97 protein-coding genes, 1 tRNA gene and 1 rRNA gene (1 of these 99 cut by a window edge) are annotated in these 113527 nt (G+C 72.4%); 36 read left to right on the top strand and 63 right to left on the bottom strand.

Annotation, left to right across the window (positions count from 1 at the left end; translation table 11 throughout):
- Positions 1-958 carry the final stretch of a RecQ family ATP-dependent DNA helicase gene (locus tag ACFYX3_RS33460; RefSeq protein WP_389021611.1) on the top strand. 1226 nt of this gene lie to the left of the window's left edge, so 958 of the gene's 2184 nt are visible here — the last part of the coding sequence; its start codon lies beyond the left edge, outside the window; its stop codon occupies positions 956-958.
- A gap of 231 nt (positions 959-1189) precedes the next feature.
- Complete coding sequence (locus tag ACFYX3_RS33455; RefSeq protein WP_376585048.1) at positions 1190-1819, top strand: hypothetical protein; 630 nt, start codon at positions 1190-1192, stop codon at positions 1817-1819.
- 233 nt (positions 1820-2052) lie between these two features.
- Here the strand turns inward: ACFYX3_RS33455 and ACFYX3_RS33450 are convergent, their stop codons facing one another.
- The 3 genes from ACFYX3_RS33450 to ACFYX3_RS33440 all read right to left on the bottom strand — a co-directional run bounded on the left by ACFYX3_RS33450 (position 2053) and on the right by ACFYX3_RS33440 (position 4334).
- On the bottom strand, positions 2053-2682 hold the full coding sequence (locus ACFYX3_RS33450) for a hypothetical protein (RefSeq protein ID WP_389021607.1): 630 nt from the start codon (positions 2680-2682) through the stop codon (positions 2053-2055).
- A gap of 106 nt (positions 2683-2788) precedes the next feature.
- Positions 2789-3499, bottom strand: coding sequence for a ribonuclease HII (locus ACFYX3_RS33445; RefSeq protein WP_389021604.1), 711 nt, complete (start codon positions 3497-3499; stop codon positions 2789-2791).
- A gap of 217 nt (positions 3500-3716) precedes the next feature.
- Positions 3717-4334: a TetR/AcrR family transcriptional regulator gene (locus ACFYX3_RS33440; protein WP_389021600.1), complete on the bottom strand. Its 618-nt coding sequence runs from the start codon at positions 4332-4334 to the stop codon at positions 3717-3719.
- Positions 4335-4466: 132 nt separating this feature from the next.
- On the opposite strand from ACFYX3_RS33440, the gene ACFYX3_RS33435 reads away from it, so the two are divergent.
- On the top strand, positions 4467-6020 hold the full coding sequence (locus tag ACFYX3_RS33435; RefSeq protein ID WP_389021597.1) for an MFS transporter: 1554 nt from the start codon (positions 4467-4469) through the stop codon (positions 6018-6020).
- Between the two features lie 136 nt (positions 6021-6156).
- On the opposite strand, the gene ACFYX3_RS33430 is transcribed toward ACFYX3_RS33435, so the two are convergent.
- From ACFYX3_RS33430 to ACFYX3_RS33415, 4 genes are all read right to left on the bottom strand, one after another.
- Positions 6157-7065, bottom strand: coding sequence for an ADP-ribosylglycohydrolase family protein (locus tag ACFYX3_RS33430; protein ID WP_184932349.1), 909 nt, complete (start codon positions 7063-7065; stop codon positions 6157-6159).
- Positions 7066-7077: 12 nt separating this feature from the next.
- Positions 7078-7737, bottom strand: a complete 660-nt coding sequence (locus ACFYX3_RS33425; protein WP_116158452.1) for a histidine phosphatase family protein — start codon at positions 7735-7737, stop codon at positions 7078-7080.
- Between the two features lie 83 nt (positions 7738-7820).
- Positions 7821-8426, bottom strand: a complete 606-nt coding sequence (locus ACFYX3_RS33420) for a YdbC family protein (protein WP_116158453.1) — start codon at positions 8424-8426, stop codon at positions 7821-7823.
- 42 nt (positions 8427-8468) lie between these two features.
- The gene (locus ACFYX3_RS33415) at positions 8469-9203 is read right to left on the bottom strand and encodes an arylamine N-acetyltransferase (RefSeq protein ID WP_389021590.1); all 735 of its coding nucleotides are present in this window, start codon (positions 9201-9203) and stop codon (positions 8469-8471) included.
- A gap of 237 nt (positions 9204-9440) precedes the next feature.
- On the opposite strand from ACFYX3_RS33415, the gene ACFYX3_RS33410 reads away from it, so the two are divergent.
- Entirely contained in the window at positions 9441-9971 is a 531-nt protein-coding gene (locus ACFYX3_RS33410; RefSeq protein WP_389021587.1) for a TerD family protein, read from the top strand.
- Positions 9972-10073: 102 nt separating this feature from the next.
- On the opposite strand, the gene ACFYX3_RS33405 is transcribed toward ACFYX3_RS33410, so the two are convergent.
- Positions 10074-12968, bottom strand: a complete 2895-nt coding sequence (locus tag ACFYX3_RS33405) for a vitamin B12-dependent ribonucleotide reductase (RefSeq protein WP_376585063.1) — start codon at positions 12966-12968, stop codon at positions 10074-10076.
- A 173-nt stretch (positions 12969-13141) separates the two neighbouring features.
- Complete coding sequence (nrdR, locus tag ACFYX3_RS33400) at positions 13142-13651, bottom strand: transcriptional regulator NrdR (RefSeq protein WP_382659544.1); 510 nt, start codon at positions 13649-13651, stop codon at positions 13142-13144.
- Positions 13652-14088: 437 nt separating this feature from the next.
- Here nrdR and lexA point away from each other — a divergent pair, with 437 nt between their 5' ends.
- Positions 14089-14877: a transcriptional repressor LexA gene (gene lexA / locus ACFYX3_RS33395; protein WP_116158457.1), complete on the top strand. Its 789-nt coding sequence runs from the start codon at positions 14089-14091 to the stop codon at positions 14875-14877.
- Between the two features lie 73 nt (positions 14878-14950).
- Here lexA and ACFYX3_RS33390 read toward each other — a convergent pair whose 3' ends face one another.
- The 5 genes from ACFYX3_RS33390 to ACFYX3_RS33370 form a co-directional block, all read right to left on the bottom strand.
- Positions 14951-16921 (bottom strand): ATP-dependent DNA helicase, encoded by a 1971-nt coding sequence (locus ACFYX3_RS33390; RefSeq protein ID WP_389021582.1) that lies wholly within the window; start codon positions 16919-16921, stop codon positions 14951-14953.
- Positions 16922-16958: 37 nt separating this feature from the next.
- Complete coding sequence (locus ACFYX3_RS33385) at positions 16959-18803, bottom strand: IucA/IucC family protein (RefSeq protein ID WP_389021578.1); 1845 nt, start codon at positions 18801-18803, stop codon at positions 16959-16961.
- A 59-nt stretch (positions 18804-18862) separates the two neighbouring features.
- Positions 18863-19519: a GNAT family N-acetyltransferase gene (locus tag ACFYX3_RS33380; RefSeq protein WP_389021575.1), complete on the bottom strand. Its 657-nt coding sequence runs from the start codon at positions 19517-19519 to the stop codon at positions 18863-18865.
- Between the two features lie 62 nt (positions 19520-19581).
- Positions 19582-21600 carry an IucA/IucC family protein gene (locus ACFYX3_RS33375; RefSeq protein WP_389021572.1) on the bottom strand — a complete coding sequence of 673 codons (2019 nt, stop codon included), beginning with the start codon at positions 21598-21600 and terminating at the stop codon, positions 19582-19584.
- 38 nt (positions 21601-21638) lie between these two features.
- Positions 21639-23120 carry a diaminobutyrate--2-oxoglutarate transaminase family protein gene (locus tag ACFYX3_RS33370; protein ID WP_389021568.1) on the bottom strand — a complete coding sequence of 494 codons (1482 nt, stop codon included), beginning with the start codon at positions 23118-23120 and terminating at the stop codon, positions 21639-21641.
- A gap of 336 nt (positions 23121-23456) precedes the next feature.
- Here ACFYX3_RS33370 and ACFYX3_RS33365 point away from each other — a divergent pair, with 336 nt between their 5' ends.
- The gene (locus ACFYX3_RS33365; RefSeq protein ID WP_352024097.1) at positions 23457-24629 is read left to right on the top strand and encodes a hypothetical protein; all 1173 of its coding nucleotides are present in this window, start codon (positions 23457-23459) and stop codon (positions 24627-24629) included.
- Positions 24630-24806: 177 nt separating this feature from the next.
- Complete coding sequence (locus ACFYX3_RS33360) at positions 24807-25970, top strand: trypsin-like serine peptidase (RefSeq protein WP_376585076.1); 1164 nt, start codon at positions 24807-24809, stop codon at positions 25968-25970.
- A 74-nt stretch (positions 25971-26044) separates the two neighbouring features.
- Here ACFYX3_RS33360 and hflX read toward each other — a convergent pair whose 3' ends face one another.
- From hflX to miaA, 6 genes are all read right to left on the bottom strand, one after another.
- Positions 26045-27538, bottom strand: a complete 1494-nt coding sequence (hflX, locus tag ACFYX3_RS33355; protein WP_376585078.1) for a GTPase HflX — start codon at positions 27536-27538, stop codon at positions 26045-26047.
- A 172-nt stretch (positions 27539-27710) separates the two neighbouring features.
- Positions 27711-29201: a M1 family metallopeptidase gene (locus ACFYX3_RS33350; protein WP_389021563.1), complete on the bottom strand. Its 1491-nt coding sequence runs from the start codon at positions 29199-29201 to the stop codon at positions 27711-27713.
- Positions 29202-29355: 154 nt separating this feature from the next.
- A complete protein-coding gene (locus tag ACFYX3_RS33345) occupies positions 29356-31509 on the bottom strand; it encodes a RelA/SpoT family protein (RefSeq protein ID WP_389021559.1) in 2154 nt (717 codons plus the stop codon).
- 175 nt (positions 31510-31684) lie between these two features.
- A complete protein-coding gene (gene dapF, locus ACFYX3_RS33340; protein ID WP_376585084.1) occupies positions 31685-32563 on the bottom strand; it encodes a diaminopimelate epimerase in 879 nt (292 codons plus the stop codon).
- A gap of 201 nt (positions 32564-32764) precedes the next feature.
- Positions 32765-33277 carry a hypothetical protein gene (locus ACFYX3_RS33335; protein WP_181924847.1) on the bottom strand — a complete coding sequence of 171 codons (513 nt, stop codon included), beginning with the start codon at positions 33275-33277 and terminating at the stop codon, positions 32765-32767.
- A 108-nt stretch (positions 33278-33385) separates the two neighbouring features.
- Complete coding sequence (gene miaA / locus ACFYX3_RS33330) at positions 33386-34324, bottom strand: tRNA (adenosine(37)-N6)-dimethylallyltransferase MiaA (RefSeq protein ID WP_389021556.1); 939 nt, start codon at positions 34322-34324, stop codon at positions 33386-33388.
- 154 nt (positions 34325-34478) lie between these two features.
- Between miaA and ACFYX3_RS33325 the strand changes: the two genes are divergently transcribed.
- On the top strand, positions 34479-34694 hold the full coding sequence (locus tag ACFYX3_RS33325) for a gliding motility protein (protein ID WP_389021553.1): 216 nt from the start codon (positions 34479-34481) through the stop codon (positions 34692-34694).
- An 81-nt stretch (positions 34695-34775) separates the two neighbouring features.
- Positions 34776-35033: an antitoxin gene (locus ACFYX3_RS33320; RefSeq protein ID WP_389021551.1), complete on the top strand. Its 258-nt coding sequence runs from the start codon at positions 34776-34778 to the stop codon at positions 35031-35033.
- Between the two features lie 89 nt (positions 35034-35122).
- Here the strand turns inward: ACFYX3_RS33320 and ACFYX3_RS33315 are convergent, their stop codons facing one another.
- Together ACFYX3_RS33315 and miaB are read right to left on the bottom strand one after the other, a co-directional pair.
- The gene (locus tag ACFYX3_RS33315; RefSeq protein WP_389021548.1) at positions 35123-35827 is read right to left on the bottom strand and encodes a hypothetical protein; all 705 of its coding nucleotides are present in this window, start codon (positions 35825-35827) and stop codon (positions 35123-35125) included.
- A 150-nt stretch (positions 35828-35977) separates the two neighbouring features.
- Entirely contained in the window at positions 35978-37504 is a 1527-nt protein-coding gene (gene miaB, locus ACFYX3_RS33310) for a tRNA (N6-isopentenyl adenosine(37)-C2)-methylthiotransferase MiaB (RefSeq protein WP_382663345.1), read from the bottom strand.
- 264 nt (positions 37505-37768) lie between these two features.
- On the opposite strand from miaB, the gene ACFYX3_RS33305 reads away from it, so the two are divergent.
- Positions 37769-38314: a hypothetical protein gene (locus ACFYX3_RS33305; protein WP_389021544.1), complete on the top strand. Its 546-nt coding sequence runs from the start codon at positions 37769-37771 to the stop codon at positions 38312-38314.
- Between the two features lie 26 nt (positions 38315-38340).
- On the opposite strand, the gene ACFYX3_RS33300 is transcribed toward ACFYX3_RS33305, so the two are convergent.
- From ACFYX3_RS33300 to ACFYX3_RS33290, 3 genes are read right to left on the bottom strand one after another with little or no spacing between them, the layout of a single operon-like run.
- On the bottom strand, positions 38341-39249 hold the full coding sequence (locus ACFYX3_RS33300; protein WP_389021541.1) for a polysaccharide deacetylase: 909 nt from the start codon (positions 39247-39249) through the stop codon (positions 38341-38343).
- Complete coding sequence (locus tag ACFYX3_RS33295) at positions 39246-40415, bottom strand: GAF domain-containing protein (protein ID WP_389021538.1); 1170 nt, start codon at positions 40413-40415, stop codon at positions 39246-39248. Before ACFYX3_RS33295 ends, ACFYX3_RS33300 begins: the two co-directional genes overlap by 4 nt.
- The gene (locus tag ACFYX3_RS33290; RefSeq protein ID WP_389021535.1) at positions 40412-41734 is read right to left on the bottom strand and encodes an MFS transporter; all 1323 of its coding nucleotides are present in this window, start codon (positions 41732-41734) and stop codon (positions 40412-40414) included. The genes ACFYX3_RS33295 and ACFYX3_RS33290 overlap by 4 nt, the downstream gene beginning before the upstream one ends.
- A 145-nt stretch (positions 41735-41879) precedes the next feature.
- Between ACFYX3_RS33290 and ACFYX3_RS33285 the strand changes: the two genes are divergently transcribed.
- The 7 genes from ACFYX3_RS33285 (at position 41880) to ACFYX3_RS33255 (ending at position 47262) form a co-directional block, all read left to right on the top strand.
- Entirely contained in the window at positions 41880-42548 is a 669-nt protein-coding gene (locus ACFYX3_RS33285; RefSeq protein WP_389021532.1) for a GntR family transcriptional regulator, read from the top strand.
- Between the two features lie 154 nt (positions 42549-42702).
- The gene (locus ACFYX3_RS33280) at positions 42703-43488 is read left to right on the top strand and encodes a DeoR/GlpR family DNA-binding transcription regulator (protein WP_376585102.1); all 786 of its coding nucleotides are present in this window, start codon (positions 42703-42705) and stop codon (positions 43486-43488) included.
- A 113-nt stretch (positions 43489-43601) separates the two neighbouring features.
- Positions 43602-43955 carry a DUF4406 domain-containing protein gene (locus ACFYX3_RS33275; protein WP_389021665.1) on the top strand — a complete coding sequence of 118 codons (354 nt, stop codon included), beginning with the start codon at positions 43602-43604 and terminating at the stop codon, positions 43953-43955.
- On the top strand, positions 43952-44614 hold the full coding sequence (locus ACFYX3_RS33270) for an NUDIX domain-containing protein (RefSeq protein ID WP_389021528.1): 663 nt from the start codon (positions 43952-43954) through the stop codon (positions 44612-44614). Before ACFYX3_RS33275 ends, ACFYX3_RS33270 begins: the two co-directional genes overlap by 4 nt.
- Before the next feature lie 142 nt (positions 44615-44756).
- Complete coding sequence (locus ACFYX3_RS33265) at positions 44757-45443, top strand: DedA family protein (RefSeq protein WP_382663333.1); 687 nt, start codon at positions 44757-44759, stop codon at positions 45441-45443.
- Between the two features lie 80 nt (positions 45444-45523).
- Positions 45524-46627, top strand: a complete 1104-nt coding sequence (locus ACFYX3_RS33260) for a sensor histidine kinase (RefSeq protein ID WP_389021523.1) — start codon at positions 45524-45526, stop codon at positions 46625-46627.
- A complete protein-coding gene (locus tag ACFYX3_RS33255) occupies positions 46618-47262 on the top strand; it encodes a response regulator transcription factor (RefSeq protein WP_116158479.1) in 645 nt (214 codons plus the stop codon). Before ACFYX3_RS33260 ends, ACFYX3_RS33255 begins: the two co-directional genes overlap by 10 nt.
- On the opposite strand, the gene ACFYX3_RS33250 is transcribed toward ACFYX3_RS33255, so the two are convergent.
- Positions 47247-48341 (bottom strand): CaiB/BaiF CoA transferase family protein, encoded by a 1095-nt coding sequence (locus ACFYX3_RS33250; protein WP_389021520.1) that lies wholly within the window; start codon positions 48339-48341, stop codon positions 47247-47249. The genes ACFYX3_RS33255 and ACFYX3_RS33250 overlap by 16 nt on opposite strands.
- A gap of 150 nt (positions 48342-48491) precedes the next feature.
- On the opposite strand from ACFYX3_RS33250, the gene ACFYX3_RS33245 reads away from it, so the two are divergent.
- A complete protein-coding gene (locus ACFYX3_RS33245; protein ID WP_376585112.1) occupies positions 48492-48908 on the top strand; it encodes an organic hydroperoxide resistance protein in 417 nt (138 codons plus the stop codon).
- 72 nt (positions 48909-48980) lie between these two features.
- Here the strand turns inward: ACFYX3_RS33245 and hemL are convergent, their stop codons facing one another.
- The 13 genes from hemL to ACFYX3_RS33180 all read right to left on the bottom strand — a co-directional run bounded on the left by hemL (position 48981) and on the right by ACFYX3_RS33180 (position 63076).
- Positions 48981-50279 carry a glutamate-1-semialdehyde 2,1-aminomutase gene (gene hemL, locus ACFYX3_RS33240; protein ID WP_389021516.1) on the bottom strand — a complete coding sequence of 433 codons (1299 nt, stop codon included), beginning with the start codon at positions 50277-50279 and terminating at the stop codon, positions 48981-48983.
- Complete coding sequence (locus tag ACFYX3_RS33235; protein WP_389021512.1) at positions 50276-52330, bottom strand: acetate--CoA ligase family protein; 2055 nt, start codon at positions 52328-52330, stop codon at positions 50276-50278. The genes hemL and ACFYX3_RS33235 overlap by 4 nt, the downstream gene beginning before the upstream one ends.
- The gene (gene hemA / locus ACFYX3_RS33230; RefSeq protein ID WP_389021509.1) at positions 52327-53667 is read right to left on the bottom strand and encodes a glutamyl-tRNA reductase; all 1341 of its coding nucleotides are present in this window, start codon (positions 53665-53667) and stop codon (positions 52327-52329) included. The genes ACFYX3_RS33235 and hemA overlap by 4 nt, the downstream gene beginning before the upstream one ends.
- A 4-nt stretch (positions 53668-53671) precedes the next feature.
- Positions 53672-54691 (bottom strand): porphobilinogen synthase, encoded by a 1020-nt coding sequence (gene hemB / locus ACFYX3_RS33225; RefSeq protein ID WP_389021505.1) that lies wholly within the window; start codon positions 54689-54691, stop codon positions 53672-53674.
- 76 nt (positions 54692-54767) lie between these two features.
- Positions 54768-55568 carry an aspartate/glutamate racemase family protein gene (locus ACFYX3_RS33220; protein ID WP_116158486.1) on the bottom strand — a complete coding sequence of 267 codons (801 nt, stop codon included), beginning with the start codon at positions 55566-55568 and terminating at the stop codon, positions 54768-54770.
- Positions 55537-56820, bottom strand: coding sequence for an FAD-dependent oxidoreductase (locus ACFYX3_RS33215; protein ID WP_389021501.1), 1284 nt, complete (start codon positions 56818-56820; stop codon positions 55537-55539). Before ACFYX3_RS33215 ends, ACFYX3_RS33220 begins: the two co-directional genes overlap by 32 nt.
- Positions 56817-57569: an arylmalonate decarboxylase gene (locus ACFYX3_RS33210; protein WP_389021498.1), complete on the bottom strand. Its 753-nt coding sequence runs from the start codon at positions 57567-57569 to the stop codon at positions 56817-56819. The genes ACFYX3_RS33215 and ACFYX3_RS33210 overlap by 4 nt, the downstream gene beginning before the upstream one ends.
- A 163-nt stretch (positions 57570-57732) precedes the next feature.
- On the bottom strand, positions 57733-58152 hold the full coding sequence (locus ACFYX3_RS33205; RefSeq protein ID WP_389021494.1) for a 4-oxalocrotonate tautomerase family protein: 420 nt from the start codon (positions 58150-58152) through the stop codon (positions 57733-57735).
- Positions 58153-58190: 38 nt separating this feature from the next.
- The gene (locus ACFYX3_RS33200) at positions 58191-58796 is read right to left on the bottom strand and encodes a LuxR C-terminal-related transcriptional regulator (RefSeq protein WP_385665126.1); all 606 of its coding nucleotides are present in this window, start codon (positions 58794-58796) and stop codon (positions 58191-58193) included.
- Positions 58797-58913: 117 nt separating this feature from the next.
- Complete coding sequence (locus ACFYX3_RS33195) at positions 58914-59843, bottom strand: DMT family transporter (RefSeq protein ID WP_389021489.1); 930 nt, start codon at positions 59841-59843, stop codon at positions 58914-58916.
- A gap of 158 nt (positions 59844-60001) precedes the next feature.
- Positions 60002-60913 (bottom strand): LysR family transcriptional regulator, encoded by a 912-nt coding sequence (locus tag ACFYX3_RS33190; protein ID WP_382663313.1) that lies wholly within the window; start codon positions 60911-60913, stop codon positions 60002-60004.
- 37 nt (positions 60914-60950) lie between these two features.
- Positions 60951-61868: a TIGR03619 family F420-dependent LLM class oxidoreductase gene (locus tag ACFYX3_RS33185; protein WP_389021484.1), complete on the bottom strand. Its 918-nt coding sequence runs from the start codon at positions 61866-61868 to the stop codon at positions 60951-60953.
- Positions 61865-63076: an MFS transporter gene (locus tag ACFYX3_RS33180; protein ID WP_389021481.1), complete on the bottom strand. Its 1212-nt coding sequence runs from the start codon at positions 63074-63076 to the stop codon at positions 61865-61867. The genes ACFYX3_RS33185 and ACFYX3_RS33180 overlap by 4 nt, the downstream gene beginning before the upstream one ends.
- 184 nt (positions 63077-63260) lie before the next feature.
- On the opposite strand from ACFYX3_RS33180, the gene ACFYX3_RS33175 reads away from it, so the two are divergent.
- On the top strand, positions 63261-64898 hold the full coding sequence (locus tag ACFYX3_RS33175) for a glutamate--tRNA ligase (RefSeq protein ID WP_389021478.1): 1638 nt from the start codon (positions 63261-63263) through the stop codon (positions 64896-64898).
- Here the strand turns inward: ACFYX3_RS33175 and ACFYX3_RS33170 are convergent, their stop codons facing one another.
- The 3 genes from ACFYX3_RS33170 to ACFYX3_RS33160 are packed head-to-tail and all read right to left on the bottom strand — an operon-like array spanning position 64899 to position 67751.
- Positions 64899-66272, bottom strand: coding sequence for a hypothetical protein (locus ACFYX3_RS33170; RefSeq protein ID WP_389021475.1), 1374 nt, complete (start codon positions 66270-66272; stop codon positions 64899-64901).
- An 18-nt stretch (positions 66273-66290) separates the two neighbouring features.
- Positions 66291-67244 carry a hypothetical protein gene (locus ACFYX3_RS33165; protein ID WP_389021472.1) on the bottom strand — a complete coding sequence of 318 codons (954 nt, stop codon included), beginning with the start codon at positions 67242-67244 and terminating at the stop codon, positions 66291-66293.
- Between the two features lie 36 nt (positions 67245-67280).
- Positions 67281-67751, bottom strand: a complete 471-nt coding sequence (locus tag ACFYX3_RS33160; protein ID WP_389021469.1) for a hypothetical protein — start codon at positions 67749-67751, stop codon at positions 67281-67283.
- Between the two features lie 678 nt (positions 67752-68429).
- On the opposite strand from ACFYX3_RS33160, the gene ACFYX3_RS33155 reads away from it, so the two are divergent.
- From ACFYX3_RS33155 to ACFYX3_RS33140, 4 genes are all read left to right on the top strand, one after another.
- Positions 68430-69656: an RCC1-like domain-containing protein gene (locus tag ACFYX3_RS33155; protein WP_389021466.1), complete on the top strand. Its 1227-nt coding sequence runs from the start codon at positions 68430-68432 to the stop codon at positions 69654-69656.
- A 14-nt stretch (positions 69657-69670) separates the two neighbouring features.
- Positions 69671-70834 (top strand): RCC1 domain-containing protein, encoded by a 1164-nt coding sequence (locus ACFYX3_RS33150; RefSeq protein WP_389021463.1) that lies wholly within the window; start codon positions 69671-69673, stop codon positions 70832-70834.
- A gap of 14 nt (positions 70835-70848) precedes the next feature.
- Positions 70849-72030: an RCC1 domain-containing protein gene (locus ACFYX3_RS33145; protein ID WP_389021461.1), complete on the top strand. Its 1182-nt coding sequence runs from the start codon at positions 70849-70851 to the stop codon at positions 72028-72030.
- 105 nt (positions 72031-72135) lie between these two features.
- Positions 72136-73134 carry a TAXI family TRAP transporter solute-binding subunit gene (locus ACFYX3_RS33140; RefSeq protein WP_389021458.1) on the top strand — a complete coding sequence of 333 codons (999 nt, stop codon included), beginning with the start codon at positions 72136-72138 and terminating at the stop codon, positions 73132-73134.
- 10 nt (positions 73135-73144) lie between these two features.
- Here ACFYX3_RS33140 and ACFYX3_RS33135 read toward each other — a convergent pair whose 3' ends face one another.
- Positions 73145-74539 carry an ATP-binding protein gene (locus ACFYX3_RS33135; protein WP_389021455.1) on the bottom strand — a complete coding sequence of 465 codons (1395 nt, stop codon included), beginning with the start codon at positions 74537-74539 and terminating at the stop codon, positions 73145-73147.
- 18 nt (positions 74540-74557) lie between these two features.
- Positions 74558-75271 (bottom strand): response regulator transcription factor, encoded by a 714-nt coding sequence (locus ACFYX3_RS33130; RefSeq protein ID WP_385665148.1) that lies wholly within the window; start codon positions 75269-75271, stop codon positions 74558-74560.
- Positions 75272-75554: 283 nt separating this feature from the next.
- Here ACFYX3_RS33130 and ACFYX3_RS33125 point away from each other — a divergent pair, with 283 nt between their 5' ends.
- The 8 genes from ACFYX3_RS33125 to ACFYX3_RS33090 all read left to right on the top strand — a co-directional run bounded on the left by ACFYX3_RS33125 (position 75555) and on the right by ACFYX3_RS33090 (position 81906).
- Positions 75555-76340, top strand: coding sequence for an amino acid ABC transporter ATP-binding protein (locus tag ACFYX3_RS33125; protein WP_389021450.1), 786 nt, complete (start codon positions 75555-75557; stop codon positions 76338-76340).
- Between the two features lie 54 nt (positions 76341-76394).
- Positions 76395-77213, top strand: a complete 819-nt coding sequence (locus tag ACFYX3_RS33120; RefSeq protein ID WP_389021447.1) for a glutamate ABC transporter substrate-binding protein — start codon at positions 76395-76397, stop codon at positions 77211-77213.
- Between the two features lie 121 nt (positions 77214-77334).
- Positions 77335-78009, top strand: a complete 675-nt coding sequence (locus tag ACFYX3_RS33115; RefSeq protein WP_389021444.1) for an amino acid ABC transporter permease — start codon at positions 77335-77337, stop codon at positions 78007-78009.
- Positions 78006-78896, top strand: coding sequence for an amino acid ABC transporter permease (locus tag ACFYX3_RS33110; protein ID WP_389021441.1), 891 nt, complete (start codon positions 78006-78008; stop codon positions 78894-78896). Before ACFYX3_RS33115 ends, ACFYX3_RS33110 begins: the two co-directional genes overlap by 4 nt.
- 192 nt (positions 78897-79088) lie before the next feature.
- A complete protein-coding gene (locus ACFYX3_RS33105; protein WP_376585144.1) occupies positions 79089-80756 on the top strand; it encodes an FAD-dependent monooxygenase in 1668 nt (555 codons plus the stop codon).
- 32 nt (positions 80757-80788) lie between these two features.
- Positions 80789-80875, top strand: a complete 87-nt coding sequence (locus ACFYX3_RS33100) for a putative leader peptide (RefSeq protein WP_311307652.1) — start codon at positions 80789-80791, stop codon at positions 80873-80875.
- A 90-nt stretch (positions 80876-80965) separates the two neighbouring features.
- The gene (locus ACFYX3_RS33095; protein WP_382663286.1) at positions 80966-81502 is read left to right on the top strand and encodes a cysteine dioxygenase; all 537 of its coding nucleotides are present in this window, start codon (positions 80966-80968) and stop codon (positions 81500-81502) included.
- Positions 81499-81906, top strand: coding sequence for a rhodanese-like domain-containing protein (locus tag ACFYX3_RS33090; protein ID WP_389021437.1), 408 nt, complete (start codon positions 81499-81501; stop codon positions 81904-81906). The genes ACFYX3_RS33095 and ACFYX3_RS33090 overlap by 4 nt, the downstream gene beginning before the upstream one ends.
- 72 nt (positions 81907-81978) lie before the next feature.
- Here the strand turns inward: ACFYX3_RS33090 and recX are convergent, their stop codons facing one another.
- The 5 genes from recX to ACFYX3_RS33065 all read right to left on the bottom strand — a co-directional run bounded on the left by recX (position 81979) and on the right by ACFYX3_RS33065 (position 86425).
- A complete protein-coding gene (gene recX / locus ACFYX3_RS33085) occupies positions 81979-82545 on the bottom strand; it encodes a recombination regulator RecX (RefSeq protein ID WP_359513541.1) in 567 nt (188 codons plus the stop codon).
- 4 nt (positions 82546-82549) lie between these two features.
- The gene (gene recA / locus ACFYX3_RS33080; RefSeq protein ID WP_376585150.1) at positions 82550-83683 is read right to left on the bottom strand and encodes a recombinase RecA; all 1134 of its coding nucleotides are present in this window, start codon (positions 83681-83683) and stop codon (positions 82550-82552) included.
- A gap of 163 nt (positions 83684-83846) precedes the next feature.
- Positions 83847-84770 carry an alpha/beta fold hydrolase gene (locus ACFYX3_RS33075; RefSeq protein WP_389021432.1) on the bottom strand — a complete coding sequence of 308 codons (924 nt, stop codon included), beginning with the start codon at positions 84768-84770 and terminating at the stop codon, positions 83847-83849.
- A gap of 25 nt (positions 84771-84795) precedes the next feature.
- Positions 84796-85905: an AI-2E family transporter gene (locus ACFYX3_RS33070; RefSeq protein ID WP_116165283.1), complete on the bottom strand. Its 1110-nt coding sequence runs from the start codon at positions 85903-85905 to the stop codon at positions 84796-84798.
- A 325-nt stretch (positions 85906-86230) separates the two neighbouring features.
- Positions 86231-86425: a DUF3046 domain-containing protein gene (locus ACFYX3_RS33065; RefSeq protein WP_376585154.1), complete on the bottom strand. Its 195-nt coding sequence runs from the start codon at positions 86423-86425 to the stop codon at positions 86231-86233.
- Between the two features lie 79 nt (positions 86426-86504).
- Between ACFYX3_RS33065 and ACFYX3_RS33060 the strand changes: the two genes are divergently transcribed.
- On the top strand, positions 86505-87434 hold the full coding sequence (locus ACFYX3_RS33060; RefSeq protein WP_389021428.1) for a hypothetical protein: 930 nt from the start codon (positions 86505-86507) through the stop codon (positions 87432-87434).
- Positions 87435-87501: 67 nt separating this feature from the next.
- Here the strand turns inward: ACFYX3_RS33060 and ACFYX3_RS33055 are convergent, their stop codons facing one another.
- The 3 genes from ACFYX3_RS33055 to ACFYX3_RS33045 form a co-directional block, all read right to left on the bottom strand.
- Positions 87502-87810, bottom strand: a complete 309-nt coding sequence (locus ACFYX3_RS33055) for an AzlD domain-containing protein (RefSeq protein ID WP_116158515.1) — start codon at positions 87808-87810, stop codon at positions 87502-87504.
- On the bottom strand, positions 87807-88547 hold the full coding sequence (locus ACFYX3_RS33050) for an AzlC family ABC transporter permease (RefSeq protein WP_376585158.1): 741 nt from the start codon (positions 88545-88547) through the stop codon (positions 87807-87809). Before ACFYX3_RS33050 ends, ACFYX3_RS33055 begins: the two co-directional genes overlap by 4 nt.
- 100 nt (positions 88548-88647) lie before the next feature.
- A complete protein-coding gene (locus tag ACFYX3_RS33045; RefSeq protein WP_389021423.1) occupies positions 88648-89526 on the bottom strand; it encodes an AraC family transcriptional regulator in 879 nt (292 codons plus the stop codon).
- A 91-nt stretch (positions 89527-89617) separates the two neighbouring features.
- Between ACFYX3_RS33045 and ACFYX3_RS33040 the strand changes: the two genes are divergently transcribed.
- From ACFYX3_RS33040 to ACFYX3_RS33030, 3 genes are read left to right on the top strand one after another with little or no spacing between them, the layout of a single operon-like run.
- A complete protein-coding gene (locus ACFYX3_RS33040) occupies positions 89618-94267 on the top strand; it encodes a DEAD/DEAH box helicase (RefSeq protein ID WP_389021420.1) in 4650 nt (1549 codons plus the stop codon).
- Positions 94268-94293: 26 nt separating this feature from the next.
- Complete coding sequence (locus ACFYX3_RS33035; protein WP_389021417.1) at positions 94294-95109, top strand: DNA-formamidopyrimidine glycosylase family protein; 816 nt, start codon at positions 94294-94296, stop codon at positions 95107-95109.
- A gap of 32 nt (positions 95110-95141) precedes the next feature.
- Positions 95142-95921: an SDR family NAD(P)-dependent oxidoreductase gene (locus ACFYX3_RS33030; protein ID WP_389021414.1), complete on the top strand. Its 780-nt coding sequence runs from the start codon at positions 95142-95144 to the stop codon at positions 95919-95921.
- Here ACFYX3_RS33030 and ACFYX3_RS33025 read toward each other — a convergent pair.
- From ACFYX3_RS33025 to ACFYX3_RS32985, 9 genes are all read right to left on the bottom strand, one after another.
- Entirely contained in the window at positions 95869-96180 is a 312-nt protein-coding gene (locus ACFYX3_RS33025) for a hypothetical protein (RefSeq protein ID WP_359513566.1), read from the bottom strand. The two genes, ACFYX3_RS33030 and ACFYX3_RS33025, sit on opposite strands and share 53 nt — an antisense overlap.
- Positions 96181-96414: 234 nt before the next feature.
- Positions 96415-96798, bottom strand: a complete 384-nt coding sequence (locus tag ACFYX3_RS33020) for a helix-turn-helix domain-containing protein (protein WP_024758922.1) — start codon at positions 96796-96798, stop codon at positions 96415-96417.
- Positions 96799-96907: 109 nt separating this feature from the next.
- Positions 96908-97429: a CinA family protein gene (locus ACFYX3_RS33015; protein WP_376585167.1), complete on the bottom strand. Its 522-nt coding sequence runs from the start codon at positions 97427-97429 to the stop codon at positions 96908-96910.
- Positions 97426-98100, bottom strand: a complete 675-nt coding sequence (gene pgsA / locus ACFYX3_RS33010; RefSeq protein ID WP_376585168.1) for a CDP-diacylglycerol--glycerol-3-phosphate 3-phosphatidyltransferase — start codon at positions 98098-98100, stop codon at positions 97426-97428. Before pgsA ends, ACFYX3_RS33015 begins: the two co-directional genes overlap by 4 nt.
- Positions 98097-99578 (bottom strand): 30S ribosomal protein S12 methylthiotransferase RimO, encoded by a 1482-nt coding sequence (gene rimO, locus ACFYX3_RS33005; protein ID WP_389021405.1) that lies wholly within the window; start codon positions 99576-99578, stop codon positions 98097-98099. Before rimO ends, pgsA begins: the two co-directional genes overlap by 4 nt.
- A 90-nt stretch (positions 99579-99668) precedes the next feature.
- A complete protein-coding gene (locus tag ACFYX3_RS33000) occupies positions 99669-100496 on the bottom strand; it encodes a helix-turn-helix domain-containing protein (RefSeq protein ID WP_116158525.1) in 828 nt (275 codons plus the stop codon).
- 277 nt (positions 100497-100773) lie between these two features.
- The gene (locus tag ACFYX3_RS32995; protein ID WP_389021400.1) at positions 100774-103593 is read right to left on the bottom strand and encodes a DNA translocase FtsK; all 2820 of its coding nucleotides are present in this window, start codon (positions 103591-103593) and stop codon (positions 100774-100776) included.
- A gap of 138 nt (positions 103594-103731) precedes the next feature.
- A complete protein-coding gene (locus tag ACFYX3_RS32990) occupies positions 103732-104406 on the bottom strand; it encodes a two-component system response regulator (protein WP_093873786.1) in 675 nt (224 codons plus the stop codon).
- Between the two features lie 291 nt (positions 104407-104697).
- Complete coding sequence (locus tag ACFYX3_RS32985; protein WP_385665177.1) at positions 104698-110175, bottom strand: HAMP domain-containing protein; 5478 nt, start codon at positions 110173-110175, stop codon at positions 104698-104700.
- A gap of 269 nt (positions 110176-110444) precedes the next feature.
- Between ACFYX3_RS32985 and ACFYX3_RS32980 the strand changes: the two genes are divergently transcribed.
- Positions 110445-113093, top strand: coding sequence for a SpoIIE family protein phosphatase (locus tag ACFYX3_RS32980; RefSeq protein ID WP_382663264.1), 2649 nt, complete (start codon positions 110445-110447; stop codon positions 113091-113093).
- 106 nt (positions 113094-113199) lie between these two features.
- Here the strand turns inward: ACFYX3_RS32980 and ACFYX3_RS32975 are convergent.
- Positions 113200-113272, bottom strand: a tRNA-Thr gene (locus ACFYX3_RS32975).
- Between the two features lie 5 nt (positions 113273-113277).
- Positions 113278-113394 (bottom strand): 5S ribosomal RNA (gene rrf, locus ACFYX3_RS32970).
- Positions 113395-113527 lie beyond the last annotated feature (133 nt).

The following is a 113527-nucleotide window of genomic DNA, read 5'->3' as shown; positions in this document are numbered from 1 at the left end:
CAGGACGCGGCTGGAGACCATGCTCAAGGTCCTGGACGTGGACGGCGCGGTGCACCGGGTGAAGGGCGGCTGGGAGAGCACCGGGCAGCCCTGGGTGTACGACACCGAGCGGTACGCCTGGGTGGCGCGGCAGCGGGCGGCCGAGCAGCAGGCGATGCGCGACTACGCGGCGGCGACCGGGTGCCGGATGGAGTTCCTGCGGCGCCAGTTGGACGACGAGGAGGCCGCTCCGTGCGGTCGCTGCGACAACTGCGCGGGGTCCCGGTTCGACCCGAAGGTGTCCGATGCGGCACTGGACGCGGCCAAGGGCGAGCTGGGACGGCCCGGCGTGGAGGTCGAGCCGCGGAAGATGTGGCCCACCGGGCTCGCCGCGGTCGGGGTCGACTTGAAGGGCCGCATTCCGCTCGGGGAGCAGTCGTTCGCCGGACGGGCCCTGGGGCGGCTCTCGGACATCGGCTGGGGCAACCGACTGCGTCCGCTCCTTGCCGACACCACGCCGGACGGGCCCGTTCCGGACGATGTCGTGCAGGCGGTGGTGCAGGTGCTGGCGGACTGGGCCAAGGGGCCCGGAGGTTGGGCCTCCGGGGTGCCGGACGCTCCGGCCCGGCCCGCCGGCGTGGTCACGGTCGCCTCCCACCGCAAGCCGCGTCTGGTGGGTTCGCTCGGGCAGCGGATCGCCGAGATCGGCAGGATGCCGTTCCTCGGCGTCGTGGAGTACGCCCCGGAGGCGGAGGAGCTCCGTCTCTCGCGGACGAACAGCGCCCAGCGGGTCGTGGGTCTCCAGCGGACGCTGACGGTCCCTCCGGAGCTGGGCGAGCGGCTGGCCGGCGCGGGCGGGCCTGTTCTGCTCGTGGACGATCTCTCCGACACCGGCTGGACATTGGCGGTGGCGGCGCGGCTGCTGCGACGGTCGGGAGCGGAAGGCGTGTTCCCGCTGGTGCTCGCCGTCCAGGGGTGAAACAGGAGGGGAAACGGGGAGTGAACAATGGGCAACTGGGCAGGGATATGAGTGGCATACCGGCCCATTCCCGTCAGCGGACTCAATTGCTCGTTGCCGCTCGCGCACGGGCCAGCAAGAATTGGGAAACCGCCCCGCACGGCCCGTCAGCGGTCCGGAAGGACTGTGCTGTGGTGCGCCCTCACCCGACCTTGCCCGCCGCCGAGCGGGCGCGTATCCGAAGGGAGGACCGTGGCCCTCGGATTCGCTCCGCCCACAGCCGCCTCGCTCAGATCGTCGTCCGAGTCCGCCAGCCGCCTCGCCCGGATACTCGCACCCTCCGAGTGGGCCGCGGCGGGAATCCCCTTGCTGCGCAACCCGCGTGAGGTCGTCAGCGGCCTCCACTCGCGCCACGCGCCCACGCCCAGGACGGCGGTGCTCGCCGTCCTGGACCACGAGGAGCGGCTCGCGGCCAGTGCCTCGTTCGTCCGCCGCCCCGTCGCGGCGGACGGCTGGGAGTTCCGCAACGCGCTGCTCGCGCATCTGCGGCGGGTCATCCCGCACGACCTCCGCAGACGCGCGCCTGTGCGGACGGCGGTCCTGCTGTACTGCCGCGACGGCGACGAGCGGTGGACGGAGGAGGACGGGGCCTGGATGTGGGGGCTCCGGGACGCCTGCACGCTGCACGGGCTCCGCTGCGGCGCGTACATCACACTGACCGGAGCGGGCTGGCAGGTGCTCGGCGAGGGCCGGGGAGGCCGTCGGCCGAGCTCCGACTCGCTGCCCCTGCCGCTGGGTGACGGGCCGTCCGAGCTCGGTCTGCTCACGCCGAGGACGGCGAGCGGCGCGACCGAACCCTTGCGCCGGGCCGCCGCACGCTGATCACGCCGGACGATGCCCGGCCGCCGCACGCTGATCCACCAGGCGACACCGGGCTGCGGCGCGTCGATCACGCCAAGCAACGCCGGGCCGCTGGGCGCAGATCAAGCCACTCGACGTCGAGTCGCCGGGCGCAGACCAAGCCAGGCGGCACCGTGCCTCAGGGCACGGCTCCCGCCCGGCGGCGCCGGCCCACCCGCCGGCCCCGGTGGGGTCCGGCGGAGGAGCTCGGCCGGTCAGACGCCTGCGCCGACTCCGAGGAGCGCCGTGATGCGCTGCGGGTCACCGCAGACGACGAGCAGCGCGCCCGCGCGGTCCATCGCCGACGGAAGGGCCCGGGCGGCCGTCTCCTCGGCTCCGCCGTTGACGGCGACGATCACCACGGGGCGGGCGGCAGCCTGCTCCGAGGAGGCGTCGGCGAAGAACACGTCCTCACGGGTGTCCTGTTGGGCCCAGTAGGCGGCCTCGCCGAAGGACAGCTCGTGAGCCGCCCACGGGTGCGGGTCGCCGGTGGTGAGCACCAGGATCTCGCCGGGGGCGCGTCCGCTTTCCAGGAGCAGGTCCAGGGCCTCCTCGGCGGCGTCGAGCGCGCCGTCGACCGGAGCCGGGATCAGCTGGAGCTGCGGGGTGGATCGCTGGTCGGAACGATTCTCCGGGCGCTCGGCCGGAGACTGCCCGGCACCCGGGTGCGGGGCCGGCGCGGCGGGCTTGGCCGGACCGGGGACGGGGCGTCCGGGACGCGGGGAGGCCGCTGAACGCGGGCCGGGTACGGGACGGGGGGTCGACGCGGGGCGGCCGGCGGCCGCGGTGGCGCGGGGACCCTGGGCGCTCTCGTGAATCTGAGGCTCCTCGGGGATGAGAGGCATGAATGGATGTCTATCAAACGCCGCTGCGCGGAGCACCGGCGGGTGGGCACACATGTGCACCCCGGCCGCGTGGACGCCCCTTGGGCAGGGCTCCGTGACCGGAAGTTCAGAAGTCGAAGCCGAGTTGGCCCCCGCTTTCCAGCGCGGCCGCCTCGGCGGAGAGGCGGACCTTTTTGAGGTGGCGCCACTGGGGCAGCGCGTCCAGGTACGACCAGGAGAGACGGTGGTACGGGGTGGGCCCCAGCTCTTCGAGTGCCGCCTTGTGGACCGGCGAAGGGTAGCCCGCGTTGGCACCGAAGGCGTACGCGGCGTACTGGTCGCTCTCGGCCTCCAGCTCGGCCATGAGGGCGTCGCGCCGGACCTTCGCGATGACGGAGGCCGCCGCTACGGCGATGCAGGACTGGTCACCCTTGATCACCGTACGGACGCGCCAGGGGTTGCCGAGGTAGTCGTGCTTGCCGTCGAGGATCACCGCGTCGGGCCGTACGGGAAGGCCTTCGAGGGCGCGGACGGCCGCGAGTCGCAGCGCCGCGGTCATCCCGAGGTCGTCGATCTCCTGCGGGGAGGCGTCGCCGAGGGCGTACGCGGTGACCCAGCCCCCGAGCTCCGCGGCCAGCGCGTTCCGGCGTTTGGGGGTGAGCAGCTTCGAGTCGGTGAGCCCCTCGGGGGGCCGGCGCAGGCCGGTGACGGCCGCGCACACCGTGACGGGGCCGGCCCACGCTCCGCGTCCGACCTCGTCGACCCCGGCGACGATCTTGGCGCCGGTGGTGGCTCGGAGCGACCGCTCGACAGTGTGGGTGGGAGGTTCGTACGGCATGGCGCCAGACAGGTTACGCCGCCTGACGTCACCTGCGATACCCGGATTACCCGCGGGCGCCCGAAGGCCCGCCCCACCAGGCCCGGGATCCGGTCTCCAGCAGGCCCCGGAGCCCACCGCCACCCCGAACCGAAAGCCACCGGCCCCCCGCCCCGAAAGCCGCCGACACCTCGCCCGGGGAGCAGCCGCCACCGCACCCGAAAGCGCTCGGTCCGACTCAGGCACGCACCAGAGGCACCATGATCCGGTCGATCAGGTCGGTGATCTCACTGTCCGTCCATTCGCTTCCGCACACTTTGGAGCGGTACATCATCATGGCGGGGATGACGTCGAGAACGAGGTCGTCGATCACATCGTTCCGCACCTCTCCGCGCGAGATTCCGCGGTGTAGAACGTCCCGGAAGAGGCGCTTCGAGGGCTGGATCACACCCGTCTCGATCAGCCCGTGGAAGCGCTCGGCAGCTTCGGCGTCGCATTCGTGAAGCACAGCACGCAGGGCGAAGCCGGGCTTGGAGTACATCACGTCCCGGAGCCGGCAGCACAACTCGTACAGATCCTGACGCACACGACCGGTGTCGGGAGCCTCGTCGATCGTGGGCAGTCCGGCCTGGAGCGCGTCCGCGACGAGGTCTTCCTTGGAAGACCATCGCCGGTACACCGCGGCTTTGCCCGTCTGTGCACCGACCGCGACACCCTCCATCGTGAGACCGCTCCAGCCGACGCTGCTCAGCTGGTCGAGCGCGGCCTCCAGGATCGCCCGCTCGAGCACGGGTCCGCGGCGTCGCAGCGCCGCCCCCTCCGGCCGGGCGGCGGCCGTGGAGCGCGAAGTAACCATCAGGATCTCTCCGTTGACGCGATTCGATTCGTCGGCAGTTCTCAGTGAACGGTTGCGTTCACTGAGGGGGACTCACTACCGTGGTGAACAGTGAACGGGTGCGTTCACTAATTTTCCGTGGGGGGATCCATAGTGACAACTTCTCCGGTGGACACACAGGTCAAGGACGAGCCAGCTCGCGCCGAAGGTCGGCCGGGCATCGCCTTGACCGTCATCGCCGCCTGCCAGCTGATGGTCGTCCTCGACGCCACCATCGTGAACATCGCACTGCCGCACATCCAGGACGCGCTCTCCTTCTCGACCACCGACCTGTCGTGGGTGCTCAGCGCCTACACCCTCACCTTCGGCGGCTTGTTGCTCCTCGGCGGACGTGCCGGAGACATCCTGGGCCGCCGCCGGGTGTTCATGGCCGGCATCCTGCTCTTCACGTTCGCCTCGCTGCTCGGCGGCTTCGCCCAGGAGCCGTGGCAGCTGCTCGCGGCGCGTGCCCTGCAGGGCGTGGGCGGCGCGATCGCCTCGCCGACCTCACTCGCCCTGATCACCACGACGTTCCCCGAAGGACCGGAGCGGAACCGGGCGTTCGGCGTGTTCGCGGCGGTCTCGGCCGGCGGCGGCGCCATCGGCCTGCTCGCCGGCGGAGCGCTCACCCAGTGGCTCGACTGGCGCTGGGTCTTCTTCGTCAACGTGCCGATCGGCCTGCTGATCGCCTTCCTCACCCCGCGCTACATCGCGGAGTCGGAGCGCCACCCGGGCCGGTTCGACCTCACGGGCGCCGCGACGTCGACGCTGGGGATGGCGGCGCTGGTCTACGGGTTCATCCGCGCGTCCAAGGAGGGCTGGAAGGACGAGCTGACCATCGGCTCGTTCGTCACGGCGGTGGTTCTGCTCGCGGCGTTCGCCGTGGTGGAGTCGCGGGCCAAGGAACCGATCACGCCACTGCGGATGTTCGCGGACCGCAACCGCTCGGGCACGTACGTCATCATGCTCAGCCTGTCGGCCGCCATGTTCGGCATGTTCTTCTTCATCGTGCTGTGGGTGCAGAACGTCCTGGGCTACAGCCCGGTGAAGTCCGGCCTCGCCTTCCTTCCGGTGACCGTCGCGATCGGCGTCGGGGCCGGTTTCGCCCAGCGGATGCTGCCGGTCCTCGGCCCCAAGCCGTTCATGGTGACCGGCGCGTCGCTCACCGGCGTGGGGCTCGCCTTGCTGACGTTCATCTCTTCGGACAGCAGTTACCTGGGCGGGGTACTCGGCCCGATGGTCGTGTTCGGCTGCGGCATGGGCCTCAACTTCGTGACGCTCACGCTCACGGCCGTCTCCGGAGTGGCCGAGCACGAGGCCGGCGCCGCCTCGGGTCTGCTCAACGCGACCCAGCAGGTCGGCGGCTCGCTCGGCCTCTCCATCCTGGTCACCGTCTTCGGCACGGCCGGCCGGAAGGAGAGCGAGAAGCAGCTGCCGGACTTCCTCGCGCACGCGACGCCCGAACAGAAGGCCGAGGCACTGAAGGCGAAGGAACTGCCCGCGCCCTGGGGCCACGAGGTGCTGACCGCCGGTATCTCCTCGGCCTTCACGGCCGCCGTCGGCATGGTGCTGATCGCACTGGTGACGGCCGCCCTGGTGATCCGGGTCCGCAGGAGCGACCTGGAGGCGCTGAGCGGCCGCGCGGAGGCCGCGGGGCCGATGGCCTGATCCGGACGCCGGTGTCCCCTGAGTCCCGCGTGGGGCTCAGGGGACACGTCGGGGTCCGGGGGACGCCGTACCGGCAGGTTCAGGTTCCACTCGGACCCGTGCCGTACGGCGCCCCCCGTACAGACATCACCCCGCGTCAGGCCCTCCCGTCCGGGACCCAGCCCGGAAGTTCCTCGGTCTGCCGCAGCCAGTCCTCCGGCGGCGCGCCGGCCGCAGTGGAGGCGACCACCCCGCCGGCGATGGCGCAGGTCGTGTCGACGTCGCCGCCCACCTGCGCGGTCGTCCAGAACACCCGCTCGAAGTCGCCGAGCCCGCGCGCGGCGGACCAGAGCGCGAAGGGGACCGTGTCGTGGGCGCTCGTCCGGCGGCCGCTGCCGAGGACCGCGGCGACGGTGTTCGCGTCGCCGTAGTCGAGCATGTCGCGGGCCCTGCGCAGACCTGCCCCGACCGCGCTGCGCGGCACCAGGGCGATCACCCCGTCGAGCAGCGACTCGGGCGTCGGCGGTCCGGCGGGGTCGGCGGCGATCGCCGCGGCGGCGGCGACGGCCATGGCGCCGACCACGGCCTCCCGGTGCTGGTGGGTCGTGTACGAGGAGATCTCGGCCTGATGGGTCGCCTGCTCGGGGTCGTCGGCGTACCAGGCTCCCAGCGGGGCGATCCGCATCGCGGCGCCGTTGCCCCAGGAGCCCTGCCCCTTGAAGAGCGCGGCGGCGAGTTCCCGCCAGTCGCCGCCCTCGCGGATGAGCCGGAGCATCCGGTTGACGGCCGGGCCGTAGCCCCGGTCGAAGTCGTGGTGCTGAGCGAAGGAGAGGGCCAGGGCGTCCTGGTCGATCCGGTCGTGGTGGGCGAGGACGGCCAGGACGGAGCAGGCCATCTCGGTGTCGTCGGTCCACTGCCAGGGGCCGGCGGGCAGCTCGCGCCGCTTCAGCAGGGGATAGTTCGAGGGTACGAAGAACTGGGAGCCCAGGGCGTCTCCCACGGACAGCCCGCGCAGGCTGGCCAGGGCGCGTTCGAAGCGCCGGTCGGGTGAGGAGTCAGCGGTCATCGATCTACCACTCTATCCGGTAGGGCCGTACGGTTCCGGGGTACGCCAGCGTTCGAACGGCCTGTCCAGGCGGTAGCGGCCGTCGTTTCCGAGCAGGAGGGTGCGGGTCTCGGCGTTGCCGGGATTCGACAGCGACTCGAAGTCCGCGACCGTCCAGTGGAACCAGCGCATGCAGAACAGCCGCATGGTCAGCCCGTGGGTGACGAGCAGGACGTTGGGCGGGTGGTCGGGCGCCTCGAAGCTGCGGTACAGGCTCTCCAGGAAGGCGCCGACGCGGTCGTAGACGTCCGCGCCGGACTCGCCCTGGGCGAAGCGGTAGAAGAAGTGCCCGTACGCGTCCCGGTAGGCCTTCTGCAGGCGGACGTCCTCCCGTTCCTGCCAGTTGCCCCAGTCCTGCTCCCGCAGCCTGGGCTCCTCCCGTACCCGGACCTGCTCCGCGGGGAGCCTGAAGGCCCGGAGGGTCTCATGGGTGCGGCGGTACGGCGAGACGTAGACGCTGACCGGTTCGTCCCCGAAGAGTTCCCGCAGCCGCTCCCCCGTCTCCGCCGCCTGCCGCCACCCGGTCTCGGTCAGCCTCAGGGCATGGTCGGGCTCGCGCTCGTACACCGTGTCATCGACATTGCCCTCGGACTCTCCGTGCCGTACGAGAACGATGCGCCGCGGTCGTGCCATACCCCGACCCTAGATCGCCGCTCTCCGGCGGGCGCAGCCGAGGTCGGGACCGGAGTCCATCCGAGGGAGCAGGGGGTGGGAGGTCAGACCGTCCAGGACGGTTCGAGCTGCACCACGTCCCCGTTCAGCGCCGCCACGTCGGCCGCGGTACGGGCCCGCAGTCCCAGCCGCTCCACGCGCTCGACCCGGTACTTTCCGTGCTCGGCGGCGGACTGCCACATCGAGAGCACCAGGAACTCGCTGCCGGGCGCCTCGCCGAACAGGCCCCGCAGCATGCCGGGGGACCCGGCCATGGCCGGGTTCCACACCTTCTCCTGCATGAGCGCGAAGTGCTCGGCACGGTCCTCGTGGACCCGGCAGTGCGCCACCCGCGCCACGTCGGCGTCGGCGAACCGCGGCTCGAAGCCCGTCTTCACATCGAAGCGGTGGTCGAAGAGCTTGACCTGGGCGTCCTTGAACGTGCCGACCTGGGAGGCCGCGAGACGATCGTGCGACCTCGCCATGAACGAGTCGTAGAAGGCGCGACTCTCCCAGAACGCGAAGATGTGGGCGACGTCCGGGCGACCCCGGCTCCACCCGCCGCCCTGTCCCCGGAATCCCGGCTCACCGAGCAGCCCCGCCCATTTCCGCTGTCCCCGCTCGAACCCTCGACGGTCCACGACGGTGCAGCGAATCCACTTGACCAGCACCGCGCCATCGTACGGGGCCGGAGGGCACCCCGGCAGACCCCGTCAGGCTCCCACCGGGTGCAGTCGCTCCAGACCCGCGCGCTCCTCGGCGTCCAGTTCGATGCCGAACTCGGCCTCCAGGGTGGCGGCCAAATCGTGGGCCGTCAGAATCCGTTCCTCGACTGATCCGTCCGGGCGCACGAGCGAGAGCGTCTCGCGCAGCAGCGATCTCCGCACGTCCGCGCCCGGCCGCTGGGCCACGACCTGGCCGAGGAAACGTGACTCCGGATGGCTGGAGCTGTAGTGGTTGAGGACGGTGAAGTCCCCGGGCTGGTACGCCTGCGGCGAGAACGCGTACACGTCCGTCCAGCCCGTCGGCCGCAGCGAGCGCAGCACATGGATGCCGTCGTCCTCGACGCCGATGCCGAACGTCCAGCCGTCCTGCTCCACGCGCGCGCCGTCCCGGAGCGGCACGGGCTCCAGCGGCCCCTGCCAGCCGAACCCGACGTCGGCGAGCCAGTGTTCGCCCTCGACCGTCACGGCGAGGAGCGCGTGGGTGACCGGCGGCAGCGTAGCGCCCCGCGAGCGGTTGCGCGCGCCGCGGCCCTCCACGTGGAAGCCGATCCGTTCGAGGGCCGCCGCCAGGAGGGAGTTCTGCTCGTAGCAGTAGCCTCCCCGGCGCCGCTCGACGAGCTTGGCCTGAAGGCTCTTCAGATCCAGGGGTATCGGCCTTCCGAGAGCGACGTCGAGGTTCTCGAAGGGAATGATCGAGGCGTGCGCCCGATGAAGGGCCGTCAAGGTCCTCAGATCGGGCGTGAGTTCCCCGTCCCGCGCGATGTCGTATCCGATTCGAGCCAGATATGCGTCGAGATCCAGCTCGTCACCACTCCACAAACCGCTCTCCCCCTCAGCGTCGGGTCCTCTGTCGTAGGCACATGACACCATGAGCAAGAAGCCCACGACCAAGGGCTTTTGAAGGAGCGACGGTACGAGGCGAGGGCGTGCGCGGGGGCGTGCGCGGAGAGGGGAAGCACCATGAGCGGACTCAACAAAGGGGTGGGACGCGTCGAGGTCACGCTCAAGTGGGACCCCGCCCCGGCCGGCGCGCCGGCGCACGACCTCGATCTGGTCGCCGGGGTCTTCGCCGCGGGTGATCCACACGGTGCGCCGGTCCATCTGGTTCACTTCGGCAGCCGCTCCCCGGACGGCACGATCACGCTCCACCGCGACAGCCGCACGGGGCAGGGATTCGGCTACGACGAGGCCATGACCGTGGAGCTGAACCGCCTCGACGCGCGGTACGCGCGGGTGGTGGTGGGCGTGGCCATACAGCAGGGCGGCGGGCGGCTGACCTTCGGCGACATAGCGAACACGGGCATACGGGTCCGCGAGGGCTACACCGACCTGCTGACCCACGATTTCGCGGACGTCCCCGGGGCCCGTGCGGCGACGGTCGTGGAGTTCACCCGTGACGGGACGGACGGCTGGTCGTACCGCTCGATCAGCCGCGGCTTCGACGCCGACCCGCAGGCCTTCGGCACTCTCCTGGGCTCCACGGTGTCCTGACGCCCCTCATGTGAAAAGGGGCGCCGACCGGTGGTCGGCGCCCCTTCACGGGCGATCCGGTGCGCTCAACGGCTTCCGCCCCTCAGCGCACCGGGGGCGGGGTCAGCTGCAGCCGCTGGTCGAGCCGCAGCCCTCGCAGATGTAGCAGGAGCCGGCCCGCTGCATCTTCGTACCGCAGGAGAAGCAGAGCGGGGCGTCGGCGCTGATGCCGAGCTGCATCTCGACGAGCTCCGCGGAGGTGTGGGCCTGCTTCGGAGCCGGGACCTCGGCCTTCGGGGCCGGGGCGGGGACGGCCTTCGGCTCCTGGGCGCGGGGCGCGGACTGGGCCAGGGCCTCGACGTCGACGTCCTCGTCCTCGGCCTGCTCGTACGAGCCGGTGTCCAGGTGGCGCTGGCGCTCCTCGGCCGAGTGGATGCCGAGGGCGGAGCGGGTCTCGAAGGGCAGGAAGTCCAGCGCCAGGCGGCGGAAGATGTAGTCGACGATCGACTGCGCCATCCGCACGTCCGGGTCGTCGGTCATGCCGGCCGGCTCGAAGCGCATGTTGGTGAACTTCGAGACGTAGGTCTCGAGCGGGACGCCGTACTGCAGGCCGACCGAGACGGCGATGGAGAAGGCGTCCATCATGCCGGCGAGGGTGGAGCCCTGCTTGGACATCTTCAGGAAGACCTCACCGAGACCGTCGTCCGGGTAGGAGTTGGCGGTCATGTAGCCCTCGGCGCCGCCGACGGTGAAGGAGGTGGTGATCCCCGGGCGGCCCTTGGGCAGACGCTTGCGGACCGGGCGGTACTCGACGACCTTCTCGACGGCCTCGCGGATCGTCGCCTCGGACTTCGCGGTGACCGCGGCCTTCTCGTCCTCCTTCTTCTTGGCGGAGAGCGGCTGGCCGACCTTGCAGTTGTCGCGGTAGATGGCGAGCGCCTTGACGCCCATCTTCCAGGCCTCGAAGTAGACCTCCTCGACGTCCTCGACCGTGGCCGTCTCCGGCAGGTTGACGGTCTTGGAGAGGGCGCCCGAGATCCACGGCTGGATGGCGGCCATCATGCGGACGTGGCCCATCGCGGAGATGGAGCGCTCGCCCATGGCGCAGTCGAAGACCTCGTAGTGCTCGGTCTTCAGGCCGGGGGCGTCGATCACATTGCCGTGCTCGGCGATGTGGGCGACGATCGCCTCGATCTGCTCCTCCTGGTAGCCCAGGCGGCGCAGGGCCTGCGGGACGGTGCCGTTGACGATCTGCATCGAGCCGCCGCCGACGAGCTTCTTGAACTTGACCAGGGCGAGGTCGGGCTCGAGGCCGGTGGTGTCGCAGGACATCGCGAGACCGATGGTGCCGGTGGGGGCGATGACCGAGGCCTGGGCGTTGCGGAAGCCGTTCTTGGCGCCGAGGCGGATCACGTCCTGCCAGGCCTCCGTGGCGGCGGCCCAGATCGGCGAGTCCAGGTCGTCCATGCGGACGGCCTTGGTGTTCTCGTCGGCGTGCTGCTGCATGACGCGCTGGTGCGGCTCGGCGTTGAGGGCGTAGCCGTCGTACGCGCCGACGACCGCGGCGAGCTCGGCGGAGCGCTTGTACGAGGTGCCGGTCATCAGGGAGGTGATGGCACCGGCGAGGGCGCGGCCGCCGTCGGAGTCGTACGCGTGGCCGGTCGCCATCAGCAGGGCGCCGAGGTTGGCGTAGCCGATGCCGAGCTGGCGGTAGGCGCGGGTGTTCTCACCGATCTTCTGGGTGGGGAAGTCGGCGAAGCAGATGGAGATGTCCATCGCGGTGATGACGAGCTCGACGACCTTGGCGAAGCGCTCGACGTCGAAGGACTGGTTGCCCTTGCCGTCGTCCTTGAGGAACTTCATCAGGTTCAGCGAGGCGAGGTTGCAGGACGTGTTGTCCAGGTGCATGTACTCGCTGCACGGGTTCGAGCCGTTGATGCGGCCGGACTCGGGGCAGGTGTGCCAGTGGTTGATCGTGTCGTCGTACTGGATGCCCGGGTCGGCGCAGGCCCACGCGGCCTCGGCCATCTTGCGGAAGAGCGCCTTGGCGTCGACCTCCTCGATGACCTCGCCGGTCATGCGCGAGGTGAGGCCGAACTTGCCGCCGGACTCGACGGCCTTCATGAACGTGTCGTTCACGCGGACGGAGTTGTTGGCGTTCTGGTACTGGACGGACGTGATGTCGTCGCCGCCCAGGTCCATGTCGAAGCCCGCGTCGCGGAGGGCGCGGATCTTCTCCTCCTCCTTGACCTTGGTCTCGATGAAGTCCTCGATGTCGGGGTGGTCGACGTCGAGGATGACCATCTTGGCCGCGCGACGGGTGGCGCCGCCCGACTTGATCGTGCCGGCGGAGGCGTCGGCGCCGCGCATGAAGGAGACCGGGCCGGAGGCGTTGCCGCCGGAGGAGAGCAGCTCCTTGGAGGAGCGGATGCGGGAGAGGTTCAGGCCGGCGCCGGAGCCGCCCTTGAAGATCATGCCCTCTTCCTTGTACCAGTCGAGGATGGACTCCATGGAGTCGTCGACGGACAGGATGAAGCAGGCGGAGACCTGCTGGGGCTGCGGCGTGCCGACGTTGAACCAGACCGGCGAGTTGAAGCTGAAGATCTGGTGCAGGAGGGCGTAGGCGAGCTCGTGCTCGAAGATCTCGGCGTCGGCGGGCGAGGCGAAGTAGCCGTACTCCTCGCCGGCCTTCGTGTACGTCTTCACGATCCGGTCGATGAGCTGCTTCAGACCGGTCTCGCGCTGCGGAGTGCCGACGGCACCGCGGAAGTACTTGCTGGTGACGATGTTGACCGCGTTCACCGACCAGAAGTCGGGGAACTCGACGCCGCGCTGCTCGAAGTTGATCGAGCCGTCGCGCCAGTTGGTCATGACGACGTCACGGGGCTCCCACGCCACCTCGTCGTACGGATGCACGCCGGGGGTGGTGTGGATGCGCTCGATACGCAGGCCCTTGCTCGCCGACTTGGCTCCCTTGGTGCGGGAACCACGTGCCGGGCCGCTCGCCGTCTCTGTCATGCCGCCTCCCATATACGGGCAAAACACACTTTGGCGCCCAGATAGTCCCAGGGCACCGTCTTCTGTACGTCGTTCTGTACTGCTGCCACAGGGACCACAGAGGTCACCCGGGGCACGTCTACCAGGCCGCACGGCGGCCGGTCGCCGGGCCGCGGAAGGCCCGGACCGCCGATCTAGTCGGCGGCGGTGGCGGGAACGGGGACCTCGGGGGTCGCACCGGTCCCGCCGTTCTCAGCGGGAGGCCGCACGCGGAGTTCCGCGATGGCGGCCTCGAAGTCTTCGAGGCTGTCGAAAGCCTTGTACACGGACGCGAAGCGCAGGTAGGCGACGAGGTCGAGCTCCTGCAGGGGGCCGAGGATGGCCAGGCCCACGTCATGGGTGGTCAGCTCGGCGCTTCCGGTGGCGCGCACCGCCTCCTCGACCCGCTGGCCGAGCTTGGCGAGGGCGTCCTCGGTGACCGGTCGCCCCTGGCACGCCTTGCGCACGCCGGAGATGACCTTGGTGCGGCTGAAGGGCTCGGTGACACCGGAGCGCTTCACCACCATGAGCGAGCACGTCTCCACCGTCGTGAAACGACGGGAGCAGTCGGGGCACTGGCGACGACGTCGGATCGACGTCCCGTCGTCGGTGGTGCGACTGTCGACGACACGGCTGTCGGGGTGCCTGCAGAAGGGGCAGTGCATTGGTTCCAACCCTCCTCGCGGCACGACTGACTCACCTCGCCCGGCCCGTCAAGGCCCTGCGAAGCGACCACCAGCATAGGCGATGCGAGCACCCCCGGCAGACCGGGGACCACTACCCCTGGGTGGCAGATGCCATCCAACCACTAGATCTTGGGTTGGGGGCGCTTCCGACCCCTCCGCGTGTCGCGGCCCGGGCACTCCCCGGGATCCGGGCCTCCGGGTGCGACACTGGGCGGTGCACCGGTTGCTCGCACCCCAGCGGCGAAGGCTACCGTAACGACCGATTTGGGGCGGCGCCGCGAGCACGCTCATACACCCCCGCACATACACACGTAAGGCAATCTGCGAATTTTCACTCGAACGTGTGTTTGGCGCAACCTTTCGAAAGCTACTACCGTTGTGCCAGCGAGGGAGACCATTCGAGAGGGGCCGACGACGTGACCACCACCGCAGACAGTGCCACCATCACCGCCCAGGACCGCTCCCAGGGCCGACTCGAGCCGGTGCACGCCATGACTGACGCAAGCATGAACGGCGAGGAGCCCGGGCGACCCGCCCGCGCCCTCCCCGGACGACCTCCAGGCATCCGCGCCGACAGCTCCGGACTCACCGACCGGCAGCGCAGGGTCATCGAAGTCATCCGCGATTCGGTCCAGCGGCGCGGCTACCCGCCGTCGATGCGCGAGATCGGGCAGGCGGTCGGCCTCTCCAGCACCTCCTCGGTGGCGCACCAGCTCATGGCGCTGGAGCGCAAGGGCTTCCTCCGTCGCGACCCGCACCGGCCCCGCGCCTACGAGGTCCGCGGCTCCGACCAGCCGAGCACCCAGCCGACGGACACCACCGGCAAGCCGGCCGCGTCGTACGTGCCGCTGGTCGGCCGCATCGCGGCCGGTGGCCCGATCCTGGCCGAGGAGTCCGTCGAGGACGTCTTCCCCCTCCCCCGGCAGCTGGTCGGCGACGGCGAGCTGTTCGTCCTGAAGGTCGTCGGCGACTCGATGATCGAGGCCGCCATCTGTGACGGCGACTGGGTCACCGTCCGCCGTCAGCCCGTCGCGGAGAACGGCGACATCGTCGCCGCGATGCTCGACGGCGAGGCCACCGTCAAGCGCTTCAAGCGCGAGGACGGCCATGTCTGGCTGCTCCCGCACAACGCGGCGTACCAGCCCATCCCCGGCGACGAGGCCACCATCCTCGGCAAGGTCGTGGCGGTGCTGCGGCGGGTGTGACGCTCCCCGCCGGCTCTGACCGGGCCCCGGGACCCACTGCGCCGGTCCCGGGGCCCTGCCGTGTCCCGACCCGCTAGTCGGCCGCCTTCGAGGCGGCGTCGATGGCCGCGAGGGACTTCCGGACCTGGTTGCGGTCCGTGGTGTACCAGAAATCGGGCAGCGAGGCCTTCAGATAGCTGCCGTAGCGCGCAGTGGCCAGCCGGGGATCCAGGACCGCCACGACACCCCGGTCACCGGTCGCCCGCACCAGCCGTCCGGCGCCCTGGGCCATCAGCAGGGCCGCGTGGGTCGCCGCGACCGCCATGAAGCCGTTCCCGCCGGCCTCCTCGACGGCCTTCTGCCGGGCGCTCATCAGCGGGTCGTCCGGGCGCGGGAACGGAATCTTGTCCATCACCACCAGCTGGCAGCTGGGCCCCGGGACGTCCACGCCCTGCCAGAGCGAGAGCGTGCCGAAGAGGCAGGTCTTCGGGTCGGCCGCGAAGTTCTTGATCAGCTCGCCCAGGGTGTCCTCGCCCTGGAGCAGGATCGGCAGCTCCGGGACCCGGCTCCGCAGCTCCTCCGCCGCCTGCTGCGCGGCGCGCATGGAGGAGAAGAGACCGAGGGTCCGCCCGCCGGCGGCCTGCATCAGTTCGGTGAGCTCGTCGAGCATGTCGCCCCGCTGCCCGTCGCGCGCGGGCTTCGAGAGGTGCTTGGCGACGTACAGGATGCCCTGCTTCGGATAGTCGAACGGGGAGCCGACGTCGATGCCCTTCCAGACGGGCAGGTTGTCGCCCTCGGTGCCCTCGGGGGCCAGTCCGAGCGACGCGCCGACGCCGTTGAAGTCGCCACCCAGCTTGAGCGTGGCCGAGGCGAGCACCACGGACCGCTCCGTGAAGAGCTTCTCCCTGAGCAGGCCCGAGACGGTCAGCGGCGCGACCCGCAGCGAGGCCCCGAACCGGTCGTGGCGCTCGTACCAGACGACGTCGTACTCCGAACCGTGGGTGATCCTCTCTGCAACACCGTGCACGGTCTCCACGGAGGCCATGGCCTGCTTGCGCACCGCGTCCTCGTCCTGCACGGACCGGTCCCGGGTGTTGCCCAGAGCCGTGATCACGGCCCGGGCCGCGTCCCGCAGCGCCATCAAGGCGTACGCCAGGTCCTCCGGGATCTCCTCCAGGCGGCCCGGCAGCGCCAGCTCCATGACCCGCTCGAAACCCTCCGCGGCGGTCTGCAGCTGGTCGGCCGCCTTCTCGTCGACGAGCTTGGCGGCCCGGCGCACGGCACGGTTGACCTGGCCCGGGGTGAGCTCACCGGTGGCGACACCCGTGACCCGGGAGACCAGCTCATGGGCCTCGTCGACGATCAGCACCTCGTGCTGCGGGAGCACCGGCGCGCCCTCGATGGCGTCGATCGCGAGCAGCGCGTGGTTGGTGACGACGACGTCCGCGAGCTTGGCGCGCTCGCGTGCCGCCTCGGCGAAGCACTCCGGCCCGTACGCGCACTTGCTCGCGCCGAGGCACTCGCGGGAGGAGACCGAGACCTGCGCCCAGGCCTTGTCGGAGACGCCCGGCGTCAGGTCGTCCCGGTCCCCGGTCTCCGTCTCGTCCGACCAGTCCCGCAGCCGCAGCAGGTCCTGGCCCAGCTTGCTCGACGGAGCGGCCGCCTCGAACGGGTCGAAGAGGCCTTCCTCCTCGTCCTGCGGGACCCCTTCGTGGAGCCGGTGCAGACAGAGGTAGTTCGACCGGCCCTTGAGCATGGCGAACTGCGGGCGGCGGCGCAGCTGCGGGTGCAGCGCCTCGACCGTCCGGGGAAGGTCGCGCTCGACGAGCTGGCGCTGGAGCGCCAGGGTGGCCGTGGCCACCACCACCCGCTCGCCCTGGGCCAGCGCCGGCACGAGGTAGCCGAGCGACTTGCCCGTGCCGGTGCCGGCCTGGACGAGGAGGTGGGAGTTGTCGTCGATGGCCTCGGCCACGGCCTCGGCCATGGTGACCTGGCCGGGCCGCTCCGTGCCGCCGACGGCGGAGACGGCGGCGTGGAGGAGGTCGGGGAGGGATGGCTTCGTCATAGCGCTTCCACCCTACGGGGCGGGACTGACAGCCGGGTCACGCGAGCGGATTGCGGACGGTCCCGTGGACGGCCGCGTGCGGGCGCTCGGGCCGGTCCCGGTAGCCGTCCAGGTGCAGACGGTTGCGGTTGAGACAGAGCCGCTCGATGCGCGGGGTCAGGAGGTCGAAGAGCTCGAACCGCTCCTTCAGTTCGGGGAAGCGTGACTGGTGCCGCAGGATCTCCGCCCGGACAAGGCCCCAGAAATCCTCCTCGGACACCCCCAGTTGGTCCTCGCAGAGCGGCGCCAGGTAGCGGAAGACGCCGACGAAGAGCCCCGAGTGGATGAACTGGATCAGGAATCCGGGCGCCTCCGTCAACAGGACGTCGCGGACATCATCCGGAAGGGTGGCGTGTTCGGGAAGCGGGTGGGCACTGATGTTCACATCGTCGACGAAGTCCTTGATCGCCAGCCGGACCGGGACGTCGTCGCCGTCGTACACGACGATCGCGTTCTCGCCGTGGGGCGAGAAGACCGTGCCGTACCGGTAGAGGAAATGCAGCAGCGGGGGGAGCAGAGCCGTGAAGAGGTGCTGGAGCCAGACAGCGGGGGCGAGCCCGGAGCGCTCGACGAGCTCGGCGACGAACGCCCGGCCTTCCGGGTCGGTGTGGAGGAGGGAGGCGAGGGTACGGGCCCGCTCGCCCGGGGGCAGCCTCAGCGGTTCGCGCCAGATCGCGCCGAGCAGTTCCTTGTACTGGTACGGGACTTCGGGCAGCCGGTCGTACAGGGGGTGCTCGACCGTGACGGAGGCGACCTCGCCGAGGAGGATCACCCGGCACTCGTCCCGGAGGAACGGGTCGGCGTCGCGCAGGCCGTGGACCCAGGCGGTCACGGCGGGCGCGGCAAGGGTCCGCTCGGTGGGCAGGCCGCGCCAGACCAGGGTGTTGAGCACCGACAGCGGCAGCTTGACGGTGTGCCGCTCGGGCCGGCTGGTGTTGAGAAAGGTACGGACGGACTGCTGCGGCAGGCGAAGATCGTCGTCGGCTGGGAGCGGGACGACGGTCCCGGCGGCGACGGCCGGGGCGTAGAGCGGGAGCAGGACCTCGTCCCACTGCCAGGGGTGGACGGGCAGCAGGAGGTAGTCGTCGGGCTCGTGGCCTCGGGCGGTCAGCGCGGCGCGGAAGGCGGCGTGGACCTCGGGGTCGAGCTCTCGGGTGTAGAGGCGGTCGGGGGTCTCCAGGTCGGCCACGCCCCGGTAGGCGGCGATGCGGTTGCTGACGGCGATCCACGGCAGCCGGGTCGCACGGCGTGCCTCGGGGGCCCAGTGGGCGGCGTCGGTGGCGGAGAAGCCGATGCGGCCCTTGTTGAGGACGAGCCAGGGGTGGCCGGTCTGGTGGCCTTCCAGTTCCGCGTAGGAGAGGTCGGCCAACCGGTCGGCGGTGAGTGCGGTGTGGTCGAGGCGGACGTCGGCGGCCAGGGTGGCGGAGAGCTCGCGGATCAGGTGGCCGAGGGTGGCGCCGTCGAGCCGGATGAGGCGGCGGGCGCGGACCAGGAAGTCGAAGGGGTCGGTGAGGGGCCGGCCCTCGTGGGTGATCGAGCCGGCGGTGATGTGCCAGCTGCCGTAGGCGCCGCGGCGGGCACGGAAGGTGAGCGTGGTGCCGTCGTCGAGGCGCAGGGCGTACCGGTCGGACTCGCCGTCGTCCGTGGGGACGGGTTCGACGATCTCCTCGTAGGCGAACTCGGAGAGGGCCTTGGCGAGGAGCCGGGAGGACGCCCGCGCCCAGGCGGTGGCGTTCAGCTCGGGGGGCGCGAGCAGTACGGGAGCCGCATCGGCTTCGGTGATGGGAGCCGGGGCGGTGGGGGCGGGTCGTGCGGAGTCGTGAGGTGCAGGGGACGTCGACACGGGGACTCCTCGGAGTGGGAACCGCTGTGGGTGGAGCGGCGTTTACAAGGCAGGGGTGATCACAGAACGTGACGAAGAGCCCGGTCTCGGATCATGAGCGCGGCTCTTTTGTCGGGGAGGTCGACTTCCGCCGCGTAGCGGAAGCCGCCACTGAGGAACGCGGAGACGGAGGGGGTGTTGAGGATGTCGGGTTCGGCGACGACGCGGGTACAGCGGGGACGGTGGTCCAGGACCAGATCGGCGACGGCGCGCAGCAGCGTGGTGCCGACGCCCCGGCCCCGGTCCGTGACGCCTCCGATCAGCAGGTGGATACCCGTGTCGTGGGGACGCGCCGGGTAGTACCGGGCAAGCGGGTCGAGATCGGCGCGGTAGATCTCGAAGTAGCTCATGGGCGTGCCGTCGAGGACGCCGAGGCAGGGGACGCTGCGGCCGTCGCCCTCGAGTTGGGCGCGGACGTGATCGGCGGTGACGGTGTCGGGGCCGGCGAGCTCCCAGAAGGCTGCGACGGCGGGGTCGTTCATCCAGCGGGCGACCAGCGGCAGATCCCGTTCGAGTCGCACGGGTACGAGCTGGAAGGAGCCCACGGGGGTCTCGGCGGGTCCCCAGGCGGCGACGGAGTCGAGGAGATCGCCGTCGAGGAGGGCGACGAGGTCGTCGACCCTCAGGTCCAGGGTGTCGTCCCCGGGCGGGTCGACCGGTGGGCGGGTGGGTGACACGGTGTCGCTCTCCTCTCGGCGGTGGGGTGCGGTCGGGCGGGCGTGGGATGGCGCCGACGGGTTCAGGTACGGAGGGGGTTGGTGACGGTGACGTAGACGGACTGGGTGTCGACGGGCCCGACAAGCTCGTCCAGGCCGTGCAGACGGGTGAGGAGGTTGGCCTTGCTGCGCAGGGTCGCGGCTTCCAGGAGCCGGTGGGGAAGGGGTGAGCCGAGGCCGGTGGCGGAGGTGAGGAAGCTGCGGAAGGCGGCGAGCAGGACGCGTTCGTCGGCGAGGTGCTGGGCGCCGAAGGCGCCGATCAGACCGAGGACGTTGTTGATGCCGAGGTAGTAGGCGAAGCGCTCGTCGGTGACCTGGTCGGAGACGAAGGTGTCGCTGTCGGCTCCGATGCCGGGGAGGCGGCTCTCCAGCTCGCCGCGGTGGGACTCGCGGAAGTAGTAGCCCTGGTTGTCGCGGTACCGGCCGCCGACCGGCCAACCGTCCGGGTCCAGGAGCACCAGGGTGTTCTGCTGGTGGGCCTCCAGGGCGATGCCGGCGTGGCCGTCGAGCCAGAGGACGGGGCGGACGACCTGGTCGAGGTAGCGGAGGAACCACTCGGCGGCGACGGCGGCCGTGGGACGGCCGGTGCGGGCGGAAAGCCGTCCGATGACGTCGGCGAGCCGGGAGCGCATCGTGGCGGATCCCGGCCATGGGCGGGGAGCGGTGAGGGAGGCGATGCAGACGGCGTCGTCGCCGTGGCCGAAGGGGTTGTGGCGGATCATGACGTCGAGGCCGGGGACGGGGGTGCCGTCCGGGGCGTCCACGGCGAGCCAGGCGGGGTCGCGGACGATGTCGAAGCTCGGGTGGGCGGCCTGCCACTCGTCGACGAGGCCGGTGCGGAGCAGTCGGTGGACCTCGACGCCACGGTGGAGTTCCTTGCGGAGGTTCTCGCGGCGGGAGTTGGTGATGCGCAGGCCGAGGGAGAGCTTGAGCATGGCCCGGGCGCCCGGGCGGTGCACGGTGCGGACGGAGGAGGTGGGGTGCCAGGGGCTGCCGTGGAGGCCGAGGTCGTGGAGGAGGCCCGCGTCGAGGAGGGCGCGGACGTCGGAGCGGTGCAGGAGTTCGCGGGCCTGCCAGGGGTGCAGGGGCAGCGGTGCGGTTCCGGTCGGGAGGGTGAGTCCTTCGGCGAGACCGGAGGCGAGTTGTTCGGCGCTGACGGGCCGGCCCTGTTCGGTCCAGGCGGAGTCGGAGGCGAGGAGGGTGCGGTCGACGGCGATCCAGTGGAGGGGGAACGAGCCGTGGAGTTCGGGTGAGTAGAGCCGGCCCTCGGCCTCGGAGAGTCCTTCGCGGCTCTTGGGGGTGGGGTGGAGGGGGTGGCCGAGCAGCAGGGACTGTTCGGCGGCGAGGAAGAGGTCGGCGTCCGGGTGGGGCTCGGGCCGGCGGCGGCGCTCGGCCAGGAAGTCGGCGGTGCGGCGGGCGGAGTCGGCGACGCGGCCGACGAGGTCGGCGCCTTCGGAGCGGCCGGTCTCCCGGCTGAGCAGGGCGGCCACCGTGACGGCGTCGGCGGCCGGCGCCGAGGCCGGGAGTCCTTCGAGGGCGGGGGCGCCGAAGCGGTGCCAGCCGGTGGGCGACCAGTAGCGGACGGGGACGAGGAGGGCGGTGCCGCTGGCGTCGAGGGGGATGCGCAGGGTGGCGGATCCGGGGGCGGGCAGGTTCTTCTCCCGGACCCAGCAGCGGAGGAGGTTCTCGACGGCGGCGGCGTCGGCGGCGTGCTGGGGGTCGGGGTCGTCCAGGGGGTCGGGGGTGGCTGCCGGGCGCGGGGACCGCGGTTCGAACGGTCCGGTGTGCTGGCGCGGGACGGTCGGCTCCTCGGAGGGAGGGGCCTCGGGGTGGAGAGCCTCGGCGCGAAGGGCCGCGGCACGGAGGGGCGCCGGGTGAAGGGGCTCCGGCCGGAGGAGCTCCTGGTGGATGGCCTCCGCGTGGAAGCCATCCGCGTGGATGGCCTCCGCGTTGAGGGCCTCAACGTCGAACGGGGATTCGGGGAGCGGGGTGGTGTGGGGGCGGTTGGTGGTGGGGGTCGGGGAGGTGGGGGTGGGGTTCACGGGGGCTTCCTTGGGGGTGGGGCCGGGGCGGTCCGGGGTCAGAGGGACGGGCCGGAGGCGTTCCGGGGGGCCGTGGCCCGGCGGGAGGCGGGCGGGTGGGGGGTGTGGGCCCGTTCGGCCGCGGCCAGGGCGTCGGCGAAGCGGTCGAGGACGGCGGTGGCCTGCTCGTCGGTGAGGGTGAGCGGGGGCAGGAGCCGGACCACCGCGGAGTGGCGGCCGCCGAGTTCGACGATGAGGCCGCGGGCGAGGCACTCCTGCTGGACGGCGAGGGCCAGGGCGGGGGCGGAGGGCGGGACGGAGTCGTCCGGTCCGGCCGCGTCGGGGTCGACGAGTTCGACGCCGATCATCAGGCCCCGGCCGCGGACGTCACCGACGCAGGGGTGGGCGGCGGCGAGGCCCTGGAGTCGGCCGAGGATACGGGCGCCGAGGGTGCCGGCCCGTTCGGCGAGCTTGTTCTCGCGGACGTAGGCGAGGGTGGCGGTGCCGGCGGCCATGGCGAGTTGGTTGCCGCGGAAGGTGCCGGCGTGGGCTCCGGGTTCCCAGACGTCGAGTTCGGACCGGTAGACGATGACCGCGAGCGGGAGGGAGCCGCCGATGGCTTTGGAGAGGACCATCACGTCGGGCACGACGCCGCTGTGCTCGACGGCCCAGAAGGCGCCGGTGCGGCCGACGCCGGTCTGGACCTCGTCGACGACCAGGGGGATGGAGCGGTCTGCGGTGATCCGGCGCATCCGGCGCATCCAGTCGTCGGGGGCGGGGATGACCCCGCCCTCGCCCTGGACGGCTTCGAGGATCATTCCGGCGGGGATGGTGACGCCGCTCTTGGGGTCGTCGAGGAGGTTCTCGGTCCAGCGGGCCGAGAGTTCGGCGCCGCGCTCGCCGCCGGCGCCGAAGGGACAGCGGTACCGCTGCGGATAGGGCAGCCGGGTGACGCGGACGTCGGGCGCGCCTCCGGAGGCGTCGAGGGCGCCGGCCGTCATGCCGTGGTAGGCGCCGGTGAAGGCGAGGAGCCCGTTCCGGCCGGTGGCCGTCCGGACGAGCTTGAGGGCCGCCTCGACGGCGTCCGTGCCCGCCGGTCCGCAGAACTGGATGCGGGCGTCGTCGGCGAGCGCGCCGGGGAGGGTGGCGAACAGTTCGGAGGTGAAGGCGTCCTTGAGGGGGGTGGCGAGGTCGAGGACGTGGAGGGGGGCTCCCGAGTCGAGGACCTTCCTGATGGCTTCCAGGACCACGGGGTGGTTGTGGCCGAGGGCGAGGGTCCCCGCGCCGGACAGGCAGTCGAGGTAGCGGCGGCCGTCGGCGCCCTCGATGGTCAGTCCCCGGGCCCGTACGGGGACGATGGGCAGGGAGCGGGCGTAGGTGCGCGCGGCGGACTCGCGCTGGGACTGGCGGCGCAGGATGCCTTCGTACTCGCCCCCCTGGCCCGTCCCCTGGCCAGTCGCTTGCCCCGCCCCCTGGTCCGTCGGCCGGGTCTGGGTGTGCGCGGCCGGTGGTGCGGCCGGAGCTGATTCGGTCACGGCCACGGCTCGTGTCCTCCCGCTGTAACAGTTGCGTTGCACATCGGGGCGTCGTGGAGCCGCCGCAAGGGCCGCCCTGAACGCCACCGTTGTGTCCCCCGTACGTACCAACGACGGGAACTGCCGGGGATCACGGGCCGAAAGGCAGGAACTTGGCGTGTCCCGGATCACGGCACGGCAACGGCTGAACCATGCACGGAACCGCCGACGGGGCGCGTACCGTCCCCTCCGGCACCGGCATAGTGGGGGCCGTCGGTCGTGTCCGCGAGGACCCGGCCGCTGTTCGCGCATGCATGAGCTGCACACGTTCCACAAGTTGACGTAGTCCCAGGGGGATCACGAATGCGATCGATTCGTCCGCTGCTGATGGCGGCTTCCGCCGTCGCGGCGCTGACGCTCACCGTCACGGCCTGCGGTCCGAGCGAGGAGAACGCGGGGGGTACGCCCTCCGCGCCCGCGAGCCTGGACCCGGGCAAGATCAAGATTCCGGAGGACCTGAAGAACCGCCTGAAGGAACACGGGATCGATCTCGACAAGTGGCGGAACGGCGACTGGAAGAACTGGGACCGCGACAAGTGGCTGCGTGAGGCCAAGGACTTCGTCAACCCGATCATCGAGGACCTCTGGGACCCGGACCGGATGCGCGAGGCCGAGCGCCCCGACAAGCCGGTCGAGGAGGAGGACATCTCGGGTGACAAGGGTGTCACCGACCCGACTCCGGACCCGGTGAAGGCGAAGGCCGTGGCGGCGAAGTACCACGACAACGCCCCCGAGTCCGGCAAGGTCTTCTTCGACAGCCCCGAGGGCTCGATGGTCTGCTCGGCCACGGTCGTGAAGGACCCGGCGCACCCGGGCAAGTCCAACCTGGTCTGGACGGCCGGCCACTGCGTGCACAAGGGCAAGCAGGGCGGCTGGTACCGCAACATCGCCTTCGTCCCGTCGTACAACGACTCGGCGATGGCGACCTCGGACCTGGAGAAGGCCACGCGGGAGCAGATCGCCCCGTACGGCGTGTGGTGGGCCGACTGGGTCAAGACCTCCGACCAGTGGATCGCCGAGGGCGCGTCCACCGGTGGTGCCGGTGCTCCCTACGACTTCGCGGTCATCAAGGTGACCCCGGAGAAGGGTTCCTCGGGCAAGTCCCTGGAGGAGACGGTCGGTTCGGCGCTCCCGGTGGAGTTCAACGCCCCCGCCGTGCCGAAGATCGCGAGCCTGACGGCGACCGGTTTCCCGGCGGCGCCGCCGTTCGACGGCCAGAAGATGTTCCAGTGCACGGACAAGCCGGGCCGGCTGTCCCTGAAGGCCGAGCAGCCGACGATGTACCGGATCGGCTGCACGATGACCGGTGGTTCGTCCGGCGGCGGCTGGGTCGCCCAGGGCCATGACGGCAAGCCGGCGCTGGTGTCGAACACCTCGATCGGCCCGTCGACGGCGGGCTGGCTCGCGGGTCCGCGCCTCGGCCCGGAGGCCAAGGCCGTCTACGACGAGGTCAGCAAGAAGTACGCAGGCCAGTAGGCACATCGAGCCCGGAGGCGGGACCCTCGGGGGTCCCGCCTCCACCCATGTCCGGCCCGACCGGCATACTGTGCACCACTCATGACACGTCCATGGCAACACGCGTCCATGGCGGCACTCCTTCATGCCGGCGCGTGTCCATGGCAACACCGGGCAATACCAACGGGGATCACCTTCATGCGTTCTGTACGACTCATACCCGCCGTCCTCGGCATGGTCACCGCGCTCGCGCTGACCGCCACGGCCTGCGGCCCCACCGAGACCCCGGCCGACGGCACTCCGGCCGCCGGGGCGAGCAGCTCCGCCGACGCCGGTGACGGTGGCGCCGACCTCACCAAGGACCTCGCCGACAAGCTGAAGAAGCACGGCGTCGACCTGGACAAGTGGAAGAACGGCGAATGGAAGAACTGGGACAAGGACACCTGGCTCCGTGAGGCCGAGGACTTCGTCAACCCGGTGATCGACGGCCTCTGGGACCCGGCGCGCATGCAGTCGGCGAAGAGCCCGGACCAGACGATCACCGCGCAGGCGGGCACCGGCGGCACCGACCCGACGCCCCGCCCCGTCAAGGCCCAGCGCGAGAAGACGCCGTACCACCGCAACGCGGCCCCGGTCGGCAAGATCTTCTTCGACTCGCCCGAGGGCTCGATGGTCTGCTCCGGCACCATCGTGAAGGACCCGCGCCACCCCGGGAAGTCGAACCTGGTCTGGACGGCCGGCCACTGCGTCCACGCCGGCCAGAAGGGCGGCTGGTACCGCAACATCGCCTTCGTCCCGGCCTTCAACGACCTGGGCAAGTCCCCCGCCGCGCTGGAGAACGCGCAGCCGCAGGAGGTCTACCCGTACGGCCAGTTCTGGGCCGACTGGGCCGTGACCTCGGGCGAGTGGATCAACGCGGGCGGCACCAACCAGGCCTGGCCGTACGACTACGCCGTGCTGCACGTGCAGCCGGAGCGCGGCGGGAAGTCCCTGGAGGAGACCGTCGGCGTCGCCCTGCCGGTCGACTTCTCCGCGCCGTCGGCCGCGCAGGCCGGGACGATGGGCGCCTGGGGCTACCCGGCGGCGCCGCCGTACAACGGCATGATCATGCACAAGTGCCTCGACCGGCCGACGCGCCTCACCACGGCTCCGGCCACGCCGACGATGTACCGCATCGGGTGCACGATGACCGGTGGCTCCTCGGGCGGCGGCTGGTTCCGCGTCCTGCCCAACGGCAAGACGGCGCTCGTGTCGAACACCTCGATCGGCCCGGCCGGCAGCAACGGCTGGCTCGCCGGACCGCAGCTCGGCCGTGGCGCCCAGGCCGTGCACGAGATGGTCAGCAAGAAGTTCGCGGGCTGACCCGCCAAGAGCGGTGGACAGCAGAAGGCGCCGGTCTCCCCCCGAGAGGGGGAGACCGGCGCCTTCGCCGTTCGTCAGTGCGCGGCCGGGACGTACGGCGCGAGCAGCGCCGCCAGTTCCTCGTGCACCCGGGCCTTGAGCAGGGTGCCCTCCGGGGTGTGCTCCTCGGACTGCACCTCGCCCTCGGCGTGCACGCGCGAGACGAGACCGCCCTGCGTGTACGGCACGAGGACCTCCAGCTCGACCTGCGGGCGCGGCAGCTCGGAGTCGATGAGCGCGAGCAGCTCGTCGATGCCCTGGCCCGAGCGGGCCGAGACCACGATGGAGTGCTTCTCCATCCGCAGCAGACGCTGGAGGACCAGCGGGTCGGCCGCGTCGGCCTTGTTGATGATGACGATCTCCGGCACGTTCACCGCGCCGACGTCGCGGAAGACCTCGCGCACGGCGGCCAGCTGCTCCTCCGGGGCGGGGTGCGAGCCGTCCACCACGTGCAGGATGAGGTCGGACTCGGCGACCTCCTCCATGGTGGAGCGGAACGCCTCGACCAGGTGGTGCGGCAGGTGCCGGACGAAGCCGACGGTGTCGGCCAGGGTGTAGACCCGGCCGGTGGGCGTCTCGGCCCGGCGGACCGTCGGGTCGAGGGTGGCGAACAGTGCGTTCTCCACGAGGACGCCCGCGCCGGTGAGGCGGTTGAGCAGGGAGGACTTGCCGGCGTTGGTGTATCCGGCGATGGCGACCGACGGCACCTTGTTACGGCGGCGCTCCTGCCGCTTGATGTCGCGGCCGGTCTTCATCTCCGCGATCTCCCGGCGCATCTTCGCCATCTTCTCGCGGATGCGGCGCCGGTCGGTCTCGATCTTGGTCTCACCGGGACCACGGGTGGCCATGCCGCCACCGCCGCCGCCACCCATCTGACGGGAGAGCGACTGACCCCAGCCGCGCAGTCGCGGCAGCATGTACTGCATCTGCGCGAGTGCGACCTGCGCCTTGCCCTCTCGGGACTTGGCGTGCTGGGCGAAGATGTCGAGGATGAGGGCGGTCCGGTCGACCACCTTCACCTTGACGACGTCTTCGAGGGCGATGAGCTGGCCGGGGCTGAGCTCACCGTCGCAGACGACGGTGTCGGCACCGGTCTCGAGCACGATGTCGCGCAGCTCGCGCGCCTTGCCCGAGCCGATGAAGGTGGCCGGGTCCGGCTTGTCGCGGCGCTGGATCACGCCGTCGAGCACGAGGGCGCCGGCCGTCTCGGCGAGGGCGGCGAGCTCCGCGAGGGAGTTCTCCGCGTCCTGCACCGTCCCGGAGGTCCAGACACCGACCAGCACGACGCGCTCCAGGCGCAGCTGGCGGTACTCGACCTCGGTGACGTCCTCGAGCTCGGTGGAGAGGCCCGCGACACGGCGCAGCGCCGCACGCTCGGAGCGGTCGAACTGGTCGCCGTCCCGCTCTCCGTCGATCTCGTGGCTCCAGGCGACGTCCTCTTCCATCAGGGCATCGGCCCGAAGGCTCTCGGTACGGCTCGTCTCCGCGAAGCTCTGCTCGTCCTGGGAAGGGGAAGAAGAGGAGGTCATTGGGTCCTAACGTCGATGAGGAGATGTGTGTGCCTGTGCCGGTCACAACGCCTGCGGATGCCGGAAGATTCCCGTCCGCGGCCGCGTCGCCGACCTGAAGATGGTGTCACGGCCCCACCGGGCCCGTCATCCGGGTTTCGCCGCGACCCGACCCCGGGGTTCGCCGCGACCCTCAACCGGGTTTCGCCGCGGTCTTCGGCGCCTCGGCGGGGCGGCTGCGCCAGTCCGGGTGCCCGGGCATCGCCGGGGTCTTCGCCTCGTACAGCCAGCCGTGGAGGAAGGCGGTGAGGTCGCGTCCGGCGACCTCACCGGCGAGCGCGACGAAGTCGGCGGTGGTTGCGGTCCCGTCCCGGTGCTCGGCGACCCAGCGGCGCTCCAGGGTCTTGAAGGCCTCGGTGCCGATCTCCTGGCGGAGCGCGTAGAGGACGAGGGCGCTGCCGTCGTACACGACGGGCCGGAAGAGGCTGATCTTGTGGTCGGGCGTGGGGGGTTCCGGGGCGGCCGGGGGTCCGCCGTCGGCCCTCCACCCGTCGGAGGCGGCGTACGCGGCCTTCATGCGGAGCTCCAGCGACTTGCCGGCGGTCTCCTCGGCGTACAGCGCCTCGTACCAGCTGGCGTGTCCCTCGTTGAGCCACAGGTCGGACCAGGTACGGGGCGAGACGCTGTCGCCGAACCACTGGTGGGCCAGCTCGTGGACCATGACGGAGTCGACGTACCACTCGGGGTAGGCGGGCTCGGTGAAGATGCCGCGTTCGAAGAGCGAGAGGGTCTGGGTCTCCAGCTCGAAGCCGGTGTCCGCGTCGGCGATGAGCACGCCGTACGTCTCGAAGGGGTACGGGCCGACCTGCCGCTCCATCCACTCCAGGTGGCCGGGGGTGCGGCGCAGCCAGGGCTCCATGAGCTGCCGGTCGGCGGTGGCGACCACGTCCCGTACGGGCAGCCCGTGGGGGCCCTCGCGGTGGACGACGGTGGAGCGGCCGATGGATACCTGGGCGAGCTCGGTGGCCATGGGGTGCCGGCTGCGGTACGTCCAGGTGGTGGTGGCGCCGTGGTCGACGCGGCCCTCGGGGAGGCCGTTGGCGACGACGGTGAGCTCGCTGGGGGCGGTGATCCGGAAGGTGAACCAGGCCTTGTCGGACGGGTGGTCGTTGGAGGGGAAGACCCGGTGGGCGGCGTCGGCCTGGTTGGCCATGGCGAGGCCGTCGCCGGTGCGGACCCAGCCGCCGGTGGCGGCGGGGCCGGTGGGGTCGCTGGTGTGGGTGACGGTGATCTCGACCTCCTCGCCCGCGTCGATCGGCACGACGGGGGTGACGACCAGGTCCTCGCCGCTGCTCGCGTACCGGGCGGGCAGGCCGTCGACGGTGACGGCGGAGACCGTGCCGTGGGTGAAGTCGAGGTTGAGCCGCTCCAGCTCCTCGGTGGCGCGCGCGTCGATCCGGGTGACGGCGGCGAGGGGCTTGGTGTTGACCCCGGGATAGGTGAGGTCGAGCGTGTACGCGAGGACGTCGTAGCCGGGGTTGCCGAGATGGGGGAAGAGCGGGTCCCCGATGCCGAGCGGCGCGGGGGCGGGCAGTGCGGCGGCGACGAGCCCGGCCGAGGCGGCGACCAGGACGGCGGAGCGGAGCCACCGCGCGCGGGGCAGGGGCGTTCGGACGAGCGGCATGGGCCAGGGCCTTTCCGGAGGAATGGCCCTACGGCTACCAGTGCGGCCGCCGCGCACGGGGGCGGCGCGCGCACCGGCCACCCGAAGGGGGACACCCGAGGCGGGTCACCGGCTCAGGCCGCGGGAACGGCGGGCACCCGGAGAAGGGGCTTCCTCAGCTCACTCCCCGCGACGGGCGGGCGCGGCTGACGTCGTACACCCCCGGCACGTCCCGCATGGCGCGGATGAGCGCGGCGAGGCCGGTCACGTCGGGGAGGTGGAGGGTGTACGTGTGGCGGACCCGCTGCTCGCTGGGCGGCTCGACGTTCGCCGAGACGACGGCGGCGCCGAAGGTCGCGATGGCCTCGGTGAGGTCGGCGAGCAGTCCGGGCCGCCCGAAGGACTCGGCGACGAGGGTGACCCTGCCCTGCGGGGTGTCGCCCCAGCGGACGGTGACGGGTTCGCGGCCGAGGCCGCGCATGGCGTCGACGGCCGAGCAGCGGGCGCGGTGCACGGTGACCGATCCGCCGCGGACACGGAAGCCGGTGATCTCGTCGGGCGGTACGGGGGTGCAGCAGCCCGCGGGGCGGACGGCGGCGGGCTGCTCGCCGTCCAGGTCGGCGTGGAGCTCGGCGCCGGAGCGGCGGTCGGCGGGGACGCTGACCTGGGGGCGCGGGTCGGTGGGGGCGGGCGGCGCGGCGCTCTCGGGGTGGGCGCGGAGCCAGCCGGTGATCGCGATCCGGGCGGCGGGGGTGCGGGCGTGGTCGAGCCACTCCGGGGACGGCCCGGACACGGCGTCCTGCGCGAGCAGCAGCTGGACGGTGTCGCCGTCGCCGAGGACGGTGCTGAGCGGGGCGAGGCGGCCGTTGACGCGGGCGCCGAGGCAGGTGTGGGCGGCCTCGCCGTGCTGTGCGTACGCAGCGTCGACGCAGCTGGCGCCGGCGGGGAGGCTGATCGTGCCGGGGGCGCTCCCGTCGGCGCGGAAGACGGTGATCTCGTCGTCCTCGGCGAGGTCGGCGCGGAGCGAGGTCCAGAAGGTGTCGGGGTCGGGGGCGGACTGCTGCCAGTCGAGGAGGCGGGAGAGCCAGCCGGGGCGGGTGGGGTCGACGCGCTCGCCGTCGTCGGTCTGCGGAAGGCCGGTCCCCTGGAGGGGGCCGTCCGGCTCCTGGCCGACGTGGGGGTTGCCGAGGGCGACGACTCCGGCCTCGGCGACCTTGTGCATCCGGTGGGTCCGGATGAGGACCTCGGCGACGGCGCCGTCGGGGGCGGCGATCGCGGTGTGCAGGGACTGGTAGAGGTTGAACTTGGGGGCGGCGATGAAGTCCTTGAACTCGGAGATCACCGGGGTGAAGCAGGTGTGGAGCTCGCCGAGGACCGCGTAGCAGTCGGCGTCCTCGGCGACGAGGACGAGGAGCCGGCCGAAGTCGCAGCCGCGCAGCTCGCCGCGCTTGAGGCGGGCCCGGTGGACGGAGACGAAGTGCCGGGGCCGGACGAGGACTTCCGCGCCGATGCCGGCTTCGCGCAGGACGGTGGTGACCTGTGCGGCGACGGCGCCGAGCGCGTCGCCGGCGCCGGGGTTGTCGGCGATGAGCGCGCGGGTGGCCTCGTACTCCTCGGGGTGGAGGATCGCGAAGACGAGGTCCTCCAGCTCGGTCTTGAGGGCCTGGACTCCGAGGCGCTCGGCGAGCGGGATGAGGACGTCGCGGGTGACCTTGGCGATCCTGGCCTGTTTCTCGGGGCGCATCACGCCGAGGGTGCGCATGTTGTGGAGGCGGTCGGCGAGCTTGATCGACATGACCCGGACGTCGCTGCCGGTGGCGACGAGCATCTTGCGGAAGGTCTCGGGCTCGGCCGCGGCGCCGTAGTCGATCTTCTCGACCTTGGTGACGCCGTCGACGAGGTAGGCGACCTCGTCGCCGAACTCGCGGCGCACCTGGTCGAGCGTCACCTCGGTGTCCTCGACGGTGTCGTGGAGGAGGGAGGCGGTCAGGGTGGTGGTCTCCGCGCCGAGTTCGGCGAGGATGAGGGTGACGGCGAGCGGATGGGTGATGTAGGGCTCGCCGCTCTTGCGGAACTGGCCGCGGTGCGAGGACTCGGCGAGGACGTACGCCCGGCCGAGCACCGTCGGGTCGGCCTCGGGGTGGTGGGCGCGGTGCGCCTCCGCCACATGGCTGATGGCGTCGGGCAGGCGGTCACGGGGTGCCGGTCCTGCGGTGGCGTTCAGCAGGGCGGCGCGGCCGAGGCGGCGCAGGTCGATCCGGGCGCGTCCGCGTCTGCGGACGGCCACGTCGGTGGGGGCGGCCTCGGGGTTGGTGGCCTCTGCGCTCATGGGGCACCTCCGGCAACATGGACCGGCGGTGGGCGGGCCTGGCGTGCCCGGGGGGCCGGTGCTTGATGCTACCGACCCCACCACGTGGCGCAGTCACGCTCTCGCTCAGCGTGAATCGGATCACCCATTCGAGCGATAAACGAGTCGTTGACAGTTTCGATTCCCTCGCGGGCGATCACGAAGCCGGCTGGAGCCACTCCGGGTCGACGGTGCCCTCGGCGACGATGACCGCGGGTCCCGTCATGTCGATCCGGCCGTCGGGATGCTCGGTGATGACCAGGGTGCCGCCGAGCACGTCGACGGTGTACGTGACGGGGGTGCCGCTCTCGGCGGGGTCGACGCCGTCCCGGCGGGCGGTGGCGACGGCGACGGCGCAGGCGCCGGTGCCGCAGGAGCGGGTCTCGGACGCCCCGCGCTCGTGGACCCGCATGGCGACGTGGCGGGGGCCGCGGTCGACGACGAACTCGATGTTCACGCCGTCCGGGTACACGGCGGCCGGCTCGTACGGCGGCTCGTCGTACAGGGTCCCGGCGTGGGCGAGGTCCTCGACGAAGGCGACCGCGTGCGGGTTGCCCATGTTCACGTTGCGGGCGGGCCAGCTGCGGCCGTCGACGGTGACGGTGACGCCGTCCTCGGGGAGCAGGGCGCGGCCCATGGCGACGGTGACGGAGCCGTCCTTGTCGAGGTGGACGTACTTGACGCCGCCCCGGGTGGCGACCGCGACCTCGCCCGCGGTGACGTGCCCCGCGTGCTCCAGGTAGCGGGCGAAGACCCGGACGCCGTTCCCGCACATCTCGGCGACCGAGCCGTCGGCGTTGCGGTAGTCCATGAACCACTCGGCCTCGTCGGCCAGGTGGCGGGCGTCGGGGTGGGCGGCACTGCGCACGACGTGCAGCAGCCCGTCGCCCCCGATGCCGGCCCGCCGGTCGCAGAGCCGCGCGACGACGGCGGGCGGCAGGTCGACGGCGTTCTCCGCGTCGGGGACGATCACGAAGTCGTTCTCGGTGCCGTGGCCCTTGAGGAAGGGGAGCGGCGAGGTCTGCGTGCTGGTCACACGATCAACTGTACGTGCCACCCCCGACACCCGACCCGCCTGTCCACAGCCCGGGCCCGGCCGGACCGGGCACCCCCGGCCCCCTCCGATCCCGGCCATGCCCGCACGGGGCCGGGCCGGGCTTCGTACGGGGCGGGGGCTCCGTACGGGCGGGGGCGCGTAGGGGCAAGGGCGCGCATGCGCCCGTGCGGGTCCCGCGGTTCAGCGGAGGCGCGCCACACGCCAGACGGCCAGGGCGACCAGGGCCGCGATCGTCGTCAGGTACAGGGCGAGGACGCGCCAGTCGGGGCGTTCGCCCGAGCCGCGCTGCGGGAGTCCCGGCCAGGTGTAGCCGACCTTGCGGGCGGCCATCATGCCCCAGCCCGCCGCGCAGGAGCTGATCAGCAGTCCGAGCATGGCGACGACGGCGCCGCCGTCCCCCGAGCCGAACGCGAGCGGAAAGGCGAACATCAGCGAGCCGACGGCGGCCAGGCCCACGATCGGGGCGAGCTGCCAGATCCGCAGCCGGCGCTGGGGGCGCAGCTCGACCTCGACCTCGTCGGTGTCGACCTCGACGGCCGTGCCCACGGCGTCGTCGGGACCGTCCGGGGTCAGCCCCGGGGCCGCGACGGGTGCGTCGTCCGTCGGGTGGCCCGGCGTGTCGACCGACGGATCCGCCGTCGGGTCACCCAGGGCCGCCTCGTGCTGTTCTCTGTCGCGAGGGCCGGCCTCCATCGCCACGCGCCCTCCCCACTCGGACTTCACTTGGTCGATCGATGCTCGATGATGGCACGCTCATGACCGCCGAAATGACGGGCAGTGCGTCCCGATGCCATCACGTGATCAGGCTGTAACCGCTCGTTCGACCAACGACAGCGCCTCCCGCGGGAGTTCCCCGCGGTGATCGGCGGCTCCGCTGAGCCAGTGCACCCGCGGGTCCCGGCGGAACCACGAGTCCTGGCGGCGCGCGAAGCGCTTCGTGGCCCGCACGGTCTCCGCGCGCGCCTCGTCCTCGGTGCACTCCCCCGCGAGCGCCGCGAGGACCTGCTGGTAGCCGAGGGCGCGGGCCGCCGTGCGTCCCTCGCGCAGCCCCTGCGCCTCCAGGGCGCGCACCTCGTCGACGAGACCGGCCTCCCACATCCGGTCCACGCGCGTGGCGATCCGCTCGTCGAGCTCGGGGCGGGCCACGTCGACGCCGATCTGGACGGTGTCGTAGACGGAGTCGGGGCCCGGGAGGTTGGCGGTGAAGGGCTTGCCGGTGATCTCGATCACCTCGAGGGCCCGGACGATGCGGCGGCCGTTGCTGGGCAGGATCGCGCGGGCCGCCTCCGGGTCGGCGTCGGCGAGCCTGGCGTGCAGGACTCCGGAGCCGCGCTCCTCCAGCTCGGCCTCGAGACGGGCCCGGACGGCGGGGTCGGTGCCGGGGAACTCCAGGGCGTCGACGGCCCCCCTTACGTAGAGCCCGGAACCGCCGACGAGGACCGGGGTGCGGCCGGCGGCGAGGAGACGGTCGATCTCGGCGCGCGCGAGCCGCTGGTACTCGGCGACGCTGGCGGCCTCCGTCACGTCCCAGATGTCGAGGAGGTGGTGCGGGATGCCGCCGCGCTCCTCGGGCGTCAGCTTGGCGGTCCCGATGTCCATCCCCCGGTAGAGCTGCATCGAGTCGGCGTTGACGACCTCGCCGCCGAGCTGCTGGGCCAGGAATACACCCAGATCGGACTTTCCGGCTGCCGTGGGGCCGACGACGGCGATGACCCGCGGTGCGGGAGCTGCGCTTCTCACCGTCCCAGTCTCGCAAACCTCGGGACCGGCCCCCGAACGAGCTACGTGACGGGCCCCGTCCGACTTCGTTGCCAGTTGCGAGGTTCCGACCGTCGATCAGCTCGGAGCCGCTCCCATCCGAGTACGCTATGGAGTGGATATGGGCGTTTTTGCAATGTTTCGACGCAAGAAGCAGGAGACCTCCCCGGAGGAGACCGGGACCGACGCCGGGGCGGACGTCACCGCCGAGGCCCTGACGGCTCCGGCCGAGAACGAGGCGGACGGTGCCGGGGACGTCGAGGTGGTCGTCGAGGCGGCCGTGGAGATCCCGAAGCAGCAGTCGGCCGAGGCCGCCGCCGACAACGAGGCGGGCGACGGCGCCCGCAGGTAGGCCCCCGGGGTCCTGGGGGCAGCACACGGAACGCACGACACGGAACACGGACCCCCGAGGTCCGCGGAGGGAAGGTGCCCCATGGGTCTTTTGGATTCGTTGAAGGCCAAGCTCGCCCCGGCCAAGGACAAGGTCGCCGACCTCGCGCAGCAGCACGGCGAGAAGATCGACCACGGCCTGGACAAGGCCGGAAAGTTCGTCGACGAGAAGACCAAGGGCAAGTACAGCGACAAGATCCAGTCCGGTACGGGCAAGGCGAAGGACGCCATCGACCGGATCGGCCACAAGGACGACGGCACGCCCGGGAGCGGTGACGCCACGCCGCCGCCGGCCGTCTGACGACCGGCGTCGACCGACAGTCCCTCCGCACGGCGGACGGCCGCGGAGCTTCGCGCTCCGCGGCCGTCCGCCGTTCGTCGTCCCTGCTCCTACGACCAGGCCGCGACGAAGTACCCCACACCGTACGGGGCGTCCTCGAAGAGCAGCCGGCCGTCGAGCCCCGCGCCCTCGGCGGCGCCCGCGAGGACCTGCCAGGGGGCGCGGCCCGCCGCCTTCAGCTCGGCCGCGAGCCCGGCGTCCAGCGCGAGCAGTGCGGTCGTGTCGGCCGCGCCCAGGGCGCGGGCCGCCTCCGCGTCGAACCCGGCGGCCCGCTCGTCCAGGTAGCCGGGGGCCTTGACGGTCCGGCAGGCGCTGCCGTCGCCCATCACCAGGAGGGCGACGCGCTCGGCGGAACCCGCCAGTTCGCGGCCGAGCCCGGCACAGACGTCGGGCGTCGCCGCCGCGGCGACGGCCCGGCCCTCGATCGGCGCGTCGGCCCAGGCGACTCGGGCGAGGAGCCAGGCGGCGACGGCGAGGGGGGTGGGGAGGGGGCGGTCGGTCGGGCGTGGACCCTCTCCCAGCCGTACGGAGAGGTCGACGCCGAAACCGGCGAAGGAGCCCTGCGCGCCGGCCGGGTACACCCCGCCCTCTTCGGCGGGCCCGACGACGTACAGCCGGTCCGGGCGGGAGGCGGCGAGCAGCCCGACGGCATCCGCACAGGCCGCCCGCGCGGCGTCCAGCTCGGGTGCGGCACCGGTCGCGACCTCGGGGACGAGGAGCGGGGGGCTGGGGCAGACGGCTGCGGCGACAAGCATGATCCGCAGCCTACTGCGCCGGCGCGCTGCCGTCCGGGCAGGACCGGGACCACCGCCGCCCGCTGCGCCGCCCCGCCGGGCGCGGGCGCACCCGGGGGGCCACGCCGGGGCGGGCCGGGTCACACGGGGCGGGGCCCCGGGCCGTGCGGGTCAGTGGGTGCCGCAGGCCGGGGTTTCCATGGGCGGGAGCGGGGCCGGGGCGCCGATCTGCGGGAGGCCCAGGAGGACGCCCGTCGGCTTCGGGGCGGCGGTCGTGCGCTTCTCCCACGCGTCGCCCGCCCGCGTCCGGCGGACGGCCGTGGTCGGGCCCTCGGCGAGGAGGTGGTGCGGCGCCGCGTACGTGATCTCGACGGTCACCACGTCGCCGGGGCGGACGTCCTCGTCCGGCTTCGTGAAGTGGACGAGCCGGTTGTCGGGGGCGCGGCCGGACAGCCGGTGGGTCTCGCCGTCCTTGCGGCCCTCGCCCTCCGCGACCATGACCTCCAGGGTGCGGCCGACCTGCTTCTTGTTCTCCTCCCAGGAGATCTCCTCCTGGAGGGCGACCAGGCGCTCGTAGCGCGCCTGCACGACCTCCTTCGGGATCTGGCCCTCCATGGTCGCCGCCGGGGTTCCGGGGCGCTTGGAGTACTGGAAGGTGAACGCGTTCGCGAAGCGGGCCTCGCGGACGGTGTGCATCGTCTGCTCGAAGTCCTCCTCGGTCTCGCCGGGGAAGCCCACGATGATGTCGGTGGAGATGGCCGCGTGCGGGATGGACGCGCGGACCTTCTCGAGGATGCCGAGGAAACGCTCCTGCCGGTACGAGCGGCGCATGGCCTTGAGGATCGAGTCCGAGCCGGACTGGAGCGGCATGTGCAGCTGCGGCATGACGTTCGGCGTCTCGGCCATGGCCGCGATGACGTCGTCCGTGAAGTCGCGGGGGTGGGGGGAGGTGAAGCGGACGCGCTCCAGGCCCTCGATCTGCCCGCAGGCGCGCAGCAGCTTGCTGAAGGCCTCGCGGTCGCCCAGATCGGAGCCGTACGCGTTGACGTTCTGGCCGAGCAGGGTGATCTCGGAGACGCCCTCGGCGACGAGCGCCTCGATCTCGGCGAGGATGTCGCCGGGCCGGCGGTCCTCCTCCTTGCCGCGCAGGGCCGGGACGATGCAGAACGTGCAGGTGTTGTTGCAGCCGACGGAGATCGACACCCAGGCGGCGTACGCGGACTCGCGGCGGGTCGGCAGTGTGGAGGGGAAGGCCTCCAGGGACTCGGCGATCTCGATCTGCGCCTCCTCCTGGACGCGGGCGCGCTCCAGGAGGACCGGCAGCTTGCCGATGTTGTGCGTGCCGAAGACCACGTCGACCCAGGGGGCCTTCTTGACGATGGTGTCGCGGTCCTTCTGGGCGAGACAGCCGCCGACGGCGATCTGCATGCCGGGGCGCGTGGTCTTCATCGGGGCGAGGCGGCCGAGGTTGCCGTACAGCTTGTTGTCGGCGTTCTCGCGGACCGCGCAGGTGTTGAAGACGACGACGTCGGCGTCGCCGTCCGCGCCCTTGGGGGCCCGGACGTAACCCGCCTCTTCCAGCAGACCGGAGAGCCGCTCGGAGTCGTGGACGTTCATCTGGCACCCGTAGGTGCGGATCTCGTAGGTCTTGGTTCCTTGAACGTTCACTGCCGGGCTCCGGTCGCTGCTGAGGGTCATGGCTCAAGGGTAGGTGCTTCCGGAGGGGCGACGGCCCGGGTGCCGCCGCCCTCACCCCCCGGCGCGGGTCGCGCGGCCGAAGGCTCCGACGGCGGCGGCGCTCCGGGCGTGACGGTCGCCGATCACGAGGCTGCGGCGCGCGGGGCCGCCGTCCTCGCCGGGCACGATGTCGATGAGCGGGTCACGGCCGACCGGGCCGCCGCGTTTCGAACACGTACTGTTCGCCTTCGTCGTGGTCGAGAACAGCGCGGAGGGGCGGACGGCATGGTGGGCGTCGAAGAGCTGGAGGCCGTGCTCCCGTCGATGACGCCCTGGCGCGTGCCCGGTGGGCGCGGCGTGGACTGGGTCGCCCTGGAGGCGGGCCTCGGGACGGCGCTGCCCTCGGACTTCCGTTCCCTGGCGGAGGCGTATCCGGTCCTGGTCGTCGACGATTTCCTGACGGTGTCGGTTCCCCGGCCCGGCACCGAGGCGCTGTGGGCGTCCGAGGCCGGGGACGACGAGATCCTCCAGGATCTGTTCGAGACGGGTGACACCGAGGACTACGTCCCCTTCCCGCGGCCGGGCGGTCTGATCGCCTGGGCGTCGTCCGTTTCCGGGGACACGTTCTACTGGAAGACGAGCCCGGCCGCCGACCCGGACGCGTGGCCGGTGGTCGTGCGCGGGGACAACGGCGACTGGTCGGAGTTCCCGGTCGGTGCCGTGGCGTTCCTGGCGGGCGTCTACGGGCGCACCGTCGAGGTGGGCGGCATGCCCGGGGATTTCCCCGGGCACGACCCGCGCGTGCTGGGCCTGAGCGACGACGTCAGGTGATCGGCTGCTGATCCACGGGCGTCACCTCAGCGCATGTCCGCCGGGCGGGCCCCGCCTTCGAAGGGGAAGCGGCGGCGGAAGTCGTCGGCGACGTCCTCCAGGGTGCAGAAGGTGACGCCGGCGTGCCCCGACACGTACTCGATGAAGCGTTCCAGCATGAGGAGGACCTGCGGGCGGCCGCTCACGTCGGGGTGGAGGGTCACCGGGACGACCGCGTAGTCGAGCTCGCGGTACACCCAGTCGAACTGGTCGCGCCAGTCCTGCTCCAGGGCGCGGGGGCTGACGTAGCCGTGGCTGTTGTGGGCGTGCTTGTTGAACATCATGGGCGGCAGGTCGTCGACGTACCAGTTGCCGCAGAACTCCACGAGGTCGACCTCGTGGCCGTGGACCAGCGGCTTCATCCAGTCCTTGGCGTCCTTCGCGTAGTCGATCTTCGTCCAGCTGTCGCCGACGCGGGCGTAGAACGGTGTGAAGTCGCGGTAGTTCTGGCTGTGGTCGTAGGAGAAGCCGTACTTGTGGAGCAGGGCCGCCGTGTGCGGGGACATCTCCCACCAGGGCGCCACGTAGCCGCGCGGGCGGCGGCCGGTGTACTCCTCGATCAGCTCGACGGAGCGGGCGAGGACGTCCTCCTCCTGCTGGGGGCTCATCGCGATCGGGTTCTCGTGCGAGTAGCCGTGCGCGCCGACCTCGTGGCCCGCCTCCACGACCATGCGGGTCTGCTCGGGGAAGGTCTCGATGGAGTGGCCGGGGATGAACCAGCTGGTCCGGATCCCGTACCGCTCGAAGAGCTTGAGCAGGCGCGGGGTGCCGATCTCGCCCGCGAAGACGCCCCGCTGGATGTCGTTCGGGGAGTCCTCGCCGCCGTAGCTGCCGAGCCAGCCGGCGACGGCGTCGACGTCGACGCCCAGGGCGATCTTGATGTCTTTCGTGGTCATGCGGCGTGAGCCTTTCCGTACGTGTCGAGCAGGTGGTGCACATCGGCGATCGCGGCGGCCATGGCGGCCCGGCCGGTGGCGCTCCACTCCCGCTCCGCGAGGCTGTGGGCGGAGATCCAGCCGGTCATGTCCGTGTCGCGGACGACCGGCGCGAGCAGTTGCGCACGGACGCCGTAGACGTCGATCAGGGCCTGCGGCGGCTTCGGGTCGTCCCGGAAGTGGGGCTGGACGAGCGGGGTCCGGTGCTGCTCCAGCCACTCGACGGTGTTGAGCCGGCGCTGGTCGAGGCCGGCGTCGCGGCGGATGGAGCGGACGCCGGGGCCGAGTGCCTCGCCGGCGGTGAGGTCCACGTGCAGGCCGTGCCCGGGCAGGTCGAGCCGCAGGGTGGTGCGGTCGGTGCCGATGGCCGTGCGCAGCTCGCCGAGCACCCGCTGGAAGCCGGCGCGGAGGCTTCCGGAGCGCAGCAGGTCGCCGTGGCCGTCGAGGGCGGGGTGTGCGCCCGCCAGGTCGAGCGCCTTCCACAGCGTGGCGGTCACGCTGTCGAAGACCGGTATACCAAGTGTGGTCTCGAGTCCGGCGGCGGCGCCCGCGCCGTACACGTTGGTGCACACGACGGCGACGGCGTGGGCGTCCGCGGCGGCGGCCTGCTCGATCTGCCGGGCGACGTCGGTCTCGGCGATGCGGGCGAACGCCTCGTTGTCGGAGACCCCGAACGGCTCGGCGAGCGCGCAGTCCAGGCCCTCGGTGGCGTACGTGGTGACGATCCGCTCGGCGACGTCCCTGGTGTAGGGGACGGCCAGGCCGAGCCGGGTCACGCCGTACGCGGCGCAGGCGTCGAGCAGCGCGAGCGTGGAGGTGGTGGCCGGGACGCCGGTCTCCGCGGTGATCGCGGCGGCCAGCTCCCGGTCGTGGTCGACGCCGAGCCAGGAGCCGGAGGTGCCGTTCCAGGCGATGACGTCGACGCGCGCGTCGGCGAGCTGCCGGGCGGCGGCGAGCATCGGCTCGGGGGCGAACTGGGCGTCGGAGCCGCCGTCGAGGGCGATCCGGGTGACGGGGACGCGCGCGAAGTGGGCGCTCGCGAGGTCCCGGGCCCCGTCGAGGAGGCGGTAGGTGACCGGCTCCAGACAGGTGTTGGAGGACGGGGTGAGCATGCCGATACGGATCATCGGACGGCGAGCCTCCTGCTGTAGTCGATGACGAGGGACGAGACGGTGAAGAGGACACCCGCGCCGACGAAGTAGAGCAGCGCCCAGGTGTACGAGCCGGTGCCGCCGACGATGTAGCCGACGGCGATGGGGGTGACGATTCCGGCGATGTTGCCGGCGAGGTTCATCGCGCCGCCGACGACGCCGGCGTTGGACCGGCCGGCCAGGGTGGAGGGCAGCGACCAGTAGAGGCCCGCCCAGCGCAGGAAGAACATGACGGCGGACAGGAGGATGACGGCGGTCGTCGGGTCCGGTACGAGGACCACGCCGAGCAGCCCCGCGACGACGGCCACGCCCGCGACGCCCATCATGGTGCGCATCACGGCGTTGGCGCCCGCGCCGGCGGCCTTGCGGCGGTCGGAGATCCAGCCGCCGGTGAGCTCGCCGACGAAGCCGGAGCCGAAGATGACCAGGGTCGACCAGCCGATGGTCTTGATGTCGAAGCCCTTGGTCTCGGAGAGGTAGAGCGGGCCCCAGGTGAGCAGTCCGTAGAAGACGCCGTTGAAGCCCATCCAGCCCAGGCACATCGCCCAGAACGAGCGGTGCCTGAGGTACGGGCGCAGACCGGTGCGCTCGTCGGCCGGGCCGGCCGCGTCCTCGGCGGCGTGCGCGCTCTCGATGTACGCGGCCTCGGCGTCGTTCACGCCGGGGTGCTCGCGCGGGGTGTCGCGGACGTACCAGGCGGCGCACAGGCCGATGACGACGGTCAGCACGCCGGCGATGACGAAGCTGGTCCGCCAGCTGCCGGTCCAGGCGATGAGCGCGGAGATGAGGATGCCGCCGAGCGCGGCGCCGAGCGGGGCGCCGCCGTCGAGCAGCACCGCACCCCGGCCGCGTTCCTTCGCGGGCAGCCACTGGGCGTTGAGCTTGCCGCCGGCGGGCATGACGGGGGCCTCGACGGCGCCGAGGAGGAGGCGGTAGCCGAGCAGGGATCCCGCGCCGGTGGCGGCGGCGGTCGCGGCCTGGGCCACGCCCCAGCCGATACAGGCGCCGGAGACCATCCTGCGGGGGCCGAAGCGGTCGGCGAGCCAGCCGCCGGGGATCTGCATCAGCGCGTACGTCCAGAAGAAGGCGCTGAGGACGAAACCGGTGGTCTCCTTGGAGAGGCCCAGGTCGTCGGTGATCAGGGGCAGGGCGACGGAGACGGAGCCGCGGTCGATGTAGTTGAGCGCGACGACGCCGAGGAGCAGGACGAACATCTTCCAGCGGACCCGGCTGGGGCGGCCGCCGGCGGGGGCGGTCGCGGCGGGGACGGTCTTGCCGAGCGGTGTGGTACTCACGGACAAACCCTCGATTCACAGATCGCACAGGGTGAGACGTCGAGCGCGGCGGGGCCCCGAGCCGCGTTTCGGTATACCAAAGCAGCGAGCCGAGGGGTCGTCAAGCGTTTGGTATACCGTGATCGCATCGATACGGGGAGGGCACATGACCGAGACCGAGGGCGCCGCGACCATCTCCAGCGGCGGCGGCTGGCTCCGCGACCAGGTCTGCGAGGGGCTGCGGGACCGCATCATCGACGGACGGCTGCGACCGGGGGACCGGCTCGTCGAGCGCGACGTGGCCGAGGAGTTCGGGGTCTCCCGCGTCCCGGTGCGCGAGGCCATCCGCATCCTGCTCGGCGAGGGCTTCCTGCAGGCCCTCTCGCCGCGCCGCATCGTCGTCCGCGAACTCTCCGGACAGGACGTGGAGAACCTCTTCGACCTGCGCGAGGCTCTGGAGGTGCTTGCCGCCCGCAGGGCCGCCGAACGCCGCACGGAGGCCCAACTCGAAGAGCTCCGAGCCCTGTTGGAGGAAGCGCGCAAGGTGACGCTGTCCGGTCGTCCGGAGCGCGTCTCCCGCGCCAACGCCGCCTTCCACCACCACATCGTGGAACTCGCGGGCAACGACATGCTCGCCACCACCCTGGAGTCCCTGGAGGGACGCCTCCGCTGGCTCTTCCAGCAGATCGACGACCCCGGCTCCCTCTGGGCGGAGCACCGCATGCTGTACGAGGCGATCGCCGCGGGCGACGCCGACGCGGCGGCCGACTGCTCCCTCCGTCACATCCGCCACTACCGCGAGGTGGCGCTGGGGCTGCTCTTCGACGGGGCGTGAGCGCGGACGGAGCGGAATGGCCCCCTCGGACCGCCGGGCGGCACGGGGACTCCGCAGCCCGCAGCCCGCAGCCCGCAGCCCGCAGCCCGCAGCCCGCATTCACGATTCGCACATCGCGATGTTCGTTCGCACAGGTGCGTGGTAGAAAAGTGTCATGGGTGTCGCCAATCGTCTGGACCTGACCCTGCGGCTGGTGCAGGGCTCCGACCGGGTCTCCGTGTCGGAGCTCTCCCTTCGCCTGGGTGTCTCGGAGATGACCGTGCGCAGGGACCTCGACGCGCTGGAGCGTCAGGGTCTGGTGCGCAGGGTGCACGGTGGCGCCGTCGCCACGCGCGCGCGTGCGGAGCAGGCCGGGTTCACCGCACGGGAGCCCTGGCAGGCCGCGACCAAGGACCGGCTCGGCTCGGCCGTGGCCGCGCTCGTGGAGCCCGGTTCGCGCGTGCTCCTCGACGCGGGGACCACGACCGTGCACGTCGCCGAGCATCTGGCCGGGCGCGGCCCGCTGACGGTGGCCGTGCTGAGCCTCCAGGCGGCGGTCGTCCTGGCCGACCGGCCCGGGATCGACCTCCTCGTCGTGGGCGGCCGCTCGCGTCCCGGCGAGCGCTCCCTCGTCGGACCGCTCGCGCTGCGCACCCTCGGGGACCTGGCCTTCGACTGCTTCGTGATGTCCATCGGCGGTGTGCACGCCGGGCACGGATGGTCGGAGTTCTCCCTCGACGACGCGGCCGTCAAGCAGTCCGGACTCGCCCGGGCCACCCGTACGGTCGCCGTCGCGGACGCGACCAAGCTGGGCGTGCGCGCGTTCAGCCGGGTCGCCCCCCTCGACGCGGTACACCGGTTCGTCACCGACCGGGCCGCCGAGGACGCCGCCACGCATCCCCGCGGCCCCGAGACCCTGGACGCCCTGCGCGACGCGGGCGTCGAGACGGTGCTCGCCTGAGCCCTGACGCCCCGCACCTACGCCTACGCCTACGTCTACGCCTACGCCTACGCCCCCACCCGTACCCCCGCTCAAGGAGTGATGCGGTCGTGCCCCCTGAACCCCGCCCCCTGATGATCCTCGTCGCCGGGCCCTATCGGTCCGGCACCGGCGACGACCCCCACAAACTCGCAGCCAACGTGCGGGCGATGAACGAGGCGGCGCTCGTGCTCTTCCGTGCCGGGCACCTGCCCGTCACGGGCGAAGCCCTCGCCCTCCCGCTCGTGGAGACCGCCGGCAGCGCCGGTCCCGGCGACCCGCTCTTCGACGAGATCTTCCACCCCGTGGCCGAGCGGCTGCTGTCCCGCTGCGACGCGGTGCTGCGGATCGGCGGCCCCTCCGAGGGCGCGGACCGGATGGTCGCCGAGGCCCTCGGACAGGGCGCGGCCGTGTACACGGACATCGCCGCCGTCCCGGCCGCCCGATGACGGCCGGCATCGACACCCCCGACCGCCGCGGCCGCACCGGCCTCGACCGGCACGGCCGCGACCTGACCGGCAACCCGGGGGTGCGGATCCATGACGTCGAGGTGTTGTCCTGCGACTGGTACGTCCTGCGGAAGACCACCTTCGACTACCGGCACGGTGACGGGCACTGGAGCCGTGAGCAGCGCGAGACCTACGACCGCGGGGACGGGGCGACCGTCCTGCTCCACAACACCGACCGCCGCACCGTGCTGCTGGTCCGCCAGTTCCGCCTTCCCGCCTACGTCAACGGGCACCCCGACGGCATGCTGCTCGAAACCGCCGCCGGGCTCCTGGACGGCGAGAGCCCGGAGGAGGCGATCCGCCGCGAGGCCGAGGAGGAGACCGGCTACGCCATCGGTGTCCCCGAGCGGGTCTTCGAGGTCTACATGAGCCCCGGCTCGGTCACCGAGCGGCTGCACTTCTTCGCCGCCCCCTACGACCCGGCCCACTCCCCCGGCAGCGCACACGGCGTCGCCGCCGAGGGCGAGGACATCACCACCGTGGAACTCCCCTTCGCGGAGGCGCTCGCCATGGTCCGCGACGGCAGGATCGCCGATGCGAAGACCGTGATGCTGCTCCAGTGGGCGGCCCTCGACGGCCCGTTCCGGCCGGGCGCCTGACCCTCGACGGCCCCGCCCCCTGCGGTTTTCCGCAGGGGGGTCGGGTGGGAAGCCTCGTACCGGCGGTGAGCAGGGATTTCTAGCGTGAGGGCATGCCGGGGCGCGGGCCTCGGGAAGTCGCTCGTCATCCTGGAGACCCACCATGCCCATCAGCGCGCTCGTCCCTCATCCGCCCCTCCCCCTGGCCCTGGCCGGGGAGCCCGCCGGCGGATTCGCCGGCTGGGCCGCCGGGCTCGTCGACACGATGGGCGGCCCCGGCGCGGGGCTCGCCATCGCGCTCGAGAACCTCTTCCCGCCGCTGCCCAGCGAGGTGATCCTGCCGCTCACCGGCTTCGCCGCCGGGCAGGGCGTGATCAGCCTGGTCTCGGCACTGTTCTGGACGACGCTGGGCTCGGTGACCGGGGCGGTCGCCCTCTACTGGATCGGCGCGCTCTTCGGGCAGCGGCGGATGCACGCGCTCTGGGCCCGGCTGCCGCTGGTGAAGGTCTCCGATCTGGAGCGCACCGAGCGGTGGTTCGCCCGGCACGGGACCAAGGCGGTGTTCCTGGGCCGGATGGTGCCGATCTTCCGCAGTCTCATCTCCGTCCCGGCGGGGGTCGAGCGGATGCCGATGCCCGTCTTCCTCGCGCTGACGACACTGGGCAGCCTGGTCTGGAACAGCGTGCTGGTGATGGCCGGCTACTGGCTCGGGGACCGCTGGGACCTCGTCGAGGGGTACGTGGGCGTGCTGTCCAAGGCCGTGCTCGTGCTGGTCCTCGTGGCCCTGGCCGCGTTCCTCGCCGTACGGCTCCGGGGGCGCGGGCGCGCCCAGCACCGCCGTACCTCGTGAGCGGGGAACGGACCCCCGTACTAGGCTCCGGGACCGTGCGAGGGGGCGAAGGGGACGGTACGGGGGCCAGGTCTGCGGGCATGCGGCTCGTCGGCGTGGTGCTCGGCTGCCTGAGCGCCCTCCCCGGCGCGGTCTTCCTGCTCGTCGCCGGAGCCGCCCTCGGACCCTGGCCCCGCGCGCGGCCGCTCCTGATGGCCGGGGCCCGGCGGCTCGCCGCCCTGGAGCGGAGGCGCCGCGCGGTCTTCTTCGGCGACCGGTTCCCCGGTGCGTACGAGGTCCCCGACCGGCGGATCCTCCGCTACCTCGCCGCCCGTGTGGGGGCCGGCCTGGTGACCGGGATCGTTCTCGGGCTCCTCGTCTTCGGCGAGGTCCTGGCCGTCCTGCTCGTCCGGGGCCTGGTCCGGGGCTCGCTCGGCTGGCCCGAACTCCCCGGTCAGCTGCTCCTCGGCGGCGTCCTGCTCTACCTCGACGTCCAGGGCCTGTACGCGCTGGCCGCGCTCGACGCCCGCCTCGCGCGCGCGTGCTTCGGCCCCTCCGAGGAGGAGCTGCTGCGGCGCCGCATCGATGAACTCGCCCTCAGCCGGGCCGCCGTCGTCCAGGCCGTCGACACCGAGCGCCGGCGCATCGAGCGGGACCTCCACGACGGCGTCCAGCAGCGGCTCGTGGCCCTGGCCATGCTGCTCGGCCGGGCGCGCCGGGGCCGGGAGCGCGACCCGGAGCAGGCGGACGCCCTGCTGCGGCAGGCGCACCGGGAGGCCCAGGACGTCCTGGCCGAACTGCGGGACGTGGCCTGGCGGGTGTATCCGGCGGCCCTCGACAGCCTGGGCCTCGAAGAGGCGCTCGGCGGGGTGGCCGAGCGCTGCGCGATCCCGCTGCGCGTCCGCTTCGAGGCGGGGGACGCGCCACTCCCCCGGCCGGTCGAGTCCGCCGCGTACTTCGTGGTGTCGGAGGCCGTCACCAACGCCGCCAAGCACTCCTCCGCCTCCGCCGTCTCCGTGGCCGTGACGCGGGCCGGCCCGCTGCTCACCGTGCGGGTCGAGGACGACGGCCGGGGCGGCGCGGACCCGGCGGGCAGCGGTCTGACCGGCCTGCGCAGCCGGGTCGCCGCGCTCGACGGGACCCTGCATGTCGACAGCCCCCTCGGGGGACCCACCACTCTTGTCGCGGAGCTGCCGTGCGCGTGATCCTGGCCGAGGACTCGACCCTGCTGCGGGAGGGCCTGGTACGGCTGCTCGTCGAGGAGGGCCATGAGGTGCTCGCGGCCCTCGGCGACGCGGAGACGCTCGTCGCCGAGGTGGAGGCACGGCGCCCGGACGTCGTCGTCGCCGACATCCGGATGCCGCCCACCCACACGGACGAGGGGCTGCGGGCCGCCGTGGAGATCCGCGAAAGACTGCCGGAGACGGGGGTGCTGGTGCTCTCCCAGTACGTCGAACGCAGCTACGCGGCCCGGCTCCTCGCGGCCGGCGCCGAACGCGTCGGCTACCTCCTCAAGGACCGGGTGGCCCAGGTCGAGGAGTTCCTCGACGCGCTGGACCGGATCCACGCGGGCGGTGCGGCGATCGACCCGCAGGTCGTGCACCAGCTGGTCGTCCGCAGCACCCACGCCGATCCGCTGGCCCGGCTCACCCCGCGCGAGCGGGAGGTCCTGGAGGTACTGGCCCAGGGCTACACGAACGCGGCCATCGCCCGGCAGCTGCACCTCTCGCTGAGCGCGGTGGAGAAGTACCTCAACGCCGTCTTCGACAAGCTGGAGCTCCACCGGACCGACGGCTACAGCCGGCGGATCCTGGCCGTGCTGCGCTACCTGGAGGCCTGAGCCCACTCGCTCAGCACCTCGTCGGTGTGCTCGCCCGGGAGCGGGGCGCGGCCCGGAGCATCCGCCGGGGTGCGGTCGAAGCGGGAGGCGGGGGCCGGCTGGAGGGTGCCGCCGACCTCCACGAAGGACCCGCGCGCCGCCAGTTGGTGGTGCTCGGCCGCCTCGGCGGCGGTCAGCACCGGGGCCACTCCGGCGTCCACGGCGTCGAAGAGCTTCACCCAGTGCTCGCGGTCCCTGGTCGCGAAACGGGCCGCGATCAGGGCGCGCAGCCCGGGCCAGGCGGCCGGGTCGGCGCGGTCGGGGAGGCTGCCGTCGTCCGCCAGGCCCAGCTGCTCCAGGAGGTTCCGGTAGAGCCGGGGTTCGATGGCGGCGACGGCGAGGTGCAGGCCGTCGGCGGCAGAGTAGAAGGAGTAGTGCGGGGCGTCGGTGACGGTGTGGTTGCCGGGGACCGCGCGCCACTGGTGGACCAGGGTGGCGATCAGGGCGGCGCCGTCCGCGAGGGCGGTGTCCACGACCTGGCCCCGGCCCGAGCGCTCCCGCTCGTGGAGGGCGGCGAGCAGCCCGTGCACATGGGCGTTGGCGCCGCCGGCGAAGCTGGAGAGGTACGCGGTGGGCGGCGGCACCGGCGCCCCGCTCTCCGGGTCGGTGTCCAGGGCGCCGGTCAGGGCGAGCACCGCGAGGTCGTGGGCGGCGCGCCCGGCCCACGCGCCCTCGCCGCCCCAGCCGCTGAGCCGCCCGTACACCAGGCGCGGGTTGCGCGCGAGGGCCGCCTCGGGGCCGATGCCGAGGCGGTCGGCGACGCCGGGGCGGAAGCCCTCGACCAGGACGTCGGCGCGCTCGGCGAGGAGGAGCGCCTGCTCGGTCCCCTCGGGGCTCTTCAGGTCGAGGGCGACCGAACGGCGGCCCCGGGACAGCGGGTTCTCCGCCGGGCGCTCCGCGTCGGGCGCGGGCGGGCCGGCGGGCGCCCTGTCCACCCGTACGACATCGGCGCCGAGACCGGACAGGACGGTGCCGACGAACGCGGTGGGTGCCGAACCCGCGAATTCCAGTACGCGCACTCCGCTCAGCGGTCCTGCCATGGCCAACTCCCTTGAATTCTTGGTCCTTTGATTCCTCCACGCTATTGCGCGCCCCTCCGGACAGGACTGCGGAGATCCGTAGCGCCGGGAATTCCGCAGCGCCCGAGACTGAGGCGATTCCCTTTTCTCCGCTTGCGAAAGGAATGCCGCATGACCGTCGTCTACACCGCCGAGGTCACCTCCACCGGAGACGGGCGCAACGGCGCCGTGCACTCCTCCGACGGGCTCCTCGACCTGCCGCTGTCGAGCCCCAAGGCCGTCGGCGGCTCCGGCACCGCGACCAATCCCGAGCAGCTCTTCGCCGCCGGCTACGCCGCCTGCTTCCACAGTGCGCTGCGGGTCTCCGCGCGCGAGTCCAGGACCGCGCTCGCGGACGACACCGTCACCGCCGAGGTGGCGCTGCACAAGGAGGAGAGCGGCTTCCACCTGTCGGTGGTCCTCACCGTCGGCCTGCCCGGCCTCGACGCCGCCGAGGCGCGGCGGCTCGCGGACGCCGCCCACGGGCGCTGCCCGTACTCGAAGGCGATACGGGGGAACGTCGAGGTGCGGATCGATCTCGCCGAGTAGATCTCCTGGCAGGCGGAAGAGCCCCCGTGGACCACGGGGGCTCTTCGTGTACGACCCCTGTACGTCGGGTCCTCAGCGTTTCGCCGACGCCGCTGCCGCCGCCGCTGCCGGCAGCGCCTCGACCACCCGGCTCACGGCCCGGTCGTCGTGCGAGGCGGAGACGAACCAGGCCTCGAAGGGCGAGGGCGGCAGATAGACGCCCTGCCGCAGCAGCTCGTGGAAGAACGGCGTGTAGCGGTACGACTCGGTGGCGCGGACCCCGTCGAAGTCCACCACCTCGTCCTCCCCGAAGAAGACGGAGAACATGGTGCCGGAGTACTGCAGCCGGTGCGCCACGCCCTCCTTGGCGAGGGCGGCGGAGACCTCGGCGCCGATGGTGGCCGAGACCTGGTCGAGCCGCTCGTACACCTCGGGGGTGCTGTGCCGCAGGGTGGCGAGGCCCGCCGCGGTGGCGACCGGGTTCCCGGAGAGGGTGCCCGCCTGGTAGACGGGTCCCGCCGGGGCGAGGTGGGCCATGACGTCCGCGCGTCCGCCGAAGGCCGCCGCCGGGAAGCCGCCGCCCATCACCTTGCCGAAGGTCAGCAGGTCGGGGGCGACGCCGTCGCGGCCGTACCAGCCGGAGCGGCCGGCCCGGAAGCCGGTCATGACCTCGTCGGAGATGAACAGCGCGCCGTGGCGGGCGGTGATCTCCTTGAGGCCGGCGTTGAAGCCGGGCAGCGGCGGGACGGCGCCCATGTTGCCGGGGGCCGCCTCGGTGATGACGGCGGCGATCTCGTCGCCGATCTCGGCGAAGGCCTTCTCGACGGCCGCCAGGTCGTTGTACGGCAGGACGATCGTGTCGCTCGCCTGGGCGCCGGTGACGCCCGGGGTGTCGGGCAGCGCGAAGGTCGCGAGGCCGGAGCCGGCGGAGGCGAGGAGTGCGTCCACGTGGCCGTGGTAGCAGCCGGCGAACTTCACGATCTTGTTCCGGCCCGTGAAGCCGCGGGCGAGGCGGATCGCCGACATCGTGGCCTCGGTGCCGGAGCTGACCAGGCGCACCTGCTCGACCGGGGCGACCCGGTCGACGATCTCCTCGGCGAGTTCGACCTCTCCGGTGGACGGGGCCCCGAAGGAGGTGCCCCGCTCCAGCGCCCGGGTGACGGCCTCGACGACGGCCGGGTGGCGGTGGCCGAGGATCATCGGGCCCCAGGAGCAGATGAGGTCGACGTACTCGTTGCCGTCGCTGTCGGTGAGGTACGGGCCTTCGGCGGAGGCGATGAAGCGGGGGGTGCCGCCGACGGCGCCGAAGGCGCGGACCGGCGAGTTGACGCCGCCGGGGGTGACCTTGCGGGCGCGCTCGAAGAGGGCCTTGCTGTTCTCCGTACCGCTCATCGGGCCGTCTCCTCGGAGTCGTCGACGCTCAGCGCCGCGTCCAGGACGACCGCGCCCTTCGTGAGGACCCGCACCGGGTTGAGGTCGAGGGCGAAGCCGGCGGGCCAGTCCTGGACCAGGTCGCCGACCTTGTGGAGGAGCGCGGCGGCGGCTTCGACGTCCACGGCGGCCCGGCCCCGGGTGCCGGCGAGTATCTTCGCGCCGCGCAGCCCGGCGAGGAGCTCGGCGCCCTCGCCCGGGGCCAGCGGCAGGAGCCGGTGGCCGACGTCGTCGAGGACCTCGGTGAAGATCCCTCCGAGGCCGGCGGTGAGCACCGGGCCCAGGTCGGTGCTGTGGACGCCGACGATCAACTCGGCGCCGTCCTCGACGAGTTCCTCGACGAGGATCTGGCCGCCGAACGCGGCGAGCCGGCCGTACGCCTCGGACGCGGTGTCCGCGGTGACGCCGATCTCGACGCCTCCGGCCTCCGTCTTGTGGAGCAGTCCGGGCACCACGGCCTTCAGCACCGCCGTACCGCCGACCTCGGTCACGGCCCGTGCCGCGTCCTCGGCGTCCGCCGCGATCCGGCCCTTCGGCACGGAGATCCCCGCGTCGGCGAGGAGCCGCTTCAGCTCGGGCTCGGTCGCTTCGGCACCGGGTCCTGCGACCGTCCCGGGGCGCGGGGCGTCCGGGAGCGTACGGGGGCGGCTGACCTCCCAGAGGGCGGCGGCGGCACGCAGGGCGCGGGCCGGCGTCGGGTACTCGGGGAGGCCGGCCTCGCGCAGGTCGCGGGGGGCGTCGGGGGCGAGGAAATCGGCTCCGGTGCGGGCGACGAGGACCGGCTTTCCGCCCTTCACGGCGGCGCGGGAGAGGGCGTTGACGGCCTTCTCGACGTCGGGTCCGGCCATCACGCAGAAGGCGGCGACGATGATGTCGACGGTCTCGTCGGCGATCAGGACGTCGAGGGAGCGGTCGAACAGGGACGGGTCGCTGAGGACGGTGGCCGTGATGTCGACCGGGTTGTCGATGGCCCCGAAGGCGGGGACGATCTCGGCGAGCGCCTCCTTGCTGCGCGGCTCCAGGGCGCTGAGCTCCAGGCCGTGGGCCTCGACGGCGTCGGCGGCGAGGATGCCGGAGCCTCCGGAGGTGGTGACGACGGCGACGCGGTTGCCGGCGGGGCGCCGCTCGGACTCGAAGACCCGGGCGACGTCGAGGAGTTCGTCGATGTCCTCGACGCGGACGATGCCGAGGCCGCGCAGGGCGGCGTCCAGGACCCGGTCGTCGGTGGCGAGGGCGCCGGTGTGCGAGGCGGCGGCGCGGCCACCCGCCTCCGTACGGCCGGACTTGAGGAGGGCGACGGGCTTGCCGGAGCCGGCCAGTTCGCGGAGGGTCCCGATGTCGGGGGTGTCCTCCAGGTAACCGAGGAGACCGGTGACCTCGGGGACGGCGGACAGTTCGCGGAGGACTTCGAGGGCGGTGACGTCGGCGTCGTTGCCGGTGCTGACGACCCAGCCGGGGCGCAGGCCCCGCTCCAGGGCGAGGCTGGCGGCGCCGAAGCCGAGGGCGCCGCTCTGGCTGACGAAGGCGAGGGTGCCGGGCTCGAAGGGCACGGACTCGGCGCCGAAGAGCGGGCTGAAGGTGGCGAGGACCCGGTTCTCGTACCCGACGGCGCCGATGCAGTTGGGGCCGATGATCCGCAGGCCGCCCGCGCGGGCCTTGGCGACGACCTCCGCCTGGAGGCGGGCGCCCTCCTCGCCGGTCTCGGCGAAGCCGGAGGAGGCGATGACGGCGAGCTTGACGCCGGCGGCCACGCAGTCGTCGACGGCGCCGGGGACCCGCTCGGCGGAGACCATGATCAGGGCCAGGTCGACGGGGCCGGGGGCGTCCTTGACGCTGGGGTACGCGGGGACGCCGAGGATCTCCGGGGAGCGCGGGTTGACCGGCAGGATGCGGCCCTTGTAGCCGTACCGGAGGAGGTAGTCGAGCGGCTTGCGGCCCAGGGCGCCGGGGCGCTCGCTGGCCCCGATGACGGCGATGGATTCGGCTTCCCAGAGGGCCGAGATGTCACTCATGCGATGGCCTCGATCTTCTTCTCGTTCGTGGTGTCGGTGCCGCCGCCGTCGGTGGTCTCCGCGGCGGCGAACAGGCGGGTGAAGGCGGCGATGTGCCGGGCGCCGTCCGGGTCGGCCGCCAGCTCGCGCACCAGGACGGTGGGCTGGTGCAGCGCCTTGTCGACGATTCGGCGCACGCTGCGGCCGATCTCCTGCCGCGCGGCGCCGTCGAGTCCTTCGAGGCGGCGGGCGAGCCGGTCGAGTTCGGCCTCGGCGGCCTCGGTGGCGGCGGTGCGCAGGGCGGTGAGGACGGGCTTGGCGCCGGCGAGCCGGAGGCCCGTACGGAACTGCTCGACCTCGGCGTCGATCAGCTCGTGGGCGGCCTGGACGCTGGCGGCGGAGATCTCGTCCTCCTGGCCCTCCTCCGCGATCCGCCGCAGGTCGACGAAGGTGACGCCGGGAAGTTCCGCCGCCGTGGGGGCGATGTTGTGCGGCAGTGACAGGTCGAGCAGGAACAGCTCGCGGCCGTCCCGGGCGGCGAGCGCCTCCTCGACGTCCCGGGCGGTGACGAGGTGCCCGGTGGCGGCGGTGGCGCCGACGACGACGTCGACCTCGGTGAGCAGCCGGGGCAGGTCGGCCAGGTCGTAGCCCGTTCCCCCGGTGGTCTCGGCGAGCCGCTGGGCCTTCTCCGGGGTGCGGTTGGCGACGTGGACCCGGTCGAGGCCGGAGCGGCGCAGGGCGGCGACGACGACTCCGGCGAACGCGCCGGCGCCGATGACGAGGGCGGTCTTGCCGTGCAGGGAGCCGACGCGGCGCTCGAAGAAGCCGAGCCCGGCGGTGGCGAGCGAGCGGCCGGCCTCGTTGAGCCCGGTCTCGTTGCGGGCCCGCTTGCCGACCCTGAGGGCGGTCTGGACGGCCTTGGCGAGGACGCGGCCGGTCCGGTCGAGCCGCTGGGACCGTTCGAGGCCCAGTTTCACCTGGCCGAGGATCTGGTCCTCGCCGACCACGACCGATTCGAGTCCGGAGGCGACGGCGAAGAGGTGGCGTACGGCTCCGTCGGAGTGGTGGCTGTAGAGGTGCGGGGCGATCTCCTCGTGGTCGACGCCGGTGTGCTGGGCGAACAGCTCGCCGAGACCGTCGAGTTCACCCAGGTCGGAGGTGCCGCCCCGGGTCTCGGCGTAGATCTCCAGGCGGTTGCAGGTGGAGACGACGACGGCGGCGTCGATGCCGTCGACGGAGGTCGCGTCGGAGACGAGGTCCTCGGCGGGCCGGTCGGTGCCGGCGAGTCTCTCCAGGAGGTCGAGCGGGGCGCTGGCATGGCTGATGCCGAGGACCAGCATGGTGGCGGACGAGGTCACCGGGTCACCGGTCCAGGCTCTGGGCGAACTCGGAGGCCCAGTAGGTGATGATCTGGGTGGCGCCGGCGCGGTGGATGGAGGCGAGGCTCTCCCGGACGACCTGGTCGCGGTCGATCCAGCCCTTGGCGGCGGCCGCCTCGACCATGGAGTACTCGCCGGAGACCTGGTAGGCGGAGACGGGGACCTGCACGTGGTCGGCGATGAGCCGGACGATGTCGAGGTAGGCGAGGGCGGGCTTGACCATCACCAGGTCGGCGCCCTCGGCGACGTCGAGCGAGACCTCCAGGAGGGATTCGCGGATGTTGCCGGGGTACTGCTGGTAGCCCTTGCGGTCGCCGCGCAGGGTGGACTCGACGGCGTCGCGGAAGGGGCCGTAGAAGTGCGAGGCGTACTTGGCGGAGTAGCCGAGGATGGCGACGGACTGGTGTCCCGCCTGGTCGAGGGCTTCGCGGATGCGGCGGACCTGGCCGTCCATCATGCCGCTGGGGGCGACGATCTGGGCGCCGGCGTCGGCCTGGACGACGGCCGCCTGGGCGTACAGCTCGATGCTGGCGTCGTTGTCGACGTCGCCGGCGGCGTCGAGGACGCCGGTGTGGCCGTGGTCGGTGTACTCGTCGAGGTTGATGTCGCCGATGACCACGGTGGAGTCGCCGACCTCGGCGACGACGTCGCGCAGGGCGACCTGGAGGATGCCGTCCGGGTCGACGGCGCCGGTGCCGGTGGGGTCCTTGTGCTCGGGGATCCCGAAGAGGATGAGTCCGCCGACCCCGTTGGCGACGGCCTCGGCGGCCGCCTTGCGGAGGGTGTCGCGGGTGTGCTGGAAGACGCCCGGCATGGAGGGGATCTCACGCGGTTCGGTGAGGCCCTCGCGGAGGAAGAGGGGCTGGACGAGGTTGGCGGGGCCGACGCGGGTCTCGGCGGCGAAGCGGCGCAGCGCGGGGGTGCGGCGGAGCCGGCGCGGGCGGTAGTAGGGGGCGGCGGGGTCGGTGGCCGCGGTGTTGCGGCCGTAGGCGTCGTACGTCATGGGCGTGACTCCTCGGGGGGCATGGCGGCGAGCGATCGGGGACGCGGGTGGTGCGGGACGTCGGACACGGCATCTCCTAGAGGGCCGAGCCGAGGAAGACCTGCTCCAGGTGCTTGGAGACGGGCTCGTCGGGACGGCTGAACCAGTAGCCGTGCCCGCTGCGCTGGAAGAGCTTCAGCTCACCGAGCTGGACGAGGGTCTCCGCGAGCTTCACGGCGAGTCCGGCGGGGTCGATCACGGGCAGGCCGTGGAGTTCGTGGATGCCGAGGTGCCAGAGGATCTCGTTGGGGATGCCCTCGGCGGGGATGATGACCTCGGCTCCGGCCCGGGCGGCGCGCTCGGCGGCCGCCGAGTACACCTCGACGAACTCGTCGAAGTCGCCTTCCAGGGAGCGGTGCACGGAGTCCCAGCCGCCGGGCACGACCTCGTACGAGCTGAGCGAGGACTCCAGGCGGTACTGGCGGATGTTGGCCCTGATGGGCTCCTCCAGGGGCGGCATGAAGCCGAGGACGCCGAAGCGCTGGCCGGTGAGCGCCGAGAGGAAGAAGGCCGTCTCGCCGTATCCGAGGGTGGGGATGGAGGCGAGGTGGCGGGCGTCGCGCAGGCCGGGGTCCTGGCCGGCGGCGATCACCCAGGCGTCGTAGCCCTCCCGCTCCGCGACGAGCGCGGACTCGGAGAAGTGCCGGCTGAACAGCACCTGGGCGGAGTGGTGGCCGACGAGCCCGAAGGGGGTGCGGTCGGGGTACGTGTCGGCCGGCAGGGTCTTGATGTCGACGGTGGTGCCGGGTGCGGCGATCGCGTCGAGGTGCTCGCGGTACCACTGGTCGAGCAGCGGCAGGCGTCCCTCAACGGTGTGCTTGTGAAACCAGATCCGCATGTGTCTCGCCTTTCCTGGGTCGTGGTGCGACGTCGAGAAGTGATGCCTTGAGCAGGTAGTCGGTGGCCGTGCGGGGATCGGCGGCGGTGCGCCGCAGGTCGGCGATCCGGGCGCGGAGTTCGGCGGGGCTGTCCAGCCCGGCGGTGCGGGCCTCGCTGCGGGGGAGGACCGCCGTCTCGACGACGGAGCGGCGGTGTGCGAGCGCCGCGTCGAGCGGGGTCTCGTCGCCGGTGTCGTCGGTCAGCACGGCGGCGAGGGCCCGGCCGGTCTCCACGGCGTCGTGCAGGCCGCAGTTCATGTTCAGGCCGCCGGCGGTGGAGGTGAGGTGGGCCGCGTCCCCGGCGAACAGGATCCGGCCGTCCCGGTAGCGGGGCAGCAGGAACCGCGCGAGCCGGTAGGTGTGCGCGTCCGTGACGCGCACGGCCCGTCCGGCGCCGCCCGGCAGGGCCCGGTCGACCCGGGCGCGCACGGCGTCCGGCGCGAGCACCTCGTCGCGGGGCGTCCCGCGCGGGATCCGGAAGATGAGCCGCCAGTGGTCGGGCATCCCGAGCGCGCTGACCGAGCCCCGCGGGTCGCGGACGTACGTCAGCGCGGCGAGCCCGGGGACCAGCGCGTCGAGCGGGGCGTCGGTGACCACGCGGAGCGCGTAGTCCGGGTACTCCTGGGCCGTGCCGGGCAGTCCGGCGATCTCGCGCAGCCGGCTGCGGCTGCCGTCGGCGGCCAGGACGTACGGGTGGTGGGTGGAGGCGGCGCGTCCCGCCGCGTCCTCGGTGCGCAGCCGCACCCCGGCGCCGGTCTGCTCGGCACCGGTGACGGTGGCCCCGAACCGTACGTCGGCGATCCCGGTCGCGGTCAGCGCGTCGAGCAGGAGCGGGGTGAGCCGGGCCTGTTCGACGTGGAGCCGGTAGGGGTGGCGGGTGTGCCCGGCGAGCAGGGCGTAGTCCAGCTCGGCGTGCACGGCGCCGTCCAGGTCGCGCCACTGGACGCGGTCGACGGTGCGGCCCTGACGGCGCAGGGCGGCCGCCACGCCGAGTTCGTCGAGGAGGTCGAGGGTCGCGGGGTGGAAGGTGGAGGCGCGGGACTCGGTGGCCAGCTCGCTCCTGGACTCCAGGACGGTCACCGGGACGCCGGCCCGGGCGAGGACGAGCGCGGCGGTCAGACCCACGGGACCGGCGCCGACGACGGCGACGGGGGCGTGGGGGGCGGGCCGCCCGAGGGACGCCGGTCCGTGGGCCGCTGATCGGCCGCTCACGACACGGTCGCAGCTGCCGACCGCTCCGCCAGTCGGCGCAGCAGCGGGTGGGCGTCGGGGCCGCCTGCCGGGAGGCCGAGGGTGTCGCGGGCCCACCAGGCGCTCGCCAGGTTCGAGGTGAGCAGGGTGCGCCCGCCGTCCCGGCCGAGCTCGGCGAGGGCGTCGAAGGTGAACATGCCGGTGCCGGTGAACAACAGCGTCGCGTCCTCGGGGAGTTCGGCCTCCCGGACCTGGGCGACGAGCTCGTCGGTGGTCACGTCGTACGGGGAGAACCGCGCGCCGGCCCTGATCTTGACGACCCGGTCGACCGCGAGCCCGGCCGACTCCCAGTAGGCCTGGGAGAGTTCGGTGAGCCAGGGTTCGTACGGCGAGACGAGGACGAGCCGCTCGGCGCCCACCGCCCGCGCGGTGTCGAGGATGGCCAGGGCCGCGGACCGCACGGGCACTCCGGCGCGCTCGGAGAGTTCCGCGCAGAGCGCGCGGTCGCCTTCGGGCGTGAGGAGGTAGTGCGAACCGGTGCAGGAGACGACGACCGCGTCGAGACGCAGTCCGCCGAAATTCCCCAGCACTTCGGGGAGCACGTCGTTGTACTTCTCCAGACGACCGCGCAGGTCTTTTCCGGGAAGCACGGGAAATCGTGAGGTGTGCACATTGAATGCGGGGCTGACGAGGCTGCCGATCTCGGGTTCGGCGGCGGCGTTTCCGGACGGAACCACCACACCGAGTCGCGGAGCCGATTGCAGAGTCATGAACGAGTCCCTCCCAACCGTCGGTGCCATTGAGATCACCGTACGGGCCGGGCGACTCGCACATCGATACGGGAATCCGCACCCCTTCCCGAGGGCCCGGGAAACGGAAATGACGCCGCATCGTGAATACGGTGCGGCGCCCTTTCCGAGTGGAATATGAAATTCAGCTGGCGCGGTTCGCCTCGGCGACGAGTTCGTCGATCTTCGCGCGGCGGGTCAGTCCGCCGTTCACGGCCCAGTTCCCCTCCGGGATCTCGTTCACGACGAGCCAGACGACGGTGTCCGGCCCGGTCGCCGCGTGCACGTGCCGGGTCACCTCGACCGCCAGCGCCTCGTTGCGCTCGGGCGTGAGGAAGCCCTCCAGGGGCGTGACGACGACCAGGACGCCCGGGGGCCGGCCGGCGCCGGTGCTGGCGAGCCCCTTGGCGGCCTCGCGGACGTACACCCAGGTGGCGGCGGCGAAGAACTCGGTGCGGGGCAGTTCCATGGCCGTCAGCACGGAGTCGGCGACCTGCTGCTGCAGGACCTCCGCGGCGGCCTCGGACAGGGTGCCCTCGGGGACGGTTATCTCGACGAGCGGCATGACGACTCCCTTTCATCACGGGGGGCGGGACGGGCGGATCAGCAGGCCAGCGCGGCTTCGAACCGGTCGATGGCAGCGGCCAGTTGGGCGCGCCTGCGGATGTCGAGCTTCCGGTAGATCCGGGTGATGTGCAGCTCCACGGCCCGGGTGGAGACCGTGAAGGACTCGGCGATCTGCTTGTTCGTCAGGCCGTCGAGCATCATCGTGGCGATGCGCCGCTCGTGGGCGGTCAGCTCCTCGCGGGCGCTCGGCGCGGCGGGTGCCGGCGGGGCGAGCGGCGCGACGGGTGCCGGCGCGCCCCCGCGTATTCGCTCGTGGGTCCCGGCGCCTCCGGTGGACCGTTCGAGGCCGGCGAGCACGACGTGCCCCATGACGGCGTTCCATTCCCGGACCCGCAGCTCGCCGATGACCTGCGCCTGTGCGTACGGGTCGGCGTAGAGCACCCGTAAGAGCGTGCGGCGGTCGGGGGCCTCGCAGACCAGGAACTCCCCTGAGCCGTCACGCCAGGGCCCGCCGCCGAGCAGGATGCCGCGCGCGGCCATTCTTTTCCAGTAGGCCCGGTGAGCCTCTCCGAAACTCAACCGGTCCGTCTCATTGCCACGGAAAACGAGTTCGACCACAAAAGCCACGTGCGACTCCCCCATAAAAGGCCGGGTGTTTCCACTTGTGACGCTACCATCCGGCACCCGCTCCATTAATGAACACAATGTTGCGGCTGACGGCCCGGCATTTCTGGGTCCTGCTGAATACGTCAGGTCCGGCTAATCGGCCGCTGCCGGCGCCGGTACGGGGGCGGCCTCGGGAGCCGGTTCGGCCGCCGGGCGGGGCTTGCGCCGGAGCAGACCGGTGGCGACGAGCACCGCCACGGCGCCCAGCCACACGGTCCAGCCGAGCGGCTCGCGCAGCACGACGGCGCCGAGGACGACGGCCACCGCGGTCATCAGGTAGGTGACGGTGGAGGCGACCGTGGGCCCGTCCTTGATGATCAGCTCGAAGTTGAGCAGCGCGGCGAAGCCGGTGCAGACCACGCCGAGTACGAGGACGGAGATGACCGAGTCGGCGCGCCAGGTCACGGACTGGAGGCCGAGGAACGGGAAGGCGGCGAGGAGCAGCACGGTCGCGGCGCTGAGCTGCCCGCCCGCGAGCATCAGCGGCGGAATGCCCCTGCCCACGAGGAACTTGCCCATGTACGCGAAGCTGGCGCCGAAGCTGATCGAGCCGAGGACGAAGCAGAGGATGCTCCAACCGGTGCCCGCCGAGGCGGCGTTCCAGGGGGAGGCGATGAGCGCGGTGCCGCCGAGGCCGAGCAGCACGCCGCCGGCCTTGAAGGCGGAGACCCGCTTCTCCTGGCCGAGGAGCAGCGCGGCCGCGAGGGTCCAGATGGGCGCGCTGCCGTTGACGACGGCGGCGACGCTGCTGGACCCGGCGATCTCGCCCTCGGCGTAGAGGGTCCAGGGGACGGCGTTGCCGAGGAGCGCGGCGACCGTCAGATGCCCCCAGGCGGCGGGATCCTTGGGCAGCCGGAGCCCCTTCGCGTAGCCGATGGCGAGGATGACGACGGCGCCGAGGGCGAGCCGGATCAGCACCATCTGGACGGGCGAGAAGCCGTATCCGGCGATCTTGATCCACAGGAAGACGGAGCCCCAGACGAGGCTCAGCGCGGCCAGCCGCGCGTACGTGGCTTTGGACATGGGTGTTCCTGCTCCAGGGGAAGGCAAGGGGAGAAGAAAGGGGACGCGCGAAGTGGTCCGCGGTACGGGACCGAGCCTCGCAGCGGCGGACGGGCGGGTCCAGCAACGGCTCGTGGACGGTACCTTCCACGAGCCGTGACGTATTGCGTTCTGCCCGGTCAGGCGGCGACGGCCGCCCTGGCGACCGTGCGGAGCGCGTCCAGGACGGCGGCGATCTCCGGGGAGGTCTGGCTGCCCTCCCGTACGGCCGCGAAGACCGTGCGGGACGGGGCCTGCTCGCTGAACGCGCGGATCGTCACCTCGGGCCGGGGCGCCGGCTTGGCCATCCGCGGGACGAGCGCGACCCCGAGGCCGAGCCGCACCGCCGCGAGCGTGGCATCCCAGTCGCCGATGGCGTGGGAGGCCTGCGGGGTGAACCCGGCGGCCGTACAGGCGGCGACGCCGATGTCGTGGCACATGCCGGTCGTCGCGAAGATCCAGGTCTCCTCGGCGAGGTCGGCGAGGAGCAGCCGGGGGCTGTCGAGAAGCCGGTGGCCCTCCGGCAGGGCGATGTCGAAGGGATCGTCGCAGAGTGCGACCCGGTGGAAGCGCGGGTCCTCGCCGGCCGTCCCCGCAGTGTCCGCGGAGATGACGACGTCCGTCTCCCCCCGGTGCAGCAGGGAGAAGCTCTCCGGCGGGTCGACCTCGGCCAGCGAGGTCCGCAGCAGCGGCCGGCTCTCCCGGAGCCGGGCCACGGCGGGCAGGATCAGCGCCGAGAGGGTGGTGGAGAAACCGGCCACCGCGACCTCGCCGCTCTCGCCGCTGCCGTGCGCGGCGAGCTCGGCGCGCATCTGCTCGACCTGGGTGAACACGGCGTCGGCGTGCCGGAGGACGATCCGCGCGGCGCCGGTGAGACGCAGTCGGCGCCCGGACGGTTCGGTGAGCGGGACGCCCAACTCCCGTCCCAGGGCGCTGATCTGCTGCGAGACGGCCTGCGGGGTGAGGTGGAGGGCCTGGGCGGCCGCGCTGACGGTGCCGCGCTCGCTGAGCTCCCTGAGCACGCGCAGCTTCCGCAGGTCCGGATCGGCCACGTCCCGCACCCCTCCCCCGCTCTTCGTCAGCGTCTCGTCATCGTACGCAGCCGGCGTCCACGTCGATGACCTCCTTGACCAGTGTCTCCAGGACGTCGAGGTCCCGCGCGGTGCGGCCCGCCTCCCGCCGGTCGCCCGGGTAGGTGGGATCGAGGACGACGGCGTCCGCCCCGAGGTCCTGGAGGAGTCCGAGGTCGTCGGCGATCTGCGCCCGGGTGCCCTCGCCGAGCAGCCGGCCGGGGCCCAGGGGGCGGGGCGTGACCCGCAGTTTGATCCGGGGACAGAGGGCGGGCACGGGCCGTCCCTGCTCCTCGGCGACCTGACGGAGGGTCGGCAGGCCCACGCCGAGGAGCCAGTCTCCGGAGACGGAGGTGGGGTGCCAGGCGTCGCCGAGGAGGACGGCGCGGCGCAGCGCTCCGTAGCTGTGGCCGCCGACCCAGACGGGCGGTCCCGGCCGCTGCACGGGCAGCGGCCCGGTGTGGACCTCGCGGAAGGAGACGTGGGCGCCGTCGAAGGAGGCGACCTCGTCGGCCCAGCAGGCCTTGATCGCGGCGAGGTACTCGTCGCTGATCGCCCCGCGCTTGCGGTACGGGACGTCGAGGACGGCGAACTCCCGGGCGGCCCAGCCGGCCGCCGCCCCGAACACGAGACGGCCGTTGCTGAACCGGTCGATGTTGGCGGCGACGCGGGCGGTGTGCACGGGATGCCGGTACGGGAGGATCGTCACCGTGGTGCCGAGCCCGACCGTCCTGGTGACCCCGGCGAGCCAGGCGAGGGTCGCGAAGGGGTCGTAGAACGGGGCGGGGAAGAGGTGCTGGACGTCCGGGGTGAGCGCGACGTGGTCGGAGACCATGGCGTAGTGATAGCCCATCGCCTCGACCCGCAGCGCCCAGTCGGCGAGGGCGTCGGGAGTGGCTTCGGGCCCGTAGTTGGGCAGATTGACGCCGAACTTCATGAGGCGTTCCTTTCGGGGGCCGCGGTCACGGCGCCGGCCCCTTGGGCGTTGTTCCGAAGGGGTGGCCCGGTGAGGCGCCGGGCCACCGCGAGGTGGAAGAGGACTCCCGTGAGCGCGACCGCGGCGGCGAGGAGCGGGAGCCTGCCGGCGTCGAGCCCGTGGGCGAGGGCGAGGCCGCCGAGCGCGGAGCCGACGGCGCCGCCGAGGTAGGTGGCGGAGCTGTTGAGGCCGACGGCGGCGGCCCCGGAGGCCTCGCCGTCGAGCAGCCGGTGCTGCTGCGGCACGACGAAGGCCCAGCCGACCACGCCCCAGACGAGCAGCGGCAGCAGGACGAGCCCGGGTACGGCGCCGGTCCACGGCAGCAGCGCCAGGGCGCCGCCGAGGACGCCGAGGAGGACGACGGCGAGGCGGGCGGGCCGCCCCGTCCGGTCGACGAGGGTCCCGGCGAGGAAGCTGCCGCAGACCCCGCCGATGCCCCAGACCCAGAGGTACGGCACGGCGCTGCCGATGCCGGCGACGCGGTGCAGCACCGGCTGGAGGTAGGTGTAGAGCCCGAGGCTCGCCACGGTCTGGGTGAAGGTGACGGCGACGACCACGGCGACCCGGGGCCGGGCGAGGGCGCCCAACCGGGCCCGCAGCGAGGGCGCCGCGGCTCCCCGCACCGGCGGCAGCGCCGTCGCGACACCCACAAGCGCGGCCAGACCGAGCCCGGTGATCAGCCACAGGGCCGCCCGCCAGCCGGATCCTTCCGCGACGAGCAGCCCGAGCGGCACGCCGAGCACGGTGCCCGCGCTCATCCCGCCGAGGACCAGGCCGAGGGCGCGCCCGCGCCGCTCGGGCTGGACGAGCGCGACGGCCGCGGTGGCCGCCGCCGGGGTGAAGAGGCCCGCTCCGGCGCCGGCGAGGGCCCGGGTGCCGAGCAGCGTGGCGTACGAACCGGCGAGCGCCGTCCCGGCGTTGGCGAGGACGAAGACGACGAGTGCGGTGACGAGGACCGTGCGGGTGCCCCAGCGGGCGAGGACGGCCGAGAAGAGCGGGGCGGCGAGGGCGTAGCAGAGGGTGAAGGCGGTGACGGACTGTCCCGCGAGGGAGACGGAGACGTCCAGGTCGGCGCCCATGTCCGGGAGCAGTCCCGCCATCGCGTAGGCGTCGGTCCCCATGGCGAAGGAGCCGAGCGCGAGCAGGCCCACCGCGCGCGTGCCGCCCATCACACCCCCTGACGTCCGCTGCGTGGATACGGTCCTCGGGACGCTACTGACCGGACCCGTCCGTCGCAGCCCACAACGCCGAGGAGGGTTCGGAGTTCCGCAGCCTCCGACCGTCGCTCCTCTCGAATCGGCCGGTCATCGACCTACCGTGGATCCCTCCAGGAACCCCAGGAGGGAGTCCACCGTGCTCGATCTGTCCGTCATCAACGCGATGTTCCCGCCAGATCTCCCGGAACCGGCCGACTGGGAGCGGCGGTTCGGTCCGCGCGCCCTGCCGGACGGCGCCGAGGTCACGCGCTTCGCCCCGAGCCCCACCGGACACCTGCACATCGGCGGCCTCTACACGGCGGCCGTCGCCCGGGCACTCGCCCGCCAGTCGGGCGGGGTGCACGTGCTGCGCGTCGAGGACACCGACCGGTCCCGGCAGGTGGCGGGCGCCGCCGAGGAGTTCTCGCGGCTGCTCGGGGCCTTCGGGCTCGCCCCGGACGAGGGCGGTGTCGCCGGGGACGGGGCGTGGGGACCGTACCTCCAGTCGGAGCGCCGGGAGGTGTACCTCAGCCATGTGCGGGACCTCCTTCGCCGCGACCGCGCGTACCCCTGCTTCTGCGGGCGGGAGCTGCTCGCCCGGAGCGCGGAGGAGCAGCGGGCGGGGCGTTCGCCGCTGGGCTACTACGGGCGCTGGGCGCCGTGCCGGACGCTCGCGCCGGAGGAGGCGGCGCGGCGGCTCGCGGCCGGCGAGCCGTACGTGGTGCGGTTCCGCTGCCCGTACGAGTTCCCCGGCCGGGTCCGGTTCACGGACCGCATCCGGGCCTCCGTCACCATGCAGGACAACGGCAACGACATCGTCCTCCTCAAGTCGTCCGAAGAGGAACTCCCGCTCCCCACCTACCACTTCGCGCACGTCGTGGACGACCACCTGATGCGGGTGACCCTCGTCGTACGCGGCGAGGAGTGGCTCTCCTCGACCCCGGTCCATCTGCAGCTGCACGCGGCGCTCGGCTTCGAGCCGCCCTCGTACGCCCACCTCGCCCCGCTGATGAAGGCGGAGGGGCCCTCGCGCCGCAAGCTCAGCAAGCGCAAGGACCCCGAGGCGTCCGTCGACTACTACCTGTCCGCTGGCTATCCGCCCGCCGCGGTCCAGCACTATCTGCGCGGCCTGGCCAACATCCGGCTCATGGACGTCCCCACCGCCGAGGCGCTCGCCGCCGACGTCCGGCTCGACGGCATGCGCCCCTCGGGGCCGCTGCTCGACCTGCCCAAACTGCACTCGCTGAGCCGCGAGTTCATCGCCTCGCTCTCCCCGGGCGAGCTGTACGGGCAGCTGCTCGCCTGGGCGGAGGAGTACGACCCGGAGCTCGGCTCCGTGCTCGCCCGCCACGAGGACCTCGCCCTGGCGGCCGTGGCGACGGGCCGGCCGGAGGACGCGCCGGCCCGCAAGGACCTGGAGCGCTGGTCGTGCTTCCGCGACCGGTACGGCTTCTTCTTCGCGGAGCTGTTCGGCCCGGCGCCGGAGCCCGGGGACGACCGCTACGGCGGCCTTCCTTCCGGCCAAGTGCGCTCTGTCGCCGCCGAGTTCGCCGCGGTCTCCCCCGACGGGTGGTTCGCGAAGCTCGGGGAGATCGCCGGGCGCCACGGCTTCGCCCCGGACACGGCCTCCTGGCGCCGGGACCCGGACCGCTGGGCGGGGCCGCCGAGGCGGGTCGCGAACGTGGTCCGGGTCGCGCTGACGGGCGCCACCCGCAGCCCGGACCTCGTCGCCGTGGCGCACGCCCTGGGCCGGGACGAGGTGGTGCGCCGCCTCACCGCCGTGGCGGGCCCGTGACTACCTCAGCGGCAGGCTCCGGGCCGAGGCGCGGACGCCCGCAGCGGTCGGCGCCGGCGTCTTGAGCAGGCCCTTGTCGCTGGAGCTCGCGGGCGCGGCCGCCCCCACGGGGGTCGTGGTCATCGGACGGGCGGCGCCGCAGCGCTGCTTCTCGGCCTCGGACATGGGGCCGGTGCGCTGGAGGAGCCGGTCGGGCACGGCACGCGAGGGTCCGTCGATGACGGCGTGCAGCCGGTAGTCGTCCTTCTTGCTGACGAACCAGCCCTCGACCCGCTCGCGGCTCGGCTGCATCTCGACCCAGCTGACCTCACCGGGCTGGATCCGCTCCACCACCGTCCGCTGGTCGCTGCTGAACCATTGCCAGGGCCGCTGCCAGCCCTTCTCGTAGGCGAGGGCGAACTGGGTGGCCATCGGCCGCTCCTTGATCCGCTTCTCGTCCTCCTCCCGCACGCCGGTGGTGGGCAGCCGGGCCACCTCGGGGAGCGCGAGGCCGGCCTCGGCGTACGTCTGGGAGATGCTGTCGTGGCTGCGCTCGGCGTACGAGAGGAGCCGGCTGTGCTCCAGGGTGTTCCGGGTGCAGTTGACGAAGGCCTCGCCGACGACCCGCGCCTCGTCGTAGTAGCGGAAGGAGGTCCGGGCGTCCGGCCGGAAGGTGCAGGCGTTCTCGCCGTTGCAGGCGGCGGCAGCGTTGTGCAGGCTGCTCTCGCGTTCGTTGCCCTTGTACGCCTCCGAGGTGCCGAGGTTCGTCTTGTCGACGGTCATGTCGACGGGGGGCGGCACCTCGACGGCGCGGATGCGGGCGATCATCGGCGTACAGGTCACATGGGTGCGGGAGTCGGTGACGCGTGAGGTGAAGGTGAGCATCGGCTCGTTCTCGCCGGCCGTGAAGACGTAGGCGCGTCCGGTCCAACGGCCCTTGCCTGGCGTGCCCTTGATCCGGTCCGGGTCGCCGGCGGTGGTGACCTCCCGGACGGGGCCGCCGGAGCCGCCGACCGCGTACGGCTGGCCGTCGACGACCTGTTCGCCGGTGCACTCCTTGGAGACGGCGGGGCTGTCCTCGTAGGTCACGGTGACCTTGGCTCCGGCGCGGACCCCGCGGAGCCGCTGGCGGAGGGTGTTGCCGTCCTTCTGGAGGGCGACGCCGTGGGAGGCGTCGGTTCGGCCCGAAGCTGTGGGCGAGTAGCGCTGGTTGAGGCCGGTCCAGAAGTCGATGCCGACGGTGGTGGGGCCGTCGCCCTTCATGACGGGCTCGGCGAAGTCGCCGTTGAGGACGGCCACGTCCTGCTCGGCGGGGGCGGCCGACACGGGTAGCGCGGGCAGCAGGAGTCCGGCGGCCCCGAGGACGACGAGGGTGGCGATCGTGGTGCGGTTCACGGTGGCTCTCCTCCCGGGTCAGGCGGCGTCGGCGGGCAGTTCGACGACGCGCTTCGGCTCGGCGCCCGGGGGCACGGCCCGCGCGGCGGGGACCTCGGCGACGGAGGGCGGACCGGGAGCAGGGGCGGGGGCGGGGCCCGGAGCCGGGGTGGGGGCGGTGGTCCCGTTGGGCCGCGTGCCGTTGCAGAGGCCGGTGGGGGTCGCGTACGTCTGGGCGACGAACATGCTGCTGGAGACCGACGAGGGGCTGTCCACGGCGATGTTGAGGATCCGCTGCCCCGTGTCGGCGACGAGGCTGCCGACCACGCGCCGCATGGCGATGCTCGCGCCGAAGACGAGCATGTCGTGCGCCTTGACGGTGCTCTTGTAGACGGTCGTCTCGGTGTTCTCGATGGTCCAGGACCGGGAGTACGTGGCCTTGAACGCGGCCTCGAAGGCGAGTTTGGCGCTCAGCGAGCCGGCCACCTTGCCGCCCGCGGCGACACCGGTCTTGGTGCCGTTCGTCGAGGTCGGGCCGTCCTTGAGGTTGGGGGTCTTGTTCTCGCTGGTGATGTCGTTGGTGAGGTTCGTGGTGACCTCGCCGGAGGCGGAGACCGTGCCCTCGGCGGCGATCTTCCCCGAGATCTCGCCGCCGATGTTATCGGTGCTGCTGATCCTCAGGTTGACCGTCCGCTCGACGGCCATGTCGCTCTGGGTGCAGTTGACCACCGCGTTGCCGAGCGACTTCACGGAGGTGACGTACTCACGGCCCAGCTTCGGTTCGATCTTGAACGTACAGGCGGAGCGCTTGGAGCCGCAGTACTTCAGCACGTCGCCGACCTTGGCCGGGCGCCCGTCGGCGGTGAGGGCTCGGGGGACGGGGGTCTCGCCCGGCCCCGCGTCGGCGGTGGCGGGCGGGGCGAGCAGGGTGAGCGGTGCGGTGAGGCCGAGCACGAGCGCGGGCAGGAGAGCGCGGGGACTGCGCGGAGACATGACGAAGGAACCCTTCGGGGGAGCGGGTGGGTGTGTTCAGGAGCCGAGCAGGGAGCAGAGCTGGTCGACCGGGAAGGGGGACTGTCCCGGGTCGCCGGAACCCTGCGGAAGGGAGCCGGGGAAGTCGGCGCAGGTGGAGGTCACGGCTGACTGCGCGTTGTCGGTGGGCTCGGGCTCGAACGTGGAGATGGTCTCGGTCATGTCCTTGACGCCCTTCTCCTCGGCGGCGCCCTTGCCGGCGGTCAGCTTGCCCATGCAGGAATCGGAGCCGGGCGGGCACTCGTCGATCTTCTTGCCGACGTCCTTGATGTCCTTGTCGGCCTTGCCGGCCGCCTCCTGGGTCTTCTTCTGCTGTTCCTCGATCTCCTTCGCCTCCTTGGCGTTGGCCTCCTTGTCCAGGCAGGCCTGGTCGTCGGGCTTGCACTCCTCGGCGTGGGCGACCGAGGTCATGGGCAGGGCCAGGGCGGCCGCGAGGAGGACGGCGCCGAGCAGGCGACGCGGCTTCACGTGAGGCATGGAACTCCCTTGGGACAGGGGTGACTTGACGAGCTCGGAAGGGGACGCCAGGGGCGGACAGGGGACTGCCCTCAAGATCACCGAGCGTGACTCGACGCTAACCGCAGGGGCCCCGGCGGCCCGGCAGGACACACGGCGCGGCGCGCGCCCGCAGGCCCGCTCACCACTTCGGCGGAGCGCACTCGGGGCCGCCGGGAAGGGCCGGACCGGGGACGTTCGCGGGCCGGTCCGAGGGCCCACCGATCCATCCTTTCGCGGGGATTCCGGGGCGCGGGCGAGAGGGCGGGCGGCCGTATGCGGCGGGGGCCCTCACTCCCCCGGCCGCCTCCGTTCGGCGGCCCGCCGGGGGCACCCGCGAAGACGCCCCGCGAGGTCGCTCCGGAGCCGAACGCGCCCCCGGAGAGGCGCCCCCCGAACGGACGTCCGTCGGACGGGTGTTTCAGCGCCTCCGGCTCGCCGCGGTGATCGTTCTCGGCCAGTCTGATCTTGTGCCCGGCGGCCCGTCCCGGCCGCTGCACCCGGCCGTGGGCACCCCATGCCCACGCGCCCGGCACGGCTTGTCCGCATGACCCGCGCCCGTCACGCGCGTGCCTCCGCCGTCCTCCCGCGGAGCCGCCGGCCGACCGGGTGCAGCGCTCCCGTATGTCCCCATCGAAGGAGAGCAGAGCCATGTCCCGTACACGCCGCAGTCCCCTGCGTACCCCCTCCCGGCGCCTACCGTTCGCCGCCGCCGTCCTCACGGCCGCCGCGCTCGCCGCCGTCCCGGCGCTCGCCCCGGCCGCGAACGCCAACGAGGGCAATCCGACCGTGCTCAGCTGGGGCGCCGGGCGCACCGGCCAGCTCGGCAACGGCACCCTGGCCGACAGCCTCAGCCCGGCCTCGGTCACCAGCCTCTTCCGCGGCGACGTCGACCAGATGTCGGCGGGAGGCACGTCCTCGGCCGACTCGTTCGTCCTCGCCCGGACCGACAAGACGGTCAAGTCCTGGGGCCACAACTCCTCCGGCCAGCTCGGCAACGGCGGCAACACCAACCAGACCGTGCCCACCACCGTCCCGCGCCTGACCAACATCAAGGACATCGCGGCCGGCGGGAAGCACGCCCTGGCCCTCGACACCAGCGGCCAGGTCTACTCCTGGGGCGACAACGCCTACGGCCAGCTCGGCAACAACCGCACCGGCGACAGCCGCACGTTCCCCGACCGCGTCCAGGGCATGCCCAAGGTCAAGCAGATCTCGGCCGGCTGCGACTTCAGCCTCGCCCTCCTGGAGAACGGCAAGGTGTACGCCTGGGGCCGCGGCATCCACGGCCAGCTCGGCACCGGCAACCGCGCCACCAGCTCCGTGCCCCGGCAGGTGCAGGGCCTGGAGAACATCGTCGAGATCGACGCCGGCTGCTACCACGCCCTCGCGCTGACCGCCGACGACACGGTGAAGTCCTGGGGCTACAACCTCTACGGGCAGCTCGGCAACTCCTCCACCAAGTCGTCCACGGTGCCGGTCGACGTCGACTGGCTGGAGGGCGTCTCCGACATCGAGGCGGGCGCCTTCCACAACTACGTGAAGACGAGCGACAGCCACGTCTGGGGCTGGGGCAACAACCAGTACGGCCAGCTCCTGGAGGGCGACGAGGCCTTCGGCGACAACATCTCCCGCACCAACCGCACCGCCCCCGTCGAGATCCCGCGCCTGGAGGGCGTCCAGCACCTCGCGGCGGGCGCCCGGCACGGCGTCGCCGTCACCGCGGACGACGTCTTCGCCTGGGGCCACAACGGCGAGGGCCAGCTCGGCAACGGCACGACGGTCTCCCGCTTCGATTCGGTGAAGATCCTCAACGAAGGCTCGGCGATCAAGGACGTGGCCGTCTCCCTGGGCGGCAACACGACGTACGCGTACTGAGGCCGGTGACCGGCATGACGTACGCGTGCATACGGGGTGTCGCCGCCTGCCTCGCGCTCCTCGGCCTCGCCGTCTCCCCGGCGCACGCCGAGCCCCGCGATCCTTGGGCACGGGCCTGGGGCCTGAACACGGCGGGCCAGCTCGGCAACGGCACCACGCTGAACCAGCAGACGCCGTCGTCCGTGCAGGGTCTCGCGCGTTCGGATGTGCGTGAGTTCGCCGCGGGCGGCGGGAACAACGTCAACTCCTTCGGCCTCGCCCTGCTCCACGACGGCACCGTCCAGGCCTGGGGCGGCAACTCCAACGGCCAGCTCGGCAACGGCACCACCACCGGCCAGGGCTTCCCCGCGGCCGTCGCGGGCCTCTCGGACGTGTCCCGGGTAGCCGCCGGCGTCCACTTCGCCTTCGCCGTACGCGGCGGGCGCGTCCTCGCCTGGGGCGACAACGCCTTCGGGCAGCTGGGGAACGGTGCCACCGACTCCGCCGCGACGACCCGCCCGGTCTCCGTCCAGAGCCTGGACAAGGTGAAGGACATCGCCGCGGGCTGCTACCACGCCGCCGCCCTGCGCGAGGACGGCACGGTCTGGACCTGGGGCCGGAACACCGACGGCCAGCTGGGCACCGGCTCGACAGCCGACCGGAACACCCCGAAGAAGGTGCCGGGCGTGGTGGACGCCGTGGCGATCGCCATCGGCTGCTACCACACCCTCGCGCTCACGGCCGACGGCACGGTCAAGGCCTGGGGGCGCGGCACCTACGGCCAGCTCGGCAACGACGACACCGATTCCAGCCCGTCACCCGTGGACGTGAAGCACCTCGACGGCGTCGCGAGGATCTACTCCGGCAGCTATCACAACTTCGCCGTCCTCGACGACGGCAGCGTCCGCGCCTGGGGGTGGAACGCCGGCGGACAGCTCGGCGACGGCACCGCCGTCAACCGGACCACACCGGTCCCGGCCCCCGCGCTGAGCGGTGTCCAGGAACTGGCCGGCGGCTGGAAGCACACCCTCGCCGTCCTCGACGACGGCTCCGTCCTCGCCTGGGGCGACAACAGCTCCGGACAACTCGGCGACGGCACCACCACCTCGTCCCTCACCCCCGTCGTCGCCCTGCCCCCCGGCAGCGGCACGACCCGCGTCGCGGCCTCCACCGTGTGGCAGTCCAGCTACGCCTACTGACCAGAAAGATCACCATGAGACTCCCCGCACGCATCACCCTGCTCACCGCCCTGACCGCGGCCACCGCCCTCGCCGCCCCCTGCCTGACGGCCCACGCCGCCGGCACCGACCCCTGGGTCCGCGCCTGGGGCGAGAACGCCCAGGGACAGCTCGGCAACGGCAGCGTCCTCGCCCAGCAGACCCCCGCCGCCGTCACCGGCATCACCCGGGACGACGTCCGTGAGCTCTCCGGAGGCGGAGGCGGCGCGGCCGCGGCCGCCAACCAGTTCGCCGTCGCCCTCCTCAAGGACGGCACCGTGAGGAGCTGGGGCAACAACGCAACCGGCCAGCTCGGCAACGGCACGCTCACCGCCCAGTCCTTCCCCGCGACCGTCTCCGGTCTCTCCGGCGTGAGCGAGGTCTCCGCCGGCCTCAACCACGTGCTCGCCGTCAAGGGCGGCCGGGTCCTCGCCTGGGGCAGCAACGCCTCCAAGCAGCTCGGCACCGGCCAGGACACCACCAACCCGTACAAGAACCCGATCCCCGTACAGAGCCTGGACAAGGTCAAGGACGTCGCCGCGGGCTGCGACTTCAGTGTGGCGCTCCGGCAGGACGGCACGGTCTGGACCTGGGGCAAGGGCGACAACGGACGCCTGGGCACCGGCAACAACACCACCCGCGAGACCCCGCAGAAGGTCCCCGACCTCGTCGACGTCGAATCGATCGCCGTGGGCTGCGACCACGTCCTCGCGCTCACCGCCGACGGCATCGTCAAGGCCTGGGGCAAGGGTGCCGAGGGCCAGCTCGGCAACGACTCCACCACGGACAGCAACAAGCCGGTCGACGTCGCCTACCTCGACGCCGTGGCCAGGATCTTCGCCACCTCCGCGTCCGGCTTCGCCGTCCTCGACGACGGCAGCCTCGCGGGCTGGGGCAAGAACACCGACCGGCAGCTCGGCGACGGCACGAACGCCAACCGCACCACCCCGGTCGTCCTGGACGCGCTCAAGGGCGTCCAGAGCATCGCGGGCGGCGCCGACTTCACGGTGGCCGCGCTCGACGACGGCTCGGTGATCGGCTGGGGCGCCAACGCGGCGGCCCAGCTCGGCGACGGCACCACGACGACGCCCACGGGGACCACCGTGGCACTGCCGCCGGGCAGCGGGATCACCCAGGTCGCCTCGACCATGACGGGCAAGTCCGCGTTCGCCTACTGACACGCCGCCCACCCGCACGTACACGGGGCCCGCGCGCACACCCGCGCGGGCCTCCGTCACCGCCGTCCCTGGCCAGACGCGCCGGCGACCTGGCAGGATCGCTGCATGTTCGCCTCGCTCTCCCGTGCCGCCCGCCGCCGTGTCCTGGCGGTCTCGGCCGCGCTGCTCGCGCTGTGCGGGGTGCTGGTGTGGTGGCTGGTCCCGTTCGGTTCCCCCGCCCCGAGCGGCTCGGTCACGTTCAGTACGGGGGTCCCCACCGGCGTCTACCAGAAGTACGGCGTGCTCCTCAAGAACGCCCTGGCGCAGGACCTGCCCAAGGTGTCGATAACGCTCAAGGACAGCGAGGGCTCCCAGCAGAACCTGGCCCGGGTCGCCACGGGCGAGGCCGACTTCACGGTCGCGACGGCCGACGCTGTGGCCCAGTACCAGCGCGAGCGCAGGGCCGGCTTCGAGCGGCTGCGCGGCTGCGCACGGCTCTACGACGACTACGTACAGCTCGTCGTGCCCAGCGGCTCCCCGGTGCAGAAGGTCCAGGACCTGCGCGGGCTCCGGGTCGGGGTCGGCCAGGCCGGGTCCGGCGTGCGGCTGATCGCCGACCGGGTGCTCGCGGCGGCGGGCCTGACCCCCGACCTGGACGTGCGGTCGGTCGCGGCGGGCATCGACACGATGCCGGAGCTCCTGGAGCGGAACGAGCTCGACGCCTTCTTCTGGTCGGGCGGACTGCCGACCGAGGCGGTGCAGGCGCTGTCCGGGCACTTCCGGATCCGGCTGATCCCGCTGGACGAGAAGCTGGTCGACCGGCTGCACGACGTCGGCGACTCGACCCGCTACTACCGGTCGGCTGCGATCCCGGCGGACGCGTACGGCAAGGCGCAGGAGGGCCGGCCGATCGAGACCCTGGCGGTGGCGAACCTCCTGGTCACCACGGTGGACGCCGACGACGACCTGGTCGAGGGCTTCACCCGTACGGTGATCAGGAGCCGCGACGGGATCGGCCGCCAGGTCCACCCGGCCCAGCTGGTGGACCTGCGCACCGCCGTCTACACGGAGCCCCTGAAACTCCACGACGGCGCCCGCCGCTACTACCAGTCGGTGAAGCCCTGACGCCCTCGTCCTAGCGCTCCGGCGCCTGCCGCGGAACCGTGACCGTCACCCGAAGCCCGTGCGGCTCGTTCGGGGCGAAGGCCACGCCTCCGCCGCCCGCCGTGAGCAGGACGCGCGCGATGGAGAGGCCGAGGCCGGAGCCCTTGACGTTCTGGTGGCGGCCGGAGCGCCAGAAGCGGTCGCCGACGCGGCCGAGCTCCTCCCCGGTGAGGCCAGGACCGTGGTCGGCGACGACGACGGCGACGGTCGACCGGTCCGGGACGACCGTGACCGTGACCTCCTCCCCGGCGGGGGTGAACTTCAGCGCGTTGTCGATCACCGCGTCGAGGGCGCTGGAGAGCGCCACCGGGTCCGCCCAGGCGGTGACCGCCCCGCACTGCCCGGTCAGCGTGACGCCCTTGTCCTCGGCGACCGGACGCCAGGACGCGACCCGCTCGGCGGTGAGCGCGCCGACGTCGGTGAGCCGCAGCTCGGCGGCCGCGTGCTCGGCGAGCGCGAGGTCGAGGAGGTCGTCGAGGACCTGGGCGAGGCGCTTGCCCTCGGTCCGTACGGAGGCGATCTCCTCGTTGCCCTCGGGGAGCTCCAGGGCGAGCAGCTCGATCCGCAGGAGCAGCGCGGCGAGCGGGTTGCGCAGCTGGTGGGAGGCGTCGGCGACGAAGGCCCGCTGCTGTTCGAGCGCGTCCTCGACGTTGTCGGCCATCTCGTTGAACGAGCGGGCGAGGCGCCGCAGTTCGGGCGGTCCGCCGGTGGCGGCCACGCGGGAGTTCATCCGGCCGGTGGCGATGTCGTGGGTGACGGCGTCGAGGACGCGGACCGGTCGGAGGACCCAGCCGGTGAGCCGGAAGGCGGCGCCGACGGCGAGCAGCATCGCGGCGGCCTCGCCCGCGAAGATCAGCAGCCAGCCGCGCAGGATGCGGGAGCGGAGCTGTCCGGTGGGCGAGTCGGTGACGACGACGGCGACGACGTCCCCGTCGCGGACGACGGGCGAGGCGATGGTGAGCCGGGCGTCGACCTGCCAGGGCCAGACCTGCGGCGGGTCGTGGCTGCGGCGGCCGAGCAGTGCCTCGTTGAAGGCGCGCCTGCCCTCCCCGCCGTCCGGGACGACCCAGTCCTCGGGGGCGGCGGCCATGGTGCCGTTGTCGCGGTAGAAGATCCCGGCGCGGATGCCGTACACGTCGTGGTAGCTGGCGAGTTCGCCGCTGAGCGTGGCGCGCCGCTCGTCGGTGCCGGGGCTGCTCTCGCTGACGAACTGGGCGAGGGCGGCGAAGCGTGCGGCGTCGTCGAGCCGGTCGACGACGACCCGCTGCTGCTCGGACGCGGCGAGGCTGGCGGCCAGCGGGAAGCCGAGGGCGAGCAGCACGCCGGCCATCAGCACGATGAGCAGCGGGAGGAGTCGGGTGCGCACGTCGGAGCCGTCCGGGTTTTACGCCGCGGGGGCGACGAGGCGGTAGCCGACGCCCCGTACGGTCTCGATCAGGGCGGGCATGCGCAGCTTGGAGCGCAGGGAGGCGACGTGCACCTCCAGGGTGCGGCCGGTCCCCTCCCAACTGGTGTGCCAGACCTCGCTGATGATCTGCTCGCGGCGGAAGACGACGCCGGGCCGCTGGGCGAGGAGGGCGAGCAGGTCGAACTCCTTGCGGGTGAGCGGGACGCTCTCGCCGTCGACGCTGACCCGTCGGGTGGGCAGCTCGATGGCGACGGCGCCGAGCCGCAGCACGGTCCCGTCGGCGGCGCCCGGGGTCCCGCCGGCCTCCTCGGCTCCGGTCCTGCGCCGGCTGACGGCGTGGATGCGGGCGAGGAGTTCGCCGGGGTCGTAGGGCTTGACGACGTAGTCGTCGGCGCCGAGGTTGAGCCCGTGGATCCGGGAGCGCACGTCTCCGCGCGCGGTCACCATGATCACCGGGGTGGCGGTGAGCTTCCGGATGCGGCCGCAGACCTGGTAGCCGTCCTGGTCGGGCAGCCCGAGGTCGAGCAGGATCACCCCGTAGGAGGGACGCTCGCCCTGCGCGGTGGGCAGGACGGCCTGGAGGGCCTCCTCGCCGTTGCGGGCGTGGGTGACCGTGAAGCCGTGCTTCGCGAGGATCGCGGAGAGAGCGGCGGCGACGTGGTCGTCGTCCTCGACGAGCAGCAGTCGCATGCGTACCTCCTCCGTGAAGATTGCTTCGTGATCTGTCGATGGCGGCTCTCTGTGTACCAGGTGCCACCAGGGCATGAACACCGAACATGGGTGTCACAGTCAAGTGTCCCCCTGTTACGCCGGCGTTTCCGTTATGGACCCGGTACGGCCCGGCCGTCACCTTCACACTCTGTGTCCGGTTGCGGCCGTATCGTTATCCTCAATTTCCGCTCAGATGTGATGACGGTCGTCACATCGGGTCTCTAGTGTCCTCCCCAACCGAGGAGGACGGAGCAAGAGGCCGATGAGCGGAGAGTCAGTGTCCAAGAGTCCCGAGGCCACCCCGCGTGCCGCGGACGACCTGGTCGTACTGTCCGACGTGAACAAGCACTTCGGCGCACTGCATGTCCTCCAGGACATCGACCTGACGATCACCCGCGGCGAGGTCGTGGTCGTCATCGGGCCCTCCGGGTCCGGCAAGTCGACGCTGTGCCGCACGATCAACCGGCTGGAGAGCATCGACTCCGGCACCATCACCATCGACGGCAAGCCGCTGCCCCAGGAGGGCAGGGAGCTGGCCAGGCTGCGTTCCGACGTCGGCATGGTCTTCCAGTCGTTCAACCTCTTCGCGCACAAGACGGTGCTCGAGAACGTGATGCTGGGCCAGGTCAAGGTCCGCAAGACGGAGAAGAAGGCCGCCGAGACCAAGGCCCGGGCTCTGCTCGACCGGGTCGGCGTCGGCACCCAGGCGGACAAGTACCCCGCGCAGCTCTCCGGCGGCCAGCAGCAGCGCGTGGCGATCGCCCGCGCGCTGGCCATGGACCCGAAGGTCATGCTCTTCGACGAGCCGACCTCGGCCCTCGACCCGGAGATGATCAACGAGGTCCTGGAGGTCATGCAGCAACTGGCCCGGGACGGCATGACGATGGTGGTCGTGACGCACGAGATGGGCTTCGCGCGCTCCGCCGCCAACCGCGTCGTCTTCATGGCCGACGGAAAGATCGTCGAGCAGGCGACACCCGAGGAGTTCTTCAGCAACCCGCGCAGCGACCGGGCCAAGGACTTCCTGTCCAAAATCCTTCACCACTGAGCGGGTTGACGACCTAGTCTTCCCCACTCACGCCTACTCAAGGGACTTTCCTCCATGAAGCTTCGCAGCACCGCCGCCGCCGCGGCCGTCGTCGTCCTCGCCCTGACCGCCACCGCCTGCGGCAGCGGCTCCGACTCCGGCAGCAACGGCGACAAGATCACCATCGGCATCAAGTTCGACCAGCCGGGCCTGGGCCTGAAGACCCCGGACGGCACGTACGCCGGTTTCGACGTCGACGTCGCCAAGTACGTGGCGAAGGAGCTCGGTTACTCCGAGGACAAGATCAACTGGAAGCAGGCGCCGAGCGCCGAGCGCGAGAACCTGATCAAGAACGGTGACGTGAAGTTCGTCGTCGCCAGCTACTCGATCAACGACAAGCGCAAGAAGGAGGTCGACTTCGCGGGTCCGTACTTCCTGACCCACCAGGACCTCCTCGTCCGCGCCGACGACAACTCGATCACCAAGGTCGAGGACCTCAACTCCAAGAAGCTCTGCTCGGTCACCGGCTCGACCTCCGCGCAGAACGTCAAGGAGAAGCTCGCCCCGAAGGCCAACCTCCAGCAGCTCGGCGGCTACTCCGAGTGCCTCACCGGCCTGGAGAACAAGGCCGTCGACGCCCTGACCACGGACGCCTCGATCCTCGCGGGCTACGCCTCGCAGAAGGAGCTCCAGGGCAAGTTCAAGCTCGTCGGCCTGAAGATGAGCGACGAGAACTACGGCATCGGCCTGAAGAAGGGCGACGACGAGCTGCGCGGCAAGATCAACAAGGCGCTGGAGAAGATGGTCTCCGACGGCACCTGGGAGAAGCTCGTCAAGGCGAACTTCGGCCCCTCCGGCTACAAGTACGAGGCCGCGCCGAAGGTCCAGAACTGACCCACCCCGCACCACGCCGTGACGGCCGCCCCGCACTCGGGCGGCCGTCGCACCGGCACCGGCCGCCGCCCACGCGGCGGCCTCCACACCGACCGACCACCAGGGGAGAGCGCGGGGCATCGTGTTCGACTTTCTTGATTCCGGGCAGTACGACCTGCTCGGCGCCTTCTGGGTGACGGCTCAGCTCGCCCTCTACTCGGCGATCGGCTCGCTGGTCTGGGGCACCGCCCTCGTCGCCATGCGGGTCAGCCCGGTCCCGCTGATGCGGGGCTTCGCCACCGCGTACGTCAACATCGTCCGGAACACTCCGCTGACGGTGGTCCTCGTCGCCTGTCTGCTGGGCCTCAACCAGACCCTGCTCATCACGCTCGGCGCGGAGAGCTTCGAGGACATCGGCTTCCGTCTCGCCGTCCTCGGACTCGTCGCCTACACCGGCACCTTCGTCTGCGAGGCGCTGCGCTCGGGCATCAACACCGTGCCGCCGGGCCAGGCCGAGGCCGCCCGCGCGCTCGGCCTGAGCTTCGCCCAGGTCCTCCGGCTCGTGATCCTCCCGCAGGCCTTCCGCGCCTCGGTGACCCCCCTCGCGAACGTCCTGATCGCCCTCACCAAGAACACCACGGTGGCGGCCGCGATCGGCGCCGCCGATGCCTCGCTCCTGATGAAGACGATGCTCGAGAACGAGGCGGACGCGCTCTTCACCGTCTTCGCGATCTTCGCCTTCGGCTTCATCGTCCTCACCCTCCCCACCGGCCTGATCCTCGGCTGGGCGGCCAAGCGACTGGCGGTGAAGCGATGAGCTCCGTCCTGTACGACACTCCCGGCCCGCGCGCGAGGCGGCGCAACGTCGTCTACACGATCGTCTTCGTCGCGGTCCTCGCCCTGGCGGCCTGGTGGGTGCTCGACGCCCTGAACGCGAAGCACCAGCTGGACGCGGACAAGTGGAGCCCGTTCGTCACCGACTCCGAGGTCTGGACGACGTACCTGCTGCCCGGCCTCACCGAGACCCTCAAGGCCGCGGCGCTCTCCATCGTCATCGCGCTGCCGCTCGGCGCGGCCCTCGGCATCGGCCGGCTCTCCGACCACCGCTGGGTACGCGTCCCGGTCGGCGCGGTCGTGGAGTTCTTCCGCGCCATCCCGGTCCTGCTCCTGATGATGTTCGCGAACGCCCTGTACGCGCAGTTCACGACCGTCAGCTCCGACTTCCGCCCGCTGTACGCGGTCGTCACCGGCCTGGTGCTCTACAACGCCTCCGTGATCGCCGAGGTCGTCCGGGCCGGCGTGCTCACCCTGCCCCGCGGCCAGGGCGACGCGGCCGTGGCGCTCGGCATGCGCAAGGGCCAGACCATGCTGTACGTCCTGCTGCCGCAGGCCGTGACCGTCATGCTCCCGGCCCTGGTCAGCCAGCTCGTCGTCATCGTCAAGGACACCGCGCTCGGCGGCGCCCTGCTCGGCTTCGGGGAGCTGCTCAGCCAGAACCGGCAGATCACGGCCAACTACGGCGCCAACACGATCGCCACCCTCGTGGTCATCGCGCTGCTCTACATCGTCATCAACTTCCTCCTCACCACCCTCGCGAGCCGGCTCGAGAGGCGGCTGCGGCGGGGCAGGAGGTCCCCCTCGGTGGCCCTCCCCGCCCAGGCGGGAGCCACCGACGTGAAGTCGGAAGCCGTCAGCGGCGCCTGACGGCCAAGAGGTCCGTGAGCCACCAGGGGTGGGCCGGAGCGGTACTGATCCCAGGTCAGCCGCACCGCGCCCACCCCGTCGCTTGACGCGGGCACCCTCAGTGGGTTGCATACGGTCTGTGATCAACCACCGGGCTCGTGCCACACTCAGCTGTGCTGCCCTCATGACCGTCCGGCCTTCAGGAGCCGCGCCGTGGACCCGGTGATCATCGTGGGCGCGGGGCCGGTCGGCCTCGCGCTCTCCCTCGCCCTCGCCGCGCAGGGCGTGCCCAGCGTCGTCCTCGACGAGGGCACCGGCAAGGAGGAGCCCCGCCCGGCGCGGAGCGTCGTCCTGCGCGCCGACATGGCCGCGATGGTCGAGCGGCTCGGCTGTACGACCCTCCGTGACGAGGGCGTCCGCTGGATCGGCTGGCGCGGGATGCGCCGCCGCCAGGAGGTGCGCCGGCTCACCCTCGACCTGGGGCTCGGCGGTACGGAGGAGTGGTCCGAGGACCCCGACGCGCCCGCCTCCCCGGCCGCCCCGCTGCACATCCCCCAGCACGCCCTGGCCCGCGGGCTGCGCGACGCCATCTCCCGGCAGAAACTGATCCGGCTCGTCACCGAGTCCCGGCTCGACACCATCGAGCAGGACCGGGACGGCGTCGTCGCCCACACCCGCGGCCCCGAGGGCACCTGGTGGCGCGGCAGCCATCTCGTCGGCTGCGACGGCGCCCGCTCGACCGTACGCAAGCTGCTCGGCATCCGTTTCCCCGGCCGCACGGCGGTGGAGCGGCACGCCGTCGCCGCGCTCCGCACCGAACTCCCCTGGCCCGGAGAGGCCCTGTTGCACCGTCAGCCTCCGTGGCGCGGCGCCGCCGAGGAGATCACCGCGCGTCCGCTGCCCGACGGGGTGTGGCGGATCGACTGGCTGCTGCCGCCCCGCGGCGACCTGGTCACGCCGGACGCGCTGGTCGCGCGCATCCGCGAGACCCTGGCCGGCTGGTGCGACGGCATGACGCCCCCGTACGAACTCATCGACACCGGCGTCCACACCCTGCACCACCGGCTCGCCCGCCGCTGGCGGGTCGACCGGGTCCTCCTCGCCGGGGACGCGGCGCACCTGCTCGGCGCGGTCGGCACCCAGGGCCTCGACGAGGGGCTGCGGGACGTGGACAACCTCGCCTGGAAGCTCGCGCACACCTGGCACCACGGCGGCTCGGACCGGCTGCTCGACAGCTACCAGAGCGAGCGGCGGACGGCCGTCGCGACCCGGCTGCGCGCCGCGGACCAGTCCCTGCCGGTGCTGCGCGGCGGCGGGGGCCTGCGGACGTACCTCCCCGGGGCCGGCCGCGGCCACGACGCCCTGCTGACCGACGGCCACGTGGGGCGCGGCCCGCTCGGCGCGCCCCCGGCGTACCCCCACTCCCCCCTCGCGCCCGAGTACACCGAGGGGCAGACGCCCGTCGGCACCCCGGCGGGCGCCCCGGTCGAGGACGTCCGTGTGACCGCCCCCGACGGCACGACCGTACGGCTCCGGGACCGCCTCGGCCAGGGCCGCCTCCTGGTCCTCCTGGTCGCCCCCGGCACCGGCGTGTGGGACCGGCGCCACTGGCGCACCGCAGGGGTGATGCCCCGGCTCGAAGAGGCGGTCGACGCGCTCCCGGTGAAGGCCGAGGTCCTGGTGACGGAGGCCTATCCGGGGGCTCCGGCCCACGCCGTCCTGCTCGTACGGCCCGACGGGCACCTCGTCGCCGCCTTCTCCGGGGTCCGCCCGGAGGAGCTGTACGCGGCGGCGGACGCGGCCCGCGGCGGCGAGGCCACGGATCCGGCACCCGCCGAAGAGGTGCCGGTGGGAAGCGACCGCACGGCGGACATGCATTGATTCGCGCAGGCGCGCATGGTGTACTCCGGAGCGTGACCGACACCGATGTGCGCCTGTGGCGGAGGGTCCATATGGACCTCCTCCGCTATGCGGGCTGCGTGTGTCGCCCGTCCTGCTGATCTCGCCCTGCCCCCGCGCGCCCCGCCACTGACGCACGTCCGTGCGCCGTGTGCCGTCGCGCGCTCTTTCGCGATCTCAGGACGGTCACCGTGCCTCAACACGTCACCACCCCCACCCCCCTGTCTCCCGCATCCGCCCCGACCTCGGCCGAGCTCCTCGACTTCGTGCGCCGTACGGCGGCCGACCGGGAACTCGTCGACTCCCTGCCCCTCGACCCCGAAGGCCGTACCTGGGTGCGGCTCGACGGTCCCGGCGGCAGCGAGGCCTGGCTCATCGGCTGGCCGCCCGGTACCGGCACCGGCTGGCACGACCACGCCGAGTCGCTGGGCGCCTTCGCGACCGCGCGTGGCACCCTGACCGAGAACGCGCTCGCGGTCCGCCTGCCGGCGAGCGGCTGGAAGACCCTGGAACTGGCCGACGGCCTCGACCGCTCCCGGCGCCTGTCGGAGGGCACCGGCCGGGCCTTCGGACGGCACCATGTGCACGAGGTGCTCAACGAGTCCACGGACACCCACGCGGTGTCGGTGCACGCCTACTATCCGCCGCTCCCGCTGATCCGGCGGTTCAGCCGGACGGGCGCGGTGCTCCGTCTGGAGCAGGTCGAGCGTCCGGAGGAGTGGCAGTGAGCGAAGAGCACGTGGGCATCGACGAGCTCCTGGAGCGGGTCAGGTCGGGCCTCGACCGGATCGAACCCCGGGCCGCGTACGAGGCGTACGAGGCGGGTGACGCGCTTCTGGTGGACACGCGCTACGCGGCCCTGCGCGAGCGGGACGGCCTGATCCCGGGCGCGCTGGTCGTGGAGCGCAACGAACTGGAGTGGAGGCTCGACCCGCAGGGCAGCCACCGCGCCCCGGAGGCCGTCAGCCACGACCTGCGGGTGGTGGTCTTCTGCAACGAGGGCTACGCCTCCTCCCTGGCAGCCGAGTCCCTGCGCCGCCTGGGCCTCCACCGCGCGACGGACCTCATCGGCGGCTTCCAGGCCTGGAAGTCGGCCGGTCTCCCGGTCCTCCTCCCGCCCACCGGCACCTGATCCCCGTCAGGAGCCCCACGGCCCCCGGCCTGAGACGAGTCCTTCTGTCCCCCCGCGGCAGAAGGACTCGTCTCAGAAGGGCTCGTCCAGCCCGTCCGTGTCCTCGCCCTCGGCCTCCAGGGCCTGGCGGACGACGCGGAGGGCCATGCCCTCGGGGTACCCCTTGCGGGCGAGCATCCCCGCGAGCCGTCTCAGGCGACGGTCGCGGTCGAGGCCGCGGGTGGCGCGCAGCTTGCGGTCCACGAGCTCGCGCGCCGTGGCCTCCTCCCGCTCGGAGTCGAGCTGCTCCACCGCCTCCTGGATGAGCGTCGGCTCGACGCCCTTGGTGCGCAGCTCCCGGGCGAGTGCCCGGCGGGCGAGGCCCCGGCCGTGGTGGCGGGACTCCACCCAGGCCCCGGCGAAGGCGGCGTCGTCGATGAGACCGACGTCCTCGAAGCGGGAGAGGACCTCCTCCGCCACCTCGTCGGGGATCTCCCGCTTGCGCAGCGCGTCGGCGAGCTGCTTGCGCGTGCGGGGGCTCCCGGTGAGCAGGCGCAGGCAGATCGCACGCGCCCGCTCGGCCGGATCCTGGGGTGACAGCTCCTTCTCGGCCCTCGACGAGTCGGAGCTGTCACCCGGCCATTCGGTGCGCCCGGTCACCGGTTCAGCTCTTGACCGCGGTGGCCTTGGTCGCCTTCGCGGTCTTGCTCGCGGGAGCCGGGACGCTCTTCGCGGCGTCGTCCGCACCGGCCGCGTCGGCGGAGCCCGCCGCGTCCGCACCCGGCTCGGCCGACGTCTCGGGCCGGACGCCGACGCCCAGCTTCTCCTTGATCTTCTTCTCGATCTCGTTGGCGAGGTCGGGGTTGTCCTTCAGGAAGTTACGGGCGTTCTCCTTGCCCTGGCCGAGCTGGTCGCCCTCGTACGTGTACCAGGCGCCGGCCTTGCGCACGAAGCCGTGCTCCACACCCATGTCGATCAGGCCGCCCTCGCGGCTGATGCCCTGGCCGTAGAGGATGTCGAACTCGGCCTGCTTGAAGGGCGGCGCGACCTTGTTCTTGACGACCTTGACGCGGGTGCGGTTGCCGACCGCCTCCGTGCCGTCCTTGAGGGTCTCGATGCGACGGATGTCGAGGCGCACCGAGGCGTAGAACTTGAGGGCGCGGCCACCGGTCGTGGTCTCCGGCGAGCCGAACATCACACCGATCTTCTCGCGGAGCTGGTTGATGAAGATCGCGGTGGTCTTGGACTGGTTGAGCGCGCTGGTGATCTTCCGGAGGGCCTGGCTCATCAGACGGGCCTGGAGACCCACGTGCGAGTCGCCCATCTCGCCCTCGATCTCCGCACGCGGGACGAGCGCGGCGACGGAGTCGATGACGATCAGGTCGAGGGCACCGGAACGGACCAGCATGTCGACGATCTCGAGGGCCTGCTCGCCGTTGTCCGGCTGGGACAGGATGAGGTTGTCGATGTCGACGCCGAGCTTCTTGGCGTACTCGGGGTCGAGGGCGTGCTCGGCGTCCACGAAGGCGACCTGGCCGCCGGCCTTCTGGGCGTTGGCCACGGCGTGCAGGGTCAGGGTCGTCTTACCGGAGGACTCCGGTCCGTAGATCTCCACGACACGGCCGCGCGGCAGGCCGCCGACGCCGAGGGCGACGTCGAGGGCGGTCGATCCGGTGGAGATCACCTCGATCGGCTCCTGGGTGCGGTCGCCCATGCGCATCACGGCGCCCTTGCCGAATTGGCGTTCAATCTGTGCGAGCGCGGCGTCGAGCGCCTTCTCGCGGTCGGTTCCTGCCATGGGTTCCACCCGGTTTGCTTGAGTCGATCGCTTCATGTGAAAGACGCTAACCCCTGCCACTGACAATGGGCCCCGACGTCCCCTCCGACCTGTGGACAACTCGGCGACAAGCCCGTGATTCCAAGGGTCGGGCTTCCATGAGAATGGATGTTCGATTTTAGTGTCAAGCGCGCCACGCGGTCTCCGGAGAAGCCCCGGAACCGCCGCGCAGCCCGCCGCCGACCGGGTCGGCCGCCCCGTCAGCCGGCCGGTCCACGAGCCACTCCAGCGCCGCCGGGGCGCCCCCGAGGACGGAGACGTGCCCGTCGGCCGGGGTGAGCCGGAGCTCCGCGCCGGGGCAGCGGTCGGCCAGCCACCGGCCGTGCGCGCTCGGCACGATCCGGTCCTCGCCGCCGTGCAGCAGGAGGACCGGCGCGACGACGCGGGCGGGATCGCACCCCCACGGGGCGACGTACGCGAGGTCGTCGTCGATCAGCCCGCCCGGACCGTCCCCCACGGCCGGACCGACGACCTCGTCGAACCAGGACCACTCGCCGGCGAGCGCCGCGTGGTCGGCAGGAATGAACATCTCCGGGTCGTACGCCGCGTCCGCTTCGTACGCCTCCTTCGCCGCTCGCCCTCCCGCGGCGGCGCGCAGGCCCGCGGCGCCGGACGGCGTCATGCCCGCGAACCAGTCGAGCCCTTCCGCGCCGAACGGGGCGAGGCCCGCCGCCGAGACCACGGCGAGCACCCGTTCCGGCAGGAGGGCACCGCAGGCGAGCGCGTGCGGGCCGCCGCCGGAATGCCCCATGACGGCGAACCGGCCGATCCCCAGGGCCTCGGCGACTGCTGCGGCGTCGCCGGCCGCCGAGGCGACGTCCCGGCCGGGACGGGGAGTGGATCCGCCGTACCCGGGCCGGTCGTACGACACCCAGCGGATCCCCAGCCGGGCGGAGGCCCAGAGCAGGGGCCCCGGGGGCGTGCCGATGTTCGGCGTGCCGTGCTGCCAGAGGACGGTGAGGCGGGGGTTCTTCCCGCGCCCGCCGGCTCCCGTGTCGTACACGTGCAGCCTGCGCCCGCCGTCCGGCTCCAGATCGGTCTCGATCACCGCTCCACCGCCCCTCCCGACGAACCTACTTCTTGTGTTGCAGGGCCTTCTGCAGCCGTGCCACGACCGCCTCGCCGTACCTCCGGTGGCCGTGGACGCGCGGGTCGTCCGTCACGTCGTACCGCTTCACGTACGCGCCCAGGAAGGCCTGGAGGGTGGCGACGGCCGGGATGGCGATCAGCGCGCCGACGGCCCCGAGCAGCGCCGTCCCCGCGATGACCGAGCCGAAGGCCACCGCCGGGTGGATGTCGACGGTCTTCGAGGTGAGCTTCGGCTGCAGCATGTAGTTCTCGAACTGCTGGTAGATCACGACGAAGCCGAGCACCCACAGCGCGTACCAGGGGTTGACCGTGAAGGCGATCAGCATCGGCAGGGCGCCGGCGAGATAGGTGCCGATCGTCGGGATGAACTGCGAGACCAGGCCGACCCACACGGCGAGCGCCGGGGCGTACGGCACGCCCAGGATCTCGAAGAGCACGAAGTGCGCGATGCCCGAGACGAGGGCCATCAGGCCGCGCGAGTAGAGGTAGCCGCCGGTCTTGTCGACCGCGATCTCCCACGCCCGCAGGACCTCGGTCTGCCGGGCCGGCGGCAGGACGGAGCAGAGCGCGCGCCGCAGCCGGGGCCCGTCGGCCGCGAAGTAGAACGAGAACAGGAAGATCGTGAGCAGCCTGAAGAGTCCGCCGAGGACGGTGGCGGAGACGTCGAGGACGCCGGACGCGCTGTTCTGCACGTACTTCTGCAGCCAGTCGGAGCTCAGCACGCTGTCCTGGACCTCCACGCGCGAGAGGTCCGTGTGGAAGTTCTCGTTGATCCAGTTGATCAGCGAGTCGAGGTACTTCGGGAAGTTCTCGACCATGTCCACGATCTGGCCGGCCAGCATCGAGCCGAGGAGGACCATGAAGCCGATGCCGAAGACCGCGACGGCGAAGAAGACGAGGAAGGTGGCGAGGCCTCGGCGCATCCCCCGGGCCGCCATGCGTCCGACCGCCGGCTCGATGGCCAGGGCGAGGAAGAAGGCCAGCAGGATGTTGACGAGGAGGCCGACGAGCTGGTGGAAGGCCCAGTTGCCCAGCAGGAAGACCGCGTAGAGCGCGAGGGCGAGCACGAGCGCGCGGGGCAGCCAGCGCGGCATCCGGGCGGCGCCGGACCCGGGAGCGGCGGCCACGGGGGCCGTCGCCGGGTCCGGAGCCGCGGGCGCGGGCACCGCGACGCTCTCCTCGGCTCCCGCCACGGCGCCGGCGACCGGCGCGGGGTCCGGGGAAGCCGTCGGATCGGGGGCCGGGTCCGGGTCGGCGGAAGCGGTCACTTCGGGCACGTCGGGCACGTCGGGCACGTCATTCGGTTCGGTCCTGTCGGTGTCGTCAGTCGGAGCCACCCCGCCAGTCTCGCGCACCGCACGGACATTCCACCCGGGACCCCGCACATCCCCGCCGGTCACCCCGCGGTCCGGCCCGTGGTCACCTCTTGTCGGCCGGTACGCCGACGGCCGCGCAGACGGCACGCCACACGTCCTTCGCCTCCCAGCCGGCGTCCAGCGCCTCGCGTACCGTCCGGCCGCCGAGCTCCGCCATCACGTGGTCGCTCGCGAAGGACTCGGCGTAGGACCCACCGAAGTGGTCGGCCATCCGTTCCCAGAAAATCGTCAACCGCATGACGCCAGTATCCCGCTCCCAAGAGTGCAGCCCGCTCCGCAGGCCTTGTCACCGCGCTTTTCCGCCCTACGGTCGGAGCATGGCCGAAAATCCCCTCTCCTCCCCGTCCTCGACTCCCCTGGCGCGCGCCGAGCGTTTCATCTGGCTGACGGCCCGCGTCCTCGAACAGCGCCGGTTCGCCTACCACTTCCTGCGCGGTGGCCCGGACCAGGTCGAGACGGCCCTCATGGCGTACCTCAACGAGGACGGCGGCTACGGGCACGCGCTCGAACCGGATCTGCGCGGCCCGGTGAGCCAGCCGCTGCACACCGCGCACGGGCTGCGGGTCCTGGACTCCATCGGCCGCTGCGGCGGGCTGCGCGTGGAGCGGATCTGCCGGTACCTGACGGAGGTGTCGACGCACGACGGGGCGCTCCCCGCGATCCACCCGTCCCAGCACGGCTACCCCTCGGCGCCCTTCCTCCCGGTCGTGGGCTCCCCGCCGAGCGCGCTGCTGTCGACCGGGCCCGTGGTCGGTGTGCTGCACCGCAACCAGGTGTGGCACGCGTGGCTGTTCCGGGCCACCGAGTTCTGCTGGGCGGCCGTGGAGTCGCTCGACAAGCCCCGGCCGTACGAGATCGAGGCGGCCGTCGCCTTCCTCGACGGGGCCCCCGACCGCCCGCGCGCGGAGGCGGCGGCCGACCGGCTCGGACGGCTCGTCCGTGAGCAGCGGCTGGCCGTCCTGGACCCCGGCCGGCCGGCGGACGACCGGATCGCGGACGGGTACGCGCCCGGCGAGCTCCCGTACCCGCACGACTACGCGCGCGTGCCGGACTCGCTGGCCGCGCGCTGGTTCACGGACGTGGAGATGGCCCGCTCGCTCGACCGGCTCGGAGCCGACCAGCAGGAGGACGGCGGCTGGCCGGTCCGCCGGGACGCCTGGGCGCCCGGCTCGGTCCTGGAGGCGCGCCCGATCGCCACCGTCGAGGCACTGCGCACCCTCCGGGCACACGGCCGCGCGATCGGCTGACGGGCCAGGAGGGCCTGTACGGGGCTGCTGCGGGGCCGGTGTGCATGCGCCCGGCCCCGTGGGGGCGTCACCAGCCCAGGGCCCGGACCCCCGCCGTGACGACGACGGCGGCGCCCACGACGACCAGGAACGGGGCGCGCAGGACGAGCGCGACGGCGGCCGCGGCGAGCCCGGCGGCCCGGGCGTCCAGGACGAGTTCGCCGCCCGCGCTGAAGGTCTGCTGGGCCGTGAGCGCGGCGAGCAGCGCGACGGGGAGCAGGGCGGCGAGCCGCTGGACGAGCGGGCGCTCCAGGGCTCCGGCGGGCACGAGCAGGCCGGCCAGCTTCACGAGGTAGCACCCGGCGGCGGTGAGGGCGATCGCGATCCAGACGTTCATCGGGAGTCCTTCTCTCGTCCGGTGGGGGCCGTGCGCCGGCCCTGGGCCCAGAGCACGGCGGGCGCGGCGAGGGCGGCGGCGAGGACCGGGACGCCGGCGGGCAGGACGGGCAGCAGCCCGAGGCCGAGCAGGACGGCGATCCCGGCGGTGGCGCGCTCGGTGGCGGACTTCAGCATGGGGGCGAGCAGGGCCAGGAAGACGGCGGGTCCGGCGGCGTCGAGCCCCCAGGCCGCGGTGTCGCCGATCGCCTCGGCCCCGAGCGCCCCGAGGAGCGTGGTCACGTTCCACAGGACGTACAGGCTGATGCCGGTGACGGTGAAGCCGATCCGGGCGGCCCGGCGGGACGGCTGGGCGAGCGAGACGGCCGTGGTCTCGTCGATCACCCAGTGCGCGGCGAAGGGCCTGACGGCCTTCGGCAGGGCGAGGAGCTGGGAGAGCCGCAGTCCGTAGAAGGCGTTGCGGGTGCCCAGGAAGAAGGCGCCGGCGGCGGCCGTGAAGGGGTTGCCGCCCGCGGCGAGGGCGCCGACCAGGGCGAACTGCGAAGCGCCGGTGAAGACGAGCAGGCTGAGGACGCAGGTCTGGAGGACGCTGAGGCCGGAGCCCGCCGAGGTCACGCCGAAGGCGAACCCGGAGAGCCCGACGGCGACGCCGACCCCGAGCGCGTCGCGGACGACGGCCGCGTCGGGCTTGCCCGGGGAGCCGTCGCGTATGACGGGAGGAGCTGTCTGTTCTGCCACGTCAGGGACGGTACGGGGCGGGTGCGGCCGGGGTCTTGTACGTTCTTGCGGCACCCGTCCTCACCTCACAGGGCCCCGACGCCGGGCCGGGCCGCCGCCCCTACGCGCGCGTGCCTCCCCGCGGGGTCCCCCGTCCCGACCCCCGCGCGCGTTGGTACGCCCCCGGCGGCACCCCCACGCTGCGGGTGAAGTGGCGGCTGAGGTGCGACTGGTCGGTGAAGCCGACGGCGGCGGCCGCCTCCGCCGGGGGTGTGCCCGCGTCGAGGAGCTGCCGGGCCCGGCGTACGCGCGCGTCGGTGAGCCAGGTGTGCGGCGGCATCCCGTACGCCTCGCGGAAGGCGCGGAGCAGGGCGAACGGGCTGGTGCCGAGGTCGGAGGCGAGCCGCTCCAGGGTCGGCGGCCCGACCATCCCGGCCTGAAGGACCTCCCGCGCGCGTGCCGCGTTCCGGGCGCCCGCCGAGCGGGGCGGGAGCGGGGTGACGAGCCCGCCGTGGCTGCGCAGGAGCCGGGCGGTGACCAGGCGCAGCAGGCTGTCGGCGGCGAGCGCGTTGCCCTCCTCCGCGGCCCGGTGGACGCCGACGACGAGCTGCGCGGCGTACGGGTCGTCGACGACGGGCGAGGTGAAGCCGGCCTCGCCGCGCAGCGTGAGGATGTCGGCGGCGATCGACCGGACGATCTCCGCGTCGGGGTAGATCGTCCGGTAGGTCCAGCCCTCGGGCACGCCCGCGTGCCCGGTGTGCGGGGTGTCCGGGTTGACGAGGGCGATCTGTCCGGGCCCGGCGTGGACGAGCTCGTCGCGGGAGTGGAAGGCCTCGACGCCCTCGGTGATCGCGGCGAAGACGAAGGTCTCGTGGGTGTGCCGGGCGAAGGCCTTGTGGATGTAGTGGGCGTGCAGCAGGTCGACCCCGGGCAGCTCGGCGTACTGCCAGTACCGTGCCCGCTCCCCGCTCGCGCCGCCCCGCTCCGTACCCCTGGCCATTCCCCCATTCTGCGCCCCGCCGGCGCCCCGCGACGATCGGGATTCGCCCAGGTCCGGACGGTTGTCAGTGGTCGGGTGCACGATGGGGGGCATGGTCAGGTCCGCGCTCGACGAGTTCTCCCCCGCGACCCGCGGTTGGTTCACCGGGGCCTTCGCCGCGCCCACGGCGGCGCAGGAGGGCGCGTGGAAGGCCATCGGCGCGGGTTCCGACGTGCTCGTCGTCGCGCCGACGGGCTCGGGCAAGACGCTGGCGGCGTTCCTGGCCTCCCTGGACCGGCTCGCGTCCGCCCCTCCGCCCGCCGAGGCGAAGAAGCGCTGCCGTGTGCTGTACGTGTCGCCGCTGAAGGCCCTCGCCGTCGACGTCGAGCGGAACCTGCGCTCGCCGCTGACCGGCATCCGCCAGGAGTCGGTGCGGCTGGGGCTGCCCGAGCCGGACGTCCGGGTGGGGATCCGGTCCGGCGACACCCCCGCGGCCGAGCGCCGGGCGCTCGCGACCCGGCCGCCGGACATCCTGATCACCACGCCCGAGTCCCTGTTCCTGATGCTGACGTCCGCCACGCGCGAGGCCCTGACGGGCGTGGAGACGGTCATCCTGGACGAGGTCCACGCGGTCGCGGGCTCGAAGCGCGGCGCGCACCTGGCGCTCTCCCTGGAGCGGCTCGACGAGCTGCTGCCCCGTCCGGCGCGCCGGATCGGTCTGTCGGCCACGGTCCGGCCGGTCGACGAGGTGGCGCGCTATCTCTCCCCGGGGCGCGCGGTGGAGATCGTGCAGCCGCCGGCGGGCAAGGAGTTCGACCTGTCCGTCGTCGTCCCCGTCGAGGACATGGGTGAGCTGGGAGGCTCCCCGGCGTCCGAGGGGAAGGACGGCGGGGACAAACCGTCGATCTGGCCGCACGTCGAGGAGCGGATCGCCGATCTCGTCCAGTCCCATCGCTCCACGATCGTCTTCGCGAACTCCCGCCGACTCGCGGAGCGCCTGTGCAACCGGCTCAACGAGATCGCGTACGAGCGGGCGACCGGCGAGCCGTTGCCCGAGGGGGCTCCCCCGGCGCAGGTCATGGCGCAGTCGGGGGCGGCGCAGGGCGCCCCGCCGCTGCTCGCGCGGGCCCACCACGGTTCGGTGTCGAAGGAGCAGCGGGCCCAGGTGGAGGAGGACCTGAAGGCGGGCCGGCTGCCCGCCGTGGTGGCGACCTCCAGCCTGGAGCTGGGCATCGACATGGGAGCGGTCGACCTGGTGGTGCAGGTCGAGTCGCCGCCCTCGGTCGCCTCCGGGCTCCAGCGGGTGGGCCGGGCCGGGCACCAGGTCGGCGCCGTGTCGACGGGCGTGGTCTTCCCCAAGTACCGGGGCGACCTGGTGCAGGCGGCCGTGGTCACCGAGCGGATGCGTTCCGGCGCGATCGAGTCCATGCGGATCCCCGCCAATCCCCTGGACGTCCTCGCGCAGCAGCTGGTCGCGATGGTCGCGCTCGACACCTGGCAGGTGGACGACCTGCTCGCGGTGGTGCGCCGGGCGGCCCCGTTCTCGTCGCTGCCGGAGTCGGCGTTCACCGGGGTGCTGGACATGCTGGCCGGCCGCTACCCCTCGGACGCCTTCGCCGAGCTGCGCCCGCGGGTGGTGTGGGACCGGGTCGCCGGGACGGTCACGGGACGGCCGGGTGCGCAGCGGCTCGCGGTCACCTCGGGCGGCACGATCCCCGACCGCGGCCTGTTCGGCGTCTTCCTGGCGGGCTCGGACCCGAAGAAGGGCGGGGGCCGGGTCGGCGAGCTCGACGAGGAGATGGTGTACGAGTCGCGGGTCGGCGACGTCTTCACGCTCGGCACGACCTCCTGGCGGATCGAGGACATCACCCGGGACCGGGTGCTCGTCTCCCCCGCGCCCGGCACGCCGGGCCGACTGCCGTTCTGGAAGGGCGACCAGCTGGGCCGTCCGCTCGAACTGGGGCGGGCGGTGGGCGCGTTCCTCCGCGAGGTCGGCGCCCTCGGGGACGAGGACGCACGCCTGCGGCTGCTCGCCGCGGGCCTGGACGGCTGGGCCGCGGACAACGTCCTGGCGTACCTGAAGGAGCAGCGCGAGGCCTGCGGGCACGTGCCGGACGACCGGACGATCCTGGTCGAGCGCTTCCGCGACGAGCTCGGTGACTGGCGGGTCGTCATCCACTCGCCGTTCGGGGCACAGGTCCACGCCCCGTGGGCGCTGGCGCTCGGCGCGCGGCTCGCCGAGCGGTACGGCATGGACGCGCAGGTGATGCACGCGGACGACGGCATCGTGCTGCGCCTGCCGGACGCCGACCTGATGGGCCTGGACATGGGCCTGGACCTCCTGGACCACGAGCCGGTCGACCCCGGCCGGCACCTGGACACGACGTACGACCCGGACAAGGCGCCCGTCGGCGCGGCCGACGCCCTCTTCGACCGGGGTGAGATCGGGCAGATCGTCACCGACCAGGTGGGCGGCTCCGCGCTGTTCGCCTCCCGCTTCCGCGAGTGCGCCGCCCGCGCCCTGCTGCTGCCCAAGCGCAATCCCGGCAAGCGCACCCCGCTCTGGCAGCAGCGGCAGCGCGCGGCCCAGCTCCTCCAGGTGGCGAGCGAGTTCGGCTCGTTCCCGATCGTCCTGGAGGCCGTCCGCGAGTGCCTCCAGGACGTCTTCGACCTCCCGGGCCTCGAAGAGCTGATGGGGGACATCGAGTCCCGCCGCGTCCGCCTCGTCGAGGTCACCACCCCGGAGCCCTCCCCCTTCGCCCGCTCGCTCCTCTTCGGGTACGTGGCGCAGTTCCTGTACGAGGGCGACTCACCGCTCGCCGAGCGGCGGGCGGCCGCGCTCTCCCTGGACTCCCGGCTGCTCGCGGAGCTCCTCGGCCAGGCGGAGCTGCGGGAGCTGCTCGACCCCGAGGTCCTTGCGGAGCTGGAGCGGGAGCTCCAGTGGCTGACGGAGGACCGCCGGATCAAGGACGTGGAGGGCGTCGCCGACCTGCTGCGGGTCCTGGGCCCGCTGACGGACGAGGAGCTGGCCGAGCGGGGCGCCGAGGCGGGCTGGGCGCCCGAGCTCGAGGCGGCCCGCCGCGCGATCAGGGTGCGGATCGGCGGCCGGGACCACTGGGCGGCGATCGAGGACGCGGGCCGGCTCCGGGACGCCCTGGGCACGGCCCTGCCGGTAGGCGTCCCCGAGGCCTTCACCGAGCCGGTCAAGGACCCGCTGGGCGACCTGCTCGCACGCCACGCACGCACGCACGGCCCGTTCACCTCCTCGCAGGCCGCCCACCGCTTCGGCCTCGGCGCGGCCGTCACGGACGGCGCGCTCCAGCGTCTCGCCGCCTCGGGCAGGGTCGTCCAGGGCGAGTTCCACCCCTCCGGCATCGGCCAGGAGTGGTGCGACGCGACGGTCCTGCGGCGGCTGCGGCGCCGCTCCCTGGCGGCCCTGCGCCACGAGCTGGAGCCGGTGCCGCCGGCGGCCCTCGCCACGTTCCTGCCGCAGTGGCAGCACCTGGGGAGCAACAGCCTGCGCGGCATCGACGGCCTCGCGCGCGCGATCGAGCAGCTCCAGGGCGCGCCGGTGCCGGCCTCGGCCCTGGAGAAGCTGATCCTGCCGTCCCGGGTCCGGGACTACTCACCGGCGCTGCTCGACGAGCTGACGACGACCGGCGAGGTCGTGTGGGCGGGCGCGGGCTCGCTCCCGGGCAAGGACGGCTGGGTCTCGCTCTACCTCGCGGACGCGGCCCCCCTGCTCCTCCCGCCCGCACATCCCCTGGAGCTGTCGGCCCTCCACGAGTCGGTACTGGCGGCCCTCTCCGGCGGATACGGCCTGTTCTTCCGGCAGATCGCCGACCAGATCCGGGCCACCACCCACCCGGACGCCACCGATCCGCAGCTCGCCGACGCCCTCTGGGACCTGGCGTGGTCGGGCCGGCTCACCAACGACACCCTGGCCCCGCTGCGCGCGCTCCTCGGTTCGGGCCGTACGGCGGGCTCCACGGCGCACCGCGCGCGGCGCACGATCCCGCGCGGCCGGTACGGCACGCTGACCGCCGCGGCACGCCCCGCCTCCCGGACGGGTCCGCCGACGGTCTCGGGCCGCTGGTCGACGCTGCCGCCGATCGAACCGGAGCCGACGCACCGGGCGCACGCCCTGGCCCGCACGCTCCTGGACCGGCACGGCGTGGTCACCCGGGGCGCGGTGGCCGCCGAGGGAGTGGAGGGCGGTTTCTCGGCCACGTACCGGATCCTGGCCGCCTTCGAGGACAGCGGGCAGGCCCGGCGCGGCTACGTCGTGGAGGGGCTCGGCGCGGCCCAGTTCGCGATGGACGGGGCGGTGGACCGGCTGCGGGCGGCCGCGACGGCCCGCGACCGCGGCGCGGAGGCGGCGGCGGGCCCGCGGGCCCTGGTCCTGGCGGCGGCCGACCCGGCGAACGCCTACGGCGCGGCCCTCCCCTGGCCCGAGCCGCCGACGGGCGCCGGGCACAAGCCGGGCCGCAAGGCGGGCGCGATGGTGGTCCTGGTCGACGGCGAGCTGGCGCTCTACATGGAGCGCGGCGGCAAGACGCTCCTCTCCTGGCCGACGGACCCGGAGGACCCGTCCCTGCGGGTGGCGGCGGAGGCGCTGGCGGATGCGGCGAGGGCGGGCACGCTGGGCACGGTGACGGTGGAGCGCATCAACGGCGCGACGTCCCTGACGTCCCCCCTGTCCCACCCCCTGGAATCGGCCGGCTTCCTGGCCACCCCCAGAGGCCTCCGCCTCCGCCCCTGACCCCCGCGGGGCCGCACAATGGACCCGTGCCCGAAGGAGACACCGTCTGGCAGGCGGCCCGGCGCCTGCACACCGCACTCGCCGGTCGGGTTCTGACCCGCGCGGATCTCCGCGTGCCCCGGTTCGCGACCGCCGATCTCACCGGGCGGACGGTCCTCGACGTCACCCCGCGCGGCAAGCACCTGCTGGCGCGGATCGAGGGCGGGCTGACCCTCCACTCGCATCTGCGGATGGACGGTGCCTGGCGGGTGTACGCCACCGGGGAGCGCCCGCGCGGCGGCCCGGAGCACCAGATCCGGGCGATCCTCGGGAACGCCGCGTTCACCGCGTACGGCTACCGACTCCCCGTCCTGGAGCTGATCCGTACCGCCGAGGAGTCCCGCGCCGTCGGCCACCTGGGCCCGGACCTGCTCGGCCCGGACTGGGATCCGGAGGAGGCCGTGCGGCGGCTCGGCGAAGACCCGGAGCGTCCCCTCGGCGAGGCCCTTCTCGACCAGCGCAACCTCGCCGGCATCGGCAACGTGTACAAGTCGGAACTGGCCTTCCTCGCCGCCGTCACCCCCTGGTTCCCGGTCGGCGAGCTCGCCCCGGACGTCCCGGCCCGCCTGGTCGCCACGGCCCATCGCCTGCTCGACGCGAACAAGGACCGTCCGGACCGGCGCACCACGACCACGCGCCGGCCGGGCACCCCGCTCCACGTCTACGGCCGCGAGGGCCGGCCCTGCCTCCGCTGCGGCACACCGATCCGCAAGGCGGAGCTCGGCGACCGCGTCACGTACTGGTGCCCCGGCTGCCAGCGGGGCCCCGACGGAAGCCCCGACGAAGCCGCCACCAACAATTGACGACCCGTCAGATACAGTCGTACGGTCCGGACATGACGTCGACGACGACCACTCTCCCGGCATACGACCTGACCGGCCGCACCGCGTTCGTCACGGGCGCCGCGAGCGGCATCGGCCGCGCCACCGCGGCTCTCCTCGCGAGGGCCGGCGCCACCGTCCACTGCGCCGACCGCGACGAGAAGGGCCTCGAGGAGACCGCGGCGCTGATCGCCCTGCAGGGCGGCACCGCGCACACCCACCCCCTGGACGTCACCGACCGGCCCGCCCTCGCAGCGGCCGTCCGCGCCACCGGCCCCCTCCACGTCATGGCCGCCATCGCCGGGATCATGCACACGAGCAGCGTCCTGGACACCCGGGACGAGGACCTCGACCGCGTCCTCGCGGTCAACTTCAAGGGCGTGCTGTACGCGTGCCAGGAAGCGGCCCGTTCGATGATCGCCTCCGGCGTCCCCGGCTCGATCGTGACGATGGCCTCGGGTGCGATGGACACCGCGAGCCCGGGCCTGCTCTGCTACAGCGTCACGAAGGCGGCCGTCGTCCAGTTGACGAAGACCCTGGCGACGGAGGCGGGCCCGCACGGCATCCGGGTCAACGCGGTCGCCCCGGGCTGGATCCGCACCCCGATGACGGACCGCCACGAGCCGGCCGCCCAACTGCAGGCCGAGGCCGCGATGGTCCGCCACTCTCCGCTGGGGCGGGTCGGCGAGGCCGAGGACATCGCGCACGCGGTCCTGCATCTCGCCTCCGACGCCTCCGCGTTCACGACCGGCCAGATCCTCCGCCCCAACGGCGGCGTCGCGATGCCCTGGTGACGCCCCGGGCCACCGATCGTCGCGCCCAGGTGACCGAAGAGGCCGCCGCTCCATAAGGGGTCCGCCGCCCCGACGACGCCGCCACGTGCACCGGCAGCAGACTCAGCCCCCAGCCGCCCGCGGCCACCGCCCCCTCGACCGGCCCGGTCTCGCCCGGCACGAGCAGCAGGCGCAGCACCGCCCACCACCAGAGCCCCCCGGCCGCGAGGCCGCACGCCAGCAGCGCGAGCGTCACCAGCGGAACCCGTCGCCGTACCATGGCCGCCTCCTGCGGTCGACGCTAGACCGGCAGGATCACCCTGCGGGAGGGCGCACCGGTGGCAGCACCGGCGCACACGGCCCGGTCGGACGTCCCTCCCACCATGGCACGCCACCCCGGAACCCGGCATCTCAGAGAAAGGCAGAGGAATCGGCCGAAGCCTCCGGGAACGAGAAAAGCCCCGGTCAGCGCCCCGTGAACAGGGCACCGACCGGGGCTTCGCCCCACTTCGGTTCAGGCAGCGACGACGTCCACCGCTTCCGCGGGCGCCTTGATGGTCACCCGCCCGGTGGGCACACCGGCCACCGACGTCACCGACACCGAATTGAGCATCGGGCGTACCGGCGTCGGCACCGGTTCGCTCGCCGCTGCCGACTCGGCCAGTTCGGCCAGCGACAGCTCGTCGCTCACTTCGCGCATGAGCTCGGACATCCGTACGTCCAGCGCGTCGCAGATCGCGGAGAGCAGCTCGGAGGAAGCCTCCTTCTGCCCCCGCTCCACCTCGGAGAGATAGCCGAGCGAGACTCGGGCCGACGAGGAGACTTCGCGCAGAGTACGGCCCTGGCGCTGGCGCTGCCGACGCAGCACGTCACCCAGCAGGCGACGGAGCAGAATCATCGGTGGCTCCCTCCTCGGACCGCGTAGCCGCATCCTTCACGCCCCACCGTACCGCCTCGCGCTGCGGCCGTGCGGGGAGCGATGTCGTGTTCACTCAGGGCTGCAAACATCAATTCCCCCCGTTGTGTTCCGTATCCTGTGCCCGCGCATTTCCCGAGAGTTCCTCATGGAGCAGTTCCAGCACGCTCCGTACGCTCTCTCTACGGATTTCCGTACGATCGCCGTTCAACCTCAACGACACCACTTTCCCGGCGCGGGCGCTCGTCGCGGCCGGTCCCGCGACCGCCACGTAGACGGTGCCGACGGGCTGCCCGTCCTGTTCCGTGGGGCCGGCGACCCCGGTCGTCGAGATGCCCCAGTCGGCGCCGAGCCGGTCCCGTACACCCGCCGCCATCTGCAGCGCGACCTCGGGATCGACCGCTCCGCGCTCCGCGAGCAGGGCCGCGTCGACGCCCAGGAGCTCCTGTTTGAGGGCCGTCGCGTAGGCGGTGACCGACCCCAGGAAGGACACCGAGGAACCGGGCGTTCCGGTGATCTCGGCGGCCACCAGACCGCCCGTGAGGGACTCCGCGGCGGCCAGCGTCTGATCACGCTCCGCGAGCAGCGCCAGCACCCGGGCGGCCTCGGTCATCGGGTCGCCGTCTCCGACCGCGCGGCCGCCCGCTCCGCCGCGAGCCCCTTGCGCCGCAGGACGATCGCCTGGCGTACGTAGTCCAGACCGGTGACGACCGTCAGCACGACGGCCACCGCCATCACCCAGAAGCGGAGGGTTGCCAGCCCCCCGGTGAGCATCAGGACGTACATGCCCACGGCGGTGCCCTGGGCGAGCGTCTTCATCTTGCCGCCGCGGCTGGCGGGGATGACCCCGTGCCGGATGACCCAGAACCGCATCAGCGTGATGCCGAGCTCACGGGCCAGGATGACCCCCGTCACCCACCAGGGCAGGTCCCCGAGCAGGGACAGCGAGACGAGTCCGGCGGCCATGATCGCCTTGTCCGCGATCGGGTCGGCGATCTTCCCGAAGTCGGTGACCAGGTTGTACGACCGGGCGAGGTGCCCGTCGAAGACGTCCGTGATCATGGCCACCGCGAACGCGGCCCAGGCCCAGGCCCGCCACGCCGGGTCGTGCCCGCCGTCCTGGAACAGCAGGATCACGAAGCCCGGCACGAGCACGAGCCGGATCATGGTGAGGATGTTGGCGATGTTCCACAGGCTGGCCTGGTTGACGGCCGCCGCGCCCAGCTTGCCGCGGGGCGCCGGCCTTCCGGTCCCGCCCGTCGCGGATGCCGGGACTCCGGTCATCTGCCCGCCTCCTCGAAAAGACACTCGGCCACCAGGTCGACGCCCTCCGTGCCGACGACCTTCGCACTGACCATACGGCCCACGGCCAGGCCGGGGCTCGTACCGTCGGACGTGGTGAGGACCACTTGCCCGTCGGTCTCGGGCGCCTGGTGGGCGGCGCGGCCGATCCAGCCGTCCTCCTCGTCGAAGGACTCGACGAGTACTTCCAGGGTCTCTCCGAGGCGCTCCTCCGCGCGCTGCGCGGTGAGCTCCTCGGCGAGCCGGGAGAGGTGGGCGAGCCGCTCGTCGACGACCTCCTGGTCGAGCTTGTGCTCGTACGTGGCGGCCTCGGTGCCGTCCTCGTCGGAGTAGCCGAAGACGCCGATGGCGTCGAGGCGCGCGTGGGTGATGAAGCGTTCCAGCTCGGCGAAGTCCGCCTCGGTCTCGCCGGGGAAGCCGACGATGAAGTTGGACCGGGCACCGGCCGTGGGCGCCTTGGAGCGGATGGTCTCCAGGAGCTCCAGGAAGCGGTCGGTGTCGCCGAAGCGGCGCATGGCCCGCAGCACGTCCGGGGCGCTGTGCTGGAAGGACAGGTCGAAGTAGGGGACGACCTTCTCGGTCGACGTGAGGACGTCGATCAGGCCGGGGCGCATCTCGGCGGGCTGGAGGTAGCTGACGCGGACGCGCTCGACGCCGTCCACGGAGGCCAGCTCGGGCAGCAGGCCCTCCAGGAGCCGGATGTCGCCGAGGTCCTTGCCGTACGAGGTGTTGTTCTCGGAGACCAGCATGATCTCCTTCACGCCCTGCTCGGCGAGCCAGCGCGTCTCGTTCAGCACGTCCGAGGGACGGCGGGAGACGAAGGAGCCGCGGAAGGAGGGGATGGCGCAGAAGGAACAGCGGCGGTCGCAGCCGGAGGCCAGCTTCACGGAGGCGACGGGGCTGGTGTCCAGACGGCGGCGCAGGGGGGCGCGGGGGCCGGAGGCCGGTGCGATCCCCTCGGGGAGGTCGGCGGGGGCCTCGGCGGTGTCGCCGTGTCCCGGCAGGGCCACGGCCGCGGCGGCCTCCTGGCGCTCCACGGGCGACAGCGGCAGCAGCTTGCGCCGGTCACGCGGGGTGTGGGCCTCGACACTGCCACCGCTGAGGATGGTCTGGAGGCGGTTGGAGATGTCGGCGTAGTCGTCGAAGCCGAGGACCCCGTCGGCCTCCGGGAGGGCCTCGGCGAGCTCCTTGCCGTAGCGCTCGGCCATGCAGCCGACGGCGACGACGGCCTGGGTCTTGCCGTGGTCCTTCAGATCATTGGCTTCGAGGAGGGCGTCGACGGAGTCCTTCTTGGCGGCCTCGACGAATCCACAGGTGTTGACGACGGCTACGTCCGCGTCCTCGGCGTTCTCGACGAGCTCCCAGCCGTCCGCTGCCAAGCGGCCTGCGAGCTCCTCCGAGTCCACCTCGTTACGGGCGCAGCCAAGAGTGACAAGGGCGACGGTACGGCGTTCGGGCATGGACTCAAGACTACTTCGTCCCGGCCGTTCCCCTGTCGCGCAGGGTTCACCTGCGCGACAGGGGTCACATCACGGGCCGGGCGGCGGGCCTCAGCCGGCCTCGGGGTCGCCCTTGGTGTAGCTGAGTCGCTCGACCTGGCCGGATTCGAACTTGTCGGCGAGCTTCTTGCCGTTCACGTAGAGCTCGATCGCGCCGGCGTTGCCGAGGACCAGGTCCACGCGCTCGTCGTCCTGGAAGGTCTTGGACTCGCCCTTGAGGAGGAGCCCGTCGAAGAGCAGCTTGCCGTCGTGCGCCTTGGCCGAGATCCAGCTCTTGTCGTCGATCGCGGAGAGCTTGACCGTGACCTTGTCCTGCGGAACCGCGGCGATCGCGCTCTCGGTGGGCTTGGGCGCGGCGGGCTTGGCCGGCTTCGGCTTGGCCGCGGACGTCGCCTTCTCCGGGGCGGGAGCCGGGCCGCCGTCGGCCACGGTGGTCCCGTTCGGGGCGTCGTTCCCGTTGAACATGGTGAAGCCGACGAAACCGACGACGGCGACGATGGCCGCCACCATCGCGGCGGTCCAGTTGGGCCGGCGCGGCTCGGGGCGGATGCGTTCCGCCTCGAAGAGCGGGGCGGCCGGAGTGGGCGCGGGACGGCCACCGTGCTCGGCGTCGTACTGCTCGATCAGCGCAGCCGGATCGAGGCCGACGGCGCGCGCGAGGGTACGGATGTGGCCGCGGGCGTAGACGTCGCCGCCACAGCGCGAGAAGTCGTCCTCCTCGATCGCGTGCACGATCGGAATCCGGACACGGGTGGAGGCACTGACCTCTTCGACGGTGAGACCGGCGGCGATTCGGGCCTGCTGGAGAGCGCGACCGATCGAGTCCCGGTCGTCTGCCGGGAAGGTCCGGTCGTCTTCGGGGGAGTTGCCGATGGACACGAGAGCGCCTTTCGAGCGTGTAGCCACCTGCTGGACATTCAGTCTATGGGTGGTACGAAAGGGTGGGGCAACCGGGCGGGTGCTGTTTGTACGCCATGAGGCTGGGACATCCTTCTGTCCCTTCCTCCAACTTGACGTACGGCCAGGGGAAACGGTTGCCCACCGTTCCCTTACGAGTGAGTCTCGGCCCGGTCTCGAACCGGGAACCCGGCCCCGTCCCGGTCGGGCACCCGACCCGGTCCTGACCGGGTACCCGCCCGCGGAGGAGCCACACCCGCTACTCCCCCGACTCCCCCCGGATCACGGCCAGGACCCCGTCCAGCTCGTCCGGCTTCACGAGCACGTCCCGCGCCTTCGACCCCTCGCTCGGTCCGACGATGTTCCTCGACTCCATCAGGTCCATCAGGCGGCCGGCCTTCGCGAAGCCCACGCGGAGCTTGCGCTGGAGCATCGAGGTGGAGCCGAACTGGGTGGAGACGACCAGTTCGGCGGCCTGGCACAGCAGGTCGAGGTCGTCGCCGATGTCCTCGTCGATCTCCTTCTTCTGCTTGCTGCCGACGGTGACGTCGTCCCGGAAGACGGGCGTCATCTGGTCCTTGCAGTGCTGCACGACGGCCGCGACCTCGGCCTCGGTGACGAACGCGCCCTGCATGCGGATGGGCTTGTTCGCGCCCATCGGCAGGAAGAGCCCGTCGCCCTTGCCGATGAGCTTCTCTGCGCCGGGCTGGTCGAGGATGACGCGGCTGTCGGCGAGCGAGGAGGTGGCGAAGGCGAGCCGCGAGGGCACGTTCGCCTTGATCAGGCCGGTCACGACGTCCACGGACGGCCGCTGGGTGGCAAGCACGAGGTGGATGCCGGCGGCGCGGGCCAACTGGGTGATGCGGACGATCGAGTCCTCGACGTCGCGCGGGGCGACCATCATCAGGTCGGCGAGCTCGTCGACGATCACCAGGAGGTACGGGTACGGGTTGAGCTCCCGCTCGCTGCCCTCGGGCAGTTTGATCTTGCCGTCCCGGATGGCCTGGTTGAAGTCGTCGATGTGCCGGTAGCCGAAGGCGGCCAGGTCGTCGTAGCGCAGGTCCATCTCGCGCACCACCCACTGGAGGGCCTCGGCGGCCTTCTTGGGGTTGGTGATGATCGGGGTGATCAGGTGCGGGATGCCCTCGTAGGCGGTGAGCTCGACCCGCTTGGGGTCGACGAGCACCATCCGGACGTCCTCGGGGGTCGCTCTTATCATCACCGAGGTGATGAGGCAGTTGATGCACGAGGACTTTCCTGAGCCGGTGGCACCGGCGACCAGGATGTGCGGCATCTTCGCGAGGTTGGCCATCACGTAGCCGCCCTCGACGTCCTTGCCGAGCGCGACCAGCATCGGGTGGTCGTCGTCACCGTCCGCGAGCCGCAGCACGTCGCCGAGGTTGACCATCTCGCGGTCGCTGTTCGGGATCTCGATGCCGACCGCGGACTTGCCGGGGATCGGCGAGATGATCCGTACGTCGGGCGAGGCAACGGCGTAGGCGATGTTCTTGGCCAGTGCCGTGATCTTCTCGACCTTCACGGCGGGGCCGAGCTCGACCTCGTACCGCGTGACCGTCGGGCCGCGGGTGAAGCCCGTGACGTCGGCGTCCACCTTGAACTCGGTGAAGACGTTCGTCAGCGCCGCCGCGACGGCGTCGTTGACCGCGCTGCGGGTCTTGCCGGGGCCGCCCCGCTCCAGGTGGTCGAGCGAGGGCAGGGAGTACGTGATGTCACCCGCGAGCTGGAGCTGCTCGGCCCGGGGCGGCAGGTCGGTCGGCTCGGGAGCCGGCTTCGTCAGATCCGGTACGGCCCCGCCGGAGCGGCCTCCCCCACGGGCCGGCGGCACGGGCGCGGCCTTCTCGACGGCCTCGGAAGCCGAGGCGGCGGCTTCGGAGGCGGCCAGGGCCGCGTTCCGCTCGGCGGTGACGTCCTTGGTCAGGTCGGCGACGATCGGCGAGGGCGGCATGCCGTTCAGCACGGCGCCGTCGAGCGCCGCGGCGGCCGCCGCGGCGACGTCCACCGGGTCCAGGCCGGAGTCGGGGTCGACCCGCCCGGAGCTGCGCCGGGAGGAGCGCCCGCGCCGCTCCAGCGTCTCCGCCTCGGCCCGGTCCACGTCGTACGGCTCCGACGGCCCGGCCGAGCGGCGCCGGACCGGCCGCGCCGGTCGCGGTCCCGCGTCCCGCCACTCCTCGTCGTACCCCTCGTGGCCCGGGTGCCCCGCGTACTCCTCGGCCTCCGCCGGGTCGTCCGGGAGCTCGACGATGCCCAGCTTCGCGCCGAGCAGCCGCAGTCGCTGCGGGATCGCGTTGACCGGGGTGGCGGTGACCACGAGCAGCCCGAAGACGGTGAGCAGCACCAGCATCGGGACGGCGAGGACCTCGCCCATCATGAAGACGAGGGGCTGGGACGCGGCCCAGCCGATGAGCCCGCCGGCGTCCTGCATGGCCGCGCTGCCGTCGCCGCGCCCCGGGGAACCGCAGGCGATGTGCACCTGGCCGAGGATGCCGACGACGAGCGCGGAGAGGCCGATGCTGATCCGGCCGCTGGCCTCGGGCTTCTCCGGGTAGAGGATGAGCCGGATGCCGATACCGCCGAGCAGCAGCGGGACGAGCAGGTCGAGCCGGCCGAAGGATCCGGTCACGAGCATCTCGACGAGGTCGCCGACCGGACCGCGCAGGTTGGACCAGGTGCCGGCGGCGACGATCAGCGCGAGGCCGAGGAGGAGCAGCGCGAGCCCGTCCTTGCGGTGGGCGGGGTCGAGACCCTTGGCCCCGCGCCCTATCCCCCGGAGCATCGCCCCGATGCCGTGGGCGAGGCCGAGCCAGGCGCCGCGCGCCAGCCGGTAGACGCCTCCGGTCGGGGACGGCGCGGGGCGGGGCGGGGCCTTCTTCGCGGCGGTCTTCCGCGCGGGCGCGCGCTTGGCGGGCGCGGCCTTCTTGGCCGGCGCCTTCTTCGCGGGCGGCTTGGCGGGGGCTTTCGCGGGCGCCGCTTTCTTCGCGGCGCCCGTCGTCCGGCCGGCGCGCGGTTTTGCGGTGCCCGCCGTGCCCTGGGAACCCTTGCCGGACGTACGTGAAGCCATGGTGCCGAGGTTACCGGTGTGGACAGGGGTGTGGGGAGCGCCCGTCCGCCTCACCCGTTCGTGTCGTCCCTGCCGTGGCGCGACGCTGACGCCGCATCACGGCGATTCCCGCCACGGCGGACGCACGATGACGGTGCGTCAGCTCTGGGCGGGCAGGGTCGGCGCGGCACCCGTACCCGGTTCGAGGGCGTCGAGCGCCCTGCGCAGCCCGGTGAGCTTGCGCTCCAGATGCGCGGCGGTGGCGACGGCCGCCGCGTCGGCGGAGTCGTCGTCGAGCTGCTTCGACAGGGCCTCGGCCTGCTCCTCGACGGCCGCGAGCCGGGCGGAGAGCTCGGCGAGCAGTCCGGCGGACTCCTTGCCGTGACCGCCCTCGCCGCCGCCCTCCAACTGCAGCCGCAGCAGAGCGGCCTGCTCGCGCAGCTTGCAGTTCTTCATGTAGAGCTCGACGAAGACGGAGACCTTGGCGCGCAGCACCCACGGGTCGAAGGGCTTGGAGATGTAGTCGACCGCCCCGGCCGCGTACCCCCGGAAGGTGTGGTGGGGGCCGTGGTTGATGGCGGTGAGGAAGATGATCGGGATGTCCCGGGTCCGCTCGCGCCGCTTGATGTGGGCGGCGGTCTCGAAACCGTCCATGCCCGGCATCTGGACGTCGAGCAGGATGACCGCGAAGTCGTCCGTCAACAGCGCCTTGAGCGCTTCCTCCCCGGACGATGCCCGCACCAGCGTCTGATCGAGCGCGGAGAGAATGGCCTCCAGCGCCAGCAGATTCTCCGGCCGGTCATCGACCAGGAGGATCTTGGCCTTCTGCACCATGCCCCGTCCTCCTCGTCCCGGCAACGGCTCTCCCCGGTCCCCCGAACCGGGGGAAGCACCGGGCGCCGCCCCAGAAGACGACTCCCTAGCGCCGTCCGTCCTTGTGCCGGTCATCGTAGCCGCACCCCGCCCGTCGCCACACCCTGTCACCGCGATGTCACTGTGCACAGACGAGAAACGCGGTGGGAGACCAGAAGGTTCCCCGTATGCCGCCCTCTCACACGCCCACGGCGACACTCCGCCGGCGTGCGGGGGCGGAGCACGAAGCTCCGCCCCGACAGGGCCCCGGAGTCACTCCCCCCGCATCCACTGCTCCATGACGGTCAGCAGGTGATCGGGGTCGACCGGCTTCGTCACGTAGTCCGAGGCACCGGACTCGATCGCCTTCTCCCGGTCGCCCTTCATCGCCTTCGCCGTCAGCGCGATGATCGGCAGCCCCGCGAACTGCGGCATGCGCCGGATCGCGGTCGTCGTCGCGTACCCGTCCATCTCCGGCATCATGATGTCCATCAGCACGACCGTCACGTCGTCGTGCTGCTCCAGGACCTCGATGCCCTCCCGCCCGTTCTCGGCGTAGAGCACCGCGAGCCCGTGCTGCTCCAGGACGCTGGTGAGCGCGAAGACGTTGCGGATGTCGTCGTCGACGATGAGCACCTTCTCACCGGAGAAGTTGAAGGTACGGCGCGGCTCGGCCTCCGGCTCCTCCCGGCCCGCCTCCGGCTGACCGAACTGCCCGGGGACCGTGCCCCGCCCCCCGGTCGCCTCCGCCGCGGCCTTCCGCCGGTGCCGGAACAGTGCCCCGGCCCCGGACCGCGCCTCCGTCCGTACGGGCGGCGGCGGGAAGTGCGGGAACGGGTGGACGGCCCCGGCCGTCCCCTCCTCGGCCCCCTGCTGCGGGTCCTCGGCGTCCTGCGCACCCTGCCCGTATCCGCTCGACGGCAGCTCCGTCGGGCTCAGCGGCAGATAGAGCGTGAACGTCGAACCGCGGCCGGGCTCGCTCGCGGCGAAGATCTCGCCGCCGAGCAGCCGCGCGATCTCCCGGCTGATCGAGAGGCCCAGACCCGTACCGCCGTACTTCCGGCTGGTCGTGCCGTCGGCCTGCTTGAACGCCTCGAAGATGACCCGCATCTTGCTCGCCGCGATCCCGATGCCGGTGTCGGTGACCGAGAAGGCGATCAGGTCGGCCTCCGGGTCGCGCAGCGAACCGGCCTCCAGGAGCTGCTCGCGGATCGACTGCGGCACGTCCGCGCCGGCCGGCCGGATCACCAGCTCCACCGCGCCCGTGTCGGTGAACTTCACCGCGTTGGACAGCAGGTTGCGCAGGACCTGGAGCAGCCGCTGCTCGTCGGTGTGGAGCGTGGCGGGCAGCTCGGGCGAGACCCGCACCGAGAAGTCGAGCCCCTTCTCCGCCGTGAGCGGGCGGAACGTCGCCTCCACGTAGTCGACGAGCTGGACGAGCGCGATACGGGTCGGCGAGACGTCCATCTTGCCCGCCTCGACCTTCGACAGGTCGAGGATGTCGTTGATCAGCTGGAGCAGGTCCGAGCCCGCGCCGTGGATGGTCTCGGCGAACTCGACCTGCTTCGGCGTCAGGTTGGTCTCGGCGTTGTCGGCGAGCAACTTGGCCAGGATCAGCAGCGAGTTGAGCGGGGTGCGCAGCTCGTGCGACATGTTGGCGAGGAACTCCGACTTGTACCGCATGGAGACGGCGAGCTGTTCCGCGCGCTCCTCCAGGACCTGCCGGGCCTCCTCGATCTCGGTGTTCTTCACCTCGATGTCGCGGTTCTGCCGGGCGAGCAGTTCGGCCTTCTCCTCCAGCTCCAGGTTGGAGCCCTGGAGTTCCTTCTGCCGGTGCTCCAGCTCGGCCGACCGCTCCTTGAGCTGCTCGGTGAGCTCCTGCGACTGCTGGAGCAGCACCTCGGTCTTGGTGTTGACGCTGATGGTGTTGACCGTCGTCGCGATGAGCTCGGCGAGCTGGTTGAGGAAGTCCCGCTGGATCTGCGTGAACGGCTGGAAGGACGCCAGCTCGATCACGCCGAGGACCTTGCCCTCGAAGAGGACCGGCAGCACGATCACATGCGCGGGCGCGGCCTCGCCGAGTCCCGACGAGATCTTCAGATAGCCCGGCGGCACGTTGACCTGGATGGTCCGCTTCTCCTCCGCCGCCGTCCCGATGAGGGTCTCCCCGGGCCGGAACGAGGTCGGCATGGACCCGGCGGAGTATCCGTAACTCCCGCGCATCCGCAGCTCGTACGAGCCGTCGCCCTCGCCCACGAGTTCGGCGTCGCTGTGCGCGGAGCCCGTCGGCATGGCCACGAAGAAGGCGCCGTGCTGGGCCGAGACGACCGGGGTCAGCTCGCTCATGATGAGCGAAGCCACGTCGTCCAGGTCCCGCCGGCCCTGCATGAGGCCGGAGATGCGGGCCAGGTTGCCCTTGAGCCAGTCCTGCTCCTCGTTGGCGAGGGTGGTGTCGCGCAGGTTGGCGATCATGGTGTTGATGTTCTCCTGGAGGGCCTGGATCTCGCCCGCCGCGTCGACACCGTCGATCTTGAGGTTGAGGTCGCCGCGGGTCACCGCCGTGGCGACGGCCGCGATCGCCCGCACCTGCCGGGTCAGGTTCCCGGCCATCTCGTTCACGGACTCCGTCAGGTCCCGCCAGGTGCCGTCCACGTCGCGGACCCGGGCCTGACCGCCCAGCTGGCCGTCCGTACCCACCTCGCGGGCGACGCGGGTGACCTCCTCGGCGAAGTTCGACAGCTGGTCGACCATCGTGTTGATGGTGCTCTTCAGCTCCTGGATCTCACCGCGCGCGTCGATGTCGATCTTCTTGGTGAGGTCGCCCTTGGCGATGGCGGTGGTGACGGCGGCGATCTGGCGCACCTGGCCGGTGAGGTTGTCGGCCATGCCGTTCACCGAGTCCGTCAGGTCCCGCCAGGTCCCCGACACCCCGGGCACCCGCGCCTGGCCGCCGAGGATGCCGTCCGTGCCCACCTCGCGGGCCACTCGGGTCACCTCGTCGGCGAACGAGGACAGCGTCGTCACCATCGTGTTGACGGTGTCGGCGAGTTCGGCGACCTCGCCGCGCGCCTCGACGGTGACCTTCTTCGTCAGGTCGCCGTTGGCGACGGCCGCGGAGACCCGGGAGATGTTCCGCACCTGGCTGGTCAGGTTGTTGGCCATCAGGTTGACGTTGTCGCTGAGGTCCTTCCACGTACCCGTGACACCGCGCACGCGTGCCTGACCGCCGAGGATGCCCTCCGTACCCACCTCGCGGGCCACGCGCGTGACCTCGTCGGCGAAGTTCGACAGCTGGTCGACCATCGTGTTGACGGTCGTCACCAGCTCCAGGATCTCGCCCTTGGCGTCGACCGTGATCTTCTTCGACAGGTCGCCCATGGCGACCGCCGTGGTGACCTCGGCGATGTTCCGCACCTGGATGGTGAGGTTGTTCGCCATGAAGTTCACCGACTGGGTGAGGTCCTTCCAGGTGCCGGAGACCCCCTGCACCTCGGCCTGACCGCCCAGGATGCCCTCGGTGCCCACCTCGCGGGCCACCCGGGTCACCTGCTCCGCGAAGTTCGAGAGCTGGTCGACCATCGTGTTGAGGGTGTTCTTCAGCTCCAGGATCTCGCCGCGCGCGTCCACGTCGATCTTCTGCGACAGGTCGCCCCGCGCCACCGCGGTCGCGACCTGTGCGATGTTGCGGACCTGGGTGGTGAGGTTGCCGGCCATGCCGTTCACCGAGTCCGTCAGATCACGCCACACACCGGCCACGCCCGGCACCTGCGCCTGACCGCCGAGCCGCCCGTCCGTGCCCACCTCGCGGGCCACCCGGGTCACCTGGTCCGCGAAGGCGGAGAGCTGGTCGACCATCGTGTTGATGGTGTTCTTCAGCTCCAGGATCTCGCCGCGCGCGTCCACGTCGATCTTCTGCGACAGGTCGCCCCGCGCCACGGCCGTCGTCACCTGCGCGATCTGCCGCACCTGCGAGGTCAGGTTGCCGGCCATGAAGTTCACGGAGTCCGTGAGCTCGCGCCAGCGCCCGGACACGCCGTCCACCCGCGCCTGACCGCCGAGCCGGCCCTCGGTGCCCACGTCCCGGGCCATCCGGGTCACCTGGTCCGCGAAGGACGACAGCTGCGACACCATCGTGTTGACGGTGTTCTTCAGCTCCAGCATCTCGCCGGCCACGTCCACCGTGACCTTCTGCGACAGGTCGCCGTTGGCGACCGCCGTCGTCACCTGCGCGATGTCCCGCACCTGACCCGTCAGGTTGCGGAAGGCCGTGTTCACCGAGTCGGTGAGGTCCTTCCACGTGCCCGCCGCACCCGGCACCTCGGCCTGACCGCCGAGCAGACCCTCGACGCCGACCTCCCGGGCCACCCGGGTCACCTCGGAACCGAAGGCGGAGAGCTGGTCCACCATCGTGTTGACGGTGTTCTTCAGCTCCAGCATCTCGCCGGCCACGTCCACCGTGACCTTCTGCGACAGGTCGCCGTTGGCGACCGCCGTCGTCACCTGCGCGATGTCCCGCACCTGCGTGGTGATGTTCCGGAAGACCGTGTTGACGGAGTCCGTGAGGTCCTTCCACGTGCCCGCCGCACCCGGCACCTGCGCCTGACCGCCGAGCAGACCCTGCGCGCCGACCTCGCCCGACACCCGGGTCACCTCGTCGGCGAACGTCCGCAGCGTCTCCGTCATCTGGTTGATGGTGTCGGCGAGTTGCGCGATCTCACCGCGCGCGGAGACCCGTACCTTCTGCGACAGGTCGCCGTTCGCGACCGCCGTCGTCACCTCGGCGATGCCTCTCACCTGATTGGTGAGATTGCCCGCCATCGTGTTGACGGAGTCGGTCAGGTCCTTCCACACACCGGCGACCCCGGCCACCTCGGCCTGACCGCCCAGCTCGCCCTCCGTGCCCACCTCGCGCGCGACACGGGTCACCTCGGAGGAGAACGACGACAGCTGGTCCACCATCCGGTTGACGGTGTTCTTCAGCTCCAGCATCTCTCCGGCCACGTTCGCCGTGACCTTCTGCGACAGATCGCCGTCCGCGACCGCCGTCGTCACGAGCGCGATGTCCCGCACCTGCGCCGTCAGCCGGTTCGCCATGGTGTTGACCGAGTCCGTGAGGTCCTTCCACGAACCGGACACCCCGCGCACCTGCGCCTGCCCGCCCAGCTTGCCGTCCGTACCCACCTCGACGGCGACCCTGGTCACCTCGGACGCGAACACCGACAGCTGGTCGACGAGGTTGTTGGCGGTACGGGCGACCTTCAGGAACTCCCCGCGCAACGGCCGCACGGTCCCGTCCGCACCCTCCGAACGCAGGTCCATCCGCTGGTCCAGATCACCCTCGGCCACCGCCGAAAGGACCCGCCCCACCTCGGACACCGGCCGGGCCAGATCGTCGACGAGCGCGTTCGCGGCCTCGATCGCCGCCGCCCACGCCCCCTCGCTGGCCCCCGCCTCCAGACGCTCGGACAGCTTGCCCTCACGGCCGACCACCCGCCGGACCCGCGACAGCTCCCCCGTCACGTGCATCTGCCGGTCGGCGACCTCGTTGAACACGGCGGTGATCTCCGCCATGACCCCGTCACCGGACACCGTGAGACGCCTGCGGAAGTTCCCGTCCCGCATCGACACCAGCGCGGCCAGCAACCGCTCCAGCGCCGCCGCGTCCACCTGGACCGTCCCCCCACGGGAACGCCCGCCCCTCGCGCGCGTGCCACTGCCTCCGCCGCGCCGCGCCGCCGTGCCAGACTCCACCGTGTCCCTCCCGAAAGGGGTCGACCGTACCGCTCCGGCTCTCGCCGTCAGCCTGCCCAGTGTTTCACCGTGACCGAACCAGGCGATAACAGTTCGGCAGCTTCGCACAGCGTCCCTACCCCCGAGGGACGGAATCAACGGTGACCGGCATCCGCTCGGACAGCGAAGGTAAGTAACCTGGCATCCGGCTGTCCAACCGCCCCGGTCCGCCCGGCGGGGGCGGCGTGGCGTGCGCACGACCACCGGGCAGCGGGAGGGACAGACCGAGCATGGCAGAGCCGGGCGTCGAGACGCGTACGAGGAGAGCTGTGATCACCGCGCGGGCGACTGCCACCTTCGAGCCCGTCGGGCGGTCCGTCGCGGCCGCCCGCGCGTTCGTCCGGGACACCCTCCAGGGCTGGGGACACCCCGAGCTCGTCGACGACGCCGTCGTCCTCACCAGCGAGCTCGTCACCAACGCCGTCATCCACGCAGGCACCGCCGCCGAAGTCCTCTGCCTCCGCTCCGACGACAGCATCCGCGTCGAGGTCGCCGACCGCTACCCCGAGCGCGAGATCCCCGTCCAGAGCGGCCGCACCCTCGGCAACCCGGACCGCGAGAACGGCCGCGGCCTCCTCCTCTGCGCGGCCCTCGCCCACCGCTGGGGCGTCGACTACTCCCCCACCCGCAAGCACGTCTGGTTCCACCTGGACCTCGCCCAGCGCCCCGTCGGCACCCGCTCCGCGGGCCCCGTCCTCCCCGACGCCCTCCTCCCGGTCGCCGAGAGCCGCGTCCGCGTCGCCGTCGCCCAGATCGACCGCGGCGGCACGATCACCGCCTGGAACGAGGACGCCGAGGAGCTCTTCGGCTACGACGCCGAACTGGTCATCGGCAAACCCCTCGGCGACCTCGCCGCCTGGCCCCACACCCCCGGCATCGGCACCGGCCTCGCCGAGGCCCTCCGCCTCTCCCGCTGGGAGGGCAGCTACGGCATCCGTTGCGCCGACGGCCGCGTCATCCCCGTGTACGCCTCGCACCTCCGCGTCCGCGACGCCCAGGGCGAGCCCTCCACCGTCTGCCTCCTCGTACGGGAGCACGAGCGCGCCGTCCTCCAGACCCCGCAGCGCCCCGCCGTCGAACCGGGCGCCGAGAGCCGCGCCGCCGCCGACCCCTTCGAGGTCTTCATCGGCTCCCCGGCCCCCGACGACCTCGACGGCCTCCTCCAGCGCACGGTCGAGCGCGCCCGCGACATGCTCGACGGCGACGCCGCCTTCCTCCTCCTCGCCACCGACGACGAGACGGAACTCGAGGTACGGGCCACCACCGGACTCCCGGCCGCCCGCCAGCGCTTCGCCCGCGTCCCCGTCGAGACCGGCGCCAGCCGTTACGGCTCCGCCCGCATGCCCGCCGTCCACGAGGACCTGGCAGCCGTTCCCGGCGCCGTCCCCCTCCTCGAAGGCACCGGCATGCGCTCGGTGGTGACGGTCCCTCTGAAGGTCGAGGGCCGCCTCACCGGCTCCCTCGGCGTGGCCGCCGAATCCGCGAACCGCTACTCCAACGAGGAGGCCCTGCGCCTCCAGTTCGCCGCCGACCGCATCGCCCTGGCCGTCGAGTCCGCCCGCCTCGGCGAGCTGGAGCGCCTGCGCCGCGGCTCCCTCAGCTTCCTCGTCGAGGCCTCCGACCTCCTGGCCGGCACCCTCGACCGCGACCAGACCCTGGCCCTCATGGCCCAGATGACGGTCCCCACCCTCGCCACCTGGTGCGCGGTCTACACGATCGCCGACCAGGCCTCCGACCCGTACCTCTCGTACGTGCTCCACGAGGACGAGGACCGCATCGACGGCCTCAAGGCCCTGCTCTCCTCCATCGCCCCGCCCGACCCGGTGCCGACCCTCGGCGCCCGCGTCTGGTCCGCCCCGGGCGAGGCCGCGCACCGCGCCGCGCTGACCGCCTCGGTCCGCGCCCTCGACCACCCCGCGAGCCCGCTGTCCTCCGGCATCGACACCACCCTGGCCACCGCGAGCGCGGTCGCCGGCGAGACGGTCGTCCTGCCGCTGGTCGCCCGCAACCGGGTCATCGGCATGCTGACCCTCGGCCGGCCCTCGGAGGACCACTTCCGCCAGGAGATCCTGGAGCTCGCCGAGGACCTCTCGCGCCGGGCCGCCCTGGCCCTGGACAACGCCCGCCTGTACTCGGAGCGCGTGGCGATCAGCCAGTCCCTCCAGCGCAGCCTCCTCCCGCCCGGCCTGCCCACCATCCCGGGCGTCGAGGTCGACGTGATCTACCGCGCGGCCGGCGAGGGCAACGAGGTCGGAGGCGACTTCTACGACCTCTTCCCGATCCGGGACGGCGCGTACGGATTCGCCATCGGTGACGTGTGCGGTACGGGCCCGGAGGCGGCCGCCGTCACCGGCCTGGCCCGCCACGCCCTGCGCCTCCTGGCCCGCGAGGGCTTCGGCGGCCCCGCCGTCCTGGAGCGGCTGAACGCGGCGATCCTCGACGAGGGCGCCCGCAGCCGCTTCCTGACCCTCCTCTACGGCGAGATGCGCCCGCAGGACGACGGCTCGGCGATCCTCAAGGTCGTCTGCGCCGGCCACCCCCTGCCACTGCGCCTCCGCCCGGACGGCACGGTCGAGCCCGCGGCCGAACCCCAGCCCCTCCTGGGCGTCATGGAGGACCTGGAGCTGTACGAGCAGACGATCACGCTCGACCCGGGAGACGTCCTCCTGTGCGTCACGGACGGCGTGACGGAACGCCGCGAGGGCACCCGCATGCTGGGCGACGACGGCCTCGCCGAGGTCCTCAGGACGTGTACGGGCCTGACGGCCGGCGCGGTCGCCTCCCGAATCCTCCGCGCGGTCGAACGCTTCGCCCAGGCCCCGGCCTCCGACGACATGGCCATCCTGGCGATGCGCCTGCGCGAGCCGGACCCCAGCTGACCCCCGGCCGGCGCCCCCTCTGCGAGGGGGTGCCGGCTACTCGTCCGCACACACCCCGGAAACGCGAAAAGGCCCCCGCCAAGAGGCGGGGGCCTTTTCATTTCGGAGCCCTTTAACGGAATCGAACCGTTGACCTTCTCCTTACCATGGAGACGCTCTACCGACTGAGCTAAAAGGGCGGGTTGTTCGGCGGCGTCCTACTCTCCCACAGGGTCCCCCCTGCAGTACCATCGGCGCTGAAAGGCTTAGCTTCCGGGTTCGGAATGTAACCGGGCGTTTCCCTAACGCTATGACCACCGAAACTCTATGAAGTTACGAACCGCCGCACCACCCGAAAAGGGGGGGCGTGTTCGTTGCTTCAGAACTAACACAGTGGACGCGAGCAACTGAGGACAAGCCCTCGGCCTATTAGTACCGGTCAGCTCCACCCATTA

Origin of the sequence: Streptomyces sp. NPDC002463 (genome assembly GCF_042889835.1) — a bacterium.
In the GTDB taxonomy this organism is placed as follows: domain Bacteria; phylum Actinomycetota; class Actinomycetes; order Streptomycetales; family Streptomycetaceae; genus Streptomyces; species Streptomyces nymphaeiformis.
This window is presented reverse-complemented; position numbering and strand designations above follow the sequence as displayed.

What these genes read in the sequence shown, in the direction of transcription:
- ACFYX3_RS33335 (WP_181924847.1), bottom strand. Translation starts at nt 33,277, where the DNA reads ATGGAGGCCGGCCCTCGCGACAGAGAACAGCACGAGGCGGCCCTGGGT.
- ACFYX3_RS33440 (WP_389021600.1), bottom strand. Translation starts at nt 4,334, where the DNA reads ATGGTTACTTCGCGCTCCACGGCCGCCGCCCGGCCGGAGGGGGCGGCG.
- ACFYX3_RS33365 (WP_352024097.1), top strand. Translation starts at nt 23,457, where the DNA reads ATGCGATCGATTCGTCCGCTGCTGATGGCGGCTTCCGCCGTCGCGGCG.
- ACFYX3_RS32980 (WP_382663264.1), top strand. Translation starts at nt 110,445, where the DNA reads ATGGCAGAGCCGGGCGTCGAGACGCGTACGAGGAGAGCTGTGATCACC.
- ACFYX3_RS33445 (WP_389021604.1), bottom strand. Translation starts at nt 3,499, where the DNA reads ATGCCGTACGAACCTCCCACCCACACTGTCGAGCGGTCGCTCCGAGCC.
- ACFYX3_RS33065 (WP_376585154.1), bottom strand. Translation starts at nt 86,425, where the DNA reads ATGCGGTTGACGATTTTCTGGGAACGGATGGCCGACCACTTCGGTGGG.
- ACFYX3_RS33150 (WP_389021463.1), top strand. Translation starts at nt 69,671, where the DNA reads ATGACGTACGCGTGCATACGGGGTGTCGCCGCCTGCCTCGCGCTCCTC.
- ACFYX3_RS33165 (WP_389021472.1), bottom strand. Translation starts at nt 67,244, where the DNA reads ATGTCTCCGCGCAGTCCCCGCGCTCTCCTGCCCGCGCTCGTGCTCGGC.
- ACFYX3_RS32995 (WP_389021400.1), bottom strand. Translation starts at nt 103,593, where the DNA reads ATGGCTTCACGTACGTCCGGCAAGGGTTCCCAGGGCACGGCGGGCACC.
- ACFYX3_RS33235 (WP_389021512.1), bottom strand. Translation starts at nt 52,330, where the DNA reads ATGAGTGACATCTCGGCCCTCTGGGAAGCCGAATCCATCGCCGTCATC.
- miaB (WP_382663345.1), bottom strand. Translation starts at nt 37,504, where the DNA reads ATGACCCTCAGCAGCGACCGGAGCCCGGCAGTGAACGTTCAAGGAACC.
- ACFYX3_RS33360 (WP_376585076.1), top strand. Translation starts at nt 24,807, where the DNA reads ATGCGTTCTGTACGACTCATACCCGCCGTCCTCGGCATGGTCACCGCG.
- ACFYX3_RS33145 (WP_389021461.1), top strand. Translation starts at nt 70,849, where the DNA reads ATGAGACTCCCCGCACGCATCACCCTGCTCACCGCCCTGACCGCGGCC.
- ACFYX3_RS33285 (WP_389021532.1), top strand. Translation starts at nt 41,880, where the DNA reads ATGACCGAGACCGAGGGCGCCGCGACCATCTCCAGCGGCGGCGGCTGG.
- ACFYX3_RS33220 (WP_116158486.1), bottom strand. Translation starts at nt 55,568, where the DNA reads ATGCGGATCTGGTTTCACAAGCACACCGTTGAGGGACGCCTGCCGCTG.
- ACFYX3_RS33020 (WP_024758922.1), bottom strand. Translation starts at nt 96,798, where the DNA reads ATGATTCTGCTCCGTCGCCTGCTGGGTGACGTGCTGCGTCGGCAGCGC.
- ACFYX3_RS33300 (WP_389021541.1), bottom strand. Translation starts at nt 39,249, where the DNA reads ATGACCACGAAAGACATCAAGATCGCCCTGGGCGTCGACGTCGACGCC.
- ACFYX3_RS33425 (WP_116158452.1), bottom strand. Translation starts at nt 7,737, where the DNA reads ATGGCACGACCGCGGCGCATCGTTCTCGTACGGCACGGAGAGTCCGAG.
- ACFYX3_RS33155 (WP_389021466.1), top strand. Translation starts at nt 68,430, where the DNA reads ATGTCCCGTACACGCCGCAGTCCCCTGCGTACCCCCTCCCGGCGCCTA.
- ACFYX3_RS33345 (WP_389021559.1), bottom strand. Translation starts at nt 31,509, where the DNA reads ATGAGCGCAGAGGCCACCAACCCCGAGGCCGCCCCCACCGACGTGGCC.
- ACFYX3_RS33270 (WP_389021528.1), top strand. Translation starts at nt 43,952, where the DNA reads ATGACGGCCGGCATCGACACCCCCGACCGCCGCGGCCGCACCGGCCTC.
- ACFYX3_RS33390 (WP_389021582.1), bottom strand. Translation starts at nt 16,921, where the DNA reads ATGACGAAGCCATCCCTCCCCGACCTCCTCCACGCCGCCGTCTCCGCC.
- ACFYX3_RS33350 (WP_389021563.1), bottom strand. Translation starts at nt 29,201, where the DNA reads ATGCCGCTCGTCCGAACGCCCCTGCCCCGCGCGCGGTGGCTCCGCTCC.
- ACFYX3_RS33070 (WP_116165283.1), bottom strand. Translation starts at nt 85,905, where the DNA reads ATGCCGCGCTGGCTGCCCCGCGCGCTCGTGCTCGCCCTCGCGCTCTAC.
- ACFYX3_RS33025 (WP_359513566.1), bottom strand. Translation starts at nt 96,180, where the DNA reads ATGGTACGGCGACGGGTTCCGCTGGTGACGCTCGCGCTGCTGGCGTGC.
- ACFYX3_RS33185 (WP_389021484.1), bottom strand. Translation starts at nt 61,868, where the DNA reads ATGAAGTTCGGCGTCAATCTGCCCAACTACGGGCCCGAAGCCACTCCC.
- ACFYX3_RS33295 (WP_389021538.1), bottom strand. Translation starts at nt 40,415, where the DNA reads ATGATCCGTATCGGCATGCTCACCCCGTCCTCCAACACCTGTCTGGAG.
- ACFYX3_RS33325 (WP_389021553.1), top strand. Translation starts at nt 34,479, where the DNA reads ATGTTTCGACGCAAGAAGCAGGAGACCTCCCCGGAGGAGACCGGGACC.
- ACFYX3_RS33195 (WP_389021489.1), bottom strand. Translation starts at nt 59,843, where the DNA reads ATGTCCAAAGCCACGTACGCGCGGCTGGCCGCGCTGAGCCTCGTCTGG.
- ACFYX3_RS33245 (WP_376585112.1), top strand. Translation starts at nt 48,492, where the DNA reads ATGACCGTCGTCTACACCGCCGAGGTCACCTCCACCGGAGACGGGCGC.
- ACFYX3_RS33410 (WP_389021587.1), top strand. Translation starts at nt 9,441, where the DNA reads ATGAGCGGACTCAACAAAGGGGTGGGACGCGTCGAGGTCACGCTCAAG.
- hemL (WP_389021516.1), bottom strand. Translation starts at nt 50,279, where the DNA reads ATGAGCGGTACGGAGAACAGCAAGGCCCTCTTCGAGCGCGCCCGCAAG.
- ACFYX3_RS33275 (WP_389021665.1), top strand. Translation starts at nt 43,602, where the DNA reads ATGATCCTCGTCGCCGGGCCCTATCGGTCCGGCACCGGCGACGACCCC.
- ACFYX3_RS33015 (WP_376585167.1), bottom strand. Translation starts at nt 97,429, where the DNA reads ATGACCGAGGCCGCCCGGGTGCTGGCGCTGCTCGCGGAGCGTGATCAG.
- ACFYX3_RS33320 (WP_389021551.1), top strand. Translation starts at nt 34,776, where the DNA reads ATGGGTCTTTTGGATTCGTTGAAGGCCAAGCTCGCCCCGGCCAAGGAC.
- ACFYX3_RS33205 (WP_389021494.1), bottom strand. Translation starts at nt 58,152, where the DNA reads ATGCCGCTCGTCGAGATAACCGTCCCCGAGGGCACCCTGTCCGAGGCC.
- ACFYX3_RS33405 (WP_376585063.1), bottom strand. Translation starts at nt 12,968, where the DNA reads ATGACAGAGACGGCGAGCGGCCCGGCACGTGGTTCCCGCACCAAGGGA.
- pgsA (WP_376585168.1), bottom strand. Translation starts at nt 98,100, where the DNA reads ATGACCGGAGTCCCGGCATCCGCGACGGGCGGGACCGGAAGGCCGGCG.
- ACFYX3_RS33110 (WP_389021441.1), top strand. Translation starts at nt 78,006, where the DNA reads ATGAGCTCCGTCCTGTACGACACTCCCGGCCCGCGCGCGAGGCGGCGC.
- ACFYX3_RS33210 (WP_389021498.1), bottom strand. Translation starts at nt 57,569, where the DNA reads ATGACTCTGCAATCGGCTCCGCGACTCGGTGTGGTGGTTCCGTCCGGA.
- ACFYX3_RS33125 (WP_389021450.1), top strand. Translation starts at nt 75,555, where the DNA reads ATGAGCGGAGAGTCAGTGTCCAAGAGTCCCGAGGCCACCCCGCGTGCC.
- ACFYX3_RS33200 (WP_385665126.1), bottom strand. Translation starts at nt 58,796, where the DNA reads ATGGGGGAGTCGCACGTGGCTTTTGTGGTCGAACTCGTTTTCCGTGGC.
- ACFYX3_RS33045 (WP_389021423.1), bottom strand. Translation starts at nt 89,526, where the DNA reads ATGGCCAGGGGTACGGAGCGGGGCGGCGCGAGCGGGGAGCGGGCACGG.
- ACFYX3_RS33450 (WP_389021607.1), bottom strand. Translation starts at nt 2,682, where the DNA reads ATGCCTCTCATCCCCGAGGAGCCTCAGATTCACGAGAGCGCCCAGGGT.
- ACFYX3_RS33315 (WP_389021548.1), bottom strand. Translation starts at nt 35,827, where the DNA reads ATGCTTGTCGCCGCAGCCGTCTGCCCCAGCCCCCCGCTCCTCGTCCCC.
- nrdR (WP_382659544.1), bottom strand. Translation starts at nt 13,651, where the DNA reads ATGCACTGCCCCTTCTGCAGGCACCCCGACAGCCGTGTCGTCGACAGT.
- ACFYX3_RS32990 (WP_093873786.1), bottom strand. Translation starts at nt 104,406, where the DNA reads ATGGTGCAGAAGGCCAAGATCCTCCTGGTCGATGACCGGCCGGAGAAT.
- hflX (WP_376585078.1), bottom strand. Translation starts at nt 27,538, where the DNA reads ATGACCTCCTCTTCTTCCCCTTCCCAGGACGAGCAGAGCTTCGCGGAG.
- ACFYX3_RS33040 (WP_389021420.1), top strand. Translation starts at nt 89,618, where the DNA reads ATGGTCAGGTCCGCGCTCGACGAGTTCTCCCCCGCGACCCGCGGTTGG.
- ACFYX3_RS33280 (WP_376585102.1), top strand. Translation starts at nt 42,703, where the DNA reads ATGGGTGTCGCCAATCGTCTGGACCTGACCCTGCGGCTGGTGCAGGGC.
- ACFYX3_RS33180 (WP_389021481.1), bottom strand. Translation starts at nt 63,076, where the DNA reads ATGGGCGGCACGCGCGCGGTGGGCCTGCTCGCGCTCGGCTCCTTCGCC.
- ACFYX3_RS33260 (WP_389021523.1), top strand. Translation starts at nt 45,524, where the DNA reads ATGCGGCTCGTCGGCGTGGTGCTCGGCTGCCTGAGCGCCCTCCCCGGC.
- ACFYX3_RS33140 (WP_389021458.1), top strand. Translation starts at nt 72,136, where the DNA reads ATGTTCGCCTCGCTCTCCCGTGCCGCCCGCCGCCGTGTCCTGGCGGTC.
- ACFYX3_RS33250 (WP_389021520.1), bottom strand. Translation starts at nt 48,341, where the DNA reads ATGGCAGGACCGCTGAGCGGAGTGCGCGTACTGGAATTCGCGGGTTCG.
- rimO (WP_389021405.1), bottom strand. Translation starts at nt 99,578, where the DNA reads ATGCCCGAACGCCGTACCGTCGCCCTTGTCACTCTTGGCTGCGCCCGT.
- hemB (WP_389021505.1), bottom strand. Translation starts at nt 54,691, where the DNA reads ATGACGTACGACGCCTACGGCCGCAACACCGCGGCCACCGACCCCGCC.
- ACFYX3_RS33055 (WP_116158515.1), bottom strand. Translation starts at nt 87,810, where the DNA reads ATGAACGTCTGGATCGCGATCGCCCTCACCGCCGCCGGGTGCTACCTC.
- ACFYX3_RS33265 (WP_382663333.1), top strand. Translation starts at nt 44,757, where the DNA reads ATGCCCATCAGCGCGCTCGTCCCTCATCCGCCCCTCCCCCTGGCCCTG.
- ACFYX3_RS33130 (WP_385665148.1), bottom strand. Translation starts at nt 75,271, where the DNA reads ATGCGACTGCTGCTCGTCGAGGACGACGACCACGTCGCCGCCGCTCTC.
- ACFYX3_RS33430 (WP_184932349.1), bottom strand. Translation starts at nt 7,065, where the DNA reads ATGACCGCTGACTCCTCACCCGACCGGCGCTTCGAACGCGCCCTGGCC.
- recA (WP_376585150.1), bottom strand. Translation starts at nt 83,683, where the DNA reads ATGGCAGGAACCGACCGCGAGAAGGCGCTCGACGCCGCGCTCGCACAG.
- ACFYX3_RS33305 (WP_389021544.1), top strand. Translation starts at nt 37,769, where the DNA reads ATGGTGGGCGTCGAAGAGCTGGAGGCCGTGCTCCCGTCGATGACGCCC.
- ACFYX3_RS33120 (WP_389021447.1), top strand. Translation starts at nt 76,395, where the DNA reads ATGAAGCTTCGCAGCACCGCCGCCGCCGCGGCCGTCGTCGTCCTCGCC.
- ACFYX3_RS33030 (WP_389021414.1), top strand. Translation starts at nt 95,142, where the DNA reads ATGACGTCGACGACGACCACTCTCCCGGCATACGACCTGACCGGCCGC.
- ACFYX3_RS33060 (WP_389021428.1), top strand. Translation starts at nt 86,505, where the DNA reads ATGGCCGAAAATCCCCTCTCCTCCCCGTCCTCGACTCCCCTGGCGCGC.